Consider the following 115,343-nt stretch of genomic DNA (forward strand, 5'->3'; position numbering starts at 1 on the left):
TGGAACTGCAAAAAAAGTACAGCGTCTTCAAAAACACTATCAAGACAAGTTGTTTTTGTCCGTTAGAAAAGAAAAATCTGGACTAGGTACAGCCTACATACATGGGTTTTATTGGGCTTTAGAAAAAAAATACAATTACATTTTTGAAATGGATGCAGATTTTTCTCACAACCCAAAAGATTTAGAAAAACTATATAAAGCATGCCATGTAGATGGCGCAGACATTGCAATAGGATCAAGATATGTTAAAGGTGTAAATGTTGTAAATTGGCCATTAGGTCGTATAATCTTATCTTATGGAGCATCATTTTACGTTAGATTTATAACAGGAATGCGTATAAAAGACGCAACAGCAGGTTTTGTATGTTATAAAAGACAAGTTTTAGAGACACTAGACTTAGAAGATATAAAGTTTGTAGGTTACGCATTTCAAATAGAAATGAAATTTAAAGCATATTTAAAACGTTTTAAAATCGTAGAAATACCTGTTATTTTTGTAGACAGAATAAAAGGCGAATCTAAATTAAGTTCTAGCATCATATCCGAAGCCATTTTTGGAGTGATTGCTATGAAAATAAAAAGTATATTTAAAAAGAAATAAGGCATTATGCATCAAAAAATCACTTTAATAAAAAATGCAAAAATCGTTAACGAAGGAGAAATCGTTAATGGAGACATTTTAATAGAAGGCGAAATTATTACAAAAATAGCACCATCTATAAGTCCAAAATCTGCAGATGTTAATGTATTTGATGCAGAAGGACAATATGTTTTACCAGGTGCAATAGATGATCAGGTTCATTTTAGAGAGCCAGGTTTAACCCATAAAGCAAATATAGAAACCGAATCTAGAGCTGCAATTGCTGGTGGTATTACATCGTTTATAGAAATGCCTAACACCAACCCGCAAACTACAACAATAGAAGCGTTAAACGATAAATTTGACCGTGCAGAAAAAACATCTTGGGCAAACTACTCGTTTATGTTTGGTGGTACAAATGATAATTTAGAAGAAATCCTTAAAGTCAATAAAAAAGAAGTTGCAGGATTAAAATTATTCTTAGGATCATCAACAGGAAATATGCTTGTAGATAATCCAGAAGTTTTAGAAAAAATCTTTAAAAGTACAGATCTTTTAATATCTGTACATTGTGAGGACGAAGCTACAATCAAAGCCAATTTAGAGATTTATAAAGAACGTTACGGAGATGATATTCCTGTACACTTTCATCCAATAATTAGAAGTGAAGATGCGTGTTATTTATCATCTTCTAAAGCAATAGAATTAGCAAAGAAAACAGGTGCAAGATTACACGTGTTTCACCTATCAACAGGAAAAGAAACCGAGCTGTTTGATAATAGCATACCATTAAAGGATAAAAAAATTACTGCCGAAGTTTGTATACATCACCTATGGTTTTGCGATAAAGATTATGACGAAAAAGGAACATTAATTAAATGGAATCCTGCTGTAAAAACAGAAAAAGATCGTGATCAATTATTAAAGGCGCTTTTAGATGATAAAATAGATGTTATTGCAACAGACCATGCACCTCATACATTTGAAGAAAAATCTAATGTCTACACAAAAGCACCTTCTGGCGGACCATTAGTACAACACGCTTTACCTGCATTATTAGAGATGCATCATGATGGTGATATTTCAATTGAGAAAATTGTAGAAAAGTTTTGCCACAATCCTGCAATCTTATTTGATGTAGAAAAACGAGGTTTTATTAAAGAAGGCTATTACGCAGATTTAGTAATAGTAAACTTAAATAATCCTTGGACTGTTAAAAAAGAAAACATTCTATATAAATGTGGTTGGTCTCCGTTTGAAGGTACTACATTTAAATCTAGGATTACCCATACGTTTATAAACGGTGGTTTAGCATACAAAAATTTCAAGTTTTATGATACCAAGTATGCAAAACGATTAACTTTTGATAGATAATTTATAGTGAAACACAGTAGCCTTTTATACCTTTTAGTTTTGACACTGTTTGTGTCTTGTTATGATATAGAAAAACCAGAAAAACCAAAAGATTTACTCTCTGAAGATAAAATGGTTGATGTTTTGGTAGAGATTTCTATTATGTCTTCTGCTAAAGGAATAAATAAGCGTATACTAGAAAATAATGGCATAAAACCAGTTGAGTATATTTATAAAAAACATGGCATAGATAGTATGCAATTTGTTAATAGTAACACTTACTATTCTCATGATATAGAAGTCTATGACAAAATTTACGATAAAGTAAAAGACAGTGTTACAAAGCTAAGAGATAAGTATAAAGCCATTCAAAATAAAGAAAAGAAAAAAAAGGAAAAGGAGAAAAAAGAGTTAAAGAAAGCAGAGTTAAAACTAGACCAAAATCTTATTGAAAAAGAAACTAATTAAGTTTTAAACTTTACTTTAAATCGTTTTTAAATAAACTAGTCGTAGTCTTTATACTTTTATCCATTGGTAAAAACTCAAAACCTATAGCGTCTTTAATTTTATTATTACTGTAAATAGTTGTTGTAACTGCGCTATTTGCGGTTTGCTTAGATAAGACTCTACGTTTTTTAGTTAATTTATGTTTTAGCCAATCCAAACGCCAAGCAATATTTAACAACCAAGATTTAGCTTCTTTTTGTGGTGGTTTTACACCTAAATAATTAGCGGTTTTGGTAAAAAAATCTTTAAAAGATAAGTTTTCAGAAACTAGAATATAGCGTTCGTTTTTTACATCGCTTTTTACAAGTTGTATCATTGCTTTTACAACATCATTAACATCAACATATCCTGTAGATCCAGTGGTGTAATATTTTAGTCCGTTGTAAATCATTTTTATTAAACTGCCACTACCGTAGCGCCAAATACCAGGTCCAATAATAACACCAGGATTAACAATTACAGCATCCAAACCTTCTTGTGTACCGCGCCAAACTTCAAGTTCTGCACCATATTTAGTAATGGCATAAACGCTGTTATCAATTTCTTTATTCCATTCGGTGTCTTCAGTAATAGCCTTATTGTTTAAAGAAGCGCCTAAAGCAGCAATAGAGCTAACGTAACACAGTTTTTCAACTTTATGATCAAGACAAAAGTTAACAATATTTGCGGTGCCTTTTATATTTGTCTTTTGCAACAAATTAAACTTATCAGGTTCAAAACTTACAAATGCAGCACAATGGTACACGTGTGTAACGTCTTTAAAAGCTTCGGTAAGTTGTGGGATATTGTTTAGATCTGCTTTAACCCATTCAATAGTATCAAATAAAGCGTCTGCATTGTTGGTATAATAGCCAAAAATACGTTTAACGGTATCAAATTTTTTTTCATTTCTATAAATAGCACGTATTGGCTGGTTTTCATTTAATAAATGAAACAACAAATGTGCGCCAACTAATCCCGTTCCTCCTGTGACTAAAATCATGTTACTAAAGTAATAAATATAAGATATTGTACAGATTTTATGGCACTATTTTTATCTTTGTGGCTTCATTAAATAAAATAATTTAAGATGGCAAACGCACTTGTAGAAGAATTACGTTGGAGAGGTATGGTACACGACATCATGCCTGGAACAGAAGAGCAACTTGATAAAGAAATGACTACTGCTTATATAGGATTTGATCCAACATCAGATTCTTTACATATAGGTAGTTTAGTGCCAATTATTTTGTTAGTGCATTTAAAAAAAGCAGGTCATAAACCAATTGCTTTAGTTGGTGGAGCAACAGGTATGATTGGTGATCCTTCTGGTAAAAGTGACGAGCGTAACTTATTAGACGAAGCAACATTAAACCATAATGTAGCTGGTATTAAAAGTGTACTGTCTCGCTTTTTAGATTTTAACTCTACAGAAAAAAACGCACCAGTTTTAGTTAATAACTATGACTGGATGAAAAACTTTAGCTTTATAGATTTTGCACGTGATGTTGGTAAGCGTATTACCGTAAACTACATGATGGCAAAAGACTCTGTAAAAAAGCGTTTTAGTGGCGAAGAAGGTAGCGTTGGTATGAGCTTTACCGAGTTTACTTACCAATTAATCCAAGGGTACGATTTTTACCATTTACACAAAACCATGGGTTGTAAATTACAAATGGGTGGAAGTGACCAATGGGGAAACATAACTACAGGAACAGAACTTGTTAGACGTATGAATGTTGGCGACGATACCGCAAAAGCATACGCTATGACTTGCCCATTAATTACTAAAGCAGACGGATCTAAATTTGGTAAAAGTGAAGGTGGTAACGTTTGGTTAGATGCCGATAAAACTAGCGTGTATAAATTCTACCAGTTTTGGTTAAATACTACAGATGAAGATGCAGAAAAGTACATTAAAATCTTTACGTTTTTAGATAAAGACGCAATAGATACTTTAATTGCAGAACATAAAGAGAATCCTGGTTTTAGAGCTTTACAGAAAAAGTTAGCAGAAGAAGTTACAACCTTTGTACACAGTAAAGAGGAATACGAAAATGCAGTAAAAGCATCTCAAATCCTTTTTAGTAAAGACTTTAAAAATGATATCAAACAGTTAAACGAAAGTTTATTTTTAGATGTTTTTGAAGGTGTGCCACAAGCTGAGGTAAGTAAAGATAAAATAGACGCTGGTTTAGATATGATTGCAGCACTGTCTGCCGAGACTAGCTTTTTAGCAAGTAATGGCGAAGCACGTCGTGCGTTAAAAGAAAACTCGGTAGCTGTTAATAAAGACAAAGTTGGTGAAGATTATACCATAACGACAGAAGATTTAATTAACGATAAGTATGTTGTTATTAATAGAGGTAAGAAAAAAACCTTTATTATAAAAGTGGTTTAATTATCGCTTAGAGCACAGTCGAGAAGTCTTGAATAAATTAAAAAAGGTCTCGACTGCGCTAGACCTGACACTATACTTAAAAATATAAATAAAATTAAAAGCCTGTTTTCAAATTTTTGAAAACAGGCTTTTTTACAAAAATTAGCTAATCAACTAAATCTAATTTTTCTTTTTCGTTTATAGTTTGTCGTATGTGGTAACTTGTCCTTACAACACCATTAGATTACAACCTCTAATATCACTATTATCAAAACGACCAATAACCTCAAAGTTACCGTTATCAAGTGGTTTGCCTAAGTCTTGTGTTGCAATAAAAGCACAAGAATTGATATTGGCTAAATCTATAACATTGATGCCTCCTGTTTTTTTGGTGTCAAATACGGTTAAAGCATCTTCTGTATCTCTAGTTAAAATTTTCATCCAAGGCGGACAGTTAAACACACCATTACCTTTAGAATACGCTTGACTTAAAAGTTCGGTCATCCCATATTCGCTATGTATTTGGTCAACACCAAAACCAGATTTTAAAAGTTGGTGTAACTCTTCTCTAATTATTTCTTTGCGTTTACCTTTCATACCACCAGTTTCCATAATAATGGTATTTTTTAAGTTGAATTGATAACGCTCTACCAAATCTAAAAGTGCAAAAGACACGCCAATTAGTAGTGTTTTTTTACCTTCATCTTCAAGTTGAAGTAAAGTGTCTTTTAATTCATCTAGATTATTTAAATAAAATCCGCTTTTAGGCTGTTTAGAGTCTTTAATTAAATGATCTACCATATAGACTAAAGACGATCCTTCGCGTTCTAAATAATTAGGTAATAACGCCAAGATGGTATAATCTTCTACATTACCATAAAAATGTGCAAATCCTTTTTTAAAACTATCTTCGTAAACCTTTAAATTGGTAACATGGTGTTTACTTGTTATTTGTCCTGTAGTACCACTACTAGAAAAAGTAATTTCGGTTGGTGTGTTAGCGCTTAAAACGTCGTGCGATTTAAAAAACTGAATAGGTAAAAACGGTATTTGATGTAGTGCTGTAACATCACTTGGGTTTTTGTACAATAAATCACAAAAAGAACGATACACGTTATTATTTTCGTACTGAAATTTAAACACGTTTAAAGCATGTGTTTTAAACGCCTCTTCTGTAGTAATGTTAAAGATGTCTTTTGTATTTATCATAGGATTACAAAAGTATAGAAAATAAAAAAGCGTTGCCAATAGCAACGCTTTTAAAATTTATATCAAATAAGGATTACTCTATAACTAATTTTTTAGTCGTAGAAGCTCCGTTTTGCTCTATGTTTAATAAGTACATGCCAGCTTTTAAGTTAGATACGTTTAAACGGTTAGTCGTTAATGTTTGTTTAACAACTTGTTTACCTAAAACATCAAAAACTGTTACGTTAATAGGATCGTTAGATGTAGTTTTAATATTAACAAAACCGTTTGTTACAGGATTTGGATATACAGAAAATTCTGCAGTTTCAAAGTTTTTGTTTGAAAGAGTTGAAGCATCAGTCCAAGAAAATTGATCAACCATTATTCTTTCAGTTGTCCCATTAGAAATAAATCTAATTTTGATGTTATCATTAACACTATTTATAGTTCCTGAAAATAAAGTAAAATCAGATGAATCAGATAATGTTGTATTATTAATTGTTGCAACATTAGTCCAAGTTGTTCCATCAATCGAGTATTCTAAAGAAAAGTCTGGTGATGGACTAGCGTCCCATCTTCTTACTTGAACATCAAATGTTGTAACACCACCAGAAGCGATATTAAAAGTTAGACTAGATGTAGAATTATTTCTTAACCTAACAGAATAAGCAGAGTTTAAATAAGTTCTATCAAAACCATCTTGAGTACCATCAGTTTCTCTTAAAGTACTATTTGATGTAAAAGAGAATACACCATCAGAGTAAACTTGAGAACTATATCCTGACCCAAGAGTTGTCCAATTAGCAGCTGTATCAAAATCTATAGTTGTTGTAATTTGTGCACTTAAGTTAAGTGAGATAAGTGCTAAAAATAAAAAGTAAAATTTTTTCATGTGTGTGTTTTATTTAAATTCAGTTCAAATCTAGCAAAAAAAAAGAGTTATCTAATTGTAGATAACTCTCTTTTAACAATAGCTTAATATAGCTTTTATTCTATAACTAACTTCTTAGTTGTAGAAGCTCCGTTTTGTTCTATGTTTAATAAGTACACACCAGCTTTTAAGTTAGATACGTTTAATGTATCGTTACTTAATGTTTTAGTGATTACTTTTTTACCTAATAAGTCAAACACAGTTACGTTTACAGCGCTGTTAGACGTTGTTTTGATGTTTACATAACCTTTGTTTGTTGGGTTAGGGTAAATGCTAAAGTTAGCTTGTTCAAACTCTGTGTTTGATAATGCAGGATTATCATTTTCTGAACCAGGAGAGAATTGAACAGGAGTAGTTGTATGTGATAAGTGTTGTACAAAAGCACCAGTAAAGTCTGGCTCTCTAGCTATAGACTGGTTGTTACCGCCTTCACTACCATAAGTATACTCTGCAACAGTTACACCGCCAGCATTTTTAATAGTTACAGTATCACCACCGTTATTTAGTCCTAATACACCAGTTGAAGCAACTTGAGACATACCGCTAATACCTGTTGGCGTACCGCCACCAAATACAGTTATAAATGTGTTAGGAGCTAACATTGTTCCTGCAGGGAATACGTGTCTATCAGAAGCACCATCTGCAATAATGTAATCTGTTAAATCTATTGCTACAGTACCTGTGTTGTATAATTCTACAAACTCATCTTGAGAAGTGTCAACAGTTCCGTCTCCGTTAGCATCACCTGTAGTTGCATCTGGATCAGATAAAATCTCATTAATTACTAAGAAAGAAGGATCGCAGTTAGTTGCAAAAACAGTACCAGAGATAGTTGTACCATCACAGTCACCACCGTTAATTGTTAAATCCCAAGCATCACCTTCACCTAAACCAGTAATTGTAATTGTTCCGTCTGTTACAGTTGCAGGATCATCTCCACCAATTGTACCAGCAGAAGTAGTTGATAAAGAAGTAATAGTACCTTCAACACCTGTATAAGGAATTTCAATAGTTACCATATCGTTTCCAGCTCCAGTAGTGTTACCTAAGCATACGATATTTTCTTCACCTAATATTAAATCACAAACCGCACAGTTAGAAGTTGGTCTTGTTCCTAAAGTTGGGCAAGCTCCAAAAGCATCTAAAGATACGTTTGATAAGTCCCAACCAGAATAACCATCGGCACCATCATCAAGATATTGAATACCGATAAACACATCTGTACCTGTAGCAGCACTTAAGTCTACCTCGTAAGAACCAGCAGCTGTTATTGTTTGAGCAGTTGTCCAAGAAGATCCAGTTGGGCAACCAGAGTAAGCATCTGTATAAGCAATATTTAAATCTGTTACACCAAAAGCTTCAGCCGCATCAAACGCTAAAGTTAAATCTGTTACACCAGTCATATCTAAAGGACCAAATACTAACCAGCTTTCTACAGGCTCAGCACATCCACCACCACAAAAAGCGTTAGCAGAGTATGTTCCGCCAGATTCAGACCAAGTACCGTTGTTGTTACCACTAGAGTTTGTTGTTACAGCAACAAGTTCGAATAATTCTGTACCATTACTTAAATCAAAACAAGTGTTTGGAGTTGGGTCACATAAATCGGCAGCTATCGTACCAGAAGCAGTTATTGCTCCACAATCACCACCAACTAGGTTAATATCCCAAGCGTCACCTTCAGTTAAACCTGTAATTGTAATAATTCCGTCAGTAGTTACAGCAGGATCATCTCCACCAACTGTACCACCAGAAGTAGTTGTTACAGCCGTAACTGCAGCATCAAGACCTGTGTAAGGGATTTGTACAGTAACACTATCGTTATTGTCACCTATAACATTTGTATTACAGATGTAAGACGCACTATCAAAAGTTACACCACAAGATGTAGAAAAAGCTGTCCAAGTAAAGTTGTCAACCATTATTCTTTCTGTTGTTCCATTAGATATAATTCTTACTCCAACATTAGAGTTAGCACTGTTTATTGTACCGTTAATTGTTTTCCAATCAGAATCATCTGTAACAGTAGCATCAATTACAGAAGATGTACTCCAAGAAGCACCGTTATCAGTAGTTGTTTCAACAGTAAAATTTGTAGCAGGATTTCCGTCCCAACGTCTAGCTTGAAAAGAAAATGTTCCAATTCCACCAGATCCAACAATCATTGTTAGGGATGTACCTGAATTATTTCTTAATCTAAAAGAATATGTTCCGAAAGCACCAGAAAAGCCATCTTGTGCAGAAGTTGTATTTCTTAACACATCTACACCAGTTGCAGTGAAGTTTGTATCAGTGTAAGTGTAGTCTCCATACCCAGAAGGTGCTGGACTCCAGTTTCCGTCGGTATCAAAGTCAATTGTTCCTTGTGCAGAAACAAATGATAGTGATAAAACCGTTAAAAGTAAAAAGTAAAATTTTTTCATAATTAATAGTTATAAATTGTGAGTTACAAATATACACAGATTTTTGTCTTACAAGTAAGTTACAAAACACTAATGCTATTTTTTACAATTATATAACATGATATTTTAACTACTTGGTAAGCAAAAGATTGTAAATTACATAAACCTAAAAACTTAGGTTAGGTTATAAGTTGTAATTAATGTTATTTAATTGTTATCAATGGATTAAATAGATAATTTAATTTTAATAATTTTATCTTTACGTTATTATTTTAACACAAAGTCATTCTGATGAATAAGAAAGATATTAAAATTCTTTTAGTAGACGACGAGCCAGATATTCTTGAAATAGTAGGCTATAATTTAAGTGCAGAAGGTTACCAAGTCATTACTGCAGATAACGGTATTAAAGCTGTTAAAAAAGCAAAAAAAGAAAAACCACACCTTATTATATTAGATGTGATGATGCCAGAAATGGATGGTATTGAAGCTTGCGAAGCTATTAGAAAAGTACCAGAATTAAGCAGCACAATTATTACATTTTTAACCGCAAGAGGAGAAGACTACTCTCAAGTAGCAGGTTTTGATGCTGGTGCAGACGATTATATTACTAAACCAATTAAGCCAAAAGTATTAATAAGTAAAGTAAAAGCACTTTTAAGACGATTAAAATCTGAAGATACTAACCAATCGGTTATAAAAATTGGTAAACTTACCATTAATAGAGACGAATACAAGATTATTTTAGGAAACGAAGAGATTATTTTACCAAGAAAAGAATTTGAACTCTTATCTTTGTTGGCATCAAAACCAGGTAAAGTCTTTAAAAGAGAAGATATTTTAGACCGCGTTTGGGGTAACGAAGTCGTAGTTGGCGGACGTACCATAGATGTACACATAAGAAAACTAAGAGAAAAAATTGGCGACGATAGCTTTAAAACCGTAAAAGGTGTTGGCTATAAGTTTGTAGAATAACTTTTATTTGAAACTAAAAAAAACATACAAGTTTGCATTAAAAACTTCGTTTTTAATCACCGTATTTTTAACGCTCTTAATGAGTGTTTTTTTGTATATGTTTTACGCAATAAACATATTACATATACTGTTTTTTGCTTTTTTTACGTATTCATTTTCCTTTTTAATTATTCAATATAGAGTAGAAAAATTCATCTATAAAAGAATAAACAAAATTTACAAAGACCTTACCTTATTAGAGTCTGCTAGTTTTAGAAAGCATAGTATTACTACAGATATGGCTACGCTAACCAGGCAAATAGATAAATACGCCAAAGACAAAAAGTTAGAAATAGAAACTTTAAAGGTTAGAGAAGAATACCGTAAAGAGTTTATGGGTAACGTATCGCACGAGCTTAAAACACCATTATTTACAGTACAAGGTTATATAGAAACATTGCTTGACGGCGCAATGAAAGATAAAAACGTAGCCGAAAAATATCTAGAAAGAGCCAACAAAGGTGTAGAACGATTAATATATATCGTAAAAGACCTAGATATGATTACCAAATTAGAAGTAGGAGATTTACGACTTAATGTTACCACTTTTGATATTGTAGATCTAGTAAAAAGTGTTTTTGACTTACTAGAAATGAAAGCTGCTAAGAAAAAAATTAGTCTAATGTTTGATATGGAATACAAACAACCAATACTAGTAAAAGGTGATGAAGAGCGTATCCAGCAAGTGTTAACCAACTTAGTAGTAAACTCTATTAAATATGGTCATCAAAACGGTACTACAGAGATTAGTATAGAAAGACTTATTAAAAACAAAGTTATAGTAAGAGTTACCGATAATGGCGAAGGTATAGGTAAAGAACATTTACCAAGACTTTTTGAGCGTTTTTACCGTGTAGACAAAAGCGGATCGCGTAAAGAAGGCGGATCTGGTTTAGGGCTATCTATAGTAAAACACATTATAGAAGCACACGACGAAAAAATCTATGTAGAAAGTGAAGAAAACGTAGGTAGCGAGTTTTCTTTTACTCTAGAAAAAGCTTAAACAAATCACTAAAGTTTGTTTTACAATCTAAAGCATCAAATCCAGTAAAATCTTTAACTCTATCAAGTTGCTTTAAAGAAAATTCTTTTTGGTTACAACTAGGTATAATACCTTGTTCGTTTAAATTTTGGGCTATATATTCTTGTTCAAACTGTCCTGGTGTAGGAATAAAAAATGCTTTTTTACCTAATTTAGCTAAGTCCATAACAGTAGTATATCCAGACCTAGAAATTACCAAATTACAACTATTTAAAGCTGTTTGTAAATCTGCAGAAGTCATAAAATTATAAATGGTAAACTGTTGCTTGGTTTCAATACGTTGCTCACCTTCAATCTTACCTTTTACAAATAAGATATTACCATTATAGTCTGCTAATTCTTTAAATAATTTTTGCTCTAATAATCCACGTTGTGGCTCAGGACCAGATAACAAGACCATGATATCAAACTTAGAAGGAATAAGTGTTTTTTCTAACCTGCTTAATGCGCCAATATATTTAATAGGTAAAAGTTTAGTAGTAAAATCATGTCCTAATTTACCACTTAAATTAGGTGTGTTTTCAAAATCTGGTACCCAACATTCGTCAAACTTTTTAAGATAATAATCATGTAAAGAGGTGCTTAACTTTGTGGTCATTCCGCTTAAAACATTAAGCTGATGAGTAATAAACACCGATGGAATTTTAGAACTATATACACCCATTCTGTTATCAGAGATTATACCTTCAATAGCATAATCGTGTACAATTTTTTTAATTGCTAAATGTTCTTTTAAAATAGCTTTTTTAATCTTAGGTAGTTGTCTAAAAAGACGCCATTTAAAGCTAGATTTAGATTTAGAGTAAGTAACATTGTAAGCAGGCAACTCGATAAAGATAACCTGTTTAAATTCTTTTTTAAGTAGTGCTAAAGCAGCACCATCAGAAGCAATAACAGGTTCAAAATTTTGTTCAATTAACGCATTAATAATAGGTATGCAACGTGTAGCATGACCAATTCCCCAATTAAGAGGCGCAACAAGAATTCTTTTTTTCATTATAAAAATTTGGGCGTTACCACACACTTCGACTACGCTCAGTGCAAGTGGTCAGGCTGTCCGTTATATCTTTTTTTGCCATATATGGCAGCAAAAAAAGGATGTCACTTCCATCCTTAACGCAAAAAAGCTAATTTCAAAGATAAGTATAATAGTACTAAGGTATATTTCCTTAATTTTACGCCGGAAATAACAAATTGTTAAAACAAGTGGGAAGCAAAAACAAATTAAAACGATTTCAAGAAAACGAAACATTTGATAATGTATTTCAACCAACAAGAAGTCAGTTGGTAGATATGGATTACCAATACAAAGGACAATGGAATGCACAAGTGTTTAAAAATAATAACCCAATTGTTCTAGAGTTAGGATGCGGTAAAGGCGAGTATACAGTTGCTTTAGCAAAAAAATATCCGAATAAAAACTTTATAGGGATAGATATAAAAGGCGCACGTTTTTGGAGAGGCGCAAAAACAGCTGTAGAAGAAAACATACCAAACGCTGCATTTATACGTACTCAAATAGAATTAATAGAATATGTTTTTGCAGAAAACGAAGTGGATGAAATTTGGATCACCTTTCCAGATCCACAAATTAAATATAAGCGTACAAAACACCGCATGACCAATTCTGAGTTTTTAAAACGCTACAAAAAAGTATTAAAACCAGATGGCGTAATGAATCTTAAAACCGACTCTGAGTTTATGCATGGTTACACCTTAGGTCTGTTACATGGCGAAGGACATGAAGTGTTGTACTCTAACAACGATGTGTATAGACAAGAAGGAAGTCCAGAAGAAGTTACAAGTATACAAACCTTTTACGAAGGTCAATATTTAGAACAAAACAAACCAATTACGTATATTAGATTTAAAATAAAATAACCTTTGGGCCTTACAATTACATTTTTTTTAAGTCTAATTATTGCATTAGTAGGTGTTATACCACCAGGATTGCTTAATATGACAGCAGCAAAAATTAGCTTAAAAGAAGGCTATAATCGTGGTTTGGTTTTTTCTGTTGGTGTTTGTGTTGTTGTTATTTTTCAAACCTTAATAGCAGTAATATTTGCAAGGTATTTAAGTAAGCATCCAGAGATAATAAAAATACTACAACGTGTTGCTTTTGTACTTTTTGTGTTAATCGCTATTTACTTTTTTGTTTTAGCTAAAAAGAAACCACAACCCAAAATAGAACAAACCAGACGCAGTAAACACAGTCGTTTTTTCTATGGTATGCTGTTATCTGCTTTAAACGTTTTCCCAATACCTTACCAAGCTTATATGAGTTTGACTTTAGCAGGTTTTGGATGGTTAACTTTTGATAAAACTGGTATTGCATCTTACGTCGCAGGAGCAGCAACTGGTACTTTTGTAATGCTTTATGTGTATGTGTTTTTATTCGAAAAAATTAAAAGCAAACGTATAAAGTCTCAAAAAAACATGAACTTTAGTATCGGTATCATCACAGCAGTTATAGCAATAGTCACGCTAATTAATATCATTAAAGACTTATGAAGCCAGAAACCTTAAGTTTTTACGAGAAGGTTTATGAGGTGGCAAGACAGATTCCTTATGGAAGAGTAACATCTTACGGTGCAATTGCAAATTATTTAGGAGCAAAAAGAAGCGCAAGATTAGTAGGTTACGCTATGAATGGCTCTCATAACAAAGATGTACCTGCACATCGTGTAGTTAACAGAAAAGGTTTGTTAACCGGTAAGCATCATTTTGAAGGTACCAACCTAATGCAACAGCTGTTAGAAAGCGAAGGTGTTAAGGTGAAAGATAATCAAATTCAAAATTTTGAAATGGTGTTTTGGGATCCTTCTAAAAGTTTATAAATTTCCCTTATTTCACCATAAAAAAACTTGCAATAACAACAGCTTAACTTCACTTAATAAGTAGTATATTTGCATTTTAGAAATAGCCTTTATAAAACACGTTAAAAAATTGATTTTTAGCACAATATTTTAAAGATGAAGTTAAGCAAACAAGATATACTTAAAGCACTAGAAACTATAACAGTACCAGGCGAAGGGCAAAACATGGTAGAAAGCGGATCTGTAACTAACGTAGTTACTTTTGGAGACGAAGTTATAGTAGATATTACAATAAAAAACCCATCATTACAAGCACGTAAAAAAACAGAAGTAGAAATTTTGCAAGCCATACACAAACATGTGTACGAAAAAGCAAAAATAAAAGTAAACGTAAAGGTTGACGCGCCAGAAAAACCACAAGCAAACACCATTAAAGGAAAACCAATACCAGGTATTCAAAATATTGTTGCAGTAGCATCGGGTAAAGGTGGTGTAGGTAAATCTACAGTTACCGCTAACATAGCAATTATGTTAGCAAAAATGGGCTTTAAAGTAGGTGTTTTAGATGCAGATATTTATGGACCATCAATGCCAATTATGTTTGATGTAGAAATGGAAAAACCATTATCTGTAACAGTAGACGGTAAATCCAAAATGAAACCTGTAGAAAATTACGGTGTAAAAATATTATCTATAGGCTTTTTTACAAAACCAGACCAAGCTGTAATTTGGCGCGGACCTATGGCTGCAAAAGCATTAAATCAAATGATATTTGATGCTGCTTGGGGCGAGCTAGATTTCTTACTATTAGACTTGCCTCCAGGAACAGGAGATATTCATTTAAGTATTATGCAATCCTTACCAATTACAGGAGCAGTAGTAGTAAGTACACCACAAAACGTAGCTTTAGCAGATGCTAAAAAAGGAGTGGCTATGTTCCAGCAAGACAGTATAAACGTACCTGTTTTAGGAATTATAGAAAATATGGCTTACTTTACACCAGAAGAGTTGCCAAACAACAAATACTATATCTTTGGTAAAGAAGGAGCAAAACATCTAGCAGAAGATTTAGATGTGCCATTATTAGGAGAAATTCCTTTAGTACAAAGTATTAGAGAAGCAGGAGATGTTGGTCGTCCAGCAGCAATGCAAGTCGCAACACCAATCGAGAAAGCTTTTGAAAAACTAACACAAAACGTCGTGCAAGAAGTGGTAAATCGTAACGAAAACTTACCAGAAACCGAAGCGATAAAAATTACAACTATGGCAGGTTGTTCTGCGGTAAATAAAAAATAAATGACAGCACAAGAACTAAAAACAAACGTAGAAAAAGCTCTAGAAGAAATCCGTCCATTTTTACAAAATGATGGCGGAGATATAGAGTTAATCTCTATAGATAATAACGAGGTTATCGTACAACTTCAAGGTGCATGTACCTCATGTAGTGTCAACCAAATGACTTTAAAATCTGGTGTAGAGATGACTATAAAAAAATACGCTCCACAGATAGAAAAAGTTACAAACGTTGGTGTTTAGGGCGTTACCTCAAGGGTCGCGCTATCCGTTATATCTTTTTTTGCAACTACCTATAGACTAAAAATCAAAGTACAGTTAGCAAAAAAAGGATGCCACTACTATCGCTAACGCAAGCGTAAAGCTGACAAAAGTCATAAGCCACAACACATTAACCTTTTACATTTGCACAAAAAGAATCTAAAAAATGATTAAAACAGATATACTAATCATAGGCGCAGGACCAACAGGTCTATTTGCAGTCTTTGAAGCATGATTATTAAAACTAAAATGTCATTTAATAGACGCATTACCACAACCAGGTGGACAATGTTCAGAGTTATATCCTAAAAAACCAATCTACGATATACCAGCATATCCAGAAATTTTAGCAGGAGATTTAACCGACAAGTTAATGGAACAATGCAAACAGTTTGAGCCAGGTTTTACTTTAGGCGAGCGTGCAGATACTATAGAAAAACAAGACGACGGAACTTTTATTGTAACTACAAACAAAGGAACAAAACACCATGCACCAGTTGTGGCAATAGCAGGTGGATTAGGTAGTTTTGAGCCACGTAAACCTTTAATAGATAATCTAGCAGATTACGAAGATAAAGGTGTAGAGTACATGATTAAAGAACCAGAAATCTATCGTGGTAAAAAGGTAGTTATTGCTGGTGGAGGCGATTCAGCTTTAGATTGGAGTATCTTTTTAAGTGATGTAGCAGAAGAAGTTACTTTAATACACAGACGTAACGAGTTTAGAGGTCATTTAGATTCAGTAGAAAAAGTACAAGAATTAAAATCTGCAGGAAAAATTAATTTAATTACTCCAGCAGAAGTAATAGGTATAGAAGGTGATGGCAAAGTAGAAGCGGTAACCATTAAGCAAGACGCTAAAACTTACAAAAAAGAATGTGATCATTTTGTGCCTTTATTCGGTTTGTCTCCAAAATTAGGACCAATTGCAAATTGGGGATTAGAAATTGAGAAAAATGCCATTAAAGTAAACAATGCGTTAGATTATCAAACAAACATACCTGGTATTTATGCTATTGGAGACGTTAACACTTATCCTGGTAAATTAAAGTTAATACTTTGTGGTTTTCATGAAGCAACTTTAATGTGTCAATCTGCTTATCAAATTATTAATCCAGGTAAACGTTATGTGTTAAAGTATACAACTGTTGCAGGAGTAGATGGTTTTGATGGAACACGTAAAGAAGCACCAAAAGCAGTAGTGAAAAAGATTGAGTAAGAGTAGAAAGTTTCAAGGAACAAGTATAAAGTTTTATGGCTGTTTTAAAATTTGAAGAATTGTTAGTTTGGCAAAAGTCTCAAGATTTAGCTGTAGAAATTTATGCTCATTTTCAAGAAAATAAAGACTTCTCGTTTAGAGATCAAATTAAACGAGCTGCTGTTTCTATATCAAATAATATAGCTGAAGGTTTTGACAGAAATTCAAACACAGATTTTAAAAGATTTCTATATTTTTCACTGTCATCAAATAGTGAAGTTAGATCTATGTTATATCTTTCTGTTCGACTAAATTATATAAATGAAAATAAGGCTAATAGCCTTATTGAAAACACTAATGAAATTTCAAAAATGTTACGTGGTTTGATTAAATCTATTAAGGACTAACTACTTACCACTAACTACTAATTACTTTTTTAATGGAAAATCAAGACATTAATATTAAAATTACAGATCGTGATGGTGTTGTACATGAAGTTGTAGCACCAACAGATATGGCAATGAATTTAATGGAAGTTGTACGTAGTTACGAGCTAGCACCAGAAGGTACTATTGGTATTTGTGGAGGTATGGCTATGTGTGCAAGTTGTCAATGTTATGTTTTAAGCGATACCGAATTACCAGAAATGCAAGATGACGAAGAGGCAATGCTAAGCGAAGCGTTTTATGTAAAAGATAACTCAAGATTAGGTTGTCAAATACAAATCACGCCAGAAATTGAAGGCTTAGAAGTAGAGCTTGCTCCTGAAAGTTAATTTTTTAATTGAAATTCAATTTTATAAATAGATTCCTGCTTTATGCAGGAATTTTTTTATCTATAATCTACCAATCTTCTTGGTCCTTCTAACAATACTCTTACAATTTGAAGTGTACCATCTTCTTTAGTAGCAATTTGCCATTTTATTAAAGATATTGCCCCATTTTCTATTTCAATACCAGTGATGCTTCTAGGGTGTACACAACTACCATCATTAAAAAAAGCAATGTCACCAGGTTCTGGAAAACGTGGTCTGTGTGTATGACCAACAATTGTCATTAAATTGTTATTGTCTGTAATCCATTTTTTGGTACGACGTTCTACTTTAATTAATTCTTTGTAGTTTTTTGCAGGACTTGTTGGATCTGCTATTCCCATAACATTTAATGGTTTCCATAAAATTCTAACTAAAAACCGACTCCATTTCCAGAAGTTGTAATTCCACCAATCTGCTTGATGACCATGTGTTAAAAAGATCTCTTGATTTCTGTCTTTGTGTTTTAAAACTATAGCTTCATGATATTTAATATCGCTAAAAAGTTCTACTTCTTCGCCAACTTTTGGGTCAAAATAGGTAGATAGGTTTTTTTTGACTGTATCAGGATTACGATACACCATATCATGATTTCCCCAAATCATATGCAAACGGTTCTTTTTATGAAACAGTTGCATTAATTCATAAACGTTTTTATGTGCGTTTAAAATGGAGGAGAAAGAAATGTTTTCCCAAAGCTCATCACCATCACCAAGTTCGGCATAATTAAAACCTTCAACGTAGTAGTGCTTTAATGCGTGGTAATAGATGTTTCGGTTATTGGCAAAGTCGTCTGCAAAACTATTATCACCACGATGACAATCGCTAAATAGTATAAATTTGGAGTCGTCATCAAACGGAACAACGTGAGCGTTTTGATAAGCTCGGTCTAATCTTTTCTTTGCTGAAAACATAATCTTACGCTAAAGTTTTTCTAAAGCGTAAGGTAATAAACGTTCAACAAATAAACTATAGGCTTTTTCGGAAGGATGCAAACCATCAGAAGCAACTAAATCTGTGTCTTCTAATCCGTTTCTGGTTATGTCTGTAATGTTTACAAAAGTAATGTTATTAGCGTTGCAATAATTTTCCGCGAAAGCGTTATATGTATCAATTTCTGAAGAAATAGTTGTGTTTCCGTTTCCAAAAGGTGTGAACGCATAATCAGGAATGGAAACGACAATAACTCTATTTTTATCGCCTTTTGCTTTTGTAATTGCAATATCAACTAGTTCTGGAAATTCGGTTTCATAAATTGAAAAATCTTTTCCTTGATATTGATTATTTACACCAATTAGTAAGGTGACTAAATCGTAGTTGTTTGGTAGATTTTCGTTGCTAATTCCGTTTAATAAATTGGTCGTAGTCCATCCTGTTGTTGCTACAACCTTTAAATTGAAAGCAGTATTTTCTGTATTATTAATTAAGCTGTCTTTAAGTTGTTCTGGAAAGCGACACGTTTCGCAAACACTTTCTCCAATCGTGTAACTATCGCCTAAGGATAATAGTCTGTAATTGGTTGTTTGTAGTGTTTCAATATTGTTAGATTGATTACTATCTGTTACATTACAGCACAAAAACAATATAAAAATAACAGAAATAAAAAGCGTTAATTGTTTCATAACTATAAAGATACAACTTCTTTACTTTCTAAAATTGCGTTTTCAATACCATCCCAAAGTGCGATTCGTTTTTGTAAAGCTTCTATTGAGATGTCTTCAACTTCTTTCCATTTTTTCTCATCATTTTCACAAAGCTCTTCTATCATTTGAAGCGCCATAGGACTATGTTCATCAGCATCTAATTCGATATGTCTTTCAAAGTAATACACTAATTTAGAAAGGTCTTTTTCAGGGAAGTTTTGCTGGAAATTTTTTAAAATTTCAGTAAACATATTCGGGATTAAATCTTCGCGACCAAAGGTAAACGCAGCAGCAATTTGATGAGGTTGACCTTCTATTGCTACACTAAATGTAAACTCTAAAAAGTTCTTTAGCGATTGAGGTAAATTACTATTTCTTATTGCAACGAATATGTTACCTAAACTTTCTGAAGTTTCTAAAAATGTTTTAATGTTAGTCGTTGAAACGCCACAAGCTTCCATAGCGTCCAAATACATTTCGTAATGGCTTTTATGGTTACCATTAATATCTACATCGGTTTCTTCGGCAAGAACAATTTCGTTAATTAAATATCTTGTTTCAGGATGTTTTGTAGGCAACCAAGGTATTGTAGTACAAGTTAATTTATTTTGAAGTGCTTTAAGTAGCGACATAAAATCCCAAACAGCATAAACATGATGTTGTAAAAAGATTTCTAAATCTTCTATAGATTTTATTTTATTGTATAAACTGTGATTAAGCAATTGATTTTTAAGAGGATCAATTGGTTTTTCAATATCATTAATAGTCATAGCATTTTCATTTTTAACAAAAATAAAAAATGCACCTCTAAAATTAAGGTGCATTTTATATTTATTAACTATTTATAGAAATGTAAAATCTATAGCTTATTTAAAAGCATTTAATCCAGTGATGTCTAAACCTGTGATTAATAAATGAATGTCATGCGTACCTTCGTAAGTAATTACACTTTCTAAATTCATCATATGACGCATAATGCTATACTCTCCAGTAATACCCATTCCGCCTAACATTTGTCTAGCTTCACGAGCAATTTTTATAGCCATATCTACATTATTACGTTTAGCCATAGAGATTTGAGCAGATGTTGCTTTACCTTCATTACGTAACACACCAACACGCCAAGCTAATAGTTGTGCTTTAGTGATTTCTGTAATCATTTCGGCTAACTTTTTTTGTTGTAATTGAAATTGTCCAATTGGCTTACCAAACTGCATACGCTCTTTACTGTATCTTAATGCCGTATCGTAACAATCCATTGCAGCACCAATTGCGCCCCAAGCGATACCATATCTTGCAGAATCTAAACAACCTAATGGTGCGCCAAGTCCAGATTTGTTAGGTAATAAATTTTCTTTTGGCACTTTTACGTTATCAAAAATAAGCTCGCCAGTTGCACTTGCACGTAACGACCATTTGTTGTGAGTTTCTGGAGTAGAAAATCCTTCCATACCACGCTCTACAATTAAACCGTGTATACGACCTTCTTCATTTTTAGCCCAAACAACAGCAACTTGAGCAAAAGGTGCGTTACTAATCCACATTTTAGCACCATTTAAAAGATAATGGTCGCCCATATCTTTAAAATTAGTAACCATTCCGCCAGGATTAGATCCGTGATCAGGCTCGGTTAAACCAAAACAACCCATCCATTCTCCAGAAGCTAATTTTGGTAAGTATTTTTTGCGTTGCTCTTCGTTACCATATTTAAAAATAGGATACATTACTAAAGATGACTGTACAGAAGCAGTACTACGTACACCAGAATCGCCACGTTCAATCTCTTGCATGATTAAACCATAAGAAATTTGGTCTAATCCTGCGCCGCCATATTCCATTGGGATATATGGTCCAAATGCGCCAATCTCGGCTAATCCATCAATAATTTGTTCTGGGAATTCTGCTTTTTGTGCATACTCTTCAATAATAGGAGAAACATCACGTTTAACCCATTCTCTAGCTGCATCGCGTACTAATTTATGTTCGTCGTTTAATAAATCGTCAAGATTTAAGTAATCTGGAGCTTCAAATAAATCTGGTTTCATTAGATAAGTATAGTTTAAACTGTTGCTTAATGATATATGTAACAGTATATTGTTTACAATTTTATAGTTAACAAAAATAACGAAATCGTTTTCATTGCCCAATTAAAACTACATTTTTAAGTAGAAATCTTTAGTAAGATTTATGTAGTCTTCTGTGTATTGATGTCTTTGGGTTTCTATAATCAATTCTTCTTTTTGTATTTCACTTTCGTGGAAACTAAAGCTAATCAAACTTCTTTTTATATCAGCGTTTGGATTACCTTTTACGTTAAGTATTTGGTTAGGAAATAAATCTACTTTTTGAGCAAGATTGATAAATCGGTCTTCTTCACTAAAAGGTATAATTACTGAAAATCTTCCGTTGTCTTCCAAAAGGTGAGCTGCACAAACCACAAGATGTTCAAAAGGCATCGCATCTTGAAAACGCGCCATGTCACGTTGCTGGTTATCAGTTTTAAAATGTTCTGCGTAAAACGGCGGATTGCTAATTATTAGATCATATTTATCTTCAATTTCTTCGGCAAATTCTTGTAAATCGGCATGATAACAAAATAATCGGTCTGACCAAGGAGAGTTTTCAAAGTTGTCTACACACTGTTCATATGCATTTTCGTCTATTTCTAGACCATCAATAACTTGTGCGTTACTACGTTGGGCTAACATTAATGATAAAATTCCTGTGCCAGCACCAATATCTAAAATAGAAAAAGGATTGTCTTTTAATGGTGTCCAAGCGCCAAGTAAGACGCTATCTGTGCCAATTTTCATGGCGCATTGGTCTTGTTTAACTGTAAACTGCTTGAATTGAAAAGGGTTATTCATTAATGTAAAGATCTATTAGTCCTTCTGGTGTTTCTACAAAAATGGTTTTGTTGGATTTGTCTACTTTAGAGATAAACTCGTCATTCATCGGGATTAAAATCTCTGTCCCATTTCTGTCAATTTCAAACAGTGCTTGAGCTGTGCTATCATTTACACCGGAAATTATCCCAACGTTTCCAAAGTTCTTATCTTCAACTTTAAAACCTATAATTTCATGATAGTAAAACTTATCATCTTCTAACTCTGGTAAAAAGCTTAATGGTAAGTATAACTCGCTTTTCATTAAGCTATCTGCATCATCTTCTGTGTCTACTTCTTCAAATTTAACACGTAGTAATTCAGATTTGTGTAGTTGTGAACTTTCTATAAAAAAAGGTACTAAATTACCTCTTAAGTTAATAAGTATAGACTCAAGGTTTTCAAATTGTTCAGGCTCGTCAGTATCTAATTTTATTAGTAATTCTCCTTTAAAACTGTATTTTTTTACAATTTTACCAACGTAAAAGCATTCATTTATATCCATAAGGAAAGTTTTAAACATAAAAAACTCCGATAGCGACTATCGGAGTTTAAAAGTATAAAAAAATATTTTTTATTCTTCTTCGTTTGAAGCTTCAGCTTCTTCTTCAACAACAGGAGCTGCTGCTGCAATACGCGCTTCGTTAGCTGCTTTTTCAGCTTCAAAAGCTTTTGCTTTAGCATCTGCTTCAGCTTTAGCTAAGTTTTCTTTCTTAGCATCAACTTTTCCTGCTTTTTCTTCTAACCAAGCATTAAATTTCTCTTCTGCTTGCTCTTCAGTTAAAGCGCCTTTTCTAACTCCACCAGCTAAATGGTTTTTAAGTAAAGCTCCTTTGTAAGATAAAATAGCTCTAGCTGTATCAGTTGGTTGTGCACCATTCTGTAACCATTTTACTGCACCATCAACATCTAAATCGATAGTTGCTGGGTTAGTGTTTGGATTGTAAGCACCTATTTTTTCTAAGTATTTACCATCTCTTTTTGCTCTAGCATCTGCTGCTACGATCCAGTAGTAAGGTTTCCCTTTCTTACCGTGTCTTTGTAATCTAATTTTTACTGGCATAAAAAATTAATTTGTGAGGTTCTCGACCTCTGTTATTAATAAGTCCGCAAAGATACTATATTTTTTTAAACCGATACTTTAAATTTCAATTATTTATAATGAAAAATTATTCTATTTTTGAAGGATAGTATGTCTAGATTATTATTAGGCACATATAACATCAATAATTTATCAAAGATTTAAGAATGAGAAAAGTAATTGCATTAGCCATAACGGTTTTATTAATGTTTAGTTGTAGCGAAGAAAATGAGTTTAAAATAACCACATTTCAAGCCCAAAGAGAAGGCGATGGTGTTTTGTTTAATGCAAATATTTACTCAGCTCAGGTAGATGAGAATGGTGTTATTACTATAGAAGGGTCTACATCTTTAGAAACAATTACGTTAGTAGCCTATCCGCAAGATGCTACTAGCTGTACAGGAGCTATTAGTGTAGGTCAAGGATCATGTTACGATATGCAATACAATGCTTCTTTTGCTAATTTTATAGATGAAAATAACGTATTGTGGTCAACAAATAAAATTCCAGATGAAAGCGTACAAGTATATCGTCCAGATGGAATGATAAGTATTACTGCCGGTAGCTTGGAAGAAGGTACACTTTCAGGAAGATTTTATTTTAATGCATTTAATCCAACAGGTCTAAATTCTGTAGGATTTTCAGAAGGTGTTTTTAATAATATACCTTTTACTACAGGACCTACAACTAATTATTTTACTTGTGTAGATGCAGAAGAACAAGTGCAACAGGCAATGATAGCGTATAATAACGCAGATTTAATGGAAAGTGCTGTTTTTGAACAATTATGTAATGCATATGTAAATGCATTGTATACTCAAATAGAATTTTGTGGAGACGTAAACGGGACGATACAAGAAACAATTGATCAACTAACAGTAAATAATTGTCAATTAACTTGTGAGCAAATAAGTGATAATACAGCAACAGCACAATCAGATTATAATAATGCTACTTTAGGTAATACTATTGATATGTGTACAAGATATATTCAATACCTAAACGAGCAAATTGATACTTGCGGAGATCCAAACGGAGATTTACAAGCTGCTATAGATAACTTAGATTGTGGTGATGATGATGGAGATGGTGTTCCAAACTCAATTGAAGACCTTAATAATAATGGAGATTTAACAGATGATGATACAGATGGAGATTTAAATGCAGATTATTTAGATGAAGACGATGATGATGACGGTATATTAACAAACGACGAGTTAAACCTTGATGCAGATGGTAACGCTGCAGATACAGATATGGATGGAATACCAGATTATTTAGATTTAGATGAAGATAATGATGGTATTTTAACAGCAGACGAAGATATTAACGCAGACGGTAACCCATTAAACGATGATACAGATGGAGATGGTATACCTAATTATCTGGACCAAGATGATGATGGTGATGGTGTTTTTACTGTTTATGAAGGAATGATTGATACAGATAACGACGGAACACCTAATTACTTAGATAATGATGATGACGGAGATACCATATTAACTATTTATGAGTTTATAGATGATGATGGAGATGGTAATCCTGTAGATTCTCAAGATTTTGATTCAGATGGTATGGATGATTATTTAGATAATGATGATGATAATGATGGTGTGCCAACAGCAGACGAGAATCCAGATCCAAACGGAGATGGTAACCCAGATGACGCACAAAACTCAGATGCAGATTCTGCACCAGATTATTTAGATGCAAATTAATAACATAATACACTTGCAAAAAAGGAGCTTTAATTAAAGCTCCTTTTTTTGTTTATCTCTTTATCAATAAAAAAATGTATTTGGTCTAATATTAGCGCTGTTTAAGTGTCTTTTTTATTTAAAGTGAATTAAAATTATATTTTTGGTTTCTGTTTTTTTTAATCCATTATTAATGAAAAAGATATCCTTATTATTTTTGCTATTAACAACAATTTTATCATGTGGAGATGATTTAGAGTTTAATACTCCATCATTTCAATCTTATAAAAATGAAATTGTATGGAATGCAGAAGATTTTAGAGCTAATGTAGATGCGTTTGGATTTTTAAATATAACAGGAACCAATGGAGAAGAAACAATTACACTATCAACAGCTGGATCAAGTGTTGGTGTATATAACTTGGGTAATGTAGCATCAAAAGCAGTTTTTAATGACGATTTTGATACAGCGTATTCTACAAACAGTGTTCCAGATCCAACCATTCAATTGTATCCATCAGAAGGTAAAATTGTCATTGAAGAATTTAATATAGTAGAAAAAACAGTGTCAGGTACATTTTACTTTCATGCATTTGATAGCACAGGATTAAATAGTGTTGTGATGAATCGTGGTTACTTTTACAATGTGCCAATAATATCAATAGCAACTTTAAACGATGGTCAACAATCTATAGCTTGTCAATTAGCTCAAGCTACTACACAAACAACATTGACAAACTTAAATGCTGTAGACCCTAACGGTCCACAATATCCTCAGTTTTGTAGTTCTTATAAGATAGCTCTTCAAAACGAAATCAACCTATGTGGTGATGATGGTACACTTCAAAATATAGTAGATAGTTTAGGAGATTGCCTAAACTAAAAACGATTGTTAACAAATCTTAAGGCAATCACAAACCTTGTTAAACCCTTGGTATGCTTAGTAATTCATTATATCTTTATAATTGAAGATGCGAAACAATACACATCTATAAATAATTTATTGAAATTTAAAATGAAAAGATATTATGAGTTATAGTGAAGAAATTTCAGAAAAATTAAACGAATTATTAGTAAAAAACTATGATGCCGAAAAAGGGTATTTAAACGCAATGTCTAATGTAGACGACAAAAATTTAAAAATCTTCTTTAAGAGAAGAGCATCAGAAAGAAGCCAATTTGCTAAAGAATTAAGAACAGAGATTTTAAGATATGGCGAGGTACCAGAAGATTCGGGCACATTTAAAGGAACTGTACATAGAAATTGGATGAGTTTAAAATCAGCATTATCTTCTAATAACGAAGAAAAAATATTAGAAGAAGCCATTAGAGGTGAAGAAGCCAGTTTAGAAGAGTATGATAAGTTAATGAAAGAAAATAACTTGCCACCAACAATTGACGAGCTAATTTTTAGACATCGTAACTCTATACAAGCAGCAATTAATACAGAAAAAGTGCATGAAGAGTTAGTGTCATAACACTTAAATGCTTAACATAAAATAAAAAAATCCAGTATAATCATACTGGATTTTTTTGTGTATAATTGTTTATAACTTCACTTTAAAAAAGAGAAATTTCTACGTACATTTATAAGCTCTAAAATTTTCTAGAAAACATCTAAAAATACCTTAATGTACTTAATATTTGATACAGAAACTACCGGATTACCAAAACGTTGGGATGCACCAATTACAGATGTAGATAATTGGCCTAGATGCATCCAAATAGCATGGCAATTACATGACGAGATGGGTAACTGTATTGATCATCAAGATTATTTAGTTAAACCTGATGGGTTTGATATTCCGTATGATGCCGAGCGTATACATGGTATTTCAACAGAGTTGGCTCAACAGCAAGGTGATCCTTTAGTAGAAGTTTTAGAAAAATTTAATGAAGCTTTAAGTAAAACAAAGTTTGTTGTCGGTCAAAATGTAGGTTTTGATTTAAATATTATGGGAGCAGAGTTTGTCCGCGAAAGCGTAGACAATCCTCTTCAAGAGTTACCGGTTTTAGACACATGTACAGAGTCAACAGCACAACTTTGCCAAATACCAGGCGGACGTGGTGGTAAATTTAAATTACCAACTTTAACCGAGTTACATCAATTTTTATTTAATCAACCATTTGCCGAAGCACATAACGCAACAGCAGACGTAGAGGCTACAACGCGTTGTTTTTTAGAGCTTGTTAGACGCAAAGAATACACAAAAGAACAATTAGATGTTCAACCAGATTATTTTGAGCGTTTCAATAAAGAAAACCCGCAACCTATTCAGCTTATAGGATTAAAACACTTAAATCTTAAAAGAGAAAGTGATAAAATCCGTGAGCAATTAAAAAAGCAGGAATCTAGCGGAATTTCTTCAGCAGAAATAAAAGAAAACATTGAAGATCTTAAATCTGTAGACTTTGCACATTTGCATAATCACTCTCAGTTTTCGATACTTCAATCAACAATAAGTATTTCAGATTTAGTTAACCTAACTGCAGAACATAAAATGCCTGCAGTTGCACTTACAGATCATGCAAATATGATGGGTGCATTCCATTTTGTTAAAGCTGTAAATGGACATAATAAATCTGTAAAAGCAAAAAATGAAGAAGCAGCACTACAAGGTAAACCACCAGTAGCAAATCAAATTAAAGCAATTGTAGGTTGCGAGTTTTTTGTTTGCGAAGATCACACAGATAAAACAAGAAAAGATAACGGTTACCAAATTGTACTGCTTGCAAAAAATAAAAAAGGGTATCATAACCTTGCAAAACTTTCATCCCACGCGTTTGTAGATGGATTTTATTATGTACCGCGTATTGATAAAAAACTAATAGAACAATACAAAGAAGACGTTATTTGTTTAACAGGAAACCTTTACGGTGAAGTGCCAAGTAAAGTCTTAAATGTAGGTGAAGCACAAGCTGAAGAAGCTTTACTATGGTGGAAAGAAACATTTCAGGACGACTTGTATATCGAGTTAATGCGACATGGTCAAGAAGACGAAAACCGTGTTAATCAAACACTAATCGAGTTTTCTAAAAAACATGATATAAAATTACTAGCCACTAATAATACCTACTACGGTAAAAAAGACGATGCTAATGCGCATGATATTTTATTATGTGTGAAAGATGGCGAAAAACAATCAACACCAATAGGACGTGGTCGTGGTTATCGTTATGGATTACCAAATCAAGAATATTATTTTAAGTCTGCAGACGAAATGAAGGAGTTATTTAAAGATATTCCTGAGGCGATAAGTAATATTCAAGAAGTTGTAGATAAAATAGAACCTTTTGAGTTAGCAAGAGATGTCTTGTTACCAGCATTTAATATTCCAGAAGAATTTAAACATCCAGAAGATGAGGTTGATGGTGGAAAAAGAGGCGAAAACGCTTATCTAAAACACCTAACATACGAAGGAGCTAAAAAGCGTTATGGAGAAATCACAGAAGATATCAAAGAACGTCTAGATTTTGAACTTGAAGTAATTGAAAATACAGGATATCCAGGATATTTCTTAATTGTAGAAGATTTTATTCGTGAAGCCAGAAATATGGATGTATCTGTTGGTCCAGGTCGTGGTAGTGCAGCGGGATCTGTTGTTGCATACTGTTTGTGGATTACCAATATAGACCCAATACAGTACAATCTACTTTTTGAGCGTTTTCTTAATCCAGATCGTATTAGTATGCCAGATATTGATATCGATTTTGATGACGAAGGAAGAAGCCGGGTAATGGATTACGTTATCGATAAATATGGAGCAAATCAAGTAGCACAAATTATAACTTATGGTACTATGGCGGCAAAAAGTAGTATTCGTGATACAGCTCGTGTACTAGATTTACCACTTTTTGATGCAGATAGAATTGCAAAACTAATCCCAAATATGTCTAAACTAAACAAGATTTTTGGTTTAGATGAAAAACAATTGGGACAAAAATTCAGGTCTGAAGATTTAGAAAAAATAAACCAACTTTTAAATATTTCTGAAGGATCAGATCTTGAAGCCGAAACTGTAAATACAGCAAGAGCGTTAGAAGGCTCTGTAAGAAATACAGGTATACATGCATGTGGTGTAATTATTACACCAGATGATATTACCAAGTTTGTACCTGTATCTACAGCAAAAGATTCAGATTTATACGTTACACAATTTGATAACTCGGTTGTAGAAAGTGCAGGACTTTTAAAAATGGACTTTTTAGGGTTAAAAACATTAACGCTAATTAAGGATACTGTAAAAATTGTTAAGGCAAAACATAATATTCAGTTAGATCCAGAAAGTTTTCCTTTAGACGACGAAAAAACTTTCGCATTATTCCAAAGAGGAGAAACAGTTGGAGTATTTCAATATGAATCCCCTGGAATGCAAAAACACTTAAAAGACCTTAAACCAACAGTTTTTGACGATTTAATTGCGATGAATGCATTATATCGTCCAGGACCAATGGAATATATACCAAGTTTCGTAAGAAGAAAACACGGTGACGAAGATATCGAGTATGACTTGCCAGCAATGGAAGAATACTTAAAAGAAACCTACGGTATTACAGTTTACCAAGAGCAAGTAATGCTATTATCACAAAAGCTAGCTAATTTTACAAAAGGTGAAGCCGATGTCCTTCGTAAAGCAATGGGTAAAAAGCAAATTGCGGTACTAGATAAAATGAAACCTAAGTTTATTGAGCAAGCAAGTGCTAATGGTCATGATGCTAAAAAACTTGAAAAAATCTGGAAAGACTGGGAAGCATTTGCAAGTTACGCCTTCAATAAATCTCACTCTACGTGTTATGCTTGGATTGCTTATCAAACGGCGTATTTAAAAGCGCATTACCCAGCAGAATATATGGCTGCAGTACTGTCCAATAACATGAACGATATCAAACAAGTTACTTTCTTTATGGAAGAATGTAAACGAATGAAATTACAAGTTTTAGGACCAGACGTAAACGAATCTTTTTATAAATTTTCGGTAAACAAAGATAATGCGGTACGTTTTGGTATGGGAGCAATTAAAGGTGTTGGTCATGGTGCTGTTAAAACGATTGTAGAAAATAGAAAAGAAGACGGACCATATACTTCAATATTTGATTTAGCAAAGCGTATTGATTTAAGAGCAGCTAACAAAAAAGCGTTTGAAAATTTAGCATTAGCAGGTGGATTTGATGAGTTAGGAAATACGCACAGAGCGCAATATTTTTATAAAGATGGTGGTGATTTAACCTTTTTAGAAAAAGCTATAAAATATGGTGCAAAGCATCAAGAAAACGAAAATTCTGCTCAGGTAAGTCTTTTTGGTGGTGAAAGTGAAGTTCAAATTGAAGAGCCAACAATTCCCGAATGTGAAACTTGGGGAACCATGGAGAAGCTAGCTAAAGAGCGAGAAGTAGTAGGAGTTTATATCTCTGGGCATCCACTAGATGATTTTAAAATAGAAATGAAAACCTTCTGCAATGCTAATTTATCGGTATTTAACGATCTTGAAAAATATGTAAATAGAGAAATGACTTTTGGAGGAGTTGTTACAGATGTGCAACACCGTGTAAGTAAACAAGGTAAAGGTTGGGCATTATTTACTGTAGAAGATTACACAGATACTTACGAGTTCAGAATATTTGGTGAGGAATATTTAAAATTTAGACATTTTTTACTTCAAAATAATTTTGTTTATGTCAAGGTATTTGTACGCGAAGGTTGGGTAAACAAAGATACAGGTAAAAAAAGCGATCCTAGGCTTCAATTTAATAACTTTCAATTACTACAAGATGTTTTAGAAAGTTATGCTAAAAAGCTTTCAATTCAATTAAATATAAAAGATTTAGATGTAGAAAAAATACAACGTTTAAAGGACTTGATTAATCTTCATCCAGGTAATCAAGCTTTAAATTTTGTTGTTTACGATAACAGGGATCAAGTAAAATTGAATATGTCTAGCCGAAAACAAAAAGTGAAAGTAAGTCAAGAGCTTTTAGATCAATTAGAAAATGAACAAGTGTATTTTAAATTAAATTAATAACATAACTTAAACTAATACAGTAATAATCAAAACAAATTGTTGTGCTGTAAGGTTTGGCAAATTTTTTGACTAATATTGCATATTAACACGTATTAAAAACACAATTAAATTATATTATTATGGCATTAGAAATTACAGATGCAACTTTTGAAGAGCAAGTATTAAACAGCGACAAACCAGTAATGGTAGACTTTTGGGCTGCTTGGTGTGGACCATGTCGTATGGTTGGACCAATTATTGACGAATTAAGTACAGAATACGAAGGTAAAGCTGTTATAGGTAAAGTAGATGTAGACGCAAATCAAGAGTTTGCAGCAAAATATGGTGTACGTAACATTCCAACAGTATTAGTATTTCAAAATGGAGAAGTAGTTGGACGTCAGGTTGGTGTAGCACCTAAAAATGCTTATGCAGAAGCATTAGACTCTTTATTATAATCCAAATTATAAATAAATTAAAATGAAAGGTTTGCCTTAATGGCAAACCTTTTTTTATTTTAGATGAAATTTAAAAATCATGAAATTACAAAACGAACTAAATAAAGCAGGCGGATTTAAAAACCTTGAACATCTAGCAAAACAAGTAGTAGAAGGTTTTATATCTGGTATGCATAAAAGTCCGTTTCATGGTTTTTCTGCAGAATTTGCAGAACATAAAATATATAATCAAGGAGAAAGCACTAAGCATATTGATTGGAAACTCTTTGCAAAAACAGATAAGTTATACACAAAACGTTTTGATGACGAAACTAACCTAAGGTGTCATATAATATTAGATAACAGTAGTTCAATGCATTATCCAATCCTATCTAATTTTTCGATTAATAACTTAAATAAAATTGCATTTTCAGCTTTAGCAAGCGCATCATTAATGCATATTTTAAAACGACAAAGAGATGCTGTTGGATTAAGTATTTATAGTGACGGTTATGATTTTTATGCACCAGAAAAAGGAAGTGAAAGGCATCATCAAATGTTAATACACCAACTTGAAAAGACTATAGAAAAAAAACAAAAAAATAAGCATACAGAAACATATACACTTCTTCATCAAATAGCAGAAAAAATACATAGAAGATCCTTAATATTTCTTTTTACAGATATGCTTCAAACACAAACTAATGAACAGAAGTTATTTGAAGCACTTAGGCATTTAAAACACAATAAGCATGAAGTAGTACTCTTTCATGTTTTTGATAGCAAAAAAGAACTAAATTTTAATTTTGATAATAAACCAAAACGCTTTATTGATGTAGAAACAGGTCAATATATTAACTTATATGCTGATTCTGTTAAAGAAAATTATAATAAAATGGTTAAAGAGTATTTCAAACAATTAAAATTAAAGTGTTTGCAGTATAAAATTAAATATGTGCAATCTGATGTAAATCAAGGTTTTAATGACGTTTTGACAACTTACATGATCGAAAGGCAAAAATTTATTTAAAAAAAACACGAAAAATATTTGAGAAATTAAAATAGCAGTGTATATTTGCCCTCGCAATAAAGCAACGGTCTGGTAGTTCAGCTGGTTAGAATATCTGCCTGTCACGCAGGGGGTCGCGGGTTCGAATCCCGTCCAGACCGCAAAAATTGTTAAAGCTCCGAGAAATTGGAGCTTTTTTTGGCAATAAAATTTAGTTGTGTTGTTTGACAGATGTTGATGTCTGTCAATGGTTTAAGTAGTTAAACCAATGGAAAGCTTTCCTTTTTTCTGTTTTGTTTCAGAAATTAGGGATGCTTTTTTGTTTAAGGACACTTTATCCTTCATTTTAAACACTTTATCGATTTATTTACTTAATTTAGTCTTCTAATTTTACTTTCGTAGATATTTATAAGTGTCCCTAAATCAATATACTACGCTTATAGTATTAATTATCCATTTTAAAAAGTACAATATCCCTCATTGTATGTAATTTCTTGTTAATTCAATTTTAATGATTGAACAAGTACACTTTTGCTTAAACAAAACAATATAAATTTTAAAATAATAATTAATATGAAATCCCTTAAAATCACATTTCTAGCAATTTTCTCAACTATCTTATTAACTGGATTAATTTCAGCTAATACATCTTCTTCTAAAAACTCTAACAAGGAAGTCAAAGAGATACAGGTAGATTTAATCTCTATGACAGATAAAAAAGTGTCAAAAGTACCAACGCAAGGTTAATTAATAATTCACAAAAAAATATATACAATGAAATCCCTAAAAATCACAATAATAGCAATCGCATCAATCGCCATATTAACCGGAGTATCATCAATAGATACAGAAACTGTTACTAAAGAAAATAATAAAGAAGTAAAAGAGGTGCAAGTAGATTTAATCTCTATGACAGATAAAAAAATATCAAAGGTACCAACGCAAGGCTAAGACATATATATTTAATTATATAAAAATCCTCTTCTAACATAACAGTTAGAAGAGGATTAGTTTTTTATTTAAAATATTTTAAATTTGAGTTATTAAGAACTCTACTTAGTGAAATATATATTATATATAACCTTACTAATCACTTTTTTCTCTTTTACTTCTTCACCAAAAGCTAAAGAAGAAGACCCTATTTTAAAAATTTTAAAACTAAGGAAACAAGCCAATAATTCAGATTTAAACATATCTAAAAGGTTTGAATATGCTAGAGAAGCTATTTCGCTATCAAAAAAATATGATAAAGACTCTACAGTATTAGCAAGTAACAGAGTGTTATCTTGGTTATTTATAGTGTCTGGGCAGTATGATTCTTTATATAGGGTAAATAAAGAAAATCTTAAAATTTCTACTAGAATAAAAGACTCTCTTAAGATGGCTTATGCAAATAATAACCTAGGATTTTACTTTGCAGAGAGTAATAAAAATGACAGCGCTTATTATTATTATTACAATGCCAGAAAACTTTACGAGCTTTTAAAAGATATACAAAACGAATCTAATATTATCCTTAATATGGCTAACATACAAGAGTCTGAAAGAGATTATATAGGTGCAGAAATAAATGCCATTAAAGGAATAGAAATAGCAAAAACATTACCAATATCTGACGGTAACAACCTTAACCTTTGGGCTTTTAATAATTTAATTGGTATAGTCTCAAGTAAAGTAAAAAGGTTTGATAAGTCTATTGAATATCATAATAAAGCTTTAGAGTATGCAGAAAAATTAAAAGCTGAAAAGTATAAATATTATAAAGACTTTTCAGAGATGAACATAGCCATAGTACATCGCAGAAAAGGAGATTATGATAAAACAATACAAGTATTAAATAATATAAAAAACTTAGAAACATTAAAGGAAGAAGATCCTCAAACCTATGTTTCTATAATTTCAAATTTAGCCTACGCCAAGTTTTTAAAAGGTAATTTTGTTCCAGAAGAAATAGAAAACACATTTAAAACAGCATACAAATTCTCTATTGATCAAGATATAAAAGTAGAACAATCTATTATCGCCTCTTTTATTTCAGAATTATACTTACACCAAAAGCAAATAGATTCTGCTCAAAAATATGCAAATATAGCATACAATAAAGCAAATGAAGTAGGAGAAAACCAAACTGTCTTAGATGCGTTAATACTAAAAGCCAAAACCGAAACAGGAGAGCAATCTAAAGCATACTTATATGAACATATAAGGTTAAACGATAGCTTAATCTCCAAAGAACGAACAAACAGAAATAAATTTGCTAGAATTGAGTTTGAAACAGACGAAATTCTTCAAGAGAAAGAACAAATCTCTAAGCAAAGACAATGGTTAATTTTTATATCTGTAGGATTATTAGGCGTTTTATTCTTCTTGTATATCATTAAGTCTCAAAGAGAAAAAAATAAAGAGTTACAGCTACAAAAACAGCAACAAGAAGCAAATGAAGAGATCTATAAGTTAATGCTCTCTCAACAAGAAAAAATAGACGAAGCACGTAGCGTAGAGAAAAACCGAATTTCTCAAGAAATGCATGATGGTATCTTAGGACGACTTTTTGGAGCAAGATTAAGTCTAGATAGCTTAAATCTAGTTAATACACAAGATGCAATTTCAAAACGAAGTAAATACATTTCTGAATTAAAAAATATAGAAGATGATATAAGAAAGGTTTCTCATGAGTTAAATTCAGATTTTGTTAATCAATCAGGATACTTCAATATGGTTAACAACCTAGTCGAAACTCAAATGACAGCCTACAATATCGATTATACGTTTAAAGCAGATTCTAATATTAATTGGGATATGCTTGATAACAAAATAAAAATTCACTTGTATAGAATCTTGCAAGAAACTATGCAAAATATCTATAAACATGCAGAATCAACGTTAGTTGATATCGAGTTTTATTTAGATAAAAATAAATTAAATTTAAAAATAACAGATAATGGTGTTGGATTTGACCAAACCAAAACTAAAAACGGAATTGGCCTAAAAAATATAAAAGATAGATTAAAGGAAATTAACGGAAATTTTAATGTCACATCTCAAATAAATAAAGGAACATCTGTTACAATTACTGTCCCAAATATTTAAACTAACTAAAAAAACATGAAAACTCAAGAGTTAAAAATACTAATGGTTGATGATCATCCAATGATTATAGAAGGCTATATGCATACATTAATGGCTACAAAAAAAGAAAACCAGTCTTTGACAATAGATATAGCTTCAGATTGTGATTCGGCATTAAAAGCCATGAAAAAAGCAAAAAGCATAGGCGTACCTTACAATATTTATTTTTTTGATATTAGTATACCAGAGTCTAGTGATGGCTTATATAAATCTGGAGAAGATTTAGCAAAACGAGTAAGAATGGTAGAAGAAGATGCCAAAATAGTAATTCTGACTATGTTTGATGAAGTTTATAGAATACATGATATTATAAAAACTATAAACCCAGAAGGATTTTTAATAAAAAGCGATTTAACCTCTAGTGAGCTAGCTAGTGCTTTTCAAGCCATTCAAAATAATCCTCCATTTTATAGTGGTACTATAAATAGAATACTAAGAAAAAGCTTACAAAATCCAATAACTTTAGATTTGGTAAATCATAAAATGCTTCATCTTTTATCATTAGGTGTAAAGACAAAAGATTTAGTTAAACATTTAGACTTAACTTTGAGTGCAATTGAAAAAAGAAAGAAAAACATAAAAGAGCTTTTCTTTGTTGAGGATGGTAAGGATGAAACTTTAATTAAAATTGCGAAAGAAAAAGGCTACATATAAAAACTTTTAAAGAAAATTACAATTTTGTTTAACGTTAAAAAAAGCTTTAAAAGTCTACATATACTTAAGACTTACGGTTTTTACCGCAATCTACTTACGGTAAAAACCGTAAAGGTATAATATACAATTACTTATATTTGTAATGACTATTAATTTAAGTATTTTCCCTTATAAACTTAGTTTGGTTAATAGCATTTACATTTACACACAAGAAAAAGCAACATCGCTCGATGTTGCTTTTTCATTTTATATATATGATTAAAAAAATTAAAAAATTAAATGCTTAAATTCCCAAAACGTACTAATAAAAAAGCCCATGTAGACTACTGCTACAATAAACTTTAAAAAAGTACCAGTTACAAAACCTAAAAAGGAGCCAAAAGCAGCTTTTAAAGCAGTTTTAGAATCTGCTTTATTAGATAACTCACCCAAGTACGCACCAACAAAAGGTCCAATAATAATACCAAATGGTATTGGTGCAATTAGTCCTATAATTAAACCTAACGTTGTCCCAATCATTCCGGATCTACTACCGCCAAATCTTTTAGTACCAATTGCAGGTATGATGTAGTCTAAAGCAAAAATTAATAATGCAAAGATTAAGGTTATAATCAAAAAAGAAGTGTCGTTGGGCACAGCGTCTGTCATAAATAAAAATAACAAACCAATCCAACTTAAAGGAGGACCAGGTAAAATTGGTAAGATGCTTCCAACTAAGCCTAACAAGATAAATGCAAAGCCAATAATGGTTAAAAAAATATCCATAAGTTTTTGTTTATATGACGATTATATTTCTGTTATGTTACATTTTTAAACTAAAAAATTAGTTTAAACTAATTTTTTAGTTATATTTGTTATGTTCAACTAAAACTTTAGTTATAAAAATGAAGCCACTTACAAAAGCAGAAGAAGATATTATGCAAGTCCTTTGGCAATTAGAAAAAGCTAATGTAAAAGATATAATTAATATACTTCCAGAACCTAAACCAGCTTACAACACGGTTTCTACAATTGTTAGGATTTTAGAATCCAAAGGATTTGTAGATTATGAAAAAAAAGGAAAGGGACATGTGTATTTTCCTATACTTAAAAAACAAGACTATAGCAATCAAAGCTTAAACACCTTGGTCGAAAATTATTTTCAAGGTTCTTTTAAAAGTATGGTGTCTTTTTTTGTGAAGAAAAATGATATAAATATTGAAGAGCTAGAAAGTGTTTTAAAAGAAATCAATAAAAACGAATAGTTATGGTTACCTATATCATTCAAATAATAGCTTTTCAACTTATATTTTTATTGGTTTATGAAGCGCTTTTAAAAAAAGAAACGTTTTTTAATTACAACCGTTGGTATTTATTATCAACTTCTGTATTGTCATTACTCTTGCCTTTTATTAAAATTGAAAGTTTTACTAAAACCTTACCAAGTAAATATGTAGTTGTTTTACCAGAAGTTGTTTTAGGTAACGTACAAAAAACACCACAAATAATTACAGAAGCTTCAACTATTACCAATCAAACCTCATGGTTAACGCTTAACAATATTATCATTTTAGGTAGTTGTATTGCATTTTTAATTTTTGTCTTTAAACTATCTAAACTTTTAAAATTATGGGCAAAATCTAAAAAAGTAAAGTCTAATGGATATCAAATCTTATCACTGCCAAATACAACTGTTGCTTTTTCCTTTTTTAGCTATGTGTTTATTGGTAACCAACTAACAGAACAACAAAAAGAAAGTATTTTGGCACATGAGCTTATTCATGTTAAACAAAAACACAGCATAGATTTATTATGGTTGGAAGTGTTAAAAATTGCACTTTGGTTTAATCCTTTAGTATATATCTACAAAGGATATTTAATACAAGTGCACGAATATATTGCCGACCAAAATGCCATAAAAACCGTCAATAAAAAAGACTATTATCAACGTTTATTACAGCAAATTTTTGATGTAAAATCGTTGCCTTTCGTCAATCCATTTTTTAAACAATCATTAATCAAAAAACGAATTATTATGTTACAAAAATCAAAATCAAAACCAGTATATTTAATTAAGTACTTGCTACTAATACCAATGATTACAGCAATGTTGGTGTATTCTTCATGTTCTCAAGACGAAACTAGTAAAGCAAATACAGAACAAACCACATTAACGGAAGAAGAATTGGTAGAAAAATACTTAAACGATTATAGAAGCAAGTATAAAGATAATATTGAAAAATTGTTTTCAGAGAATAAGGCAGATTATAATAATTACTTAAACACTTTAGACCAATATGCAAGACTTAAAGCTAAGTTTTTGTTTATGGCAGAAGATTTTAAGTTAAAAAATGGTAAGTCGGCAAATTTCATTAATGAAATAAAAAATCAAACCTATCAAGACTATTTAAAAAATAAAGAAACCCAAGAGTCTAAAGATAATTGGATTGGCAATCCAAAAAGAGGTACTTTAAGATTATTAGTAGAAGATTTAGATAATTTAACTACTGAAGAAGAAGCATTGAAACAATCAAAATTAGCGCAAATAAATAAAGAAGAATGGTATCATGCTCTGGTAATATCTGATGGTTACAGACATATTAAAATTGAAGTTAGAGAACCAAAAGGCGATTACATTCTCGATTCAAATAACGAAATAGATGTTCCTTTTAGTGTTATAGAACAAGTTCCATTAATTGAAGGTTGTGAAACAGTATTTAATATTAAAGAACAAAAAGAATGTTTTTCAAATAAAATTAACGAGCATGTTATGAAAAACTTCAATACAGAACTAGCTAATAATCTAGATTTAGAAAAAGGTGTAAAACGCATTTTTGTAAGCTTTAAAATAGATGTTAATGGAGATGTAGTAAATGTAAAAGCTAGAGCACCACATAAAGATTTAGAAGAAGAAGCTATTAGAGTGATTAATTTATTGCCAAAAATGACACCTGGTACAGATAAAGGTAAACAAGTTAATGTGCCTTATAGCTTACCAATAACCTTTAAAGTAGATTAGTAAATTTTCTTTTTAAAAAGTTACAACCGAAGTCTTTTGCTTCGGTTTTTTTATGGTCAACACCTAATAAATATACAATTATCAAGTAAAAATCGTATTTTTCGGCGATACTTGTTTAATATGAAGCAAATAGCAATTTTTTTTATATTCCTTTTGTTAGTGTCTTGTCAGTATTTTGAAGCTAAAAAGACATCAAAAGATGCTATACTAAAAAAAGAATTAAAAACATTTAATTGGAACGAAGTAGACACGTATCCAAGCTTTCCTGTTTGCGATTCTTTAGACACATTGACTAATAAAAAACAGTGTTTTGAAACTACGTTAGCCAATCACATAAGTACTCAATTAGCTAAAGAAACCTTTGTTGTGACTCAAGATATTAATGATACTATAATTCTAGAATTTTTAATTTCAGAAAAAGGACAATTACAAATTGAAAAATTTACGGTAGATTCTTTAACTATAGCAGAGTTACCTAATATTCAGCAAATAATAGAAAATAGTTTAGACAGTTTGCCTCCAATTTATGCAGCTTTAAAACGCGGTCAGCAAGTAAAAACACAATTTAAATTACCAATCATTCTTCAGGTTAATTAAAAGATTATTAACTTATTTTGTCATTCAGAGCTCAGCGAAGAATCTAAAAAAATTACTTCGGAAACTTAACAGCAAACTTTTTCATCAACCTTAAAATTTCAACATATAACCAAATAAGAGTTGCTAATAATCCCCAAGTAGCAAGCCATTCTTTGTGTTTTGGTGCACGATGTTTTTGTCTTTCAATAAAATCAAAATCTAAGAGTAATGATAAAGCGGCGAAAACAATAGCAAAAATATTAAAGCCAATAGCAAACCAACTTGTTCCCCAAATAAAACTTTTTATACCAAAAAAGCTTAAAATCCATGAGATGATATAAACTACAAAAATACTAGCACAAGTAGTAATAATAATACTTCGTAGCTTTTTGGTAACAATAATAATGCGTGTTTGATAAAGTAAAAGCATAACAAAAAATGTAACTATCGTTACACCAACTGCTTGATACGGTAAATCCGGAAATTTTGCTTGAGCATAAGCAGTAATTCCTCCAAGAAAAAAACCTTTTGCAACCGAGTATAATGGAACCAAAAAATGAGCCCATTGTTGCCTTACAGAAATAACAATACTAATCACTATTGCAGCAATACCACCACCAGAAGCAAACCATTTTATACTTGTGCCTTGCGTTTGTAGTTTCCAAATACCAACAACAATTGCAGTTATAATTAATAGACAATACAATGTTTTTAATAAAATGCCACCAACGGTCATTTTTTTTGGTTCTTGGTCGTAATTATCCCAAAAGTAACCGTCAAAAACAGGATTAGAAGTTTTGTCTATTAAACTCATTTATAAGTTAAATTTATAGCCTAAAGCTACATCTGTAGGAAAGTTATCTTCATTATCTATAAATGCAGCAAATAAAGAGTCAAACACTAAGGTGATATAACCATTACCAACTTTAAAATCAGCACCAAGTCCAAAAATTAAAGGTGCGTCAAATTCGGTATTAGAGACTTCGTTTTCTATTAAATTTCCTGGGTTTTCAGGGTTTTCGACTATATAAGTTGCGTTTACATTAGTTAATGTTGCAAATTTAGTTTGCGCGTAAACATTAAAATTATCTTGATTTACAAACCTAAATCTATAGCCTAAAGCTAATTGTGTAGCGCTATATTGTAGATTGTCATTTTCTGCAATGTATCTTAGGTTAACAAATCCAGCATGTTTAGGTTGTGCTTTGTCTTGGACAATTTCTAGCTCAGTCCCAAAAAACAGACTGTTTTCATTATCAGGGTTATTTACAAAAGGATTGTTAGTTAAACCTCCAAAAACACTTAATCTAGTTTTAAGTTTTGGTTTACTATCATTAGCTGTATAAGTATCGTCTACAGAAGTGTTATATTTATTTATAAATTGCTTCAAACCAAATAATGTAAATTTAGTTTTAGACGCATCCATGTCAGTTAAATTAGTAAGTGTAGTTTGATATTCGTTTTGGTACTTATTGTTGTTGCCTTTAGTGTTTTTAAGTTCGGTTACAACGTTGTCTTCGGTTTTAATAAAATATCTAAATTGCCCATCAACAGAAGTCCAAAGTAGATCTAAAGTGCCTTCTACTTCAGTGTCTAATTTTAAAGATTCGCCATTAACAGAGTAGGTTTGTTGTGCAAAACTTAATGTTGAAACACATAAGCTTAGAATGAAAAGTAATCGTTTCATAGAGATTGAAATTTGGTTGATTGCTAAAGTAGAAATTTTTAAACTAATAAACTATTTCTTAAAGCGTCTGTCTTTCCATTTGTAACTTGAAAACGAGCCAACAACAGCAACGTAAACACAAAAAAAAGGATATAATAAACTTGACGGTAAATAATACTTTAATGCTTGTTCTTTGCTGAAAAACACACTTGTTTTATAGATTAAAAGAAAATCTATAAGCAGCTTTAAAAGAAACAAATAGGCAAACGTTTTAAACTGAAATAACCCTAAAACCATTAACACAAAACTAATGACAATTACAGAATTTGCTAGTAAAACCATTAGCCCAACCAACTTAGCAAAATTATTATTGTAGTTAGATGTTTTATTAGCCCAACGTATGCGTTGCGATAGTAAACTTTTAAAATTTGGTTGCGGTATTGTTTGCACAACAGCATGTGTGCTTTTTAAATATCTAACAGAATTTACATCTGTTTTTAAAGCTTTTTCCATTAAAAAAATATCATCTCCGCTTGCAATGGTATCATTGCCTTCAAAACCATTCATGCTATTAAAAAAGGATGCTTTGTAAGCCAAATTAGCACCATTACATAAAAATGGTTTACCAATACCAAAACCAGCAATAGTGCTTCCTGTTAAACTTAAAAAATCTAATAGCTGAAAGTGTTTTAAAAACCCATTAACCTGATGGTAAGTTACTGGTCCAACAACCATTTTAACGTCATTTTGCTGAATGTATGTATCAAAACTATCTAGCCAATATTTTGGTAAAACACAGTCGGCATCGGTTGTGATAATCCAATCGTATTTACTAATTTTTATTGCAGAAGAAATAGCGTCCTTTTTAGGCGAATTCGATTGTCTTTTATTTTGAATCAATGTGATATCTAAAGTTGAAGTTGAAATAAACTTAGTAACAATATCTTCAGAAAGATCTTCAGAATCATCATTAACTAAAATGATTTCAAAAAGCGAATTTTGGTAATTTAACTCTGCAATAGAATTTAATAGCGCTGGTAAATTTTCGGCTTCATTTCTAAAAGGAATAATTACCGAAAATTTTGTTTTTGCAGGAATATCTTGCAGTTTAAACTCTGATACTTTTTCAATTGCAAAAGCAAATTTTCCTATTAAAAATAAATACAAAAGCAATATAACAACTGTTATAACAAGCATTAATTATGGTTTTTTAGAACATTAAAGTTAAGTACATAGTAACTACCAAAAACGCTAGGCAGTGCAAAATTAAGTAACCACATTAATAAAATACAGCTTAAAATAGGTAATTGGTTAATATCAGCTAGCCCAAAAACATACAGCGCAACACTACCTTTTATCACAACATCAAAAATTGAAATTGTCGGAATTATTGAAGCCAATAAATACATGGATGTAATTAAAATCATGGCGTCAATATAGTTTAATTGAATCCCAAAAAGTGTCAAAATAAAATAAAACTGAAAAGAAAATACAGCATATCGTAACACCGAAAGTAACAGCCCAATACTTAAATAATTTATACCTAAATTTTTAATATAATTAATCACTTTTTCAAAAGAAAAACCTTTAATATTAAATCGGTTTTGTTTCAAACCAAATACTGTAAACAAAGCAATTAAAGTCAATAATATTAAAGCTCTAATAAATCGATAACCAATATTGACTTCATAATTGTGATATAAAAAAATAAGCCCAATTACACCCAAAATAACAGTAACACTCATTTGAAGCATATTACTAATTAGGTTTAAAAGCAGTACTTTTTTGCGATGCGTTTTTGCAAAGTAAATCGCTTTTGCGCCGTATTCGCCAATACGATTTGGTGTAAAAATAGATGCAGTTAGAGCACCTAAACTTTGCTCAGTCGCTTCTAAAAAAATTATTGTTTTAATTTTTGAGATTAAAAATCGCCATTTCAAAATTTCTAAAAACCAATTAAGGCTGCTTAAAAACACTAAAAAAATGATGTTTTTTGTTGAAAACAGCTTGTTTTTGTCTAGAAAATTTAAAAAATCTTCAAATTTTAATTCCGGATTATTAAGTAATTTTTGATAAATAAAGTAAAAAGCGCCAACAACTATACTTAATTTGATAAGTACAAAAAAGAATTGCTTAGTTTTGTAAGGTAAGCTACTATTCATCTTATTTTTTCTGAAATGCTTGCAAAATAAACTAAAAAACACACAATGTTATCAAGATTTAAAATCATTTGTTTGTTAGCTTTTTTGATGTTTGGTTTAACCACAGTAAAAGCACAAATAGAAACTAGTAAATGGAAAGCTCTAATTGCTGTAGGTGTAAATAGCCCAAGTCAAGATGGATTTGTAACGCCTTTTGAGGCTAACGGATTAAATTTTCCGACCATAAATTTAGGAGTTCAGCATATGTTTACTAATCAATTAGGAGCTAAAGTAGATTTTGGGTATAATAGATTTGTAAATGCCGATAATACACCAGATTTTAAAGTAAACTACACACGTGTAAATGCACAGTTTGTTTATGATGCTACACCAGATTTTACGTTTTTACCATTTGGTACAGGTGTAGTTTTTCATGTTGGTCCTGGTTATTCTATGATAAAACCTTTAGATGCTTATGGCGATAATAAAACGTCTTATTTAAATGCTATGGGAGGAATGGAATTTCATTACGGAATAAGTAGAACTGTTTCTGCATATATCGACGCATCTTATATTATGGGATTTGCAAGCGATTTCGATCCTATTACAGAAGGTTATGGATCTTTTAACGGTAATTTATTAACCGTAACTGTTGGTGTTGCAGTTTCTTTAAGCGGTTGCGCAACTTGTAATTAATGGCAAAAGAACAAATTATATTAGGTATTGATCCCGGAACAACAATTATGGGTTTTGGCTTGATTAAAGTTGAAAATAAAAAGATGAGCTTTTTACAACTTAACGAGCTAGATCTAAAAAAATACGACGACCATTACTTAAAATTGAAATTGATTTTTGAAAGAACTATAGAATTAATCGATACGCATCATCCTGACGAAATTGCTATCGAAGCGCCTTTTTTTGGTAAAAACGTACAAAGTATGCTAAAGTTAGGTCGTGCGCAAGGTGTTGCTATGGCGGCAGGATTAAGTAGAGAAGTACCAGTTACCGAATATTCACCAAAAAAAATTAAAATGGCAATTACAGGTAATGGTAATGCTAGTAAAGAGCAAGTAGCAAAAATGTTACAAAGTTTGTTAAAGCTAAAAAGTTTGCCAAAAAATTTAGATTCTACCGATGGATTAGCAGCAGCAGTTTGTCATTTTTACAATCAAGGTCGTATAGAAATTGGTAAAAGCTATTCTGGTTGGACAAGTTTTGTGAAGCAGAATGAAAGTAGAGTAAAGAAGTAGTTTTATCATTCCTGCGTAGGCAGGAATCCACTTTTAATTTTTTTGATATGAAATATTTGCGACTATTTTTTTTAATGATTTTTCTGTCTAGTTGTAATGATGAAATAAAAAAAACAACATCAGACTTTAAAACTATTTCAATAAAATCTGGACCAAAAAATCAACATGTAGATTCGGCGAGATTTAGAAATTTAGTTGAAGGGAATATAAAGAGATACGAGTACAAAACTTTTGAAAATGATAGTACTTTTCACCAATTCATTGAAAAAGAAATTGAAAATGATAGTGTTTTGATAGTGGCAGGAACTAATTGTAAATTAATAAGCTCTCATAATTATCAATTTAATTCAGAAGAAATAAAAATACAAGCTTATTTATATAACATTCCTAACCTTTCTGATGATGAGTCTATATTTTATTTTAACAATAAATATGGTGTAATTGCTGAGTATTCTCTTGCTTGGCCTGACACCAAAGTACTTTATAATCAGGAAGAATTGAAGCCTCTTCAAGATTCAATTCATAAAGTTTTTAATAGATTTCTTTTAATTGATAAAATGGTAAAAATGTCTAAGGATTAACTGATATGTCCGGCATCTACATTCACATACCATTTTGCAAACAAGCATGTTATTATTGCGATTTTCATTTTTCGACGTCATTGAAAAAGAAAGATCAATTAATTTCTGCTTTAGCAAAAGAGCTTCAACTTCGTAAAGATGAATTTAAAAATACAACTGTAGAAACTATCTATTTTGGTGGAGGAACGCCAAGTCTATTATCCATTGAAGAATTACAATTTTTAATAGATACGGTACATGAAAATTACTCAATAGCAACGTCACCAGAAATTACTTTAGAAGCCAATCCAGACGATTTATTTGAAGAGAAAATTATAGAATTATCCCAATCGCCAATCAATAGACTAAGTATTGGTATTCAATCTTTTTATGAGAAAGATTTAAAGTTAATGAATCGCGCTCATAACGCAACAGAAGCTAAAAAATGTTTAGAAATTGCAACCCAATACTTTGATAATATTAGCTTAGATTTAATCTACGGAATACCAAACAGCACATCGCAGGAATGGTTAAATAATATTGAAACAGCGCTAAGTTTTGGCGTACCACATATTTCAAGTTACGCACTAACTGTCGAACCTAAAACAGCATTAGCAAATTTTATAGACAAAGGAATTATTGACGATGTAGATGATGAAGTTGCACACAAACAATTTCATCAACTAATAGAACAATTAGAAGAAGCAGGTTTTGAGCATTATGAGCTGTCTAACTTTGCAAAACCAGGTTATTACAGTAAAAACAATAGTGCCTATTGGTTAGGTAAACCATATATTGGTATTGGTCCATCTGCACATAGTTTTAACGGTGACCAACGTGCTTGGAATGTTAAAAATAATTCCATTTACATCAAAAAAATTGAAGAAAATGTCCTGCCATTAGAGATTGAAACATTAACAAAAAATGATAAGTATAACGAGTTTGTCATGACTGGATTAAGAACAATTTGGGGCGTATCATTATCTAAAATAGAAGACAAGTTTGGGCTTCATTATAAAAATTTCTTAATAAAAGAAGCTCAGTTTTATATCAATGAACAATTATTGTATATTGAAAAAGACAGCTTAAAAGCTACAAAAAAAGGAAAATTTTTAACCGACGGAATAGCAAGTGAGCTATTCATGTTAAATTAATTAGATGAAAACAGTAATTACAATAAACACTATAAAATACACAATAGACTTATCTAAACCTTTAGATATTTCTATGCCAATTAGAGGATCAAAGGATAACGCAAATGCATGGTATATTGAAGAGCCTAAAATTGAACCAGCGCAAATAGGCGAGTGGACTGCAAGTGTAAAAGAAGGTGCGTCTATTAACTTTAATAATATTCAATTTAATCCGCATGCACACGGTACACATACCGAGTGTGTTGGACATATTACCGAAAAATTTTATAGCATTAATAAATGCTTAAAAACTTTTTTCTTTAGAGCAGAGGTAATCACTGTAGCACCAGAAAAAATAGACGAAGATTATGTGATTTCTAAATCGCAATTAAAATTTTTACTAAAACAACGTAAGCCAGAAGCTTTAGTTATTCGTACAATGCCAAACACAAAAGATAAGCTTTCTAGACAATACTCTAATACTAATTGGCCTTACTTAACCGAAGATGCGGCAGAATTTATAAAAAAAATAGGTGTACAACACCTTTTGGTAGACTTACCAAGTGTAGATAAAGAAAAAGATGATGGTAAATTATTAGCGCATAAAGCGTTTTGGGATGTTAATGGTAAGATTAGAAAAAATGCCACTATAACTGAGTTTATTTACGTGAAAAATAAAATTCAAGACGGTAAATACATTTTAAATTTACAAATCGCACCTTTTGAAAACGATGCTACACCAAGTAAGCCTATTCTTTATAAAATAGAATAAAATGAAATCTGTTTTAAAACTAGAAGAATTATTACAATTCGCGTTAGGTATTTACTTGTTTTCTACCTTAAGTTACACTTGGTGGTGGTTTTTGGTATTAATTTTGTTACCTGATATTGGTATGTTAGGTTATTTAATAAATACAAAAACTGGAGCATTAACTTATAATATGTTACATCATAAAGGATTAGCAATTTTAATTTTTTTAGCTGGAATTTATTTTGAAATCGAAGTCATGCAATTAATAGGAATCATTCTGTTTTCTCACGCTGCTTTAGACCGAGTTTTTGGTTACGGACTTAAATATGCCGATAATTTTAAAAACACACATTTAGGACATTTATAATGGAAATTTTTATCTCATTAATCATTGGTGGACTTGTTGTTTTAGCAATATCTACCTATGTAAAACATTTAAAGAACAAAAAAAGAGTTTCATCACAATCGATAATTCTTTTAGATAAAATTAAAAAAGTTTGCAAGTTTATAACAGTAGAAGGTGACTTTGCAGAAATCTATCATTACGAAGATGTAAAAGAACGTTTTTTAAAACTAGTCTCAAGTCGTAAAAAAGCATTAGTAGTTATTAATGCAAAAGCACATGTAGGTTTTGATTTTAATAAAATAAGCTTGGAGGCAAACCAAAATACCAAAACAGTTATAATCAAAAGCTTTCCTCAACCAGAAATATTGTCTATAGAAACTAACTTAAATTACTACGACAAAAAAGATGGTTATTTCAATAAGTTTGAAGCAGCAGATCTTACAGCTTTAAATGAAGAAGCAAAACAACATATTCTAGAAAAAGTTCCAGAAAGCGGCTTGTATAATGTTGCCAAACAAGAAGCTTTAGAATCTTTACAATTAATAGAAAATATTGTTGAAACTATTGGTTGGACATTAGATTATCAGTCCTTGACTATTCATTCAAAAGAACAATCAAAGTTAAGAAAGTAACATTTAAACGTTAAAAAATGTAGTTTTAACGTTCGTTTCATCGAAAATCGAATAAAGAATTCGTTAATTTGTCTTAGTTTTTTTACCTTAAAGAAAAGTTAATTAAAATTTGCTATTATGAACAGATTACTACTTTATTTAAATGAAACCCTAGAAAGTTTAGACATTCCACCATTAACCAAGGTTGAAACTAAAAACTTAAAAACTAAAAGGAATAATACCTTAAAAAAAATCAAGCAACATAAAATTGAGTCTTAACTCTAAACATGAATTTAGGGCAGGTTTATCAATATTGTCTTCAAAAACCGCAAGCAGAAGAAACATTCCCTTTTGATCAAGATACATTAGTTTTTAAAGTATGTGGTAAAATGTTTGCGTTACTTCCATTAGAAAAATGGGAAGCAGGAGAAGGCTCCATTTCACTTAAATGTGATCCAAAATATGCGTTAGAGTTACGTGAAGATTATGATAGCATAAAAGGCGCATATCATATGAATAAAACACACTGGAATACTATTTATTTAAGTAAAAACGAAATAACTTACGACTTACTTTGTAGTTTAATTGATCATTCATATGATTTGGTAGTTAGTAAGTTATCAAAAAAACAACAAAGCCAATTAAACATAAATAACAATTAATCTATAGATATTTAAGTTTGGTCTAACAAAAAGGGCTAAACGTAGAATAAAATTAAGTTTTAGAATAACCATAAATTAATTTTGCATAAAAAAATGATTAATGGTTAAAAAAAGTCTAAATCAATCGCACAGTTACCGCAGTTTATTAAAGACATCTTATAAACCTCTATATACTAGTATACAACAATTACAATGTATAGATTTAATAGAAGACTATTTAACAAACAAGCAGAAACAACAACATGTAAGAGATTTATTAAAAGATTTAGAACAAACAAAATTATTAGCTCAAAAAAACACTTTAAGAGCTTTAAAATTTTGTAAGTAATTTTTTACGACATTTTATTACCATTCGTCGACACTTAATCGCTTTTGACCTTTAGTTTAAAAGCATTAAACGAAATTAAATTTATGTCTAATACTAATGTTCTACCTTTCGAGAATTATAAATCCCTCGATATGAAAAATAAGTTAAATATCTTATTGATAGAAGATGATATGATCGAAATCATGAAGTTGAATAGAACAATCTCTTCTTTAAAATTAAATCATAACATTGTTGAAGCTAATAATGGTGAAGAAGCTCTTAAAATTTTAGAAAAAAAAGACAATCTACCCGATATAATTTTGTTAGATTTAAATATGCCTAAAATTAATGGTATAGAGTTTTTAAGTATCTTAAAAAACGATGAAGTTTTAAAATATATACCAACTATAATTTTAACAACATCTAATAATCAAAAAGACTTGTTAGAATGTTATAAAATAGGTATTGCTGGATACGTAATTAAACCGCTAAAATACGAAGATTACGTTTCTAAAATAGAAAGAGTATTAAACTATTGGAGTGTTAACGAGTTAATAGTAGTATAAGATGAAAGGAATTGTATTTACAGAGTTTTTAGAGTTAGTCGAAGATAAATTTGGGTTAGAGATGGTAGATCGTATTATAGAAAATGCAGATCTACCATCTAATGGTGTATACACATCTGTAGGTACATATAGTTTTGCAGAAATGCTTCAATTACTTCAAAATCTAAGTAGTTATACAAACATATCTACAGACGATTTACTGCAAGTATACGCAGAACATTTTTTTAGCGTAATAGAAACAAGCTACCCAGGTTTATTAGCTACTTATAAAGATCCAATTGAAATGCTTTCTTCAATAGAAAATCATATACACGTAGAAGTAATGAAGATCTATCCAGATGCAGAGCTACCTACTTTTGTTATAGAAGAAAAAGGAGAAGGTTATCTAAAAATGATTTACAAATCAAGTAGAGCGATGTATAGATTTGGTTTAGGATTAATGAATAAAACCTTTGAGCATTTTAATGCTACAGCAAACATCGAATTTGAAAAAATAAAAGAAGACGGTACAGAAGTAAGATTTATTATCCACCAACAATAATGAGTCAAAAAGAAATTGAAATATTAAAAAGAACATTAGCAAGAGAAAAAGCAGCAAGAAAAGCTGCTGAAAAAATATTAGAAGATAAGTCTAAAGAGCTGTACAATGCTACAAAGCTTTTACAAAATCATCTAGCAGAAAAATCATCACAATTAAAAGGCGTCTTTGATAATATCTTAGACGCCTATGTTGTTATGGATCTTCCTGGTAATGTCTTAAAATTTAATGACGCAGCAACCAAATTATTTGGGTACGATATACAAAAACAAACAGTCAATGTTTTAGACTTTGTCTATCATAAAGATTTGCCATTGGCATTAGAATCTTTTTATTTACTTAAAACAAAAGGATATTACAGAGACTTTGAAGCTAGAATTGTTACTGGAAGTGGTACTGTAAAATGGGTTCATATTAATGCAAGTCTTGTATATGATAAAAATAAAAGACCCATTGCAGCTCAAGGTATAGTTAGAGATATTACAGAAGAAAAACAATTAAAAAAACAAATAGAAGACCAGCAAAAAAAGCTTAATATAATTGTAGATAACTCACCAATAGGTATTACTCTAACAGATGTAAAAACTCAAGATTTAACATTAGTTAATCAATCTTTTTTAGATATGTTAGGATATTCTAAAGAAGAATTTGATGGCGTTAGTCCACAAGAAATAACACATCCTGAAGATGAACCAGAATCTAAAGCTATAAGAAAACAATTACTTAAAGGCGAAATTGACAGTGCAACATTACAAAAACGCTATGTAAAAAAAGATGGTTCCTTCCTATGGGCCAAAACAAAAATACTATCTGTAAAAAATAACTCAGGAGATTTAGATTATATAGTAGCCACTATAGAAGATGTTACAAAAGAGCATAAAGCTAATTTAAAGATTTACAAGTCAGAAAAGCAATTATCTACATTAGTACAAAGCTTAGATACTGCAATTTTATTAGAAGATGATAAAAGAAATGCAGTATTAGTAAATAATAAATTTTGCCAATTATTTAAAATAAATGAAAATCCAGAAGATCTAGTTGGGTTAAATTATAATGACATTATTCTAAAAAGTAACAGAGCCTTATTCAAAGAAGAAACATTTACAAAAAACTCTGATGCTTTAATAAAAGAAAATAAATCAGAACTTCGAAAAGAAATAACTTTAGAAGACGGTACAATAGTAGAAAGAGACTACATACCAATTAATATAGCAGATGGATATAATGGACATTTATGGTCCTATTCAGACGTAACATTAAATAGAACATATCGTAGAAATTTAGAACAACAAAAGCACAAGTACCATAATATTATTGCAAATATGGATTTAGGCTTAATAGAGGCAGATTTAGATGGTAATATTACAATGGTAAACCAAAGTTTGCTAAATATGAGTGGCTATACGGAGGAAGAAATATTAGGCAAAAAAGGTAGAGATTTATTTCCTCTAAAATCTGAATCAAGAAAAGTAAAAGAGTTTATAGCTAAAAGAAAAGTAGGTGTTGCTAGTACTTTTGAGTTAAAGGTTAAACGAAAAAACGGAGACACTAGGTTTTGGTTTGTATGCGGATCTCCTAATCTAAACTTAGAGGATGAAGTTGTAGGAAGTGTAGTTGTAGTGTTAGATATCACAGATTTAAAAACATTACAACTACAAAAAGAAAGTCTATTAGGCAAACTAGAGAGAAGTAATACAGAGTTACAAGAGTACGCACATATAGTATCTCATGATTTAAAGTCTCCTTTAAGAAGTATACATGCATTAGTTAGCTGGCTAAAAGAAGACAATCAAGGAAAATTAGATCAAGTTAGCCTACAAAACATTTCTTTAATAGAAAATACGCTAGAAAAAATGGAGCAGCTAATAACAGATATTTTAGAATACTCCAGCATAGGATCAGACTCAAAACTAACAAGTGTAAACCTTGATAATACAATAGAAGAATTGCTTAAAATACTCTATATACCAGATCATATAACTGTTAACGTAAAAAATAAACTTCCAACTTTAGAAGGAGATTCAACCAAACTAAAGCAGCTGTTTCAAAATCTAATAAGTAACGCAGTAAAGTTTATAGATAAAGACAACGGACTAATTAATATAGATGTAACAGATAAGAAATCATACTATCAATTTTCAATAGAAGATAACGGGATTGGTATTGATAAAAAATTCCATGATAAAATATTTAAAATATTTCATTCATTGAATAAAAGTAAAGATTCAACCGGAGTAGGATTATCTATAGTAAAAAAAATAGTCGATCTCCATAAAGGTGAAATTTGGCTAGAAAGCGAGTTAAATAAAGGAACCACTTTTTATTTCACTCTAAAAAAGTAAAAAATGAAAACAGTACAATTAGTAAAACATAAAAACTCCGATTGGAAATATATTGGACAAGAAATAAAACTTAACGCACCATTAGTATTGGTTTTAGGTAACAGATATATGTTAGAAGACGCTAATATATATCAAGATATAAAAACTCTATTTCCTGATGGACAAATAGTTTTTGGATCAACTTGCGCAGAAATTTCATCAAATGATGTTAACCAGCAAAGTATTACAATTACAGCAATAGAGTTTGAAAAATCTACATTTGTAATAAAGACTAGTAACATAAAAAATAATAATCAAGATAGTTACAAAGTAGGTCAAGATTTAATCCAACAATTACCAAAAGATAATTTAAAACATGTATTTGTAATATCAGAAGGTAGTTTTGTAAATGGATCAAAACTAACGCAAGGTATGAATAGTGTTACCCAAAATAATTTGTTAATAACAGGTGGACTTTGTGGTGACGATGATCGTTTTGAAAAAACAATTGCAGGGTATAATGAAAATCCAAAAGAAGGACAATTAATCGCTATAGGTTTTTACGGAGATACTTTAGAAGTAACATTTTCTATTTATGGTGGTTGGACACCTTTTGGACCAGAACGTGTAGTTACAAAATCTGATGATAATATTTTATTTGAATTAGATGGTCAGCCAGCATTAGATTTGTACAAAACCTATTTAGGTGATAAAGCCAAAGACTTACCAGGTGCTGCATTACTGTATCCTTTAAACGTAAAAGTACAAATAGACGACCAACCAATTGTAAGATCTATTCTAAACATAGACGAAACTAATAATTCTGTAATATTAGCAGGAGACATACCAGAAAACGCAAAAGTGCAATTAATGATGACTAATGTAGATAACATTGCAAATGCATCAGAACGTGCCGCAAAGCAAGCAATGAATTTAAGACAAAACAAACCAGAACTAGCAATGTTAGTTAGTTGTATTGGACGTAAATTAGTCTTAGATCAAAGAGTAGAAGAAGAAGTAGAAGAAGTAATAGAAGTAATTGGTCAAGACGCAACCATTAGCGGATTTTACTCTTACGGAGAAATAGCTCCTTTTGATGGAGAAATATCATGTCAATTACATAATCAAACAATGACAATTACTTTAATAAGCGAATAATGAACTCGTTATTAAAACGACAAATAAGAAAATTTTTACCCGAAGAATTTGCAAAAAATGATGATTTAAAAACATTTTTAGACGCAATAAATAGTTCTTACAATAACTTTGAAGAACAATTTAATATGCAGCAAAGAGCCATGCAACTAAGCTCTGAAGAGTTATTTACAGCAAATCAACAATTAAGAGAAGAAGCAGACGCACAAAAAGAAGTAATAGATAAGCTTAAACACGTCTTAGACACCTTAAAGCTTTATAATTTACCAGATAATAACACGTCTAATTTTCTAAATTTAGATTTAGATGGCTTAAAACTTATCGAGTTTATAGACAACCAAACAAAAGAAATTGTCGAAATAAATAAACAAAGAGAACAATTACTATCAGAGTTAGCATATCAAAACCAAGAGTTAAGTGATTATGCTCACATGGTATCTCATGATTTAAAATCACCTTTAAGAAGTATAGACACCTTAACAGCTTGGTTTAAAGAAGATTTTAAGGATAAAATTGGAGAAAGCGGTAATAAACAATTAGAATTAGTTAGAGAAAATGTAGAAAAAATGGATGCTCTAATTAGCGGCATTTTAGAATACTCTTCTATAGATAAAAATCAATTAAAAATCTATGATGTAGATCTAGATTTAATTGTAGATCAAATCCTAAAAACTATACAAGTACCAAATCATATCACTATTACAAAAGCAAATTTACCTACAGTTAAAGGGGATAAATATAGGCTGCAACAATTGTTTCAAAATTTAATATCAAATGCCATAAAGTATAATGATAAGTCTAAAGGAAGCATTGAAATTGGAGTAGAAGATAAAAAACAATACTGGCAGTTTTTTGTTAAGGATAACGGAAAAGGGATAGACAGTGATTACTTTGAAAAAATATTTAAAACCTTTGAAAAGTTAGAAAACCGAGCAGACTCTAGCGGTATAGGATTATCTATCGTAAAAAAAATAGTCGAACTATATAAAGGTGAAATTTGGCTTGAAAGCGAAATAAATAAAGGAACAACATTTTACTTTACAATAAAAAAACAATTAAATGGAACAGCCTAATCTATCTTATATAAATACACTTTCTGGAGGAGATAAAGAATTTGAAGCACAATTGCTAGATGTGGTAAAAAAAGAGTTTCCGACAGAAAAAGAAACGTATTATAAAAACTTAAATAATAAAAATTATAAGCTAGCAGCAGAAAATGTTCATAAACTTAAACATAAAATTAGTATTTTAGGTCTTTCAAAAAGTTATGACATTGCTATTGATTATGAGAATAATTTATTAGACCATAATACAGATCTTAAAGAAGAATTTGATAATATATTAACTGTCATAACTAATTATTTAGATAAATTATAATTAGTTTTTAATGAATTGTATAATAATAGATGACGAGCTTACAGCAAGAACAATAATAAATAAACTTAGCTCTAATGTGCCAGATATTAATGTGGTAGAAGAGTTTCCTAATGCTATACAAGCCATAAAATACTTAAATCAAAATACTGTAGATTTAATATTTTTAGATATACATATGCCAGATTTTACTGGTTTTGATTTTATACAGACATTAAAAAATCCACCTAAAATTATCTTAACTACATCAGATGCAAATTTTGCAATTCAAGCTTTTGAATATGATTGTATCGTAGATTACTTAGTAAAACCAATAACCCAAGAGCGATTTAATAAAGCATTAGATAAAGCAAAATCAGCAACGTTTACATCTAAAGCTACAACAAGCTCGAATGAAGAAGACTCTGGTGTTAATGATTTGTACGTAAATATAGATAGACGCCTAATCAAAATAGATATACCAAGTATATATCTAGTAGAAGCAAAAGGAGACTATATTCATATTAAAACAGAGACAAAAAATTATACAGTACATAGTACATTAAAAAAAATACACGATAAATTACCAGATAGTTTATTCTTAAAAATACACAGATCTTATATCATTAACGTAGATAAAATAATAGATATCGAAGATAATAGTGTATTAATAAAAAAGGATGTAATACCTGTAAGTAGATCTAACCGTCCAGAGTTAATGAAGCGCTTAAACTTACTTTAATCGATAGTTTAACTCGGTTAAACGGTAATTGTAAATTTAAAACTTAAAAAATATTCCATTCATCGATACTTTAAAAAGCACTAATCGAATACTTTAACTGTTAAGTAACATAAAAAATAATTTTGTTGTTAGAAATATAAAACTAACAGCATGACCAAAATATACCAACTATTAGCGCTTTTTTTATTTGTATTAATAACTTCTTGTTCTACAGAAGATATTTCAAGTCAAAACGATACTAATCCTGATATTTCAACAGAAATAAATTATAATTCAATAGACTTAGAAATAATTCAACTAATTAATTCTCATAGAGAGGATTTAGGGTTGTCAAAATTAAACTTGCTAGATGTAGCTAGTTTAGAAGCAAAAGCGCACAGTAAGTATATGATAGATCAAGGTCAACCTAGTCATGACTTCTTCTTTTTAAGACAACAAAATCTACAAGTTACTGTTAACGCAATACATGTGTCAGAAAATGTAGCTTATGGGTATACAACTGCTCAAACAGTTTTTAATGCATGGTTAAATAGTGATTTGCATAAGCAAAATTTAGAACAATCATCATTATCTGATATAGGTATATATTCAGATGTAGACTCAAGTGGTAAAAGATACTATACCAATATATTTTTAAAGCGATAAACCATTTATCGATAGTTAACTACCATTTAACTTTAGAGTAATAGTAGTAAACGAAAAACACTAATAAACTCTCTTAACCTATATTATTTTTGTTAAAGATTTAATACCCAAAATCATGAATAAAACATTACTTTTTACTAAAATATTAATGGCTCTTTTAATAGGTCAATTAGCTATTGCACAAGACACGCCATTCAATTGTGATTATAATGCATATTTATTTCAAAAAAATGATGTTTACGCAATAGATTTAGCTTCTGGTAATTCTTATGAGGTCGCTAAAGATGTAACTCCTGGAAATATTAATGCAGCAGCCTATAATCCAGCAGATGGATTTATTTGGGGATCATTAAATACACCAACACAAACAATAATTAGAATAGGTCAAGATTTTCAAGTCACTACCTTTACAATTCCACAATTACCAGATTCTAATAGATATGTAGGAGATATTAGTGCAGATGGTATATATTATTTAAAAAGTGGAGGAACAGATTATTACAAAATAGATTTAAATCCACAATCTGCTAATTACGGACAGTATATATCTACAGAAACTTTAAGTCAAAATATTAATGTACATGATTGGGCTTTTAACGCTGTAGACGGAAATATTTATACAGTTGAAAAAGGAACTAACATACTTTATCGTATTAATCCTTTAACAAGCCAAGTAACAGCTTTGGGTGTTGTACCAATTTTAACAGGATTAAATTATACATATGGCGCTGTTTATTTTGATGCAGATGGTCGTTTTTATGTGTCTGCAAATCAAACAGGTACCATATATGTAATACAAAATGTGCAAGATATAAACACTTTGTCTGTTATAGATTCAAATTTATTTGCTTTTGGTCCAGCTAGTTCTAGTAATGATGGAGCACGTTGTCCAACAGCACCAGTATTACAAGAAATTTGTGACAACGGTATTGATGATGATGGCGATGGACTTGTAGATTGTGACGATCCTTCTTGTTCTGGATTTGGAAATTGTGATGTTATATTGCCTCCAACTACAGCAAACGATGGTGGATTAGAAAGTAATGGTAGATTATCTGAAGCTATTAACAAAAGAAACTACAATCGAGTTAAATCTGGTTATAAGTTTAATCCAAAAAACGCTAAAAGATTTACAAAAAATAACTCTAAATCTAATTTTAGATCAGTAAATACAACAGAAAGTGCTTCTGTAAATACATCATTTACCCTTCAAGATTTTATACCTTTAACAACTATAAATGAAGATTTTGCAATCGAGTCTACACCAACAGATTTGTTAAATATTACAAATGCAACCGAGGTTTTCTCTGTAGATTATTATCAAAATGATGCTTCTATAGCTTCAATTTTAGCTCTTAAAACAGAAAATGGTGTATACGAGCATACAAAATATATTTGTGATAGATTGTTAGGAGCTGAGTTGATTTCTGTTTCAACAATAATGATTAACGGTGAAGAGTTTGTAAAATCAATTATAAAAAACATAGACGGAAGTTTTGAGTATGTCTTAAGTCTATCTGCAAAAGAAGTAAATGATCAAGCTAACTTTGAGATAGAAAGTCACTGGAATTTAGATTTATACCAAGAAAATGTGACTTTTTACAACTTTCAAATTTGGTCAGATTCTGTAGACGATTTATACTTACTAGCACAAGAGGTATTAAATTTATTAGATGCCGAAAAAACCATAACAAATTATAATCTATCTGAAGCACCAACAGTATTTGTAAGAAAAGGAAAGTATATCAACGGTATGTTAGACTTGCAGATTATTAATAGTAATGCTACTAATAGTGTAACATTTGACGCTGGATATAGAACATCAGAAACTAATGATTTTAATTATACAACTTCTACAATAGACTTAAACCAAAACTATATTACTAATGTGCAAGTACCAACTGGTAACTTGTTTGATATAGGATTTAGAATAGGAGATGGTGTAAATATTCCTGACGATTTATTTATGTCTGATGGTCCATGGGGTATTGATGATGCACAACCAAATACAATAGTTAATAACTATGAAGTGCAACCAAATACAATCCCATTTGCAGAAGATGTTTTTCCTATAGAAAGAAATATTACCTTAAACGCAACAACTAATACCTATTTTGCAGCTTACCGTGCATTAACACCAAGATTTAAAGCTGTAGATGTAACAGATTACAACGTTTTAAAATTTAAAGCAAAAGGAACAGGTAGTTTAGAAGTTGCTTTAGTAAAACAAAGTATTACAAATTGGAACGAACAATATAAAGCTACAGTTAATCTAACTGAAAATTATACAAGTTTTTCGTTACCGTTTTCAGATTTTTATTCAGATTTAAGTGCTGAAATTGATCCAAATGATATTGTAACATTAGTATTTACAATGGTAAGCGAAGATGGCTCTACACAAACAAAAGAAATGAACTTACAAGATTTAAGGTTTGAAAGAGGTTTAGCATTATCAGTTTCGGATTTTGAGAGTGATATTAACCAAAACACATTAGTAGCATATCCAAATCCAATGTCTGAGGTGACTAGCTTAAACTTTAATGCTACAGTAAAAGAAAACTTAACACTATCTATTTATGACCAATTAGGTAAGGTTGTTTACAGACAACAAGTAAATGCTAGTGTAGGTAAAAATAAAGTATCAATACAAAGACAAAACCTAAGTTCGGGATTATATATATGTAAGTTAGAGAGTGTAAACTCTAACTATAAAAGTTTAAAGTTATTGATAAGGTAACTTTAATTGTTGATTAATAGCGAAGAAAGGGTAAAAGCAATGCTTTTACCTTTTTTTATTCTGATAATTTAAAAACGGGTCTTTTAAAAATTAACCACTTAAACCTAACACCAACTTCTGTGTAAGTAAATCCTGCTGCAGTAGCAGACGCAATATTACTTCTTATACCAAATATATTAGCTAAACATCTATCAGAAAATTTATATCCTAATTTACTTTGTATTCTGTAAGTGCTCTGGCTTTCGTTATCTTCTATAAACTGTAATCCTGTAGCAGCTGTAAGTTCGTAAAACCATTCTTTAGGTTTAGCTACATTTTCATCTTTAATTAGATTAACAAATACTTCTCCAGCATTGAATTGTTCTGGAGAAAAATATATAGTCGGAACTTGATTTTTAAATGTGATATATTGATAATTAAGACCTGCTTTAAGAGATGGTTTAGCTAGGATGTTGTAGTATAGAGATGTAAATAATAAATGCCTGTTGTTTTGATCATTTTGACTAGTATAAAAGTATTGAGTAAACCAGCCTAAATTAAAGTTGGTATTTAAACTATAGTTAGCATAATAATTATTTTGAACAATTTGACGATTTAATAATTCGGCATTAAAATTTTGTAAGTCTCTTTTATACCCAACTTTTAATTGCTGTAACTTAAAAGGTTTTATATCTAATGATACATCAGTTAAAAACTGATTGTAATTAGCATTATTTGCATCTGCACTAGATATACCTGCCATAACATTTGCAGTGATTGTATTTGTTAATTTATAAGATCCGCCTAAAGTAAAATCATTAGAAGTCGCGTTAAAATTAGTAACTTTATTATCTGTTTTTCTATAGATATAGTCTGCTTGAAGTTTCAGTTTTGTACTTAAAGGAAATTGTAAACTGTTACTTAAACTTACAGCATTATTATCTCCGTTGTCAAAAGAATAAGAAGCTTTTCCTTCATAAAAAGGTGTAAAATTATTTTCTATGTTTTTAATAAAGTTTAAAGCATCTTTTTGATTATTGTAAATATTTAATGTTTGTTGCGCAGATTTATAGGCTTGATTGGTTTGGTTTAATGCTTTTAATGTGTTTGCCTTACCTAGATTGCCATCAAAAGAAGTACTATCGTTTTTTAATATAGTATTGTAATCTGTTAAACTCTTTTTAAAGTCACTTTTATAAATATTTAAAGTGGCTCTTAAGGCGAGTATCCAATTGGTATTAGGCTGCTCTTTAATTAAATTGTTTATTAAACGGTTAGCCTCTTTGTATTTTTTATTCCAAATTAATGCCTGGATGTAACGTTCTGTAGTTTGTTTGGTCAAAGACTTGTTGTTTGCTTGGTTTAATACTTGGTAGGCTTCCTTGCTAGTATTTAATGCTAATTTTTCTTTTCCTTTTAAGTGATATACTAAAGCTAATCCATTTAAAGCTTCTATTGTATGAGGTGTTTTGTTTTTTAATTGATTGTAAGTGTTTTGAGCTAAATCTAATTTGTTTACAATTAAATATAGATTAGCTAAGTTTAGCAAAGTCTCTTTATCATTATTAAAAAGTTCTAAATTTTTTAGCAATAATTTTTCTGCCTCTTCATAAGATTGTTCTTGTTGTTTTTTATAAGCGTAACCTAGGTAGATATATTTTTTAGAGGTTAAGGCATTTGGATTATTATTTGAAACAGACAAAGCTTTGTTTACATAATTTAGAGCTTCATCATATTCTTTTAAGTTAGATAAAGTGTTTGCATAACTTAGTAACGCAGGAAAACTTTTGGGTTGTTCTATAATTAGTTTTTTAAAGTAGGTTTTGGCTTTTGTGTAATTTTTATTCCATAATAAAGATTCTCCATAATTTAATTTAACCTCAAAGTCTTCAGGATAATCATTTACTAGATTAGAAAATAAAGTTAAGGCTTTTTTTGGGTCACCATTTAATCCAACAGCTCTTCCATAACAAAGTCTAGCTGTTTTGTTTTCAGGATATGTTATTAAAATATCTTTAAAATAACTTTCAGCTTTTTTGTAATCTCCAGACTCTAAATAAGAAAAACCTTCTTGCATATTTTGTCCGTTTAAAGAGTAACAAAAAAGAAAGATTAGTAGGCTAATAGTATGTTTTAATTTCATAAGTGACACTTATTTATTGCTTTTTGAGGTAAATAGCTTGTTTGTTCATCTACAGTTATTTGCAATCTATCGAAATACATCAGTTAAGCTTATTGTTTAAGTAGATATTTGCTCTAAATAAATTTAAAGATAAAAATTATGGCATTAACAATAACAAGAGACAAAACTTTATTTGAAATAGTTGGTAGAATTGATACATCTACAGTAAAAAGCTTTGAGACACACTTAAAATTAATGCTAACTAATTTAGAAGATCTTACCTTAAATATAGATAAGGTTTCTAAAATAGATGCCAGTGGTATGAAAGCTATAAGAAACTTATACGATAATGCCATATCTAATAATAAAAAACTTTGCATTACAGGTTTAGGATGTAAAGAAATTTATGAAGAATTAAGAAGTAAATAAAAAGAATATAATTAATTGATTTTATTGTAATTTGTTATGCAGCAATCTATTAAGATGATTAAGTCCTTAAAAATTTCTCAAGAGCAATTGTTTATGTTAAGTGTGCTATTGGTAAACGGTGGTAATTACTTATATAACTTATTATTAGGACGTATTTTAGGTCCAGCACAATTTGCAGATGCGGCGGTATTAATAACATTTTTATTGGTGTTATCTTTTGTAGCAATGACATTTCAATTAGTTACCGCTAAGTTTTCAGTATTATTAGAGAATAATGTTTTAATCAACTTCTTAACCACAATCTATAAAAACTCAACAGCTATAGGTATTGGCTTAGGTATATTGATTGTTATTTTTTCTAGACAACTACAAACCGTTTTTAATACATCATCATCATCTATGTTTGTCATTTTTGGTGTTGGCGTGCCTTTATATTTTGTAATGAGCGTAAATAGAGGTGTGTATCAAGGTAAAAAGGAATTTAAAAAGTTATCTATAACATACCAACTAGAAATGCTTAGTAGATTGGTATTAACAATTTCGTTAATTTACTTGTTGGGTTTAAAAAGTTCAATAGTTATAGCTATTGGTATATTGTTGTCTTTTGTATTTGGTCTAATACCATTTAATACCAAAAACTTCAATTTAAACATTAAAGGTCAACTTCTAGCATCAGATAAAAAAGCTATAAAGCACTTCTTGTTAGTTACTGCATTTTACGAGCTTACACAAATTATAATCAATAATAGCGATATTTTATTAGTTAAGCATTATTTTCCATCTCATGATGCAGGTCTTTATGCATCATTAGCTTTGATTGGACGTATAGTATATTTTATAGCATGGATGTTTGTAATGTTATTATTACCAGAGGTAGTACAATTAAAAAAGGAAGGTAAAGACCCATCAAAAATATTGTTTAAGTACATATTGTATATTGCTGCAATAGCTATTACAATAATTGTAGGATGTGCTTTGTTTCCTAATTTAGCTATTACTTTATTATTTGGAGAACAATATTTAGATGTAGCACCATTATTATGGAAATACGCTACAGCAACTGGCTTATTTGCATTATCTAATATTTTTGCTTATTACTATTTGTCTTTAGATAAGTATGTGCCAGTGTTAATATCTGCAGTATTTGGTGTTTTACAAGTAGTACTAATATTTCTTTTTCATAGCACATTAGAAGAAGTGGTTTACATGCAAATCATAGCAATGGTATTACTCTTACTAGTGCAATTAACTTTTTATATAACAGGTTTAGAAATAAAATCAAAAAAGTAGTCAAACTTAACATTCTTTCCATTTGTCTACAGATACTTGCGTTTAATCTTAATACACAGAGATTTATAATCTAATATCATCAAATTTGTATTGTAATTAAATCATTTAAAATTTAATATTATGAAACTAGCAATCGTAACAGCATATCCACCAAGTAAAGTAACTTTAAATGAATACGCCTATCATTTAGTAAAGCATTTTAGACAAAAAGATCAGGTAACAGAAGTAGTTTTACTAACAGATAAAACAGAAGGTGCTAAGGATATAGATTTTGTGAAAAATGGTTGTAGAGTTTCAGTTAAAGAATGTTGGGAATTTAATAGCTACAAAAACTTATTTACAGTAAACAAAGCATTAAACCAAACTAAACCAGATGCAGTATTGTTTAATTTGCAATTTATGAAGTTTGGTGATAAAAAAGTACCTGCTGCACTAGGATTAATGCTTCCTTTAGTATGTAGATTAAAAAAGATACCAAACATTGTTTTGTTACATAATATCTTAGAAGAGGTTGATTTAGGAAAAGCAGGATTTACATCAAACAAGTTGCTACAAAACGTGTATAACTTTATAGGTACAAGCTTAACTAAGTTAATATTAAAAGCGGATACCGTAGCAGTTACAATGCATAAATACGTAGATGTGTTAAATAATAAATATAAAAGCACAAATGTGGTTCAAATACCACACGGTACCTTTGAAGTAACCGAAGAACAACCAGAATACACTTTGCCAGATGGACCATTACAAATCATGACCTTTGGTAAATTTGGAACCTACAAAAAGGTAGAGGCAATGATAGAAGCAGTTGTTAAGGTAAGAGAAAAAACTGGTTTAGATCTAGAGGTAGTTGTAGCGGGTACTGATAATCCAAATGTACCTGGTTATTTAGAAGGTGTTAAACAAAAATATAGTCATGTACCACAAGTAAGATATACTGGTTATGTTGAAGAAGAAGAAGTGCCAACTCTGTTTAAAGAAAGTGCAGTTGTTGTTTTTCCTTATACATCAACAACTGGTAGTTCTGGAGTTTTACATCAAGCAGGTAGCTATGGTAAAGCAGTAGTTATGCCAGATTTAGGTGATTTAGCACTTTTAGTACAAGATGAAGGTTATCAAGGAGAGTTTTTTGAGCCAACATCAATAGATAGCTTAGCAAATGCAATAGAAGCAATAGTTACAAATGAAGATTATCGCATATCTTTAGGAAAAGCAAACTATAAAGCAGCAACAGCTTATCCTATGCAAAAAATTGCCGATATGTATCTAGAGCAATTTGATAAACTTATTAAAAAAAAGAACCCTCAAACTAATACAGTAATAAATGCGTAATTAGCTTTTTTGTCCCAAAAACTAACTAATTTTTAATTAGTAATATACTTAAATGCAGGTTTTTTATTACCGTTTTTATCGATAAAGCCAAAATGCTTTTGAGCGTTTTTACGCCAAGGTAATCTACCAACAACCTCTTTAGGTATATTTTTAAAATCGTATAAAGTCCAAGACATAAATTGTAAATTATTTTTTGCAATAATCTCTTGGGCTTTTTTGTAATAATTAGCTTGATCTTCTTTACTATTACCAAAAGGTTTCCAAAAACCAGAGTAAGAAGAAATTCCAAATTCTTGAAGTACAAGTTGTTTGTTTTTTATTTCTTTCTTTAACGTAATAACTTTAGAGTCTAACTCTTCTAAATCTTCATAATAATGAAATGAAACAAAATCTACTTTATCTTTTAAAATAGTAGCACTTTTAGTATTTGACCAACCTATAGTTATAGGGTTTATGCTGTCTACAGATCTAACAACATCTATCATGTTATCTAGCCATGCAATAACATTAGCTTTTCCTCTAGATTTAAAATCAAGGTTAGGTTCGTTTTTAATGTCCCAAGCTAATAAAGCATCATGGTTTTTTATGCTATTTACAATAGTTTCGGCATGTCTATGGTTTAGTGTCCAATTTAAAACAGCATAGTCGCCAAAAAAATCAAATAATGTAACAATAACCTTTAAGTTATGTTGTTTTGCTATGTCTAAAGTAGTTTTTAATTGCTTAAGTTTAGTTTTGTCTACATCAGCTTTACCAAAGTCTTCATATTGGACAAAGATTCTTATGGTATTTAAGCCTGCATCTTTTATTATTTTAAAGTCTTTTTTTAAAGTATCCTTAGAGAAAAGGTCTCCAAACATAGCCCAAGGAGCATTTTGGGGATAGTAATTTATACCTTTGATATTTAACGAATCAATAGGTGGGTTTAATTTTGATTTTATTGGTGTAAAATTTTGTCTTACCGTGTGTCTTATTCGCCAAAAACCATCTTCTAATAATAATATGCTTTTATATGTAGAAGTTTCTTTGGTTTCTAAAACTAAAGAGTCTTTATTGTATACTTGCTTATATTCTAAAATATCTTTATCGGTTATAACTGCTAACTGCCCATCTTCACTAAAAAAATCTAAATTTAAGTTATGCTTAATAGTCGTAGCATTAACTCTTGTGTTATTACTAGTATTGTAATCTATTGTTTGGTATAAATTCTTTCTAGCATGGTCTGTGTAGTAGTCTTTAATTCCAGCTTTTTTATTAGAGTTATAAGCAACTTGTTTTACGTACCATGCATCTAAATAATCGTTTTGTATAGCATTTAGATTTTGATTATCCATTTTTCTGCCTTCATTATTTAGTGGTTGCCATATTACTTTAGGAAGGTATTGTTCTATTTTTTTAATTTCGGTATGTAGCATCTTACTACGATCTGCTCCTGTATTTAGGTAACTAAATAATCCGCTTATTCCAGAAACTATTAAAGCAATAACAATGATATACGATATTATTAAAATAGACCTGATTATGTTTTTATTTAAACTTACCATAGTTTTAGGTCTTTAATGTTTTTTGTTAAACCAGCTGTTTTTATAGTTAAGTTATAGATATCATCTTTATAAATATCATCTTTTAAATTAAAAGTAACATAGCCATTAAAAGAAGTTTTTTCTATAATATTTATAATGTCATTATCCTTTTTTATAACCAATTGTACTTCAAGCCCATCAGGTATAAATTGATTCATAAAACTTTTTATAGGACCAACAGTTATAGTACGGTTGTTATTAGTAATGGTGTATTGTATGTTTTTTACAACTTGTTCAAATTTTAATGCAATCAAGTTACTTTCTGTAATACCGTCTATGTAAGCCTTTATACTCCAGGAATCTTCATGATCAGGATTAATGATTTTTGCTGTAGCAATACCGTTAATTGTTGTTCCTGTAGTTTGTAGTTTATTGTTGTTTTTATCTGTAATGTAAAAAGTTACATAAGTACCATCGCTAACAATATTGTTATAATTGTCTTTTATAATTGAAGTTTTTAATGTCGTAATTTGGTTACCGTCTGCATAATTATGAGTTCTTTCTGAATATATATTAAATGGTTTAGGAATAGATGGTTTTACGAAAACAGTAAATTCCTTTGATGCTGTGTTTTTACATTCTGAAGAAATTAATAAACGTCCATCTTTATCTTTAGAATAGATATTTTTGTAAGCAATTAGATTGTCTGTTTTTATAACGTCCAAATACTTTTTATTTAAAAATTGATGTTTGATAATTACTTCTTCATCTTTTCTTATTGGATTGTCTAAACTATCTGTTGGGATAACTACAATCATACTATAGTCTGTTTTTCCTGCATTTATACTTGGCGGACCAATATAGGTTTCAATATTTTTTACTTGTTCTAAAGACTTGATTTTAATACTTCCTTCAAGAGAAGCTTTATTGTCTAAAAGTTTCCAATGTAGTATTCCTTTTTTTGATGAAAAAGATTTAGGTATTTTATACTTTAACACATTATTAGTTAAAGTAGGTTGTATAAGTGTAGAACCATAACTGTTAGTTACGTAAAGTGAAGGTTTACCGTCAGTATTGGTGCTGAAATTTAATAAAACAGAATCGTTAGCAGTATAAATATTCTTTTTATTAAGTAAGCTGTAAATAGGTTTAGATTCACTACTAAATATAGTAATGGCTTTTATGGTGATAAAAGAAAAAAGTAGCAGGTATGGTATCTTACTTTTCATTAAAACGGATTGCCAATGTATGAGTTAATTTCAACCTTAATATACTTAAAAACAGGATGATTAATAGGTTGTAAAACTTGATCTGTATGATTTGTTATTCTATCTGAAACAATTTTTCTAGCTATATCTGCATTAGGTAATCCATTAACAAAAAGGTTGTCTTTAGATTGATTTATAATTTTTATGTTGTTGTTAGTTAGTAATTTGTATTTAAAAGTTTGTTTGCGTTGTTGTCTAATACCATCTTTTATAAATTGATGATCTACCCATAATAAGTTTTTGTCTTTATCGTAGTAACTAATCAATAGTTGAGGTATGGTTACTTCTTGTATGCCTCCATTATATACACTTCCCGAAATCTTACTGTCGGTAATTTTTAAACTACTTAAAGCAACACTTTTATAAAGGTCACTTCCTGCTACATTACCAGCTGCTTGTAAGTTAAATTTTGTAGGTTGCTCTTCTAACTCAACAGGTGTAAATTCGTCAGGATTAAAAGTATCTGGTATAGAGTCTTTTGTTTTAGACCACGCTATGCCTTCAAATTCAATTCTAAAGTTAGTTGTTTCTTTAGGCATTAATTTATGCTTCATATGGTATTTAGCATTGTAGGTAGCTAGCATTTTATTATCGTCATTGTATAATGTTCCTTTAATAATTACATCTGCAGGGACATTGTCTATATTTTGTATTTGACCAATAATAGCATAGCTATTATTATTTTTTACAAGTTTTGCGTCTGTAATTTCTAAAACAGGTTGTTTTAGGACATCTTCGTGATGTGTTTGTTCTGTAGTTACACGTCTGCGTCCTTGATTATAATATTTAGTTTGATTAGCATTGTATAGTTGATCTGGCGGTAGGTCGTTATTTAGATCATCAGGTTTTAAATACCATTTACCCTTTTGTTTAATTAAAGTTTTGTGGTCTACACGCTCTATTTTTTCTAAAGGAGTAATCCATTGCGTAATTACTTTTGCAGTAGCAGTACTATCACTATGTTTTTTTATCTCAGTTTTAATCTCGTCCATCTTAGCATAACTACTCAATAAACCATCTGTTACAGACACTTCTAGCATATATTGCGCAATACTTAAGTTACTATTAGGATCTATTAGGCTATGAGCTTTTTCAAACTCTTTAAAATCTAAAGCATCATAGTAAGCAATTAAAGCGTTTTTTGGACTTAATTGAGAGTCATTTTTTAAGTAGAAAAGATAAATGCCGTAAATAATAAAACCAGCAAGAAGTAATGACCAAAGATGTGTTAATCGTAATATATTATTGTTAAATTTTTTAAAAACAAAATTATGTTTTAAAAACTCAGGTAATTCTTTTTTACGGGTTTTGAGCATAATAACCCAAAGCATTTGAATATTTAAAATAAATGCAACTAATACAGTTAAAAAAGGCATTATGCCCCAATGTATTTTAAGCCATTTAGCAACGTCTTCTTTCGGCAAAATAGAAGACACAGGAGGAATATTTAATCGCTCCCAAACCATTATACCATTTTCTAATTGTCTTAACCGCTGCCAACCACAAAAGTATAGAATAGGGTCATAAAACTTATCGTTAGAAAATATGTATTTTAAATTATATTTTTCTGGAGTTGTTAAAAACTGTTGTAAAGACCCAATACCAGCTACGCCTTTAAATTTTGAATTTTCAAGACGTTCTATAGGTCTTGTGGTTAATTCTGGTAAACGCCTTGCAGAATGATAATTGCCATCTACAGTCATTGCACTAGTTTGTGCACTTAGCCAAGCCATTTGGTCTCCAAATCCTAATGTTAAAAAACGCCATTTATCATGGTCGTCTTGATTTAAAAAGTTAACAATAGGTAGCATTTTTATTTTTTGAGGTTGAGAAGGTCTAAAATACCCCAAGCTCATTGTAAAAATTACCATAAATACAAATAAACCAGCTAGAATACCGCCTATAATTCTGTGGTAAACTGCACCAAATTTTTGTTGAATTAGTGCTTTTAAATCACCTTCTACAAAACGATAAGCAAATTCTCCTAACAAAGGAATAGACATTATAGAAGCCCAAAGCGTAAACCTGTCTAAGGTTAAGATGTTAAAAGCGGTTTCGCCTAACATTTTTAAGGGTATTGGTGTTGTGCCTCCAGTACCTAATATGGTACAGATAGTTATAGAAAGCCCAAAAAACAAATATCGTTTACTGTAATATCTATAAAAAATATAAGGTAAAAGCACTAATAAAACTCCCCAAGGAATTAAGAAAAATACTAATCCAGAAGAAGTTACTTCTAAAAAATTATCTCTAGATCCATGCGGTATTGGTACTTGAGTTATAGGGTTAGTCTTAGAATTTAACCAATACGGAATAATGCATCCAATAATTAAAATTAACGAAGAAAAACCAAAAACGACAATGCGTTTAAATAGCTTAAAAAAACTATTTAAAAACACTTTAAAGGTAACAGCTTTATAAGATCCAGTTTTATCTTTAGATACATCCATTAAGACCATTCCAATTAAAGGAAAAATAAAAAAGACCATCCCAAAAATAGGCGTTACATGGTGGGAAGTAACTGTAACAGATATTAAAGATAAAGATGTTGCTAAATACCATTTCTTACCGGTTTTTAGCCATAAGTAGATTTCTGGTAAAGCATGCATCAAAACAGAAACACCAACAATGCTAGGTAATTGACCAAAAATATGTAAAGTCTCTACAAACGAAGAAGAAAATGTAGCAAGCACACAAGCATAACCAGCTATTTTTTTACTAGAAGTAATTAATAACGAAAATCTGTATGTACCAGTAATAAATAAAACAATAGCAATTAATGCTACTGTAAACATGCCAAACTTAAGTCCGCCAACATAAGATAATAAAGCAATAGATTGATGTACTAATGGCGGGTAGCTTTGTACTGTAAAACCTGTGTACCACTCATAATTCCAAGGTTCAAACCAACTATTAGCATAATGATCTGCAAAAAATAAATGAATTAACGCATCATAAGTATATTCTAAAGTAAAAAATATAGAACTACCATGAAAAGCTAAACCTAAAAGTAAAGCTGCAATTAAAAATTTATTAGACGTTTCTTTCATCAATAAAGCAAAATCTTTATGAGTGTAAATATAATTAAATAAAAAAAGGGTTTGATTTTTAATTATCTATACTATTTAACCATTCGTCGACACATAACAATAGCTTAGACTAAAACCAACGTTTAAGAGCTTCATAATAAGCTACTTTTGAACCGTAATCAACAATAAAACTCATATCTCATGAAAATTTTAGCTATCGACGATCAACAACTAGTCTTACTTCCACTGCAAAAGAGACTAACAGAGTTAGGATACGACGTAAAAATAGAAACAAACGGTACATCAGGTATAGATACCTTTAATAGTTTTCAACCAGATTTAGTAATAGTAGACATTAATATGCCAGGTGTACCTGGGTTAGATGTTGTAAAGTATATAAGACAAACTAAAAATTCTAATATACCAATTGTAGTACTGTCAGGAGATACACAAGATAAAACCATTACAGATGGTTTTGACTTAGGGATAGACGATTACATGAAAAAACCTTTAAGCCTTAACGAAATTAGTGCAAGGATAAAAAGGTTAATAGGAAAACCAGAAACTAAAGCAGTAGAGTCTTCATCAGACGTGGTTATACAAGAGCGTTGCGTTGGTGTTGTTATACCATGTTATAATGAAGAAGAACGCTTGTTAAGTAATGAGTTTTTAAACTACATAGACAAGTACTCTGGTTATCATTTATGTTTTGTTAATGACGGTAGTAAGGACAATACCTTAAAAGTATTAAAAGATTTACAAAAAGGAAGAGAAGACTTTATAACAGTTTACGATTGCGAAAAAAATGGAGGTAAAGCCGAAGCTGTAAGACTGGGTATGTTACATATGGCTAAAAAAGACGATTTAGATTACATAGGATTTTTAGATGCAGATTTATCTACAGATTTAGCAGATTTTGATGATTTAGTAAAAACTATAGAAACATCAAACTTTAAAATTGTTAGTGGATCAAGGATCTCTAGAATGGGAGCAAACATAACTAAAGAGTCTGCAAGAAAAATAATAAGCTTAACGATTAACTTCATCATAAGAAAGATCCTAAAAATGGACTTTAAAGACACACAATGTGGCGCAAAGATTTTTAGTAAAGATGTTATTCAAATAGCATTTGGAGAAAAATTTGTAACGCAATGGATTTTTGATGTCGAAATTTTTAAAAGAATGAGTCACCATTTTGGTTTAGAAAAAGCAAAAACTTTATTGTGCGAGCAGCCATTAAAAAGATGGATACACGCAGATGGATCTAAATTATCAATGAAGGATTCAGTAAAAATAGTTATGCAGTTAGGTCAAATTGCATGGGTATATAGGTCTCCAAAAAGTAAAAAAGTAAATAGCGCTTCAAATTTAAAGACTATATAAAAATATAATTTTAAGATGAAAACAGGTGTAATAATAATATTTCACAATAATGCAAAGGATATAAACCCTTCTATATTTATAGAAAATATAATTAAAGTCTCAGACTTAAAAATATGTTTTGTTAACAATAACAGTAGGGATAATACAGCTTTTATATTAGAGATCATTGCCGATCGTTGTGATAATGTTTCACTTGTAAATATAAAAAAAACAAAATCAGATATATCTGCAATTAGAGCTGGAGCAAGGTTTATGAATAGTCACTATAACTTAGATAAAATAGCCTATGTTAGTACAAATTTACTTAATACAAAATACCATGGTCTTAATGCTTTAATACATGCAATTGTAGATAATCAAGAAGATATTTTAAATTACAATAAAAATGTTTTTCAAGGTAAGAAAAATCATAATTCAATATTTAAAAGCATGTTTTCTTTAGTAGATTATTTAAAAACATTAAAAACTAATAATGCTTTTATTAATCTTCAAAGATTAAGTAAATTATGATTTATTAATTTATACATTTGCTCTCAAATATTTAAAATGAGCGTACTTCAAATGTTAAAAGATAGAAGTCAATCAACTTGCGAGTTGTGTGGATCTTCTTCAAACTTACAACAATACACAATTCCACCTTCGTTAAACGAAAGCGTAGACACTTGCGTTTTGGTTTGTGACACATGTTATAATCAAATTGAAAAAAACACCGATATGGATCCAAACCATTGGCGTTGTTTAAACGATAGTATGTGGAGCGAGCATGTTGCTGTCCAAATTATGGCATGGCGTATGTTACAACGATTAAGAGGAGAAGGTTGGCCAAAAGACCTGTTGGATATGATGTATTTAGATGAAGATGCTTTGGCATTAGCAAGAGCAACAGGAGAAGATAAAGACGAAAGCGAAAAAATTATACATCGTGATGTTAATGGTGTTTTACTAGAAAACGGAGATAACGTTGTTTTAATAAAAGACCTAAAAGTAAAAGGTTCTAGCATGGTTGCCAAACAAGGAACAGCTGTAAGGAACATACGCGTAGATCACGAAAATGCTAATTATATTGAAGGTAAAGTTGGGGGACAACAAATTGTGATTATCACAGAATATGTAAAAAAGAATTAATATTTTTAAAGTGAAGAAAAGCCCGATTTTCTAATTGAAAATCGGGCTTTTTTTTATAATAGTTTTTGCTGACTTTTATAAAAAGCGTCTGCTTGTAACTGCATAAGCTCTCTAGCTTTTTTTCGTTTAAATTGATATAATTCGTCTTCTTCAGATAAATCTGTGTATACTTTATCGTTAATTTTAAAATCAGTTTGTAAAGCTAGTTTACGCTCTTCAACACGTTGTTGTACTAATGTTTTTACAGCAGTTTCTTGATCTTCTAATTTAAAATCATATTCACTTTTAGGTGAAATTAATTTTGCGAAAATCGGTGCTGTTTCAATAGCTAAAAATAATAGAAATATAAAAAACGAAGGTAACCAAGGTAATTTGTTTAAGGCATTAACACGCGCCATTAATCCATCAAAACCATCAATAATAGGTTGTGTATTATTAACTTGTGTTTGATAGTTGTTTTGAAGTTGCTCTAATTGCGTTTCGATAGCTGCAATTTTTGCTTTGTTATCTGTTTTTAGTTGTTGTAATTGGGCTAAAGCAGCATCGTGTTTGTCTCGTTTTTCTTTATAAACAGGACCTTTACCCAGTTTTTTTGTTCCTGCAGTACCTTCGGCTTCACTAATATAGGTGTCGTAAAGTGCATTTACTTCGGCTTCTTTGGTGTCAATTTCGGATTTTAAATCTTCGATGTTTTGCTTTAGTTCTGTTTCTTTAGGAGAAAATTGAAGTGCAATTTGTTCTTGATTTTCAAGCGTCATTGCATTTTTTTCTTCTAGTAAAACTTGGTTGATTTCTTTTTCAAAAATCTTCATCTCTAAAGGTTTTGATATAACTATAGCGATAATTAAAGCTAAAATTAGTCTTGGTAATGCTTGTAAAAATTCATCTAAAAAAGAATCTCTTTTCTTAATTGTAGAGACAATAAAACGATCTAAATTAAAAATGAGTAATCCCCAAATTAGTCCAAAAAAGATGGCTGTAAAAAGATTGTCAAAAACGGTGTAAAGCGCATAACCAGAAGCGATAAAAGCCATTAGTGCTGTAAAAAAGACCGTTGCGCCAATACCTGCGTATTTGTTTTTTTCGCTTGAAGAAGCATTGTTTAGGATGTTAATATCTGCGCCAGAGCAAATAATAAAAAATTGTTGTAACATGATGTGATTGTGTTTTGATTGATGATGATCCTTAGACTGTACTCAGGACAAGTAGTTATTAGAACGCTAATTATGCTGAAATGTTACATTTTTTGAAATAAAAAAACCTCAAATCAATTAGTTTTGAGGTTTTTATAGATTTGGTTTAAAGAGATTTTAATGTATTTCTTTAAGCTTTGATATCATATTTTTAGATTTTTTTATCATGGATTCTAACTCATTAGTTTTTCCAGAAATAGTGAAATTAACATTATCAATAACATTTTCATTAAACATTACTTTCTTATTGTAATTAAAGCTAAGTTCAATTACATCTTCGGGACTATTATTTTTGAAAATTGTTTTTAAAGCGTCCCAATCAAATTTGGTTAATTCTTCTAAATTTTCAGCGTTAACCGTTAAATTAGATGTGTGAGTTTTGTCTTCATTATATTTTTTATCAGAATAACTAACGTTAGATACTACGGTTTTATTTGTTGTTTTAATATCATTGTCATTTATATGTACTGTAGATACATTGTTGATTCTACTTGAAGATATATTTAAGTTTTTATTCTCTTTTAAAAGTTTAATAGCTTTATCAGAAGTTATTTTTTCATTGTTGTAATAAAAAGTAGCACCTTTTTTAGCCATTTCAACAACTGTGTCTAAAGGCGATTTTGGTTTTGGTGGTGCAGGTGGTTTTGGTACCTCTTTTAAATTTTTTGACTTTGATGGCGTTGGTATTTTTGTAGGTTTACCATCTATAATTTTATATTTTTTATAATATTCTTCTCTTTCTTTTTTATATTTTTCTTTTTGCTCTTTAGTAGCATTATGTGCTATTGGAGGCGGCGGTAACGGAATTGTCTTTTTATTGTTTTTACTTGGTTGATTTTTTATAATTACTATCATAGAAGGCACTTTACTACCATCTTCAAGTTTAATATCAAAGTAAGTTATGTATGAATCGTTATTTGCAGATTCTAAATTTTTTATCGCTTCTTCGTTAAGCATATCACCTTCAACTTTTACTGTTGGTTTTCCGGGTACTTTAAACTTAAAATTTAATACCTCCTTTTCTGTTGTTACAGCAACTTGACTTGCTTGTATCAATTTTTTATTGGCGTAAATAGGGTCACCTTTAAAAACGGACATACCTAACATTGGGTACTGTTTGTCTTGTGTAGTTTTTTTCTTTTCTATAACATTGAAAGAGTAATCTTTGTTTGGAGAAACTTTATGGGTTTGCTCGTTAATTTTTATTCCGTTGCTTAATTCTATCGATTTACATAAACCTTCTAATGCTTTAGTTACTTTTTCTAAAATAGAGTAATCTAAACTTTTACCTTTTGAATTTATTTGTAATTCAACATCTTTTTTTCCAAATAAGTTTATGAAATCTGATCTCAAATTTTCTAAACTAGTCGACTTACCATTTAGTTTAAGAGATAATGGATTTTGATTGATTGTTAGAGTTGGTGTTTTAATTAAATTTTCATTAGCATTAGATGCAATATTAATTTTTGGCTTAACACTTTTTTCAACCTCTTTAGTTTGACTAAAACTAAATAAAAGCAATGCCAATACAGGTAGTAGTAATAGACTTCTAAGCCATTTTGTTCTTTGTGTTGTTTGTGTGTTCATAATTGTTAAACGTTTTTTGATTGATGAATAATTGATAGCATTAACCAATGCTAACTCTTTTTGGTTTGATGAGAACCTTAACAAGAGATTTTGATAATCTTTTAAGTTGAAACCACTTTTTAAAACTTGTTGATCAGCTAAAAATTCGTGGTTAAGTTTAATGTCTTTTTTTATAAAATAGAGTAGTGGATTAAACCAAAAAATAACCTGTAAGATTTCTAAAAACAAAATGTCTAAACTATGTTTTTGTTTAGCATGTGCTTGTTCGTGTAATAAAACTTCTTGTGGAATATCGTTATTTTCAAAAGCAGATTTATTAAGAAAAATATAGTTGAAAAATGTATGCGGAATAACTAATTTTTCAATTAAAACATTTATAAATACATGGGTTTTTACCTTTTGATGTGTTCTAATTTTAGATGAAATCTTAAATAGATTTAAAATAAATCGCGTTGAAAATATAATAACACCAATAGCATAAATTGTCCATAAAAGTGTCGGTAAAAATGTATTGGGTTGTTCTTCTGTAATTGTAGGTAATTCTGCAGGAAAATATGGCGGTGTTGTCATACTTTCTGGATCGTAAACACCAAAATCTAAAGTTGGTTCTACATATTTAATAAATGTAATAAAAGGTATGATTGCCGATGTTAAAAGCGCAGCTAACAAATAAAACCTTTTAAAATGATGATGGTTTAACGGCTCTAAAACTATTTTGTAGAATAGCATTAAAATAGCCAAACATGCCGATGATTTTAATAGCAGAATACCCATGATTATTTGTTTTTAATTTGGTTGTCTATAATAGCGCGTAGTTCTTCTAATTCTTCTTTTGTTAAATCTGTTTCTTGAGTAAAAAACGAAGCAAATTGCGTACTACTGTTATTAAAAAAGTTTTTAATCAAACCATTTACATGCTTAGAAAAATAGTCTTTCTTTTTAACTAAAGGATAGTATTGTCTTGAGTTTCCAAATTTATTATAAGCCACAAAACCTTTGTCTGTCATACGTTTTAAAAGCGTCGCAACTGTTGTGTTTGCTGGTTTTGGTTCTGGATAAGCGTCTAGCAAGTCTTTCATAAAACCTTTTTCTAATTGCCATAAATAACTCATTAATTCTTCTTCAGATTTTGATAACTGCATGTTCTATGTTTTTAGAATAACCTCTACAAATGTAGAATATAAAAATGAATTCTACAAATGTAGAACGAATTTTGAGTAAAAATATTTTATGTCTTTCGTGTTCTAAGACTTTCTATGATGACTGTAGAAAGGATTAATAATCCGCCAAAAAAGGTGTTCCAAGTCGGGATTTCGTTTAAGAAAAAGTAAGCAATAATAATCCCGAAAATAGGTTGCGTACTACCAATAATACTTGCAGTACTCACTTTAAAATGATTTAAACTTTGCACAAATAAAGTATGTCCTAAAGCTGTAGTGACTAACGCTAAAATAATCACATAAGGATATTGAGTCACCATATTAGAGCTGTCTAAGAAAATTAATACAGGCGATAACATTATACCCATAATTAGTAATTGATAAAACATTAAATGACTACCGTGATAAGTAGTTACATACTGTTTCATTATTAAAATTCGAAGCGCATAACACAAAGCAGAAACCAATCCGAAGAATATGCCTATAAATGCGTCGTTTTCAAAGTCTATTTCTGGAGATAAAATATAAATGCCTAAAAGTACCATTGCACCAAGTATAAGGTGCATGATATCAAATTTAGTTTTAGAAAATAATGGCTCTAAAAGTGCTGTAATTATCGGGAATGTAAATAGTGATAACATACCAATTGCAACACTAGATTTTTGCAGTGCAATAAAGTAAGTAATCCAATGTAATGCCATAAAGATGGATGCAATTATAAAACCACCTAAATCTTTTTTTGAAAGAATGTTTAATTTGATGTTTTTATACTTGCAATAACCCAATAAAATAAGCATTGCCAAAATGCTTCGCCACCAAATTGTTACTGGAGCAGGCATATCTATGTATCTACCTAAAGCACCAGACGTACTTATTAAAAAAGTAGCAAAAGTAAGTTCTAAAACATGCTTAAAATGTTGGTCTTTCACTTTGGGTTAGTTGTGTTAGCGATTGTAATGACATCCTTAATTTTGCTGCCATATATGGCAAAATTAAGATATAATGAAAAGCGCGACCACCTTTTGCCATTAGAAGCAAAAGGTGGAAACACCCAAATTTTATTTATGTAGTTCTGTAAAATATTGATAGAAATACGGAATAGTTTCTATGCCTTTTAGATAATTCCACACGCCAAAATGTTCGTTTGGACTATGTATTGCGTCGCTATCAAGACCAAAGCCCATTAAAATGGTTTTGCTTTTTAGTTGCTCTTCAAAAAGTGAAACAATAGGAATACTTCCACCACTACGTTGTGGTATAGGTGTTTTTCCAAAAGTTTTTTCGTAAGCTTTACTTGCAGCTTGATAACCAACACTATCTATTGGCGTTACGTAACCTTGTCCGCCATGATGTGGTTTTACAAGTACCTTTACACCTTCTGGAGCAATGTTTTCAAAATGCGTTTTAAATAGTTGGGTGATCTCTTCCCAATCTTGATTTGGTACTAATCGCATTGATATTTTTGCATAAGCCTTGCTTGCAATAACGGTTTTTGCACCTTCGCCAATGTATCCGCCCCAAATTCCGTTAACGTCTAAAGTTGGTCTAATGCTGTTACGTTCGTTAGTTGTGTAGCCAGCTTCACCATAAACAGCATCAATGTCTAAAGATTTTTTATAAGCGTCTAAAGAAAAAGGTGCTTTTGCCATTTGCGCACGTTCTTCTTGGCTTAACTCTTCAACTTTATCATAAAAACCAGGAATGGTAATGTGATTATTTTCGTCATGAAGCGAAGCAATCATTTTTGTTAATACATTTATTGGATTGGCAACTGCACCACCATATAAACCAGAATGTAAATCGCGATTTGGACCAGTGACTTCAACTTCTACGTAACTTAAACCACGTAAACCAGTTGTAATTGAAGGTACATCTTTAGCAATCATGCCAGTGTCTGAAATTAAGATCACATCGTTAGCTAATTTTTCGCGGTTTTCTTTAACAAACTTTCCAAGATTAACGCTACCAACTTCTTCTTCACCTTCGATCATAAATTTAACATTACACGGTAAACAATTATTTTTGGTCATAAACTCCATTGCTTTGACGTGCATGTACATTTGTCCCTTGTCATCACAAGCACCACGTGCAAAAATTGCACCTTCAGGATGTAAGTCTGTAGGTTTTATTACAGGCTCAAAAGGTGGCGAATGCCATAAATCTAGAGGATCTGGTGGTTGTACATCGTAATGACCGTAAACTAAAACGGTTGGTAAATTTTTATCAATTATTTTATCTGCATAGACAATAGGATAACCATCGGTTGGGCAGATTTCTACGTTGTCACAACCTGCTTTTTTTAAACTTTCTGCTACAGCATCTGCAGTATTAAAGGTATGTTCTTTGTAAGCAGAATCTGCACTAATAGAAGGAATTTTTAAGAGTTCTATCAGCTCGTCAATAAAGCGTTGTTTGTTGTCTTTGACGTATGTTGAAATGTTTTGCATAAGAGAATTTTATGATTTATGTAAAAGTACAAAAAGCAAATCAAAAAAATCTGCTATTAACTTGTTTGTAAATTGAAACTATTGATTATATTTGCAATCCGAAATTAACGGAAACAAGTTGCAGGCGTGGTGGAATTGGTAGACACGCTAGACTTAGGATCTAGTGCCGCAAGGTGTGAGAGTTCGAGTCTCTCCGCCTGTACAGAGTAAAAAAGCTAACTTATTCAGTTAGCTTTTTTTTGTTTTAAATCATTATAAAAAAAGGATTTAATCTAATTAGATTAAAGCCTTTTTTAAAAGCAAATTTCTATTCTGACTAATTAATAATTAATTTTTGAGTTGAAGATTGACCATTTTCATTTTCAAGTTGAATTAAATATAACCCTTCCGAAATACCTTCAACATTAAAAGTATGTCCTTTTTCAAAATCACCATTAAACGATTTTATTTCTTTTCCAGAAACATCAATAATCGATACGTTGTTAAGTTTAATATTTACCGAGAATGTTGTTTTAGTTGGATTAGGATATAGTTTAATAGAATCTTCTACATTAAAACTTGTAGTGCTTAAACTTTGAGGAGCAGCATTACCAAAAATTCTAAATTCACCAGCAGGAATATTAATTGTTGCAGCTGTGTTTGTTACATTAATTGATGTTGAGTTGGTTTCATCCATTAAATCATACCATGTTCCCGTATAAGGGAAATCTGGTACAATGTTTTGAGCTGTTAAATCAAAGTTTGCTAAAATCACAACATTTTTTAATTCAGTTGCAGGAATGGCGTCATTCCAGATAAAAATACGAGGTGTTAAATCTCCAGAGTCAATAGAGTAGTCCCCTTCAAAAACATCTTCGTTAATTTTTAAATCATTCAATCTAGACCAATCGTTAAAAACTTGACTTCTATTTGGGTCATTTGTCCAGTTGTTTACCCATTGTGGTTGTGGTTTTGTGGATAATTTACAATCACCATCATTATTACCGTCATAATCAGTATTTACAACACCGTTGTCGCAAGTCCAAATAGAAATATCCATTCCTAACTCTGCAAAATGCCATAACATTTTTGGACCAGGAATCATAATTGAAGTTGCTCCAATTGTAGACATTCTTGTTAAAGCGGTATTTAAATCTGTAATATCGTAACTACCATTACTGGCACCAAATGTTACCATCTCGTACATTACACGGTCTTTATCATGACTTTCTGGATAACCTAAAGCTCTTTTCATTGTAAACCCATGTTCATTACTTCCCATACCGCTAATATTTGCAGCACTACCATTACCAAGGTTTTTGTAATCGTTCCACATTTCTTTCCACATCATTACACCTTTAGGAATAGTTTCTCCAATACGGTAATTGGCCCATTGTTGCTCTTCTGAATCTGATCCTAAATGCTCAAAAATGGCATAGTGATAAGGATCAAGTGACCAAGAATAATCAACATATTCTCTTAGAACATCAACACGATCTTGTTGGTAGCTGTTTGTACAACCTTCATCTCCAGATGTACAATTTTGAGTAAACCCTTTAGTTAAATCCCAACGAAAACCATCTATATGAAACTCTTCAATCCAATGTTTAATAACACTTTTTGTATAATCTTTTGTTCTTGGATTAGAGTGATCAAAATCATATCCAACATTATAAGTATGTGTAGGTGTTACATTAAAATATGGGTTTTGACTATTTGGCTCGCCCCAACCATCTCCATCAGGATCATTCATCCACATGCGTACCATTGGATTACGACCAAAAGCATGGTTTAAAGCTAAGTCTAAAATTACAGCAATTCCATTTTGATGACAGACATCAATTAACTCTTTTAACTTATCTTCTGTTCCGTAAAATTTATCTAACGCTCTATGAAATGACGTATTGTATCCCCAACTTTCATTGCCTTCAAACTCCATAACAGGCATCAACTCGATAGCATTAATGTTTAAACTTTTAAAATAGTCTATTTTATCTATGACATCTTGATAATTTCTATCTGCGTCAAAGTCCCTAACCAAAAGTTCGTAAACAATTAAGTCTTCTTTTTTTGGTTTAGTAAAGTTTGTGACTTGCCAGTTATATGGTGTTTGAGCTGTTTGTAAAACAGTAACTTCGCGTTCTTGACCTGCAGGATATGTTGGTAAGTTTGGGTATGATGCAGCAGGAATCCAAGGATCATCAAAAGGTGATAAAACTAATGTTGAATAAGGATCTGCAGTTTTTACTAATGATGGTGAATTTGCAGGTGGAGTTTTATCTACTACCCAATATTGATAAGTCTCAATTTGTCCAGGTGTTAATCCTGTAAGTGTGATCCAAAACTTATTATTACGAGTTGGATCAACCTTCATGGCATAATTAGAATCTGGTTGCCAATTATTAAAACTTCCAGCCAAGTACACAAAGTCCTTACCTGTTGCATATAAAACTAGTACAGCTTCTGTATCACTTAGATAAGTTATTCCGTCTTGATAATTTGTAGGCATTACTTCATAGACTGTTCCTGGATCTACAATAGCTGAAAATTCTTTAAAAATAGTTGTTCCGTTTAAAGTAACTTCTAAAACATAATTTTGATTATTAGTTATGTTTGTTTGTGTATAGTTATATGTAGAAACACTATTTTGAGTATTTATTATATTTCCATTAGATTTTAAAACATAATCTGCAGGACCGCCAATATTTGATGCGCTTACGGAAAAATTATTTCCTGAATTAATTATAGTTGTAGAGTCTTCTGCAGGAGAGCTTAAGCTAACTTGAAAAGTCCCAACATCAAAAAAGAAATCAGAACAACCTGAAGCTTTTAATTCTTGAGTGCCGTCTGCATTTCTAAAAACCATTCCCATTTTTATGGCATTTTGTGCCTGAGTTGTAGAAAGATTATAATAAGTTTCAGGCACAAAAGTGATGCTCCATGTGCCATTACCATTGTTTGTCATTTCACCAATTCCATCATCTTGTCCCCAATTTCCAACTACATTAAATCCCCAAGGGTCATTGTCGTCTCCAATACCAGAGTGTAGGTAAACTTTTGATGGGTTATTAATTCCGTTACAATCTGTTGCAGAGCTATTAATATCTACTGTTATTGTAATAGATTGATCGACTTCAAAAGGATTTGGTGTTATTGTAACTTGTCCCAATGATATTATTGAAAACAACATCAAAAATAAAAGCGTAATTCTTTTCATATTTAAATTTTTTATTTTGAAAAAAAGGCTGACTAAAACTAGTCAGCCTTTTCAATTTATATAATAGCTAGTTATTTAGATAAAATTAATTAACTTGATTTAATTCGTAAGTTAGATTAACTGTATCAAAAGATATTCTATAATTTCCTGCAGTTACAGCAATATTGTCTCCGCCATCAACTAAAGTTCCTGAAGTACCACCATAGTTGGTTCCCCAATCTTCATTAGCTCTGAATTTAATTTCACCATCAATTATAGGTACAATTTCAGCAACCCAAACTCCATTACTTAAAGGCGTAAAAGAAAAATCAGGAGTTGCTCCCCAATCGTTATATCCAGAACCTACTACACCGTAGATGTCTGTAGCTTCCATAGTGTATGTACCATTGTTGAAATCTAAAGTTATTGCATAAAAACCAGCTGTAACAACTAAGTTATCTCCGCCAGCATCTAATGTACCATCTACACCAGTATCACCAAAGTTTTCAGCCCAATCATTATTTTTTCTAAACTTAATTTCACCATCAATTAGCTTAACTCCAACTTTGAAAGTATCAGTAACGTAATCGTATGTAAATTTAGCATCAGGAGTTGCTCCCCAATCATTATAACCAGAACCAACAATACCCCAAGAGTATTCTTCCATTGTATATGTGTTTGTAGAAAGATCTAGTGTGATTTTATAAGTTCCTGCTGTAACAGGTATGTTGGCTCCTCCTGCTTCTAAAGTTCCGTCTGCACCATCGTCTCCAAAGTCATTAACCCATTCGTTATTTTCTCTAAACTTGATTTCACCATCTACTAAAGTTACATAAGATACATATACATCTGCTTGGTCTGTTGTGTAAAAAGGTGCATCTGCAAATGCGCCCCAATTATTGTAACCAGAACCAACAATTCCCCACGTAGAAGGTTCTATCCCTGATCCGCCACCAGTTTGAGCTTCTAATAGCGTTACTGTTATAGATTGAGTTTCAGTAAATGATTCTGTTGTAGAAATCGCATCACCAACATAAGCTCTTATTCTAAAGTTTAACATTCCTGAGTCTGGTGCAGTAATACCATACTCTTCTGCTAAAGTTTTTAAAGTTCCAATAGTAACCTCTATTTGATTGTTATTGTTGTTTGATAATGTAGGAACTACAGTTGCGTCTGTGAAGTCGCCTAATATAGAAGATTGTAATTCGTAAGATACGTTAGTTTGAACATCAAAATCTGCTGGGTTGAAAGAAAATATTGCACCAATATTGTCATCAGTACTATTTTCGGCTGGTAAAATGTACTCTGACAAGAATGTGTTAGTGAATTCAAATTCTCCTTGAGGAGCTGCAACAAATTCTAAACTATCATCTTCTTCACAAGAAGTAAAGCTTAAGAATAATGTCAAAAATAAAGCTGATATTTTTATAAAATTTTTCATTGTTTCAATTTTTAATTAGTAACCAGGGTTTTGTTGTAAATTAGGATTAGCGTCTAAAGCAGATTGAGGTATAGGGAATAATCTATAAGAATCGGGTATTGATGTACCGTTTAAGGTGTTACCTTTCCAAGGCCATAAGTAGCTTCCACCTGTAAACATACCAAATCTAATAAGGTCAGTTCTTCTATGTCCTTCTAGGTTTAATTCTCTAGCTCTTTCGTCTATAATAAAGTCTAATGTTAAATCTGACATATTTATTAAATCTGCATTAGCTCTATCTCTAACTAAATTAACATATGTTAAGGCATCATTCATGTTTGTGTTAGAAGCGCCTCTTAAAGCACATTCTGCATACATTAAATATACATCTGCAAGTCTATAAAGAGGGAAATCTGTTCCTGAGAATGAAGTTCCTGTTGTAGGTGTTTCGTTAAAATCGTTGTTTCTAAACTTAATTGAAGGATAGCCATCTGTCCATTCTCTGTAATCTGTCATTGTGTAATTGTGACCATCCGTCCAGAATAAACTTGCTCTAACATCATTAGATGTGTTTAAATCTCCAAATAGACCATACCAAGCTTCTGTTGCCCTGTGACCTTGCCAACCTTCGGCAGCGCCAAATTCTAAGATAGGAATAGTATCAGGACTTAAACTACCATTTACGATGTATGTAGTGTTACCAAAGCTTTGACTATTTACTGCGTCTGCAATTAGAGGATAAATAATTTCATTAGAAACATTATTGTCTCCAGAGAAATTTTGAACAAAATTTTCTTCTAATTGATAACCACCTTCATTTATTATTTTATTGATATAAGTTGCTGCTTCTGTATACATTGCTGTTCCTGTATATACTTCGGCGTTAATGTATAGTTTAGCTAATAACATATCTACTACGTATGTGTTAGCTCTACCGTAACCATTGTCGTTTCCAATAGTTGGTTCTATATCTAATAACTCAGATTCAACAAAGTTGAATAATTCTTGTCTAGAAGCTTCTGGTAAGAAATCTGATGATCCAGAGTTTTCTTCAGTAACTAAAACTCCTTTTCCAAATGTATCTATTAAATAGTAGTAAGCTAAAGCTCTTAAAAATCGTACTTCGCTTTGTATAGACTCAGGTATATCTACACCTGCGTTTGGTAATACTGTTAGAAGATTATTACATTGTGGTATTGTGTAATATGCACGATTATATAAATATCTAAAAAATTTGTTGTTACTAGTCCATTGCGATGTTGTGGTTAATTGGTCTAAACCATCATCTCCCCAACGGTTTTTCATTCCGTCTGCTGTAAAATCTTGTAAGTTGATAATACCTCTTAAAAAAGGAGATTCTCCAGCATCGTCAGATACGTCCGAACTTCCTGGTCCGTTAGGTCCGGATAAAGCAAAAGAAGCATAAAGTCTAGATAATAAACCTTCTATTGCATTTGGGTCTTGATCTAAAAGCTGTTGTAGAGTAAGCTCTACTTTTGGTTCTGTGTCTAGATCGTTAACACATGACGTAATCGTTACAAATAACGCCAATCCAAAAAATGTTAATATTAATTTTTTCATAGTCATAATTTTAAAAATCTAAGTTTACACCAAATGTATAAGCTGTTGGTCTTGGGTAAAACGCACCATCTATTCCTCCAAATTGTTCAGGATCTTGTCCATCGTAATTGGTTATAATAAAAGGATTGTTAACCGATGCGTAAAGCCTCATGTTTGTATTTTTAATAAAATTGTTAGGTAAACTATAGCCAACAACAATATTTTCACATCTCATAAACGCTGCGTCTTGTAAGAAATAATCTGAGAATTGAATATTTCCGTTTGCATCTTGAAATACAGGATTAGCAGCACCGTTATAAAAGTTTAATACATTTGATATACTAGTGTTGTTATTAGGAGCTGCACTTTCAGTATAACCAAAACGTAAAGCATTTAAGTCATAAACTTTACCATCTAACTGACCTCTAAAAGTTGTACCAAAATCCCAGTTTTTATAGTTAAAGTTAAGTCCAAAACCAAAATTCCAGTTTGGTCTAAGAGGTGTATAATATTTGTCTTCTTCAGTTATTTGGTTATCTCCATTTAAATCTACAAAAGCATTAGGTATTGGGTTACCGTCTGTATCATATACTTGCTTAAATACACCAGCTTGATAAGGTTCTTCTCCAACTAAATTGAATAACAAGTTAGATCCTGTACCTAATAATTGTCCACCAATATTAAGTCTATTAACTCCCCCTAAATCAGTAACCTCTGTTTTTGCATAAGATAAATTACCATTAATACTTAAGCCAATATCTTCTTTCTGGATAGCATTTAAGTTTAAACTAAGTTCAAAACCTTCACTATCTGTACTTCCAACATTTTTAATAAAGCTATCTGTTAAAGATTGACCTGGTGGTAAACTTACTCTTGATAATAAATCTGTAGTTTCTCTTTTAAAGACATCAAAACTACCAGTTATTAATCTGTTATTAAAGAAAGCAAAATCAATACCAGCATTTAATGTTGTTGTTTTCTCCCAAGTTAACCCAGTTTGAAATGCGTTTGCTGAATATAAGTTGTACCCAGGTAAGTATTGACTGTTTTGACTACCAACAGAAAACAATGGACTTGTTGGGTAGAATCCAGAAACGCCAGTAATATTTTGTTGTCCTGTTTTACCCCATCCTAACCTTAGCTTAAGATCGTCTACAAATTCTACATTTTTTAAGAAGTTTTCTTCTTTTACTTTCCAAGCAAGAGCTGCAGAAGGGAATAATCCCCAAACGTTATCTCCCCAAATGTCATCAAATACAAATAGAGAAGATGCGTCTGCTCTTAAAGATAATGTTAAAAGGTATTTGTCCTTAATATTAATGTTTGATCTTGCAAAAAATGATTGTAAGTTTTGAGTGTTATAATATCTGTTGTTTGGATTGTTTGGGTTTAATACTAAATATCTTTCTCCAATAGCTACACCATATTGATCAACTTCTTCTTGAGTAGATGCGTAGTTATAAGTGTCATTATTACCATCGTTTTTAAAATTTTGGTAAGCGTATCCAAGTTGGACATCGTAATTATTAATAAACGAATTTTCTAGGTTTTTTGCATATTTTAAATAAGCATCAAAAGTTGTATTAGTTATATGTTGTCTTTCAGCATAATTTAATCCAGGATTAAATACGCCTTGACCATTTTCATCTAACTTATAAGTAGCTAAAGCACCTTCGCCAAAAGTCTCTCTAATTTTAGATCTTGAGGCATCCAAACCAACATTAACTACAGCTTTTAACTCAGGTAAAAAAGGCATAGTGTAATCAAACTCTATGTTTCCTAAAAATCTAAATGCTTTTTCAGGTCTTTCACGTTGCTCAAGTAACGCTAGAGGATTGTATTGTCCATCAATTAGATTAGGGTTTGTAGCGTTTAAGTTAGTATAAAACCCGTTAAATATACCTGAAGTATTATAAATTGGTTTTGTTGGGTCAAATACTAATGCGCCACCTAAAGCTCCACCAGCATCTGTTGCATTTTTCTCTGCCCAAGTTAGTTTTGCATTGGTATCAATTTTTAAATTATCGTCTAAAAGTTGAGGTGATAATTTAAATGAAGCGCTAAATCTTTCGTAATCATCTGTTCTTACAACACCTTGTGCGTTGTTGTAACCTATTGAAGCTCTAAAAGGTGTGTTTTCTCCTAGATTAGCTCTAGCAGAAAAGTTAGTGTTAGATGTAAATGCTGTTCTAATAATAGCGTCTCTCCAGTTAGTGTCATAAATAGCTCTATCTCCATCAGGAGTATTTAAGATATAACTAACAGGTTCGTTTGTTGTAACAGAACCAACTGGTACACCAAGACTGCCTACTAAATCTGGATGATACTCTTGTATAAATCTTACATAACTATCACTATCCATCATATCTATACCTTCTCCAGCGCTACTAGCAGTTACTGTAGTAGAGAAGTTAAATTGTGGTGCTCCAGAAGTTCCTCTTTTTGTAGTAATAATAATTACACCGTTAGAGGCACGAGAACCGTAAATTGCTGTAGCAGATGCATCTTTTAATATCGTGAAGCTTTCTACATCATTAGGATTTACTAATGATAAAGGGTTGCTTACACCTGCTGGATTTTGTGTACCTACAGGTATTCCGTCAATTACTATTAATGGACTACTATCTGCATTTAAAGAGGCGCCACCTCTAATTCTAATATTAGGAGCAGAATCTGGTGATCCACCACTATCTGTAATTCTTACACCTGCTGCTTTACCTTGAAGTAATTGATCCGTAGATTGAATGGCTCCTTTGTTAAAATCGTCAGAAGAAACTACATCTACAGATCCAGTTAAATCTTCTTTTTTAACACTACCATACCCTATAATTACAACTTCGTCTAATTGGGCAGAGTCTTCTACTAAAGCCACGTTAATTTTGTCTTGACCATTATATGTTACTTCTTGAGTAATAAATCCCACGTAAGAAAAAACTAAAACTTCTCCTTGATTAACTTGTAGGCTATAATTACCATCAAAATCTGTAACAGTACCCTTAGTTGTGTTTTTTACTAAAACATTAACTGTTGGTAATGGTAATGAGGTTGCTTGCTCTGTAACTGAACCAGTTACTGTGTTCTGAGCCATTATTAAAGATGGTATCAGAATAAACGCAAACAACAACCCTTTAAAAATTGTTTTCATACAATTGCTATTAAATTATTTTATTAGTCTATTTTTAAGTATATTTTTACTTCTCGTTATAAAACTATGTAAAATTTATGTTAAATTGACGTAACTCCTTTGTTAACAGGTTACTCAAACGTTTTCGTGTTGAAAACTTTTGGTTATTTGACAAAATAGACCATAAAATTTTGCAAAAATCACATTTAGAGCGTGTTTTAAATTGCATCTTCTTAATTTAGAGTAGATAGTTTATTAAATTCTCAATACAAAAACAACTAAAACAAATTGATTAACAGTATCTAAGATGAAAAAAAAGGTAACATTAAAGCAAATAGCAAAAGAATTAGATGTATCTATATCTACAGTGTCTAAAGCATTAAAAAACAGTATTGAGATAAGTGAGGATACAAGACAAAAAGTGCAAGCTTTTGCTAAACTCTACAATTATAGACCTAATAATATTGCTTTAAGTTTAAAAAATAGAAAAACAAAAACTATAGGTGTGATTATACCAGAGATTGTTCATCACTTTTTCTCAAAAGTAATAAGCGGTATAGAAAAAGAAGCATTAAGTAGAGGTTATAATGTTATTGTTGGTTTATCTAACGAGTCTTTTTCTAACGAAGTAATAAATATGGAGATGTTGGCTAATGGAAGTATAGATGGATTTATACTTTCTGTGTCAAAAGAAACAATGTTACTTCAAGATTACCATCATTTAACTGAAACTATTAATCAAGGTATGCCAGTAGTGATGTTTGATCGTGTGATAAATGAAATTAATTGTGATAAAGTAATCGTAGATGATTTTGAAGGCGCAGTAAAAGCTACTAATAAACTTATTGAAAATGGTTGTAAAAAGATTGGTTTAATTACAACAAAGGATTATATAAATGTTGGAAAATTAAGAACCCAAGGGTATTTAAAAGCGTTAGAAGATCATGAGATTTTTCCAGAAGCAGACTTTATCTTAAAAGTAGATGACGAAAAACTTTCAGAAGAAAATCTTGAAAGTTTGGAGAAAGAAATAGAAAGCTTTTTTAAAGCAAACAAAAATCTAGATGGAATAGTTGCAGTTAACGAAATCTATGCAATTACTGCGATGAAAGTTGCTAGAAAGTTAAAAATAAAAATACCTGAAAGTCTTCAAGTAATTGGTTTTACAGATGGTGTATTGTCTAAGCACGCTGTGCCAAGTTTAACAACGGTTAGTCAGCACGCAAGCCAAATGGGAGAAAAAGCAGCAGAACTTTTAATTAATAATCTAGAGAGAGAAGACGAAGAAGAGGTATACGAAACCTTTACAATTCAAACAGATTTAATAGAACGAGAATCTACAAAATAAGATTTTTAACATATAATCTTAAAATGTTTTTTATCTTTACGGCAATCAAAACTTATATTTTTACTTCTCACCTTTAAGTTTTGATAGGTTTTTTCAGCTTATCAAATAGTATAAATTTAATAATACTATAAATGAAAAAACAGAAGTTAGGATTTTGGGAAATCTGGAACATGAGTTTTGGTTTTCTCGGGATTCAATTTGGATTTGCCTTACAAGGCGGATTTATGTCTAGAATATTTCAAACACTAGGAGCAAGTAAAGACGAAATCCCTTTGCTTTGGATTGCAGCACCATTAACAGGGTTAATAGTACAGCCAATTGTCGGGTATTTAAGTGATAAGACTTGGCATCCAAAATTAGGAAGACGTAGACCTTACTTTTTAATAGGAGCAATACTAAGCTCTTTAGCATTATTTTTTGTGCCATATTCTCCTGCGCTTTGGGTAGCAGCTGGTTTTTTATGGGTTTTAGATGCCTCAATTAATGTGTCTATGGAACCATTTAGAGCTTTAGTTGCAGATAAATTACCAAATTCACAAAGATCTTATGGTTTTGTGGTACAAACATTAATAATTGGTATAGGTACTTGGATAGCTAGTAACCTACCATGGATGGTATCTCAGTTTGGTGTTAGCGATTCTGCAGACTCTGGTGTCATTACAGACACTGTAAAAGTGGCTTTTGCAATAGGAGCTTTTGTGTTTTTAATTAGTGTATTATATACAATTTTTACAACTACAGAATATCCACCAGAGGATATGGAAGAGTTTAAACGTGAAAAAGCTCAAAAAAGCAACTTTATAAAAGACATAACAAACAATATTGGAAGTATGCCAACCACCATGAAAAAACTTGGAGTTATTCAATTCTTTTCTTGGTTTGCATTTTTTACAATGTGGAGTTTAGCTAACCCAGCACTTACAGAACATGTCTTTCATACTCCAGCACCATTAGAAACTGCTTTTGATATGGCAGACAGCGCACAAAAACTAGCTTTTGATACAGCAAACACAGCATTTCAAAAATCTTCAAATTTAGTAGGTTCAGCGATGGGTATTTATGGCTTGTCATCTATGGCGTTTGCTTTACTACTAACTTTTTATACTTCCAAAAGAAGAATTAATAGAAAATTTGTACACATGGGTTCTTTAATATTAGGAGGTGTAGGTTTTTTAATGATGAATATAGCAACTCCTGAAACCCTAAAATACTGCTTTATTCTTATAGGTTTTGCATGGGGAAGTATTCTTTCAATGCCATATGCTATGTTATCTAGTAGTGTAGACCCTAAGAAAATGGGAGTAATCATGGGGATATTTAACATGTTTATTGTAATTCCTCAAATTATTGCCGCACTTGGTGGTATTAATTTTATCTCAGGATTGTTAGGTGAAGAAGCAATAAATGCTATGACAGTTGCAGGTATAAGTTTAGTAATCGCTGGACTTTGTAATCTGTTAATTACAAACAAAAATGCAATTACATATCAAATAGAAGACAATTAAAATGAATAAAAAAGGCTTTATATTCGATTTAGATGGTGTTATCGTAGACACAGCAAAATATCACTTTTTAGCTTGGCAAAAACTAGCAAAAAGTATTGGTATCGATTTTTCACACGAACAAAACGAACAACTTAAAGGTGTAAGCAGAGTTAAATCTCTTGAAAAAATCTTAGAATGGGGAAATAAAACCATTTCCGAAGACAAATTTAATGCCTTAATGGCTTCAAAAAATGATGATTATTTAAGCTTTATAGCAAAAATGAATCATGAAGAAATTCTTCCCGATGTACCAAAAGTTTTAAACTATTTAAAAGAACAAAATCAACCTATTTCTTTAGGATCGGCAAGTAAAAATGCACGTCAAATTCTTGAAAAGGTAGATTTACTAAATCAGTTTGATGCAATCGTAGATGGTAATGACGTAAGCAAAGCAAAACCAGATCCAGAAGTATTTTTAATTGCAGCAAAATTATTAAACGTAAACCCAGAAGATTGTATTGTTTTTGAAGATTCGGTTGCAGGTGTTCAAGCTGCAAATACAGCAAATATGATTTCTATAGGTATAGGGGAAGAAAACGTATTACATGAAGCAGATTATGTCTTTTCAAATTTTACAGAAATAGACACTGCATTTATAGATAAATTAATAAAAAGATAAATTATTCATTAACAATGAATCAAGATTATATACAACCAAACAATTGGTCAATTATAGAAGAAGGATTTGACGTAGATCGCGTAAAATCTTCAGAAAGTTTATTTAGCATCGGTAATGGCGCAATGGGTCAACGTGCTAATTTTGAAGAGCAATACTCAGGACCAACCTTTCAAGGTAGTTATATTGCTGGCGTGTATTATCCAGATAAAACTCGTGTTGGTTGGTGGAAAAACGGATATCCAGAATACTTCGCTAAAGTACTTAACGCACCTAGTTGGATTGGTATTAACGTGACAATTAATGGAGAAGCTTTAGACCTTTATAAAGCAAAAAGCGTAGACAACTTTCGTAGAGAATTAAATATGAAAGAAGGCTGGCTATCTAGAAGTTTTGAGGCAACACTTCAAAATGATTTAAAGGTAGAAGTCAACATCGTTCGTTTTTTAAGTTTAGATTTAGATGAAGTTGGTGCGATAAAATTCAACATAAAACCATTAAACGGAAGCGCAGCTATTCAGTTTAAACCTTATATAGATAGCGGTATTACTAACGAAGATTCTAATTGGGATGATAAGTTTTGGAATACCATAAATGTTGAAGTTATAAACGATCAAGCATTTATAGAAGCGCATACCATGAAAACTAATTTTCATACCTGCACCTTTATGCAGTCTCACGCGTTTATAAATGATGAAAAGCAAGATATTGCGCCAGAAGCAACTTCAACAGAACAAACAATTGCATTTTCATATAATGTAGAAGTTGATCAAAATCAAACTGCAAGTTTAGTAAAGTTTGGTGGTTATACCGTAGATAGAAATTATGAGAAGGATCAATTAATAGAGGCAGCAAAAACAGTATTGTCAAAAGCTAACACAAAAGGTTTTGATTCACTTTTAGAAGACCAAAAACAAGCTTGGGCAGAGATTTGGAAGATGTCAGATATTACTATAGATGGTGATGTAAAAGCACAACAAGGTATTAGATTTAATATCTTTCAACTTAATCAAACCTATTTAGGGAAAGACTCTAGATTAAACATTGGTCCAAAAGGGTTTACTGGCGAAAAATATGGCGGTAGTACCTATTGGGATACAGAAGCGTATTGTATTCCTTTTTACATGGCAACCAAAGACCAAAAAGTAGCTCGTAACTTATTGCAATACCGTTATAATCACTTAGATAAAGCTATAGAAAACGCGCAAAAATTAGGGTTTAATAATGGAGCAGCACTTTACCCAATGGTAACCATGAATGGTGAAGAATGCCATAACGAATGGGAAATTACCTTTGAAGAAATACATCGTAATGGTGCAATAGCTTTTGCCATATTTAATTATTACCGTTATACAGGCGATTATAGCTACATTCCAGAAATGGGATTAGAAGTACTTATTGGTATAGCTAGATTCTGGCAACAACGTGCAACATTTTCTTCAGACAAAAATAAATACGTTATTTTAGGAGTTACTGGTCCAAACGAATACGAAAACAATGTAAACAATAACTGGTACACTAATTATATAGCAAAATGGTGTATAGATTACGCTTTACAAAATATTGAAAAAGTAAAAGAAGAATTTACTTCAGATTACAACAGGATTATGGACAAAGTTTCTTTATCTTTTAAAGAAATGGAAACTTGGCAAGATGTTGCAAAAAACATGTATTTTCCTTTTTCCGAAAAACATAATGTTTACCTGCAGCAAGATGGCTTTTTAGATAAAGAGTTAATCACGGTTGAAGATTTAGAAAAATCACAAAGACCAATTAATCAAAAATGGAGTTGGGATCGTATTTTACGTTCTCCTTATATCAAACAAGCGGATACATTACAAGGGTTTTACTTCTTCGAGGATCATTTTACAGATGAAGAATTAAAACGTCATTTTGATTTTTATGAGCCATTTACAGTACACGAAAGCTCACTATCGCCATGTGTGCACAGTATTCAGGCAGCAAAATTAAATCAAATGGAGCAAGCTTATGCATTTTACTTACGTACATCACGTTTAGATCTTGACGATTATAATAAAGAAGTAGAAGAAGGATTACATATTACCAGTATGGCTGGTACATGGATGAGTATAGTTGAAGGTTTTGGAGGTATGCGAGTTAAAGACAATAAACTTCATTTTGAACCAAAAATCCCAAAAGAATGGGATGCATATTCATTTAAAGTAAACTTTAGAGATACAATTGTTAAGGTTACTATTTCTCAAAATGAATCTAATTTTGAATTAATTTCAGGACAACCTTTAGATATAATAGTAAACAATCAAGCTAAAACTGTACAATAAACATCATTATTAATACATCAAAACAAATGAAATTACTAAAACCATTAATAATATTACTTTGTCTTTCTGTAAGCATTGTAAATGCGCAACAGTTAACATCACCTAATGGCGAGTTAACCATGCAATTTTCACTTCAAGAAGACGGAACACCAACTTACAAATTACAATACAAAAATCAAGAAGTTATAAAAGAAAGTCGTTTAGGGTTTCATCTTAAAAACGATAAAAAATCATTGTTAGATGATTTTAAAGTTACAGATACTAGTACATCTACTTTTAAAGACACATGGCAACCGGTTTGGGGAGAAGTTAAAGAGATAACCAATCATTACAATCAGTTAAAAGTAACTTTAACACAAAATGAAACAGACCGAATTATGGTTGTTAATTTTAGGTTGTTTGATGATGGTTTAGGATTTAGATACGAGTTTCCTACGCAAAAAAACTTAGTGTACTTTACCATAAAAGAAGAACGTACACAGTTTGCAATGACAGGAGATCATACTGCATTTTGGATTCCTGGTGATTATGACACGCAAGAGTACGATTATACAAAATCAAAACTTTCAGAAATTAGAGGCTTATTTGATAAAGCAGTAACAGGTAATGCCTCTCAAGAACAGTTTTCTAAAACAGGTGTACAAACAGCTTTAATGATGAAAACAGATAAAGGTCTATACATCAATTTACATGAAGCAGCTTTAATTAATTACTCTTGTTTATCATTAGATCTAGATGATAAAAATTTGATTTTTAATTCACACTTAACACCAGATGCTAGAGGCGATAAAGGTTATTTACAGTCACCAACAAAAACACCTTGGCGTACAATAATAGTAAGTGATGATGCTAGAGATATTTTAGCCTCAAAACTAACCTTAAACTTAAACGAACCTTGCGCAATAGAAGACACATCTTGGATTAAACCAGTAAAATATATTGGTGTTTGGTGGGAAATGATTACAGGTAAAAGCTCTTGGTCATACACCAACGATTTGCCATCAGTAAAATTAGGTGAGACCGATTTTACAAAAGTGAAACCAAACGGAACTCACGCAGCAAACAATAAAAACGTAAAGCGTTATATAGACTTTGCAGCAAAACATGGTTTTGATGGTGTTTTAGTTGAAGGTTGGAATGAAGGTTGGGAAGATTGGTTTGGTCAATCTAAAGACTATGTATTTGATTTTGTAACACCTTACCCAGATTTTGATGTAGAAGAAATTCATGCTTACGCAAAATCTAAAGGCGTAAAAATGATCATGCATCATGAAACGTCTTCGTCTGTAAGAAATTACGAGCGTCATATGGATAAAGCTTATCAATTTATGAAAGACCATGGTTACGACGCAGTAAAAAGTGGATACGTAGGCGATATTTTACCACGAGGAGAACGTCATTACAGCCAATGGATAGTAAATCACTACCAATATGCTTTAGAAAAAGCAGCAGAATATCAAATCATGGTTAATGCGCATGAAGCAGTTAGACCAACAGGTATTAGCCGTACTTACCCTAATTTAATAGGTAACGAGTCTGCTCGTGGTACAGAATATCAAGCATTTGGTGGTTCTAATGCTAATCATGTTACAATTCTTCCGTTTACACGTTTAATTGGAGGACCAATGGATTACACACCAGGAATTTTTGAAATGGATATTAGCAAACTTAATCCAAATAATAATTCGCATGTAAATAGTACCATTGCAAACCAATTAGCTTTATATGTAACCATGTATAGCCCATTACAAATGGCTGCAGATTTACCAGAACACTACCAGCAGTTTATGGATGCGTTTCAATTTATAAAAGATGTTGCAATAGATTGGGACGAGAGTATTTATATAGAAGCAGAACCAGGAGATTATTTAACTGTAGCACGTAAAGAAAAAGGGTCTAATAATTGGTTTGTGGGTAATGTAAATGGTAATAATCCAAGAAAATCTACTATCAAATTAGACTTTTTAGATAAGGACAAAACATATACCGCTACGATTTATGCAGATGCAAAAGATGCGCATTATAAAACAAATCCTCAGGCTTATAAAATTTCAACTAAAAAGGTAACTAGTAAGTCAAAAATTTCTCAGGTATCTGTTCCTGGTGGTGGATTTGCAATCAGTATCATAGAAAATAAATAAGATGAAATTAACTAAAAACATAGTGCTGTTTTTTGCAATGCTAACATTATTTTTTTCATGTAAAAATGAAGAAGACGAAGCATTAAATACTAAAACCGAAACAGTAACAGAAATTAAACACGAAATAAACCGTGTAGAACCGCCACATTGGTGGGTTGGTTTTAAAGAGACATCACTTCAGTTATTGGTTCATCATCCAAATATTTCAAAAGCAACACCAAGTATATCTTATGCTGGTGTTGCTATTAAAAAAGTTAATAAAGCAGATAGCCCAAATTATCTATTTATTGATTTAGAAATTTCAGAAATAGCAAAATCAGGTCAGTTTAATATTCATTTTAAATTTGAAGATGGTACTAAATTAGTACAAACTTATCAACTAAAAGATAGAGACAAAGCAGCAGATCAATTTGTTGGTTTTGATAGCAGCGATGCTATTTATTTGATAACTCCAGACCGTTTTTCTAACGGTAATCCAAATAATGATAGTATAAAAGGTCTAAACGAGCAAAATGTGGATAGAAGTCACGACTATAAACGTCATGGTGGTGATATAACTGGGATTACTAATCATTTAGATTACATTAGCGATATGGGCTTTACACAAGTTTGGTCTTGTCCGCTGCTAACAAACGATATGGAAAATGGCTCATATCATGGATATGCAATTACCGATTATTATCAAGTAGATCCTCGTTTTGGGACTATGGAAGAGTACATTAATCTATCTCAAAAAGCAAGAGAAAAAGGTATGGGATTAATTATGGATCAAGTAGCAAACCATTGCGGAGTATTACATTGGTGGATGAAAGATTTACCGTTTAAAGATTGGGTTAATCAACAATCTAAATTTAAAAACGGAGCGCCTTTAAATAATTCTAATCACAGGCGTACCGTTAACCAAGATTTATATGCATCAAATCATGACAAAAATGAAATGACCGAAGGTTGGTTTGTCCCAACAATGCCAGATTTAAACCAGCGTAATCCTTTTATGGCTAAATACATTACGCAAAATAGCATTTGGTGGATCGAAACTTTAAAGCTTAGCGGAATTAGACAAGATACCTATCCATATCCTGACAAAGATTTTATGTCTAGTTGGGCAAAACAAATAATGACAGAGTATCCTAACTTTAGTATTGTTGGAGAAGAGTGGAGTTATAATCCATTACTTATTGGGTATTGGCAAGCAGGACATAAAAATAAAGATGGCTACAATGGGCATTTAAAATCGACAATGGATTTTGCAATGAACCAAAATATTGTAGACGCTTTAAATCAAGACGAAGCTTGGGATCGTGGTTTGATTAAAATGTACGAAGGATTAGCTAACGATTTTAGTTATACATCACCAAAAGACATCATGATCTTTTTAGATAATCATGATAAAAGTAGAGTTTTTACTCAGTTTAATGGTGATATAACAAAAACTAAAACAGCATTAAGTTACATGTTAACCTTACCAAGAATACCTCAAATCTATTACGGAACAGAAATTTTAATGGACGATTTTGAAAAACCTGGCGATCATGGATTAATTCGTACAGATTTTCCTGGCGGTTGGCAAGATGATGTTGTAAATGCGTTTACAGGTAAAGGGTTAACAGAAGAGCAATTAGATATGCAACGCTATATAAAAACATTACTTAATTATAGAAAAGAAAGTAATGCCATATATAATGGTAAAACCATACATTTTGCACCATTTAATGGGACTTACTTTTTATTTAGAATTGCAGAAGATGAAACCGTAGTTCATATCATTAATAAAAACGAAAATCCAATAGTAATAGATTTAAACCGTTATGACGAAGTTGGTTTAAAAGGAAAGACGTTAACCAATATCGTTTCTGGTGAAACTATGATTTGGGAAGACACAATTCAACTTGATAAAAAAGGAAGCTTAATACTAACAACTAAAAAATGAAAAATATAGTTGTCATATATTTTTTAACGCTATTTGTATGTTTTTCTTGTAAAAAAGAAAACGAAAATCCTATTTTAGGAGAAGAGGTTGTGACGTTTAAAATCAACAAACTTCCAGAGAATCATAATTTTGAAGAAGACATTTTTATTTCAGGAGATTTTGAAGGTTGGTCTGGCGGAAGAGACCAATTTAAATTGAATAAAAAAGATGAAGTTTACAGTATTTCTGTTCCTAAATACAGAGAGCAAATCAACTTTAAATTTACTAAAGGAAATTGGGAATCTGTAGAATGTCAATTAGACGGAAACCCAATAGAAAATAGAACTTATAACTTTGATGGTAAAGACGAAACTGTAAACGTTGAAATCGTTAACTGGAAAACAGAAGAAATGACTGAAAGTCCTTCAACCGCATCAAAAAATGTATCAATTTTTGAAGACAATTTCTTAATGCCTCAATTAGATAGACAACGCACTATTAGAGTTTATTTACCGCCAAATTATCATAATTCAGAAGACAATTATCCAGTACTTTATATGCATGATGGTCAAAATGTATTTGATAAAAAAACATCATACAGTGGAGAATGGCAAGTAGATGAAACATTAGATAAATTATACGAAGAAAAAGGCTTTAGTTTAATCGTTGTAGCGATAGATAATGGAGGAGATAAGCGTTTAAATGAATACTCTCCTTGGGATCATCAAAAGTTTGGAAAAGGTCAAGGTATGGACTATGCAAAATTTATAGTCAATACACTAAAACCAAAAATAGATGAAATTTACAGAACTAAAACCGATAAAAACAATACAGCAATAATGGGATCGTCTATGGGTGGACTAATTTCTCACTATACAGCTTTACAATATTCAGATGTTTTTGGTAAAGCAGGCGTGTTTTCACCTTCGTTTTGGTATTCAGAAGAGGTTTTTGATTTCAGTAAAAAACATTCAAATATTAAAGATTTAAGACTATACTTTTTAGCTGGCGGAAAAGAAGGTGGTAATCCAACTTTTGAAGGTATTAGCAAAACCGCAAAAGACATGAATACTATGATTGAACTCTTAAAGTCAGGAGGATTTCCTGCTCAAAATATTAATTCTAAAATAGAACCAGAAGGTAAACACAACGAAAAACTTTGGAAAAATAGCTTTGAAGAAGCTATAACTTGGTTATTCAAACTATAAAACAAACAAATAATACATATGAAAAAAATATTCCTACTAGTTATAGTAACAATGTTTTTTGCTTGTAAAGAAGAGCAAAAACAACCTGTTATGGATACGAAGCAAGAAGACACATTTAAACCTATTACAGAAGAAGATATAGAAAGCGGAGTTATTTACGAAGTCAATATACGTCAATACTCACCAGAAGGCACATTTAATGCGTTTACTAAAGATATGCCTGTTTTAAAAGATTTAGGTGTAAAAGTGATTTGGGTAATGCCAATAAATCCAATCTCTAAAGTTAAAAGAAAGGCTACAGATGGTCAATTTACTAGCGATATTGAAGATGAAAAAGAACGCGAAAAATATTTAGGTAGTTACTATTCTGTATCAGACTATAAAGCCATAAATCCAGAGTTTGGTAATCTAGAAGATTTTAAAAATTTAGTAGATACTGCACACGATAATGGAATTTATGTAATTGTAGATTGGGTACCAAATCATACAGGTTGGGATCATCCATGGATTACTGCTCATCCAGATTGGTACACTCAAAACGATAAAGGAGAAATTATAGATCCAATCAATCCTGAAACAGGTGAATCTTGGGGATGGACTGATGTTGCCGATTTAAATTATGATAATACGGAGATGCGCAAAGAAATGATTAACGATCTAAAATATTGGTTAACCGAAGCTAATATTGATGGTTACCGTATGGATGTTGCGCACAAAGTACCACAAGATTTCTTTGAAGAAGTAACTAAAGAATTAAAGCAAATAAAACCTGTTTTTATGCTTGCAGAAGCAGAACAACCAGCGTTGTTAGAAAAAGCGTTTGATATGCAGTATGCTTGGGAAGGACATCATTTATTAAACGATATAGCAAAAGGAGAAAAAAATGCTGAAGATTTTCAAGCGTATATTAAAAAGCAAGATACAGTGTTGCAAGACGATGATATTAACATGAACTTTGTTACCAATCACGACGAAAACTCTTGGGCAGGTACTTTAAGAGAACGAATGCCAAATAATAAAGAGTTATTTACAGCTTTAACTTATACCATGCCTGGTATGCCTTTAATTTATTCTGGGCAAGAGTATGATCTAGATCACAGATTATTGTTTTTTGAAAAAGATAGCATCCCTAAAACTAAAGGAGATTACTTTACGTTATTACAACGTTTAGGCGAATTAAAAAATACAAATTCAGCCTTAAACGGAGGTAAAGATGCAGCTGCTTACAAAGCGATAGATGCTGGACCAAGTGTGATTGCGTTTAGCAGAACAAAAGGTGATGATGAGGTTGTTTTTGTTGCAAACATTTCAGGTGAAAGTGTTAAAACTAGCATACCTCAAAAAGGAAGTTATTTAGATTACATTGCTAATCAACCAACCCAATTAAAAGGCGATGCAATTGAGTTAGCAACAAACGCATATAAAATTTATGTAAAGCAATAGTTTTACACTATTTATTTGAATTTTAAAAAGCGCCTATATTAGGCGCTTTTTTTATTATTTGATTTCAGATTTTTTATAAATAAACTCAATGATAAAACAAAATAAAACCACTGAAACGGCAATTATAACACCTGTTTTATTTGCACTATATTCTTGTTGTAATAATACAGCTAATGCAGTTATACAAAGTATAAAACCAATTAACGGAATCACTTTGTTTCCATTAATTTTATCGTAAAGCTTAAAACCTGTATAATTTACCATTGCAAAAATGAGTAAAAACCCTACACTACCAGTGGTCGAAATACTTTCTAATTTTAGCACATTAGCAACAATTAGTGTTAGCACAGATGTAATTAATAAACCTACAGGTTGATTCCATAATTTACCGGTTAAATGGTGCGGTAATTCGTCATCTTCAGCAATTTCATAACTTACTCTTGTTCCTCCTAAAATAGAAGCATTGATGGCAGAAAACGTCGAAATTAAAGCTGCAATGGTTATGATTGTAAAACCTACTTGTCCCAACATGGGTTTAGCAGCTTCGGCTAAAACGTAATCTTTAGCGTCTTTAATTTCAGAAAAAGGTAAAGAGCCAACAGTAACTATAGCAATAATGATATAAAGCAAAATCACAAAAATAACAGAACCGTAATAGGCACGCGGTATATTTTTCTTTGGATTAACCACATCTGGTGCTGCATTGGCAATAAGTTCAAAACCTTCATAAGCAACAAAAATTACCATTCCGCCAGTAAGTAATTTTAATGGTGTTTCCCAATTAGAAACAGATAATTGTGATATATGTTCACTTCCAAATAATCCATAACATCCAATTCCTACAAAAGCTAAAAGGATAATAAGTTTTACGATTACAGCAAACGATTCTATCTTTCCGACAATTTTTATGCTGTAATAATTAATAACTGTAGCGCCAATAATAACAGCACTTGCGTAGATATGAAAGTCAACGGATTCGTTTACAATTGTATATAAATTTGGCGCATAAGACCCAAATGCAGATGCATAAAGTGATAGCATAATAATATAACTTATCCACAATAAATTATTTATTCCACCACTAAAAATGGTTTTACCAAACCCTTCATTAATAAATTTTACTGTTCCGCCACGTTCAGGAAAAGTTAATGATAGCTTGGTGTAGCTGTAAGAGGTAATTAAAGCTAAAATACCAGCTATTAAAAAGGCAATAGGCGTACCGCCTTTAGCTAATGATACTGCAAGCCCTAAAACTGCAAAAATACCACCGCCAACCATACCGCCAATACCTATAGATAGTGCGTCTTTAAGTTTTATTTCATCAGACATCTATAAAGGAAAGATAGATTTAGGAATGGCATGAAAACCAGTTTTATTAATCTCGTTTTCTATCGTAATAACCTCTACTAATTTAGAGGTTTGTACCGTAAATTGTTTTGGGTAGGTATCTGCATCTATAATAACGTTTTCTACACCGTCAACTCTTAAAGCAGCGTTTTTAATTAACTCTAAATCTTCAAGTTGTTTTGCATTGGTTTCAAATACTTTCCCATGGTTACCAGGGATAACGTTTTCTGATATTAAACTCATGATAATTGTTTTAGATTGGCTAGTTAGCTAACCATTTATTAAGTATCATAAAGTTACAAAATGTTAAAATACACTATTCCTAATTATTTTAACATTTGCGTTAAAATGCTGTTATATTTTAATGTTTTTGATAGTTTTTAGGTTGAAAATTTCACCAATAATAAATAGAAATACGATAGAATATTCAATACCAATTAACCACAAGTTTTCGGTATTATCTTTATTTGCATATGCTAGGTAACTTAACACGATAACTAAGCTCCAGACTATTACATATTTATAATTAGAAAACACCGAAAGAAGTACCAATGTAGCTAAATACCATGGATGAACGGTAGTGCTTAATAAAAAGTAAACTGTCAAGCCTAAAAGCATGTTAACTATTAATTGTTGCATATTATTTACTTTTCTAAACAAAGCTAAAGACCAAACAATTATAAAAATTAAAAGTGCTAAGCATTTACCAATAATAGCAATTTGATTATATCCAGATATACTGTATCCAATAGCTCTTGCAATGTAATAGATACTAGCATTAAATTCAAAATTATTAAACCAAAGCGCTGTTGTTTTAGAATAATTTGTAATAAAATCTGAACTTATAAAGGGTAAAAATAATAATAGTACAGTAATACCAATAACAGCATAAAAACCAATTAAGGATTTTAAGTTGTGGTGTTTTAAAAACCATTTTATAAAAAATGGTAATAATAAAATAGGTATTAATTTAGTTGAAATTGCAAATGCAAAACATATAGCAGACCAAAACCATTTGCCTTTATGAAGAAGGTAAAGACTAAATATGATAAAAAATATCATTATGCTTTCAAAATGTAAATTACCAGTTAATTCAATAATAATTAAAGGGTTTAACGCATATAGAAAAATAGAATTTTCTGGAAGTTGAAAAGCTCTTAATAATTTTCTACCATAAAATATCACTCCAATATCAGCAAGGATAATACATATGCGCATTCCAATTATAGAACTTAGTATACCGCTTCCCGGAAACCAATTACCAAGTACAAAAAACAACTGATTAATAGGCGGATAATTACTGTTGTTACCTTGACTAAGCCAGCCCATACCATCGTAAAGTTGTTGCTGATTTGGAATGTTAGACACTAAGTTTTGATTAATAATTTCGGTAGCAGAATATAGGTAAGGATTGATACCTAATTGATTAAGGTATCCATCCCAAATAAAGCGATAAAAATCTTGAGATAGATTAGGAGTTGCTAATAAAAACACAAGCCGACATAAAATGGCTGCTACAAGTAAAAACTTAAAGTTACCACTAGTTATTTGTATTAATTTATAACTTACTATAAATAAAGCTACATAAAGCGTTATAAGCTTAATATAGTCTGTCCGTGCTAAATTATAGGCAAAACTAAAATAGAATAATAAACAAGCAAACGTAAGAAGTATTGAAATCTTATTTAGTTTGAAAAATGTTGTATTTATTTGCATTACTCAAATATAGCTAATAAAGCTGTAAAGTAAGCTTTATAGTAGGTTTAGAACTTGTTGTTGGCAAGTACATGCGTTAGCGATAGTAATGGTTAGCTTTTGGCGAGGCTTGCATCGAGCCAAAACTAGTAATGGATAGCGCGACCACTTGTGGTAACGCCCAAAAAAAACTAAGCTTTTGAAGTTAAAGACTTAAAGAATACAAATCCAAAACCAATTGTAAGCATTAAGTGGAAAGGGAATAATCCAAAATCACCACCTTGATCACCAACTATGAATGCACTGTACATTCCGAAAGCGAAATAAACCATTAAAAGACCTTCAAAAACAACGTTAATACTTATGTTTTTGCGTAAGTATTTATTGCCTTTCCAACTGTCTTTAAGTGAACTAATGTTGAATTTTGGAGTACGTACAAACTCGCTTCGTTTACCAATATGTCCTTCTAAAACAGCAATAGAATTATGTAAAGAAAAGCCCATTGCGATAGAGAAAAACGTAAAGAACATACCAATATATTTGATAAAATCTTTAAACGTATTGCCATGACTACGTTTGTACATTATCCAATAACAAACAAAGAAGATAATAGTACTCATTACAAAAAAGCTCATAATGTAAAAGTATGGTCTTAAATGCGCATATTCGTTTTTAATGTAAAGCATTGGTATACTTAAAATACCAACAATTAATACATTTAAAAACATGGTACTATTTAACAAATGTAAAATACCGTGTAATTTGGTTTTAGCAGAAATATTCTTGCTAGTTAAAACGCGCCAAAGCATTTTTCTAAAGTTTTCTGCGCCACCTTTATTCCATCTAAATTGTTGTGATCTTGCTGCACTGATAACTACAGGTAATTCGGCTGGAGTTTCAACATCTTCTAGATATTTAAATTCCCAGTTTTTAAGCTGTGCACGGTAACTTAAATCTAAGTCTTCGGTAAGTGTATCGCCTTCCCAATTTCCTGCATCAATAATACAATCTTTACGCCATACACCAGCAGTACCGTTAAAGTTGATAAAATGACCTTTGCTATTACGTCCAACTTGCTCTAATGTAAAATGTGCATCTAAAGCAAATGCTTGTATTTTTGTTAATGTTGAATAATCGCGGTTGATATGTGCCCAACGTGTTTGTACAACACCAATTTTATCATTTTTAAAATATGGGATTGTTTTTTGTAACCAGTCGTGTTCTGGTAAGAAATCGGCATCAAAAATGGCGATAAATTCTCCTTTTGCAATTTCTAATCCTTCTTTTAATGCACCAGCTTTAAACCCTTGTCTGTTGGTTCTGGTAATATGTTTGATGTCTAATCCTGTTGCTGCAAGCTTTTCTACGTGTGCTTTGGTTGTAATTACGGTTTCGTCTGTAGAATCGTCTAAAACTTGAATTTCTAATTTATCCTTTGGATAATCTATTAAAGCAATGTTGTCTAATAATCTGTCCATAACATACAACTCGTTAAATACAGGAAGTTGTATGGTTACATAAGGTACTTCTTCTGGATTATTTAAATTGAATTTTGGACACTTATCCTTTTTACGTTGAGCTGCTAAATAATTAAACATTAAGTTTAATTGCGCTAACGCGTACATGAAAATTAAAATTAGCGAAATGCTGTAAATGACTATTAATGTGGTTTCTAAAATCACTATTTAAAACTATATTTGAAAATCCAGGACAAAATTTTTATGCCTGCAAATATACTACCTTTTATGGTTCCTGAAACTTTTGAGACACCAATTCTATTTCTGTAGTTTACAGGTACTTCTGTATAACTAAGTTTTTGCTTTAATGCTTTTAACTGCATTTCTACTGTCCAACCGTACGTTTTGTCAACCATATTAAGGGCTAACAGCTTGTCGTACTTAATAGCTCTAAAGGGACCAAGGTCTGTAAATTTAGCCTTAAAAAAAAGTGACATTAATTTGGTTGCTAGCCAATTTCCGAAGATTTGTTGAGGCGTCATAGCACCATCTTCTCTTAATTCTTTAACACGACTACCAATAACTAAGTCAATATTATCTTCAATAATAGGAGCAATTATTTTAGTAAGTTCTTCTGGATAATCACTATAATCACCATCTAAAAATACAATAATATCAGGTTTAGACTGTTGCTTAGAGATGTAATCCATACCTTTTAAACACGCATAACCATAACCTTTTCTGTTTTCTGTTAATACGGTTGCACCTGCATGTTTTGCATTAACTTCTGTAAGATCTGTAGAATTGTTGCTAACTACAATAACTTCTTCTACTAAAGAAGGAATGTCTTGTATAACATTTGCAATTGAGTCTTGCTCGTTAAAAGCAGGAATAATGACTTTTATTTTGGGCATTTAGGCATTTAATCTTAGCGCAAAAATACAATTGTTTTTGGATTATTTGTTATTTATTAAATCCATTAAATCTACATCGTTTCCAAGAAGGATTTCGTTAGGGTTTATACGTCCTTTCATGCTGTCGTTTTCTAATTTTAAAACGCCTCTTGGACAAACTGCACTACAAATACCACAGCCAACACAACTAGAACGTACAATGTTTTCGCCTTTTTGAGCATAAGCACGTACATCTATTCCCATTTCGCAATAGGTAGAGCAATTTCCGCAAGAAATACATTGTCCACCGTTGGTGGTAATTCTGAATTTTGAAAATAAACGTTGCTGAAATCCTAAAATTGCCGCCATAGGACAACCAAATCTACACCAAACACGACTGCCAAAAATAGGGTAGAAGCCAGTACCAATAACACCAGAAAATATAGAACCGATTAAAAATCCGTAGCTTTTTCTTAAGCTTTCAGATTTAAATAAAAATAACGAATTGTCTTTACTAAAATAGTGCAAAGCAAATAACGTCATGATAATTACAAAGTAGCCAATAGCACCATATTTAGCGTCTTTTGCTAGTTCATTTCTTTTAAAAATCATTGTGCCAGCAAAAATGATAGTTAAAAACGATGCAACAAAAATTAAAAACGACGATTTTGTAAGCCAATATTTGCTGGTATCATTACCCAAATAACTATGTATTACAGCTGTAGTCATAAGTACAACAAATACTAAAACCGAGTGAATTACCCAACGCTCTACTTTCCAAGCAAATTGAGATTTGTCACTTAATTGTCTAAAGCTATCACCAGCTGTTTCGGCTAATCCACCACAACCACAAACCCAAGAACAGTACCAACGTTTACCGTACTTATAAGTTAAAATAGGTGTAATAACAAATATTGAAACGATACCAAAAATTAGCATCGCTAATCCAATGTTTCCTGCGCTTATAAATGCTTTTACTCGGTAACTTTCAAAGTTATAATAATTAAGAGGCCAAATGTTTTTTAAATCGTAGTACGGTAAATCGCTATTCATTACGTACATAAATTCTGGAATTAAAAACGCAAAAGCCAATTGAAAAAACATGACCGAAATAGTGCGGATTTGCTCATAGCGATTATGTCTATATTTTAAAATGAATTTATAGCCAAAAACCAAAATAGCAACTGTATATAACGTACCGTATACAAACCATTGACTGGCGTCTCTGCCGCTTAAAAGTTGACTTAAAGGATCAAAAAGAGCAACTAAACCTGTGTTTTCTTCACCTTTTTGAGCTAAACCTAAATATTGCGGATAAAAATAAAGTACAATGTAAAATAAGGTTAAAACGACACCAATTAGCCAACCGACTAAACCTCTTGAAGATAAAGATTTAAACCAAACACCATCATTTTTAATGCCTTTAGATTTATTTAAGTATAAACTATTAGAAAACCATATAGTCCCGACAAACATTAAGGTTAAAGCAATAGACAAAGCTATAGTTTTGTTAGGGAATTGAACATTAAATAATGCTAACACCAAAATAAAAAGTCCTAATATGCCAACTGCTGACGCTATTTTTTGAGTTTTTGTTAATCCGTAAGAATTAGCCAAAGACATACTGTAATTTAATTTTAAGCTCATGTTAGTTAGTTTGTAAGGTGTTATTGTACGTTTCTTTTATCTCGTTTTCAAATCGCTTGTAAAATTCTGGATCAAAATTGGCTTGCTCTAGATGATTAATGACATAGTCTAAATCTCGCTTTTCGGTTAGCCATTTATCAAAAATTTCGTGACGTAGTCTAATGCCAAAGGTGTTTATTCCTAAAAACTGATTGGTGTTTTTATGGTAAGCTATGGTAATGCATTTGGTGTCATCGTCATGTTTCCAATGAAAATGAGTTTCGTAATCAGGTCTTCCTTTTTTACCATGTACCCAACCATAGGTTTGGTATTCTATGTCTATAAATTTAGCGCTGTTAAACCAATGTCCTGGTTTGTATTCAGTAGGATTGCCGCAAATGGTTTGTGCCAGAGTTTCGCCCATCATGCGACCTGTGTACCAAACCGCTTCAATAGGTCTGCGATTACCAATAGCTTTGCGTTGCTCAGCACAGTCGCCAATTGCATAAATATCTTTAATGTTGGTTTCTAAAAATCGATTGACTAAAACGCCTATATTGGTTTCTATGTTGCTTTCTTTTAAAAATGAAATGTTAGGTGTAACACCAGCAGTTAAGCCTACAAAATCACACGGAATTTCTTCGCCTGTTTCTTCAATAATGATGGATTTTACTTTTTCGTTATCATCAGAAATGATTTCTTTTAAATTAGTTGAAAGTCTTAAATCGATATGATGATTTTTGATGTGTCTGTTTAGCATTTGACTTTCGCCTTCTGGTAAAACGCTATTCCAAAAACTGCTTTCACGAACTAAAAATGTTACCGGAATATTTCTAGAATTTAACATTTCTGCCAATTCAATACCAATTAATCCACCACCAACAATGACGGCGCGTTTACAAACTTTATTATTTGGCGCATAGATTTCAAGATGTTCTAAATCTTGTTTGCTGTATAAGCCTTGCACACCTTTTAGATCTTCACCTGGCCAACCAAACTTGTTAGGTTTGCTACCTGTTGCAATGACTAATTTGTCATAACTCATTTGGTCACCTTCTGCAAAATGAAGTGTTTTATTATCAGTGTCAATAGTCTTTACATACCCTTTTTTTAGTTCGATATTGTTTTTCTTCCAAAACCAATTTTCATAAGGTTGTGTGTGCTCAAACTTCATATGTCCCATATATACATACATAAGCGCAGTACGCGAGAAAAAATAATCGCTTTCAGCAGATATAATGGTGATTTTTTTATCAGATAATTTTCTAATGTGTCTTGCTAAAGTCACGCCAGATATTCCATTACCTATTATGGCTATGTGTTCCATATAATTAGTTTAGTTAGGCTTTAAGTCGAAGCTTTTGTTAAAACCTTAATTACATTATTCAAGTTTGTTTAAATTTATAAATAAATTAACAGTTATGAAGCACTTTTCACTTTTGTGTACGGTCTTATTATTGGTTTCGTGTAGTATGACTTTACCTAAAACAGAAAAAATTAATGGTGTAAGTTTTGTGGCATCTCGCGATAGTATTTCAGAAAAACATACAAAACCAGTAGTAAATTTAAATGCTAATTATGCTGCGATTATGCCATTTGGATTTATAAAAAGTTTAGAGCATCCAGAAATTATTTATAATACAAATAGACAATGGTTTGGCGAAACTGATAAAGGTGTAAAGCAGTACGTTAAAACACTTAAAAAACAACAAATTAAAATAATGATAAAGCCTCAAATTTGGGTTTGGCGTGGCGAATTTACAGGTTTTATAAAAATGAATACTGAACAAGAATGGCAAGAATTAGAACAGACCTATGAAAACTTTATTTTAGATTTTGCAAAAGTAGCCGAAGACATCAACGTTGATATGTTTTGTATTGGTACAGAACTTGAAAATTTTGTTGCACATCGACCAAAGTTTTGGACGCAATTAATTAAAAAAATTAGAACGATTTACAAAGGTAAACTTACATATGCAGCCAATTGGAACGAGTTTACAAAAACACCATTTTGGGCAGATTTAGACTACGTTGGAATAGATGCGTATTTTCCTGTAAGTGATTTAAAAACACCAACTGTAGTAGATTGTTTACAAGGTTGGAATGCGCATTTGCCAGATATTAAAAATGTACAAAAAACCACAAAAAAGCCTATTTTGTTTACTGAATTTGGTTACCGTAGTTTTGATTTTTCTGGTAAAAAACCATGGTTAACCGGTAATTATGACGCTAATCCAAACCTAGAAGCGCAAGTAAATACCACAAAAGCTTTATTTAAAACCTTTTGGGAAGAAGACTGGTTTGCTGGTGGATTTGTTTGGAAGTGGTTTCATAATTACGAGCAATCTGGTGGCGCAAAAGACAATATGTTTACACCACAAAATAAACCTGCTGAAGAAATTATTAGACAGTATTATAAAAAATAATCTATGAGGACATTAGTGATTGGAGATATACACGGCGGATTAAAAGCGCTAATTCAACTATTGGAGCGCGCAAAAGTTTCAGAAGAAGATTGTCTTATTTTTTTAGGAGATTACGTAGATGGTTGGAGCGAATCTGCTCAAGTAATTCAATATTTAATAGAATTGTCTAAAACTAATACTTGTATTTTTATAAAAGGAAATCATGACGCTTGGTGCGAAGATTGGCTTAGAGAAAACTTGATTAATCAATCGTGGTATCAACATGGTGGAAAAGAAACTATTGAAAGTTATAATGCTTTTTCAGATGAAGAAAAGCAGCATCACTTACAGTTTTTTGAAGCAATGCAAATGTATCACTTAGATGAAAATAATAGGTTGTTTATTCATGCAGGATTTACATCTGTTCATGGTGTTGAAAGAGAATACCAGATTGAGAATTTTTATTACGATCGTACACTTTGGGAAATGGCAATAACCATGGATAAACGCATTGAAAAAGACTCAGAATTATACCCAAACCGATTAAAACACTACACCGAAATTTTTATTGGTCATACACCAACTATCAGGTTTTCTCAAGATCAACCAATGCATGCTGTTAATATTTGGAATGTAGATACTGGCGCAGCATTTACGGGTAAATTATCGGCAATAGATTTGGATACAAAACAGGTGTTTCAAAGTGATGAAGTTTACAAAATGTATCCTAACGAATCTGGAAGAAATACTAATTCATATCGTTTAATAAAAAGGAAAAAATAATTTAATGTTTACTTAGTTAGGTGCTTAAACGTAAGGTTGTATAAATAGTTAAGACTAATAATTATCAAATTAAGTGATACTAACTAAACATCATTAATATGTCTATAAAATATTTACAAACCATTTTATTTTCATTGCTATTTACAACCGCTTTTTCTCAAAACGTTTCAAATTTTAAAATTGAGGGTAATAAAAAACTAAAGACTTCTTTTATAAATAAAGTTTCTCGACTTTCAGAGCAATCTGTGTTAGATTCAACTTTGATAGAAGAAGATATTAAGCTTTTAAAACGACTTCCATCTATTGCTCATGCAAATTATACAACTAAAAAACTACAAGACGGAACTTATGAAGTAGTTTACATTGTAGAAGAAAATTTTACAATTATTCCTTCAGTAAATGTGTATACATCTAATGATGATGAGTTTGCGTACAGATTAGGATTGTACGAGTTTAACTTATTTGGTCAAAACATGACCTTTGGTGGTTTTTACCAAAAAGATATTTATAGCTCTTATGGTGTAAATTTTAGAGCGCCTTTTTTGTTTAATAGGAAATTTGGTCTTGCTGTAAATCATATGGATTGGCAAACACAAGAACCAGTGTTTTTTAATTCAGGAACTGTAAATTATAAATATCAAAATACATCTTATGAAGTACTTGGTTTATATCAGCCAGATTTTAATAATCGACTAGAACTAGGATTAAACTTATTTAAAGAGAATTACGATTATCTAGAGGATCAAACCATATCAAACCAATTTAAAAATATTAGTGCTAATAAAGTGATGGTTAAAGGACTTTATGAGTATAATAATCTTGACTTTGAATACCAATACGTAACTGGTTTTAAAAGTTTGCTAAATCTGCAATATGTAATCTCTAATAATGATGTCTTACCAACATTTTTAATAGGTTGGAACGATTTTAATTATTACAAAAAAGTAGGAGAAAAAGGCAATTGGGCATCAAGATTACGATTAGGTTTGGCTACTAATAATGATAGTGCTTTTGCACCGTTTTCTTTAGATAATAATTTAAATATTAGAGGTGTTGGTAACACCATAGATCGTGGTACAGGTGCAATAGTTTTAAATACAGAATACAGACGTACTTTATATGAAAAAGGTTGGTTTGTGTTGCAAGGTAATGCATTTGTAGATGCTGGAAGTTGGCGAAATCCTGGAGGGAATTTTACCGATTTTGTAACTTCAGATAACATTAGAGTTTTTCCTGGTCTAGGATTACGTTTTATACATAAAACTATTTTTAATGCTGTATTTAGAATTGATTACGGTTACGGAATTTCTAAAAACGATGCAAGAGGTTTTGTGTTTGGTATTGGCCAATATTTTTAAGAAATGTGCTTCTTGTAATACTTGTGCAAATCTATAGCCGAAGCGCCAAGCCACTTTTTTAAATATATCATCCAAAAATGATATTGAAGTTTAAACACGCCATGTTTTTTATATAACCTTGCAGAGGTAGTTATAGGTGAATTAATTACAATAAATTGATTGCAATCATATAACTGACTTATAAAAATATTGTCTTCGTAAATAATATAAGACTCATCAAAACCACCAATTTTATTAAACAATGCTTTTGTAACAAATAAACTTTGGTCGCCGCCACGACATGCTTTAAAATTAAATTTTGTAAACCATCCAGCCATACGTAGCCACCAATGGTTACTATCAAATTTTAATCTAAAACAACCTGCGTGATTATCCTTTTGTATTTCATTTAAAATGAATTGATCAAAGTGTTTTGGAGGAAAAGAATCGGCATGTAAAAAATATAATATAGTTCCTGTAGCAGCTTTTGCGCCAATATTCATCTGTTTGGCACGTCCTTTTTTGGAATTCAGTAGAATAATTTTTGTTCTATTTTCAGCGTCAGTTCGAGTGAAGTTTTCTGTTGAAAATTTTGTATCGAGAACTTTTCTAGCATCTCGATTCAATTCTTTATTACAATCAGAATCACTTGATGCGTCGTTAATCATTTTCTCAACTATTTCAACCGAATTATCAGTACTTCCACCATCTACAACAATAAGTTCTATTTGGTCCTTTTGTTTAGCGTTTTCAATAAGATGTTGAAGCAATTTGCCAATGCGTTCTGCTTCATTTAGCATAGGAATTATGATAGAAATTCTATTCATTTAAATTCCAATTATAATCTTTATAGTTAATTTTTGCGTCTTTAGAAATTGTAGTTGAAGTGTATTGATTTATAAAATCAATAACAGTTCCTTTATTTTCAAAATCTTTTCTAAACCACTTAAAAATTTTAGAAAGTTTTAATTGATTTTTAGTGATTTCATTTTTAGTGTTATCCGCCAGAAATGTTTTAGTAGCTTTAGTTAATTGAGTATCTAAAGTATTTGCTTTAAAAGCTTTGTTTTGAAGTTTAGGACAAGAAATTGATGCGCAAACAATAGCAAAATGAATTCGAGGTTCGTTCATTTTTCTTAGAATATCGTGTTCAATTTCATCTAAATTATAACTGAGATTTGCAGTTTTCCATAATCGTTGTTTCCAAGGGTTTTTTATGTCTTTGATAGATTTTATTGGGTAATGACGCACAATTAAATCTACAGTCAACACATTGTATAGATTAATCCAGTAGGCTAATTTTTCATTTTTAGTAGCGCCATCTGAAGGCGTGTTTTTAGCTAAATATGATATGTAGTCTTTAAGTTTTACAGAATCTTTTTTGAAAGACTTGTAATTTACTTCTCCAGATTCTGAAACGTGTTTAGTTAATAATTCTGACCATAATTTATGATCTAAATCTTGAGAAAAACCAAAAAACGTCCAACTAAAAATAAATAGATAAATAAAGTGTTTCATAATAGTTTTTTATTTTTTAGTTAAACGTTTTTAATGGTTAAATGTCGATTATCGACTAGCAACATCCGCCACCATCGTAATGGAAGGTAGATTCGCTAATAAAAATATCATCTCTGCCAAGACTAGCTAAAGCTCCAGCAGTTTTATCGCAAATTGCTAATGGTTGGTTTTTTAATAAAACGTGACCAGCTTTATCATCAAAATAATCCTCTTCACCATAATAAATAGCTGCTTTACCAGTAAAAATGCAAGGTCCATCTGCAGGCATTGGATCTTTTATAGCGGCAACTTCTATAGATTCTATATAGATTAGCTCGTCTGTTGGGTAATGTTTTGGGTCTAAAATACGGTATGGTTTTCTGGCTCTAATTTCGATAGTTCCAAAACCAGCATCGGTTAAAGCTTTTACATACTCAGCAATTGGTAAACTACCGCTTAAACAAAGTGCGCGTAATCTTTCGTCGTTGCGTAACGTATCATTCATTGGTTGCTCGCAAGTTGGATCACTCATCACTAAACGACCATGAGGTTTTAAAACACGGTACATTTCGTCTATTGCTTTCTTTAATTCTTCAGCTTTAAAAATATTGAATAAGCAGTTTTGCGCTGCAACATCAATGCTATTATCTTCAACAGGTAAGTGTAAAGCATCTCCTTTTTTAAGATCTACAAATTCACTTTTAAACCAAGTGTTTTGAGCTTCGGCTTCTTTAAAATTTTTACGTGAAGCGTCTAACATTTCATCTACAACATCTACACCGATAACGCCATTTTTTTGACGAGAAAAATAAGCGAATTGCAGTAACTCCATTCCGCCACCAACACCAACATAAAGTATTTTTGGGCTGTTAGTTAAATCTCGAGGATGAACAGTTGATCCGCAACCATAATTCATCTCTTGCATAATTTTTGGGATTTTTAATCCTGGTAATTCCCAAATAGGATTTGTAGTACAACATAAGCCTACATCTGGTGTTAGTGCAGCTTCTTTGTAAACGTCTTTTGTGGTGTTTAAGTAACTCATAGTTTAAGTATGCAGTTGGTAGAGATCAGTCTTTAGTTTTAATTATAAACTGAGTGCTGAAAAACTACTAACTATTATAATGTTTCTATTAAATCTTTAAATAAAGTAATCATATCAGGTTCGGCTTTGTTAGCCATAGCTATAATTTCTTGTATATCTACTGGTTTTAAATTTTCTGGGTCACATTCGTCTGTTAATACAGAGACAGCTGCAACTTTTAAATTTAAGTGATTTGCGACTATTACTTCTG

At 31.1% G+C, this 115,343-nt stretch carries 103 protein-coding genes, 2 tRNA genes and 1 pseudogene (2 of these 106 cut by a window edge); 65 read left to right on the forward strand and 41 right to left on the reverse strand.

Annotation, left to right across the window (positions count from 1 at the left end):
* The 3 genes in view from ACEQT4_RS05485 to ACEQT4_RS05495 are tightly spaced (at most 6 nt apart) and all read left to right on the forward strand, a layout consistent with a single transcriptional unit that may run on beyond the window.
* Positions 1-601: the 3' portion of a polyprenol monophosphomannose synthase gene (locus ACEQT4_RS05485; RefSeq protein ID WP_370226707.1), read on the forward strand. Its footprint begins 125 nt before the window's first position; only the last 601 of its 726 coding nucleotides appear in the window; its start codon lies off the left edge, out of view; it ends in the stop codon at positions 599-601.
* A 6-nt stretch (positions 602-607) separates the two neighbouring features.
* Positions 608-1,954: a dihydroorotase gene (locus tag ACEQT4_RS05490; protein WP_027880881.1), complete on the forward strand. Its 1,347-nt coding sequence runs from the start codon at positions 608-610 to the stop codon at positions 1,952-1,954.
* A gap of 6 nt (positions 1,955-1,960) precedes the next feature.
* The gene (locus ACEQT4_RS05495; RefSeq protein WP_370226440.1) at positions 1,961-2,401 is read left to right on the forward strand and encodes a DUF4296 domain-containing protein; all 441 of its coding nucleotides are present in this window, start codon (positions 1,961-1,963) and stop codon (positions 2,399-2,401) included.
* 10 nt (positions 2,402-2,411) lie between these two features.
* Here ACEQT4_RS05495 and ACEQT4_RS05500 read toward each other — a convergent pair whose 3' ends face one another.
* The gene (locus ACEQT4_RS05500) at positions 2,412-3,422 is read right to left on the reverse strand and encodes an NAD-dependent epimerase/dehydratase family protein (RefSeq protein WP_370226442.1); all 1,011 of its coding nucleotides are present in this window, start codon (positions 3,420-3,422) and stop codon (positions 2,412-2,414) included.
* An 87-nt stretch (positions 3,423-3,509) separates the two neighbouring features.
* On the opposite strand from ACEQT4_RS05500, the gene tyrS reads away from it, so the two are divergent.
* Positions 3,510-4,820, forward strand: coding sequence for a tyrosine--tRNA ligase (tyrS, locus tag ACEQT4_RS05505; RefSeq protein ID WP_370226443.1), 1,311 nt, complete (start codon positions 3,510-3,512; stop codon positions 4,818-4,820).
* A gap of 207 nt (positions 4,821-5,027) precedes the next feature.
* Here the strand turns inward: tyrS and ACEQT4_RS05510 are convergent, their stop codons facing one another.
* The 3 genes from ACEQT4_RS05510 to ACEQT4_RS05520 form a co-directional block, all read right to left on the reverse strand.
* Positions 5,028-6,008 carry an acyl transferase gene (locus ACEQT4_RS05510; protein ID WP_370226444.1) on the reverse strand — a complete coding sequence of 327 codons (981 nt, stop codon included), beginning with the start codon at positions 6,006-6,008 and terminating at the stop codon, positions 5,028-5,030.
* A gap of 73 nt (positions 6,009-6,081) precedes the next feature.
* Positions 6,082-6,879, reverse strand: a complete 798-nt coding sequence (locus ACEQT4_RS05515) for a T9SS type A sorting domain-containing protein (protein WP_370226445.1) — start codon at positions 6,877-6,879, stop codon at positions 6,082-6,084.
* A 95-nt stretch (positions 6,880-6,974) separates the two neighbouring features.
* Positions 6,975-9,341, reverse strand: coding sequence for a lamin tail domain-containing protein (locus tag ACEQT4_RS05520; RefSeq protein WP_370226447.1), 2,367 nt, complete (start codon positions 9,339-9,341; stop codon positions 6,975-6,977).
* A gap of 270 nt (positions 9,342-9,611) precedes the next feature.
* On the opposite strand from ACEQT4_RS05520, the gene ACEQT4_RS05525 reads away from it, so the two are divergent.
* Together ACEQT4_RS05525 and ACEQT4_RS05530 are read left to right on the forward strand one after the other, a co-directional pair.
* Complete coding sequence (locus ACEQT4_RS05525; protein WP_027880886.1) at positions 9,612-10,295, forward strand: response regulator transcription factor; 684 nt, start codon at positions 9,612-9,614, stop codon at positions 10,293-10,295.
* Positions 10,296-10,374: 79 nt separating this feature from the next.
* The gene (locus ACEQT4_RS05530; RefSeq protein ID WP_370226448.1) at positions 10,375-11,337 is read left to right on the forward strand and encodes a sensor histidine kinase; all 963 of its coding nucleotides are present in this window, start codon (positions 10,375-10,377) and stop codon (positions 11,335-11,337) included.
* Here ACEQT4_RS05530 and ACEQT4_RS05535 read toward each other — a convergent pair.
* Positions 11,318-12,373: a glycosyltransferase gene (locus tag ACEQT4_RS05535; protein WP_370226449.1), complete on the reverse strand. Its 1,056-nt coding sequence runs from the start codon at positions 12,371-12,373 to the stop codon at positions 11,318-11,320. The two genes, ACEQT4_RS05530 and ACEQT4_RS05535, sit on opposite strands and share 20 nt — an antisense overlap.
* Before the next feature lie 209 nt (positions 12,374-12,582).
* Between ACEQT4_RS05535 and trmB the strand changes: the two genes are divergently transcribed.
* The 8 genes and pseudogenes from trmB (at position 12,583) to ACEQT4_RS05575 (ending at position 17,722) form a co-directional block, all read left to right on the forward strand.
* The gene (gene trmB / locus ACEQT4_RS05540) at positions 12,583-13,257 is read left to right on the forward strand and encodes a tRNA (guanosine(46)-N7)-methyltransferase TrmB (protein ID WP_027880889.1); all 675 of its coding nucleotides are present in this window, start codon (positions 12,583-12,585) and stop codon (positions 13,255-13,257) included.
* A gap of 3 nt (positions 13,258-13,260) precedes the next feature.
* Entirely contained in the window at positions 13,261-13,890 is a 630-nt protein-coding gene (locus ACEQT4_RS05545) for a LysE family transporter (RefSeq protein WP_027880890.1), read from the forward strand.
* Positions 13,887-14,216 carry an MGMT family protein gene (locus ACEQT4_RS05550; RefSeq protein WP_106679793.1) on the forward strand — a complete coding sequence of 110 codons (330 nt, stop codon included), beginning with the start codon at positions 13,887-13,889 and terminating at the stop codon, positions 14,214-14,216. Before ACEQT4_RS05545 ends, ACEQT4_RS05550 begins: the two co-directional genes overlap by 4 nt.
* Positions 14,217-14,351: 135 nt before the next feature.
* Entirely contained in the window at positions 14,352-15,491 is a 1,140-nt protein-coding gene (locus ACEQT4_RS05555; RefSeq protein ID WP_370226450.1) for a P-loop NTPase, read from the forward strand.
* Positions 15,492-15,731, forward strand: a complete 240-nt coding sequence (locus tag ACEQT4_RS05560) for a NifU family protein (RefSeq protein ID WP_223077572.1) — start codon at positions 15,492-15,494, stop codon at positions 15,729-15,731.
* A gap of 184 nt (positions 15,732-15,915) precedes the next feature.
* A pseudogene (locus ACEQT4_RS05565) lies at positions 15,916-16,968 on the forward strand (NAD(P)/FAD-dependent oxidoreductase).
* Between the two features lie 35 nt (positions 16,969-17,003).
* Positions 17,004-17,354: a four helix bundle protein gene (locus ACEQT4_RS05570; RefSeq protein ID WP_370226452.1), complete on the forward strand. Its 351-nt coding sequence runs from the start codon at positions 17,004-17,006 to the stop codon at positions 17,352-17,354.
* A gap of 32 nt (positions 17,355-17,386) precedes the next feature.
* Positions 17,387-17,722 carry a ferredoxin gene (locus ACEQT4_RS05575; RefSeq protein ID WP_336129655.1) on the forward strand — a complete coding sequence of 112 codons (336 nt, stop codon included), beginning with the start codon at positions 17,387-17,389 and terminating at the stop codon, positions 17,720-17,722.
* A 56-nt stretch (positions 17,723-17,778) separates the two neighbouring features.
* On the opposite strand, the gene ACEQT4_RS05580 is transcribed toward ACEQT4_RS05575, so the two are convergent.
* The 7 genes from ACEQT4_RS05580 to ACEQT4_RS05610 all read right to left on the reverse strand — a co-directional run bounded on the left by ACEQT4_RS05580 (position 17,779) and on the right by ACEQT4_RS05610 (position 23,349).
* Positions 17,779-18,672 (reverse strand): metallophosphoesterase family protein, encoded by an 894-nt coding sequence (locus tag ACEQT4_RS05580; protein WP_370226453.1) that lies wholly within the window; start codon positions 18,670-18,672, stop codon positions 17,779-17,781.
* Positions 18,673-18,681: 9 nt separating this feature from the next.
* Positions 18,682-19,380: an SGNH/GDSL hydrolase family protein gene (locus ACEQT4_RS05585; RefSeq protein ID WP_370226455.1), complete on the reverse strand. Its 699-nt coding sequence runs from the start codon at positions 19,378-19,380 to the stop codon at positions 18,682-18,684.
* A 2-nt stretch (positions 19,381-19,382) separates the two neighbouring features.
* On the reverse strand, positions 19,383-20,171 hold the full coding sequence (locus ACEQT4_RS05590; RefSeq protein ID WP_370226708.1) for a DUF3050 domain-containing protein: 789 nt from the start codon (positions 20,169-20,171) through the stop codon (positions 19,383-19,385).
* Positions 20,172-20,267: 96 nt separating this feature from the next.
* A complete protein-coding gene (locus ACEQT4_RS05595) occupies positions 20,268-21,446 on the reverse strand; it encodes an acyl-CoA dehydrogenase family protein (RefSeq protein WP_027880899.1) in 1,179 nt (392 codons plus the stop codon).
* A gap of 108 nt (positions 21,447-21,554) precedes the next feature.
* Entirely contained in the window at positions 21,555-22,268 is a 714-nt protein-coding gene (locus ACEQT4_RS05600; protein ID WP_370226456.1) for a tRNA1(Val) (adenine(37)-N6)-methyltransferase, read from the reverse strand.
* Entirely contained in the window at positions 22,261-22,791 is a 531-nt protein-coding gene (rimM, locus tag ACEQT4_RS05605; protein ID WP_027880901.1) for a ribosome maturation factor RimM, read from the reverse strand. Before rimM ends, ACEQT4_RS05600 begins: the two co-directional genes overlap by 8 nt.
* Before the next feature lie 69 nt (positions 22,792-22,860).
* Positions 22,861-23,349, reverse strand: a complete 489-nt coding sequence (locus ACEQT4_RS05610; RefSeq protein ID WP_027880902.1) for a 30S ribosomal protein S16 — start codon at positions 23,347-23,349, stop codon at positions 22,861-22,863.
* Positions 23,350-23,534: 185 nt separating this feature from the next.
* Here ACEQT4_RS05610 and ACEQT4_RS05615 point away from each other — a divergent pair, with 185 nt between their 5' ends.
* The 11 genes from ACEQT4_RS05615 to ACEQT4_RS05665 all read left to right on the forward strand — a co-directional run bounded on the left by ACEQT4_RS05615 (position 23,535) and on the right by ACEQT4_RS05665 (position 36,292).
* Complete coding sequence (locus ACEQT4_RS05615) at positions 23,535-25,085, forward strand: DUF6252 family protein (protein ID WP_027880903.1); 1,551 nt, start codon at positions 23,535-23,537, stop codon at positions 25,083-25,085.
* 172 nt (positions 25,086-25,257) lie between these two features.
* Positions 25,258-25,947, forward strand: coding sequence for a DUF6252 family protein (locus ACEQT4_RS05620; protein ID WP_370226458.1), 690 nt, complete (start codon positions 25,258-25,260; stop codon positions 25,945-25,947).
* Between the two features lie 145 nt (positions 25,948-26,092).
* Positions 26,093-26,542, forward strand: a complete 450-nt coding sequence (locus ACEQT4_RS05625) for a PA2169 family four-helix-bundle protein (protein WP_027880905.1) — start codon at positions 26,093-26,095, stop codon at positions 26,540-26,542.
* Between the two features lie 153 nt (positions 26,543-26,695).
* Positions 26,696-31,081 carry a DNA polymerase III subunit alpha gene (dnaE, locus tag ACEQT4_RS05630; protein WP_370226459.1) on the forward strand — a complete coding sequence of 1,462 codons (4,386 nt, stop codon included), beginning with the start codon at positions 26,696-26,698 and terminating at the stop codon, positions 31,079-31,081.
* 122 nt (positions 31,082-31,203) lie between these two features.
* Entirely contained in the window at positions 31,204-31,521 is a 318-nt protein-coding gene (gene trxA, locus ACEQT4_RS05635) for a thioredoxin (protein WP_027880907.1), read from the forward strand.
* A 79-nt stretch (positions 31,522-31,600) separates the two neighbouring features.
* Positions 31,601-32,530: a DUF58 domain-containing protein gene (locus ACEQT4_RS05640; RefSeq protein WP_370226460.1), complete on the forward strand. Its 930-nt coding sequence runs from the start codon at positions 31,601-31,603 to the stop codon at positions 32,528-32,530.
* A 66-nt stretch (positions 32,531-32,596) separates the two neighbouring features.
* Positions 32,597-32,670: transfer RNA gene (locus ACEQT4_RS05645), tRNA-Asp, on the forward strand.
* A 412-nt stretch (positions 32,671-33,082) separates the two neighbouring features.
* Positions 33,083-33,256, forward strand: a complete 174-nt coding sequence (locus ACEQT4_RS05650; RefSeq protein WP_370226462.1) for a hypothetical protein — start codon at positions 33,083-33,085, stop codon at positions 33,254-33,256.
* Positions 33,257-33,283: 27 nt separating this feature from the next.
* Positions 33,284-33,460, forward strand: coding sequence for a hypothetical protein (locus ACEQT4_RS05655; protein ID WP_370226463.1), 177 nt, complete (start codon positions 33,284-33,286; stop codon positions 33,458-33,460).
* 108 nt (positions 33,461-33,568) lie between these two features.
* Positions 33,569-35,599 (forward strand): ATP-binding protein, encoded by a 2,031-nt coding sequence (locus ACEQT4_RS05660; protein ID WP_370226464.1) that lies wholly within the window; start codon positions 33,569-33,571, stop codon positions 35,597-35,599.
* 15 nt (positions 35,600-35,614) lie between these two features.
* Positions 35,615-36,292, forward strand: coding sequence for a response regulator (locus tag ACEQT4_RS05665; RefSeq protein ID WP_027880910.1), 678 nt, complete (start codon positions 35,615-35,617; stop codon positions 36,290-36,292).
* Positions 36,293-36,559: 267 nt separating this feature from the next.
* On the opposite strand, the gene ACEQT4_RS05670 is transcribed toward ACEQT4_RS05665, so the two are convergent.
* Positions 36,560-37,057 (reverse strand): DUF456 domain-containing protein, encoded by a 498-nt coding sequence (locus ACEQT4_RS05670; protein WP_370226465.1) that lies wholly within the window; start codon positions 37,055-37,057, stop codon positions 36,560-36,562.
* Positions 37,058-37,176: 119 nt separating this feature from the next.
* Here ACEQT4_RS05670 and ACEQT4_RS05675 point away from each other — a divergent pair, with 119 nt between their 5' ends.
* The 3 genes from ACEQT4_RS05675 (at position 37,177) to ACEQT4_RS05685 (ending at position 39,887) form a co-directional block, all read left to right on the forward strand.
* Positions 37,177-37,536 (forward strand): BlaI/MecI/CopY family transcriptional regulator, encoded by a 360-nt coding sequence (locus ACEQT4_RS05675; protein ID WP_027880912.1) that lies wholly within the window; start codon positions 37,177-37,179, stop codon positions 37,534-37,536.
* A 2-nt stretch (positions 37,537-37,538) separates the two neighbouring features.
* Entirely contained in the window at positions 37,539-39,290 is a 1,752-nt protein-coding gene (locus tag ACEQT4_RS05680; protein ID WP_370226467.1) for a M56 family metallopeptidase, read from the forward strand.
* 120 nt (positions 39,291-39,410) lie between these two features.
* A complete protein-coding gene (locus ACEQT4_RS05685) occupies positions 39,411-39,887 on the forward strand; it encodes a hypothetical protein (RefSeq protein ID WP_370226468.1) in 477 nt (158 codons plus the stop codon).
* A 52-nt stretch (positions 39,888-39,939) separates the two neighbouring features.
* Here the strand turns inward: ACEQT4_RS05685 and ACEQT4_RS05690 are convergent, their stop codons facing one another.
* Genes ACEQT4_RS05690 through ACEQT4_RS05705 form a run of 4 tightly spaced genes read right to left on the reverse strand, consistent with a single transcriptional unit; the run spans position 39,940 to position 43,694 of the window.
* Positions 39,940-40,680 carry a Bax inhibitor-1/YccA family protein gene (locus ACEQT4_RS05690; RefSeq protein WP_370226469.1) on the reverse strand — a complete coding sequence of 247 codons (741 nt, stop codon included), beginning with the start codon at positions 40,678-40,680 and terminating at the stop codon, positions 39,940-39,942.
* The gene (locus tag ACEQT4_RS05695; RefSeq protein ID WP_370226470.1) at positions 40,681-41,553 is read right to left on the reverse strand and encodes a hypothetical protein; all 873 of its coding nucleotides are present in this window, start codon (positions 41,551-41,553) and stop codon (positions 40,681-40,683) included.
* A 51-nt stretch (positions 41,554-41,604) separates the two neighbouring features.
* Complete coding sequence (locus tag ACEQT4_RS05700; protein ID WP_370226472.1) at positions 41,605-42,729, reverse strand: glycosyltransferase; 1,125 nt, start codon at positions 42,727-42,729, stop codon at positions 41,605-41,607.
* Positions 42,729-43,694: a lysylphosphatidylglycerol synthase domain-containing protein gene (locus tag ACEQT4_RS05705; protein ID WP_370226473.1), complete on the reverse strand. Its 966-nt coding sequence runs from the start codon at positions 43,692-43,694 to the stop codon at positions 42,729-42,731. The genes ACEQT4_RS05700 and ACEQT4_RS05705 overlap by 1 nt, the downstream gene beginning before the upstream one ends.
* Positions 43,695-43,739: 45 nt before the next feature.
* Here ACEQT4_RS05705 and ACEQT4_RS05710 point away from each other — a divergent pair, with 45 nt between their 5' ends.
* The 19 genes from ACEQT4_RS05710 to ACEQT4_RS05800 all read left to right on the forward strand — a co-directional run bounded on the left by ACEQT4_RS05710 (position 43,740) and on the right by ACEQT4_RS05800 (position 59,350).
* Positions 43,740-44,369, forward strand: a complete 630-nt coding sequence (locus ACEQT4_RS05710; protein WP_372521209.1) for a cell envelope biogenesis protein OmpA — start codon at positions 43,740-43,742, stop codon at positions 44,367-44,369.
* Positions 44,369-44,923 carry a crossover junction endodeoxyribonuclease RuvC gene (ruvC, locus tag ACEQT4_RS05715; protein WP_370226476.1) on the forward strand — a complete coding sequence of 185 codons (555 nt, stop codon included), beginning with the start codon at positions 44,369-44,371 and terminating at the stop codon, positions 44,921-44,923. Before ACEQT4_RS05710 ends, ruvC begins: the two co-directional genes overlap by 1 nt.
* Before the next feature lie 47 nt (positions 44,924-44,970).
* Positions 44,971-45,504 carry a hypothetical protein gene (locus ACEQT4_RS05720; protein WP_370226477.1) on the forward strand — a complete coding sequence of 178 codons (534 nt, stop codon included), beginning with the start codon at positions 44,971-44,973 and terminating at the stop codon, positions 45,502-45,504.
* A 5-nt stretch (positions 45,505-45,509) separates the two neighbouring features.
* A complete protein-coding gene (gene hemW, locus ACEQT4_RS05725; protein ID WP_370226478.1) occupies positions 45,510-46,637 on the forward strand; it encodes a radical SAM family heme chaperone HemW in 1,128 nt (375 codons plus the stop codon).
* Between the two features lie 4 nt (positions 46,638-46,641).
* Positions 46,642-47,388 (forward strand): cyclase family protein, encoded by a 747-nt coding sequence (locus ACEQT4_RS05730; RefSeq protein ID WP_370226479.1) that lies wholly within the window; start codon positions 46,642-46,644, stop codon positions 47,386-47,388.
* 1 nt (position 47,389) lies between these two features.
* Positions 47,390-47,734 carry a DUF4260 domain-containing protein gene (locus ACEQT4_RS05735; protein WP_370226480.1) on the forward strand — a complete coding sequence of 115 codons (345 nt, stop codon included), beginning with the start codon at positions 47,390-47,392 and terminating at the stop codon, positions 47,732-47,734.
* Positions 47,734-48,345 carry a DUF4230 domain-containing protein gene (locus tag ACEQT4_RS05740; RefSeq protein WP_370226481.1) on the forward strand — a complete coding sequence of 204 codons (612 nt, stop codon included), beginning with the start codon at positions 47,734-47,736 and terminating at the stop codon, positions 48,343-48,345. Before ACEQT4_RS05735 ends, ACEQT4_RS05740 begins: the two co-directional genes overlap by 1 nt.
* Positions 48,346-48,462: 117 nt before the next feature.
* Positions 48,463-48,603: a hypothetical protein gene (locus ACEQT4_RS05745; protein WP_155912676.1), complete on the forward strand. Its 141-nt coding sequence runs from the start codon at positions 48,463-48,465 to the stop codon at positions 48,601-48,603.
* 8 nt (positions 48,604-48,611) lie between these two features.
* Positions 48,612-48,986 (forward strand): MmcQ/YjbR family DNA-binding protein, encoded by a 375-nt coding sequence (locus ACEQT4_RS05750; protein ID WP_370226483.1) that lies wholly within the window; start codon positions 48,612-48,614, stop codon positions 48,984-48,986.
* Positions 48,987-49,086: 100 nt separating this feature from the next.
* A complete protein-coding gene (locus tag ACEQT4_RS05755) occupies positions 49,087-49,314 on the forward strand; it encodes a hypothetical protein (protein ID WP_370226484.1) in 228 nt (75 codons plus the stop codon).
* Between the two features lie 131 nt (positions 49,315-49,445).
* Positions 49,446-49,859: a response regulator gene (locus tag ACEQT4_RS05760; protein WP_027880928.1), complete on the forward strand. Its 414-nt coding sequence runs from the start codon at positions 49,446-49,448 to the stop codon at positions 49,857-49,859.
* Between the two features lies 1 nt (position 49,860).
* Positions 49,861-50,400 carry a heme NO-binding domain-containing protein gene (locus ACEQT4_RS05765; RefSeq protein WP_370226485.1) on the forward strand — a complete coding sequence of 180 codons (540 nt, stop codon included), beginning with the start codon at positions 49,861-49,863 and terminating at the stop codon, positions 50,398-50,400.
* Positions 50,400-52,739 (forward strand): PAS domain S-box protein, encoded by a 2,340-nt coding sequence (locus tag ACEQT4_RS05770; protein ID WP_370226486.1) that lies wholly within the window; start codon positions 50,400-50,402, stop codon positions 52,737-52,739. The genes ACEQT4_RS05765 and ACEQT4_RS05770 overlap by 1 nt, the downstream gene beginning before the upstream one ends.
* A gap of 3 nt (positions 52,740-52,742) precedes the next feature.
* Positions 52,743-53,876 carry an FIST signal transduction protein gene (locus tag ACEQT4_RS05775; RefSeq protein ID WP_106679850.1) on the forward strand — a complete coding sequence of 378 codons (1,134 nt, stop codon included), beginning with the start codon at positions 52,743-52,745 and terminating at the stop codon, positions 53,874-53,876.
* Positions 53,876-54,946, forward strand: coding sequence for an ATP-binding protein (locus tag ACEQT4_RS05780; protein ID WP_370226488.1), 1,071 nt, complete (start codon positions 53,876-53,878; stop codon positions 54,944-54,946). The genes ACEQT4_RS05775 and ACEQT4_RS05780 overlap by 1 nt, the downstream gene beginning before the upstream one ends.
* Complete coding sequence (locus ACEQT4_RS05785) at positions 54,933-55,250, forward strand: Hpt domain-containing protein (protein ID WP_370226489.1); 318 nt, start codon at positions 54,933-54,935, stop codon at positions 55,248-55,250. Before ACEQT4_RS05780 ends, ACEQT4_RS05785 begins: the two co-directional genes overlap by 14 nt.
* 10 nt (positions 55,251-55,260) lie before the next feature.
* On the forward strand, positions 55,261-55,968 hold the full coding sequence (locus tag ACEQT4_RS05790; RefSeq protein ID WP_370226490.1) for a LytR/AlgR family response regulator transcription factor: 708 nt from the start codon (positions 55,261-55,263) through the stop codon (positions 55,966-55,968).
* Positions 55,969-56,118: 150 nt separating this feature from the next.
* A complete protein-coding gene (locus ACEQT4_RS05795) occupies positions 56,119-56,613 on the forward strand; it encodes a CAP domain-containing protein (protein WP_027880935.1) in 495 nt (164 codons plus the stop codon).
* 115 nt (positions 56,614-56,728) lie between these two features.
* The gene (locus tag ACEQT4_RS05800; protein WP_370226491.1) at positions 56,729-59,350 is read left to right on the forward strand and encodes a T9SS type A sorting domain-containing protein; all 2,622 of its coding nucleotides are present in this window, start codon (positions 56,729-56,731) and stop codon (positions 59,348-59,350) included.
* A gap of 55 nt (positions 59,351-59,405) precedes the next feature.
* On the opposite strand, the gene ACEQT4_RS05805 is transcribed toward ACEQT4_RS05800, so the two are convergent.
* Positions 59,406-61,472, reverse strand: a complete 2,067-nt coding sequence (locus ACEQT4_RS05805) for a tetratricopeptide repeat protein (protein WP_370226492.1) — start codon at positions 61,470-61,472, stop codon at positions 59,406-59,408.
* 138 nt (positions 61,473-61,610) lie between these two features.
* Here ACEQT4_RS05805 and ACEQT4_RS05810 point away from each other — a divergent pair, with 138 nt between their 5' ends.
* The 3 genes from ACEQT4_RS05810 to ACEQT4_RS05820 all read left to right on the forward strand — a co-directional run bounded on the left by ACEQT4_RS05810 (position 61,611) and on the right by ACEQT4_RS05820 (position 64,502).
* Positions 61,611-61,880, forward strand: coding sequence for an STAS domain-containing protein (locus ACEQT4_RS05810; RefSeq protein ID WP_370226493.1), 270 nt, complete (start codon positions 61,611-61,613; stop codon positions 61,878-61,880).
* A 36-nt stretch (positions 61,881-61,916) separates the two neighbouring features.
* Positions 61,917-63,170: an oligosaccharide flippase family protein gene (locus ACEQT4_RS05815; protein WP_372521210.1), complete on the forward strand. Its 1,254-nt coding sequence runs from the start codon at positions 61,917-61,919 to the stop codon at positions 63,168-63,170.
* Between the two features lie 120 nt (positions 63,171-63,290).
* On the forward strand, positions 63,291-64,502 hold the full coding sequence (locus ACEQT4_RS05820; protein ID WP_370226496.1) for a glycosyltransferase: 1,212 nt from the start codon (positions 63,291-63,293) through the stop codon (positions 64,500-64,502).
* Between the two features lie 32 nt (positions 64,503-64,534).
* Here ACEQT4_RS05820 and ACEQT4_RS05825 read toward each other — a convergent pair whose 3' ends face one another.
* Genes ACEQT4_RS05825 through ACEQT4_RS05835 form a run of 3 tightly spaced genes read right to left on the reverse strand, consistent with a single transcriptional unit; the run spans position 64,535 to position 70,343 of the window.
* The gene (locus ACEQT4_RS05825) at positions 64,535-66,046 is read right to left on the reverse strand and encodes a glycoside hydrolase family 2 TIM barrel-domain containing protein (protein ID WP_370226497.1); all 1,512 of its coding nucleotides are present in this window, start codon (positions 66,044-66,046) and stop codon (positions 64,535-64,537) included.
* Entirely contained in the window at positions 66,040-67,254 is a 1,215-nt protein-coding gene (locus tag ACEQT4_RS05830; RefSeq protein WP_370226498.1) for a hypothetical protein, read from the reverse strand. Before ACEQT4_RS05830 ends, ACEQT4_RS05825 begins: the two co-directional genes overlap by 7 nt.
* On the reverse strand, positions 67,254-70,343 hold the full coding sequence (locus ACEQT4_RS05835; protein ID WP_370226500.1) for a hypothetical protein: 3,090 nt from the start codon (positions 70,341-70,343) through the stop codon (positions 67,254-67,256). The genes ACEQT4_RS05830 and ACEQT4_RS05835 overlap by 1 nt, the downstream gene beginning before the upstream one ends.
* 180 nt (positions 70,344-70,523) lie before the next feature.
* Between ACEQT4_RS05835 and ACEQT4_RS05840 the strand changes: the two genes are divergently transcribed.
* Genes ACEQT4_RS05840 through ACEQT4_RS05850 form a run of 3 tightly spaced genes read left to right on the forward strand, consistent with a single transcriptional unit; the run spans position 70,524 to position 72,830 of the window.
* Entirely contained in the window at positions 70,524-71,705 is a 1,182-nt protein-coding gene (locus ACEQT4_RS05840; protein WP_370226501.1) for a response regulator, read from the forward strand.
* Between the two features lie 15 nt (positions 71,706-71,720).
* Positions 71,721-72,215 (forward strand): glycosyltransferase, encoded by a 495-nt coding sequence (locus ACEQT4_RS05845; protein ID WP_370226502.1) that lies wholly within the window; start codon positions 71,721-71,723, stop codon positions 72,213-72,215.
* Positions 72,216-72,251: 36 nt separating this feature from the next.
* Positions 72,252-72,830: an alkylphosphonate utilization protein gene (locus ACEQT4_RS05850; protein ID WP_027880946.1), complete on the forward strand. Its 579-nt coding sequence runs from the start codon at positions 72,252-72,254 to the stop codon at positions 72,828-72,830.
* Between the two features lie 53 nt (positions 72,831-72,883).
* Here ACEQT4_RS05850 and ACEQT4_RS05855 read toward each other — a convergent pair whose 3' ends face one another.
* The 5 genes from ACEQT4_RS05855 to ACEQT4_RS05875 all read right to left on the reverse strand — a co-directional run bounded on the left by ACEQT4_RS05855 (position 72,884) and on the right by ACEQT4_RS05875 (position 79,217).
* Positions 72,884-73,984, reverse strand: a complete 1,101-nt coding sequence (locus ACEQT4_RS05855) for a DUF4407 domain-containing protein (protein WP_370226503.1) — start codon at positions 73,982-73,984, stop codon at positions 72,884-72,886.
* A gap of 156 nt (positions 73,985-74,140) precedes the next feature.
* A complete protein-coding gene (locus ACEQT4_RS05860; protein ID WP_370226505.1) occupies positions 74,141-76,384 on the reverse strand; it encodes a M56 family metallopeptidase in 2,244 nt (747 codons plus the stop codon).
* Positions 76,385-76,386: 2 nt separating this feature from the next.
* Entirely contained in the window at positions 76,387-76,752 is a 366-nt protein-coding gene (locus tag ACEQT4_RS05865; protein WP_027880948.1) for a BlaI/MecI/CopY family transcriptional regulator, read from the reverse strand.
* Positions 76,753-76,838: 86 nt separating this feature from the next.
* Positions 76,839-77,699: a DMT family transporter gene (locus ACEQT4_RS05870; RefSeq protein WP_370226506.1), complete on the reverse strand. Its 861-nt coding sequence runs from the start codon at positions 77,697-77,699 to the stop codon at positions 76,839-76,841.
* Between the two features lie 129 nt (positions 77,700-77,828).
* A complete protein-coding gene (locus ACEQT4_RS05875; RefSeq protein WP_370226507.1) occupies positions 77,829-79,217 on the reverse strand; it encodes a dipeptidase in 1,389 nt (462 codons plus the stop codon).
* Between the two features lie 120 nt (positions 79,218-79,337).
* On the opposite strand from ACEQT4_RS05875, the gene ACEQT4_RS05880 reads away from it, so the two are divergent.
* Positions 79,338-79,419, forward strand: a tRNA-Leu gene (locus ACEQT4_RS05880).
* A gap of 114 nt (positions 79,420-79,533) precedes the next feature.
* Here the strand turns inward: ACEQT4_RS05880 and ACEQT4_RS05885 are convergent.
* The 4 genes from ACEQT4_RS05885 to ACEQT4_RS05900 form a co-directional block, all read right to left on the reverse strand.
* Complete coding sequence (locus ACEQT4_RS05885) at positions 79,534-82,413, reverse strand: alpha-amylase family glycosyl hydrolase (protein ID WP_370226509.1); 2,880 nt, start codon at positions 82,411-82,413, stop codon at positions 79,534-79,536.
* Positions 82,414-82,498: 85 nt separating this feature from the next.
* Positions 82,499-83,833: a SusE domain-containing protein gene (locus ACEQT4_RS05890; protein ID WP_304141156.1), complete on the reverse strand. Its 1,335-nt coding sequence runs from the start codon at positions 83,831-83,833 to the stop codon at positions 82,499-82,501.
* Between the two features lie 15 nt (positions 83,834-83,848).
* A complete protein-coding gene (locus tag ACEQT4_RS05895; RefSeq protein WP_106679893.1) occupies positions 83,849-85,393 on the reverse strand; it encodes a RagB/SusD family nutrient uptake outer membrane protein in 1,545 nt (514 codons plus the stop codon).
* Positions 85,394-85,403: 10 nt separating this feature from the next.
* A complete protein-coding gene (locus ACEQT4_RS05900; RefSeq protein WP_370226510.1) occupies positions 85,404-88,517 on the reverse strand; it encodes a SusC/RagA family TonB-linked outer membrane protein in 3,114 nt (1,037 codons plus the stop codon).
* A 286-nt stretch (positions 88,518-88,803) separates the two neighbouring features.
* Here ACEQT4_RS05900 and ACEQT4_RS05905 point away from each other — a divergent pair, with 286 nt between their 5' ends.
* The 8 genes from ACEQT4_RS05905 (at position 88,804) to ACEQT4_RS05940 (ending at position 101,008) form a co-directional block, all read left to right on the forward strand.
* On the forward strand, positions 88,804-89,844 hold the full coding sequence (locus tag ACEQT4_RS05905) for a LacI family DNA-binding transcriptional regulator (protein WP_370226512.1): 1,041 nt from the start codon (positions 88,804-88,806) through the stop codon (positions 89,842-89,844).
* Between the two features lie 131 nt (positions 89,845-89,975).
* Positions 89,976-91,349 carry an MFS transporter gene (locus ACEQT4_RS05910; RefSeq protein WP_370226513.1) on the forward strand — a complete coding sequence of 458 codons (1,374 nt, stop codon included), beginning with the start codon at positions 89,976-89,978 and terminating at the stop codon, positions 91,347-91,349.
* 1 nt (position 91,350) lies between these two features.
* Positions 91,351-92,007, forward strand: a complete 657-nt coding sequence (gene pgmB, locus ACEQT4_RS05915) for a beta-phosphoglucomutase (protein ID WP_370226514.1) — start codon at positions 91,351-91,353, stop codon at positions 92,005-92,007.
* 14 nt (positions 92,008-92,021) lie between these two features.
* Complete coding sequence (locus ACEQT4_RS05920; protein ID WP_370226516.1) at positions 92,022-94,307, forward strand: glycoside hydrolase family 65 protein; 2,286 nt, start codon at positions 92,022-92,024, stop codon at positions 94,305-94,307.
* Between the two features lie 26 nt (positions 94,308-94,333).
* Positions 94,334-96,448 carry a glycoside hydrolase family 97 protein gene (locus ACEQT4_RS05925; RefSeq protein ID WP_370226517.1) on the forward strand — a complete coding sequence of 705 codons (2,115 nt, stop codon included), beginning with the start codon at positions 94,334-94,336 and terminating at the stop codon, positions 96,446-96,448.
* A 1-nt stretch (position 96,449) separates the two neighbouring features.
* Entirely contained in the window at positions 96,450-98,378 is a 1,929-nt protein-coding gene (locus ACEQT4_RS05930; protein ID WP_370226518.1) for a glycoside hydrolase family 13 protein, read from the forward strand.
* Positions 98,375-99,565, forward strand: coding sequence for an alpha/beta hydrolase-fold protein (locus ACEQT4_RS05935; RefSeq protein WP_370226519.1), 1,191 nt, complete (start codon positions 98,375-98,377; stop codon positions 99,563-99,565). Before ACEQT4_RS05930 ends, ACEQT4_RS05935 begins: the two co-directional genes overlap by 4 nt.
* A gap of 18 nt (positions 99,566-99,583) precedes the next feature.
* On the forward strand, positions 99,584-101,008 hold the full coding sequence (locus tag ACEQT4_RS05940; RefSeq protein ID WP_370226520.1) for an alpha-amylase family glycosyl hydrolase: 1,425 nt from the start codon (positions 99,584-99,586) through the stop codon (positions 101,006-101,008).
* Positions 101,009-101,062: 54 nt separating this feature from the next.
* Here ACEQT4_RS05940 and ACEQT4_RS05945 read toward each other — a convergent pair whose 3' ends face one another.
* The 7 genes from ACEQT4_RS05945 to ACEQT4_RS05975 form a co-directional block, all read right to left on the reverse strand.
* Positions 101,063-102,337 (reverse strand): APC family permease, encoded by a 1,275-nt coding sequence (locus ACEQT4_RS05945; protein WP_370226521.1) that lies wholly within the window; start codon positions 102,335-102,337, stop codon positions 101,063-101,065.
* Positions 102,338-102,598, reverse strand: a complete 261-nt coding sequence (locus ACEQT4_RS05950; protein WP_106679911.1) for a heavy-metal-associated domain-containing protein — start codon at positions 102,596-102,598, stop codon at positions 102,338-102,340. It lies immediately after the preceding gene.
* A gap of 111 nt (positions 102,599-102,709) precedes the next feature.
* A complete protein-coding gene (locus ACEQT4_RS05955; RefSeq protein ID WP_370226523.1) occupies positions 102,710-103,849 on the reverse strand; it encodes a glycosyltransferase family 87 protein in 1,140 nt (379 codons plus the stop codon).
* A 392-nt stretch (positions 103,850-104,241) separates the two neighbouring features.
* Positions 104,242-105,675: a cellulose synthase family protein gene (locus ACEQT4_RS05960; RefSeq protein WP_370226525.1), complete on the reverse strand. Its 1,434-nt coding sequence runs from the start codon at positions 105,673-105,675 to the stop codon at positions 104,242-104,244.
* Positions 105,676-105,731: 56 nt separating this feature from the next.
* Positions 105,732-106,421, reverse strand: a complete 690-nt coding sequence (locus tag ACEQT4_RS05965; RefSeq protein WP_336129507.1) for a glycosyltransferase family 2 protein — start codon at positions 106,419-106,421, stop codon at positions 105,732-105,734.
* Between the two features lie 42 nt (positions 106,422-106,463).
* Positions 106,464-108,047: a 4Fe-4S binding protein gene (locus ACEQT4_RS05970; protein ID WP_370226527.1), complete on the reverse strand. Its 1,584-nt coding sequence runs from the start codon at positions 108,045-108,047 to the stop codon at positions 106,464-106,466.
* A gap of 1 nt (position 108,048) precedes the next feature.
* A complete protein-coding gene (locus ACEQT4_RS05975; RefSeq protein ID WP_370226528.1) occupies positions 108,049-109,353 on the reverse strand; it encodes an NAD(P)/FAD-dependent oxidoreductase in 1,305 nt (434 codons plus the stop codon).
* A 94-nt stretch (positions 109,354-109,447) separates the two neighbouring features.
* On the opposite strand from ACEQT4_RS05975, the gene ACEQT4_RS05980 reads away from it, so the two are divergent.
* The 3 genes from ACEQT4_RS05980 to ACEQT4_RS05990 all read left to right on the forward strand — a co-directional run bounded on the left by ACEQT4_RS05980 (position 109,448) and on the right by ACEQT4_RS05990 (position 112,572).
* Positions 109,448-110,452, forward strand: a complete 1,005-nt coding sequence (locus tag ACEQT4_RS05980) for a glycoside hydrolase TIM-barrel-like domain-containing protein (protein WP_370226529.1) — start codon at positions 109,448-109,450, stop codon at positions 110,450-110,452.
* Between the two features lie 3 nt (positions 110,453-110,455).
* The gene (locus tag ACEQT4_RS05985) at positions 110,456-111,214 is read left to right on the forward strand and encodes a metallophosphoesterase family protein (RefSeq protein WP_370226530.1); all 759 of its coding nucleotides are present in this window, start codon (positions 110,456-110,458) and stop codon (positions 111,212-111,214) included.
* Positions 111,215-111,312: 98 nt separating this feature from the next.
* Positions 111,313-112,572, forward strand: coding sequence for a POTRA domain-containing protein (locus tag ACEQT4_RS05990; protein WP_370226531.1), 1,260 nt, complete (start codon positions 111,313-111,315; stop codon positions 112,570-112,572).
* Here ACEQT4_RS05990 and ACEQT4_RS05995 read toward each other — a convergent pair.
* From ACEQT4_RS05995 to ACEQT4_RS06010, 4 genes are all read right to left on the reverse strand, one after another.
* Complete coding sequence (locus ACEQT4_RS05995) at positions 112,569-113,378, reverse strand: glycosyltransferase family 2 protein (RefSeq protein WP_370226533.1); 810 nt, start codon at positions 113,376-113,378, stop codon at positions 112,569-112,571. The genes ACEQT4_RS05990 and ACEQT4_RS05995 overlap by 4 nt on opposite strands.
* Complete coding sequence (locus tag ACEQT4_RS06000) at positions 113,371-114,069, reverse strand: DUF547 domain-containing protein (protein ID WP_370226534.1); 699 nt, start codon at positions 114,067-114,069, stop codon at positions 113,371-113,373. The genes ACEQT4_RS05995 and ACEQT4_RS06000 overlap by 8 nt, the downstream gene beginning before the upstream one ends.
* 55 nt (positions 114,070-114,124) lie before the next feature.
* Positions 114,125-115,093, reverse strand: a complete 969-nt coding sequence (gene arsM, locus ACEQT4_RS06005) for an arsenosugar biosynthesis arsenite methyltransferase ArsM (protein WP_370226535.1) — start codon at positions 115,091-115,093, stop codon at positions 114,125-114,127.
* Between the two features lie 74 nt (positions 115,094-115,167).
* Positions 115,168-115,343: the 3' portion of a purine-nucleoside phosphorylase gene (locus tag ACEQT4_RS06010; protein ID WP_370226537.1), read on the reverse strand. Its footprint extends 637 nt past the window's final position; only the last 176 of its 813 coding nucleotides appear in the window; the start codon falls outside the window, past its right edge; it ends in the stop codon at positions 115,168-115,170.

It is taken from the genome of Mesoflavibacter sp. (assembly GCF_964226795.1).
Classification (GTDB): domain Bacteria; phylum Bacteroidota; class Bacteroidia; order Flavobacteriales; family Flavobacteriaceae; genus Mesoflavibacter; species Mesoflavibacter zeaxanthinifaciens.

What these genes read in the sequence shown, in the direction of transcription:
- ACEQT4_RS05490 (WP_027880881.1), top strand. Translation starts at nt 608, where the DNA reads ATGCATCAAAAAATCACTTTAATAAAAAATGCAAAAATCGTTAACGAA.
- ACEQT4_RS05500 (WP_370226442.1), bottom strand. Translation starts at nt 3,422, where the DNA reads ATGATTTTAGTCACAGGAGGAACGGGATTAGTTGGCGCACATTTGTTG.
- tyrS (WP_370226443.1), top strand. Translation starts at nt 3,510, where the DNA reads ATGGCAAACGCACTTGTAGAAGAATTACGTTGGAGAGGTATGGTACAC.
- ACEQT4_RS05510 (WP_370226444.1), bottom strand. Translation starts at nt 6,008, where the DNA reads ATGATAAATACAAAAGACATCTTTAACATTACTACAGAAGAGGCGTTT.
- ACEQT4_RS05515 (WP_370226445.1), bottom strand. Translation starts at nt 6,879, where the DNA reads ATGAAAAAATTTTACTTTTTATTTTTAGCACTTATCTCACTTAACTTA.
- ACEQT4_RS05520 (WP_370226447.1), bottom strand. Translation starts at nt 9,341, where the DNA reads ATGAAAAAATTTTACTTTTTACTTTTAACGGTTTTATCACTATCATTT.
- ACEQT4_RS05525 (WP_027880886.1), top strand. Translation starts at nt 9,612, where the DNA reads ATGAATAAGAAAGATATTAAAATTCTTTTAGTAGACGACGAGCCAGAT.
- ACEQT4_RS05530 (WP_370226448.1), top strand. Translation starts at nt 10,375, where the DNA reads ATGAGTGTTTTTTTGTATATGTTTTACGCAATAAACATATTACATATA.
- ACEQT4_RS05535 (WP_370226449.1), bottom strand. Translation starts at nt 12,373, where the DNA reads ATGAAAAAAAGAATTCTTGTTGCGCCTCTTAATTGGGGAATTGGTCAT.
- ACEQT4_RS05550 (WP_106679793.1), top strand. Translation starts at nt 13,887, where the DNA reads ATGAAGCCAGAAACCTTAAGTTTTTACGAGAAGGTTTATGAGGTGGCA.
- ACEQT4_RS05555 (WP_370226450.1), top strand. Translation starts at nt 14,352, where the DNA reads ATGAAGTTAAGCAAACAAGATATACTTAAAGCACTAGAAACTATAACA.
- ACEQT4_RS05560 (WP_223077572.1), top strand. Translation starts at nt 15,492, where the DNA reads ATGACAGCACAAGAACTAAAAACAAACGTAGAAAAAGCTCTAGAAGAA.
- ACEQT4_RS05570 (WP_370226452.1), top strand. Translation starts at nt 17,004, where the DNA reads ATGGCTGTTTTAAAATTTGAAGAATTGTTAGTTTGGCAAAAGTCTCAA.
- ACEQT4_RS05575 (WP_336129655.1), top strand. Translation starts at nt 17,387, where the DNA reads ATGGAAAATCAAGACATTAATATTAAAATTACAGATCGTGATGGTGTT.
- ACEQT4_RS05580 (WP_370226453.1), bottom strand. Translation starts at nt 18,672, where the DNA reads ATGTTTTCAGCAAAGAAAAGATTAGACCGAGCTTATCAAAACGCTCAC.
- ACEQT4_RS05585 (WP_370226455.1), bottom strand. Translation starts at nt 19,380, where the DNA reads ATGAAACAATTAACGCTTTTTATTTCTGTTATTTTTATATTGTTTTTG.
- ACEQT4_RS05590 (WP_370226708.1), bottom strand. Translation starts at nt 20,171, where the DNA reads ATGACTATTAATGATATTGAAAAACCAATTGATCCTCTTAAAAATCAA.
- ACEQT4_RS05595 (WP_027880899.1), bottom strand. Translation starts at nt 21,446, where the DNA reads ATGAAACCAGATTTATTTGAAGCTCCAGATTACTTAAATCTTGACGAT.
- ACEQT4_RS05600 (WP_370226456.1), bottom strand. Translation starts at nt 22,268, where the DNA reads ATGAATAACCCTTTTCAATTCAAGCAGTTTACAGTTAAACAAGACCAA.
- rimM (WP_027880901.1), bottom strand. Translation starts at nt 22,791, where the DNA reads ATGGATATAAATGAATGCTTTTACGTTGGTAAAATTGTAAAAAAATAC.
- ACEQT4_RS05610 (WP_027880902.1), bottom strand. Translation starts at nt 23,349, where the DNA reads ATGCCAGTAAAAATTAGATTACAAAGACACGGTAAGAAAGGGAAACCT.
- ACEQT4_RS05615 (WP_027880903.1), top strand. Translation starts at nt 23,535, where the DNA reads ATGAGAAAAGTAATTGCATTAGCCATAACGGTTTTATTAATGTTTAGT.
- ACEQT4_RS05620 (WP_370226458.1), top strand. Translation starts at nt 25,258, where the DNA reads ATGAAAAAGATATCCTTATTATTTTTGCTATTAACAACAATTTTATCA.
- ACEQT4_RS05625 (WP_027880905.1), top strand. Translation starts at nt 26,093, where the DNA reads ATGAGTTATAGTGAAGAAATTTCAGAAAAATTAAACGAATTATTAGTA.
- dnaE (WP_370226459.1), top strand. Translation starts at nt 26,696, where the DNA reads ATGTACTTAATATTTGATACAGAAACTACCGGATTACCAAAACGTTGG.
- trxA (WP_027880907.1), top strand. Translation starts at nt 31,204, where the DNA reads ATGGCATTAGAAATTACAGATGCAACTTTTGAAGAGCAAGTATTAAAC.
- ACEQT4_RS05640 (WP_370226460.1), top strand. Translation starts at nt 31,601, where the DNA reads ATGAAATTACAAAACGAACTAAATAAAGCAGGCGGATTTAAAAACCTT.
- ACEQT4_RS05650 (WP_370226462.1), top strand. Translation starts at nt 33,083, where the DNA reads ATGAAATCCCTTAAAATCACATTTCTAGCAATTTTCTCAACTATCTTA.
- ACEQT4_RS05655 (WP_370226463.1), top strand. Translation starts at nt 33,284, where the DNA reads ATGAAATCCCTAAAAATCACAATAATAGCAATCGCATCAATCGCCATA.
- ACEQT4_RS05665 (WP_027880910.1), top strand. Translation starts at nt 35,615, where the DNA reads ATGAAAACTCAAGAGTTAAAAATACTAATGGTTGATGATCATCCAATG.
- ACEQT4_RS05670 (WP_370226465.1), bottom strand. Translation starts at nt 37,057, where the DNA reads ATGGATATTTTTTTAACCATTATTGGCTTTGCATTTATCTTGTTAGGC.
- ACEQT4_RS05675 (WP_027880912.1), top strand. Translation starts at nt 37,177, where the DNA reads ATGAAGCCACTTACAAAAGCAGAAGAAGATATTATGCAAGTCCTTTGG.
- ACEQT4_RS05680 (WP_370226467.1), top strand. Translation starts at nt 37,539, where the DNA reads ATGGTTACCTATATCATTCAAATAATAGCTTTTCAACTTATATTTTTA.
- ACEQT4_RS05685 (WP_370226468.1), top strand. Translation starts at nt 39,411, where the DNA reads ATGAAGCAAATAGCAATTTTTTTTATATTCCTTTTGTTAGTGTCTTGT.
- ACEQT4_RS05690 (WP_370226469.1), bottom strand. Translation starts at nt 40,680, where the DNA reads ATGAGTTTAATAGACAAAACTTCTAATCCTGTTTTTGACGGTTACTTT.
- ACEQT4_RS05695 (WP_370226470.1), bottom strand. Translation starts at nt 41,553, where the DNA reads ATGAAACGATTACTTTTCATTCTAAGCTTATGTGTTTCAACATTAAGT.
- ACEQT4_RS05700 (WP_370226472.1), bottom strand. Translation starts at nt 42,729, where the DNA reads ATGCTTGTTATAACAGTTGTTATATTGCTTTTGTATTTATTTTTAATA.
- ACEQT4_RS05705 (WP_370226473.1), bottom strand. Translation starts at nt 43,694, where the DNA reads ATGAATAGTAGCTTACCTTACAAAACTAAGCAATTCTTTTTTGTACTT.
- ACEQT4_RS05710 (WP_372521209.1), top strand. Translation starts at nt 43,740, where the DNA reads ATGTTATCAAGATTTAAAATCATTTGTTTGTTAGCTTTTTTGATGTTT.
- ruvC (WP_370226476.1), top strand. Translation starts at nt 44,369, where the DNA reads ATGGCAAAAGAACAAATTATATTAGGTATTGATCCCGGAACAACAATT.
- ACEQT4_RS05720 (WP_370226477.1), top strand. Translation starts at nt 44,971, where the DNA reads ATGAAATATTTGCGACTATTTTTTTTAATGATTTTTCTGTCTAGTTGT.
- hemW (WP_370226478.1), top strand. Translation starts at nt 45,510, where the DNA reads ATGTCCGGCATCTACATTCACATACCATTTTGCAAACAAGCATGTTAT.
- ACEQT4_RS05730 (WP_370226479.1), top strand. Translation starts at nt 46,642, where the DNA reads ATGAAAACAGTAATTACAATAAACACTATAAAATACACAATAGACTTA.
- ACEQT4_RS05735 (WP_370226480.1), top strand. Translation starts at nt 47,390, where the DNA reads ATGAAATCTGTTTTAAAACTAGAAGAATTATTACAATTCGCGTTAGGT.
- ACEQT4_RS05740 (WP_370226481.1), top strand. Translation starts at nt 47,734, where the DNA reads ATGGAAATTTTTATCTCATTAATCATTGGTGGACTTGTTGTTTTAGCA.
- ACEQT4_RS05745 (WP_155912676.1), top strand. Translation starts at nt 48,463, where the DNA reads ATGAACAGATTACTACTTTATTTAAATGAAACCCTAGAAAGTTTAGAC.
- ACEQT4_RS05750 (WP_370226483.1), top strand. Translation starts at nt 48,612, where the DNA reads ATGAATTTAGGGCAGGTTTATCAATATTGTCTTCAAAAACCGCAAGCA.
- ACEQT4_RS05755 (WP_370226484.1), top strand. Translation starts at nt 49,087, where the DNA reads ATGGTTAAAAAAAGTCTAAATCAATCGCACAGTTACCGCAGTTTATTA.
- ACEQT4_RS05760 (WP_027880928.1), top strand. Translation starts at nt 49,446, where the DNA reads ATGAAAAATAAGTTAAATATCTTATTGATAGAAGATGATATGATCGAA.
- ACEQT4_RS05765 (WP_370226485.1), top strand. Translation starts at nt 49,861, where the DNA reads ATGAAAGGAATTGTATTTACAGAGTTTTTAGAGTTAGTCGAAGATAAA.
- ACEQT4_RS05770 (WP_370226486.1), top strand. Translation starts at nt 50,400, where the DNA reads ATGAGTCAAAAAGAAATTGAAATATTAAAAAGAACATTAGCAAGAGAA.
- ACEQT4_RS05775 (WP_106679850.1), top strand. Translation starts at nt 52,743, where the DNA reads ATGAAAACAGTACAATTAGTAAAACATAAAAACTCCGATTGGAAATAT.
- ACEQT4_RS05780 (WP_370226488.1), top strand. Translation starts at nt 53,876, where the DNA reads ATGAACTCGTTATTAAAACGACAAATAAGAAAATTTTTACCCGAAGAA.
- ACEQT4_RS05785 (WP_370226489.1), top strand. Translation starts at nt 54,933, where the DNA reads ATGGAACAGCCTAATCTATCTTATATAAATACACTTTCTGGAGGAGAT.
- ACEQT4_RS05790 (WP_370226490.1), top strand. Translation starts at nt 55,261, where the DNA reads ATGAATTGTATAATAATAGATGACGAGCTTACAGCAAGAACAATAATA.
- ACEQT4_RS05795 (WP_027880935.1), top strand. Translation starts at nt 56,119, where the DNA reads ATGACCAAAATATACCAACTATTAGCGCTTTTTTTATTTGTATTAATA.
- ACEQT4_RS05800 (WP_370226491.1), top strand. Translation starts at nt 56,729, where the DNA reads ATGAATAAAACATTACTTTTTACTAAAATATTAATGGCTCTTTTAATA.
- ACEQT4_RS05805 (WP_370226492.1), bottom strand. Translation starts at nt 61,472, where the DNA reads ATGAAATTAAAACATACTATTAGCCTACTAATCTTTCTTTTTTGTTAC.
- ACEQT4_RS05810 (WP_370226493.1), top strand. Translation starts at nt 61,611, where the DNA reads ATGGCATTAACAATAACAAGAGACAAAACTTTATTTGAAATAGTTGGT.
- ACEQT4_RS05815 (WP_372521210.1), top strand. Translation starts at nt 61,917, where the DNA reads ATGCAGCAATCTATTAAGATGATTAAGTCCTTAAAAATTTCTCAAGAG.
- ACEQT4_RS05820 (WP_370226496.1), top strand. Translation starts at nt 63,291, where the DNA reads ATGAAACTAGCAATCGTAACAGCATATCCACCAAGTAAAGTAACTTTA.
- ACEQT4_RS05825 (WP_370226497.1), bottom strand. Translation starts at nt 66,046, where the DNA reads ATGGTAAGTTTAAATAAAAACATAATCAGGTCTATTTTAATAATATCG.
- ACEQT4_RS05830 (WP_370226498.1), bottom strand. Translation starts at nt 67,254, where the DNA reads ATGAAAAGTAAGATACCATACCTGCTACTTTTTTCTTTTATCACCATA.
- ACEQT4_RS05835 (WP_370226500.1), bottom strand. Translation starts at nt 70,343, where the DNA reads ATGAAAGAAACGTCTAATAAATTTTTAATTGCAGCTTTACTTTTAGGT.
- ACEQT4_RS05840 (WP_370226501.1), top strand. Translation starts at nt 70,524, where the DNA reads ATGAAAATTTTAGCTATCGACGATCAACAACTAGTCTTACTTCCACTG.
- ACEQT4_RS05845 (WP_370226502.1), top strand. Translation starts at nt 71,721, where the DNA reads ATGAAAACAGGTGTAATAATAATATTTCACAATAATGCAAAGGATATA.
- ACEQT4_RS05850 (WP_027880946.1), top strand. Translation starts at nt 72,252, where the DNA reads ATGAGCGTACTTCAAATGTTAAAAGATAGAAGTCAATCAACTTGCGAG.
- ACEQT4_RS05855 (WP_370226503.1), bottom strand. Translation starts at nt 73,984, where the DNA reads ATGTTACAACAATTTTTTATTATTTGCTCTGGCGCAGATATTAACATC.
- ACEQT4_RS05860 (WP_370226505.1), bottom strand. Translation starts at nt 76,384, where the DNA reads ATGGGTATTCTGCTATTAAAATCATCGGCATGTTTGGCTATTTTAATG.
- ACEQT4_RS05865 (WP_027880948.1), bottom strand. Translation starts at nt 76,752, where the DNA reads ATGCAGTTATCAAAATCTGAAGAAGAATTAATGAGTTATTTATGGCAA.
- ACEQT4_RS05875 (WP_370226507.1), bottom strand. Translation starts at nt 79,217, where the DNA reads ATGCAAAACATTTCAACATACGTCAAAGACAACAAACAACGCTTTATT.
- ACEQT4_RS05885 (WP_370226509.1), bottom strand. Translation starts at nt 82,413, where the DNA reads ATGAAAAGAATTACGCTTTTATTTTTGATGTTGTTTTCAATAATATCA.
- ACEQT4_RS05890 (WP_304141156.1), bottom strand. Translation starts at nt 83,833, where the DNA reads ATGAAAAATTTTATAAAAATATCAGCTTTATTTTTGACATTATTCTTA.
- ACEQT4_RS05895 (WP_106679893.1), bottom strand. Translation starts at nt 85,393, where the DNA reads ATGAAAAAATTAATATTAACATTTTTTGGATTGGCGTTATTTGTAACG.
- ACEQT4_RS05900 (WP_370226510.1), bottom strand. Translation starts at nt 88,517, where the DNA reads ATGAAAACAATTTTTAAAGGGTTGTTGTTTGCGTTTATTCTGATACCA.
- ACEQT4_RS05905 (WP_370226512.1), top strand. Translation starts at nt 88,804, where the DNA reads ATGAAAAAAAAGGTAACATTAAAGCAAATAGCAAAAGAATTAGATGTA.
- ACEQT4_RS05910 (WP_370226513.1), top strand. Translation starts at nt 89,976, where the DNA reads ATGAAAAAACAGAAGTTAGGATTTTGGGAAATCTGGAACATGAGTTTT.
- pgmB (WP_370226514.1), top strand. Translation starts at nt 91,351, where the DNA reads ATGAATAAAAAAGGCTTTATATTCGATTTAGATGGTGTTATCGTAGAC.
- ACEQT4_RS05920 (WP_370226516.1), top strand. Translation starts at nt 92,022, where the DNA reads ATGAATCAAGATTATATACAACCAAACAATTGGTCAATTATAGAAGAA.
- ACEQT4_RS05925 (WP_370226517.1), top strand. Translation starts at nt 94,334, where the DNA reads ATGAAATTACTAAAACCATTAATAATATTACTTTGTCTTTCTGTAAGC.
- ACEQT4_RS05930 (WP_370226518.1), top strand. Translation starts at nt 96,450, where the DNA reads ATGAAATTAACTAAAAACATAGTGCTGTTTTTTGCAATGCTAACATTA.
- ACEQT4_RS05935 (WP_370226519.1), top strand. Translation starts at nt 98,375, where the DNA reads ATGAAAAATATAGTTGTCATATATTTTTTAACGCTATTTGTATGTTTT.
- ACEQT4_RS05940 (WP_370226520.1), top strand. Translation starts at nt 99,584, where the DNA reads ATGAAAAAAATATTCCTACTAGTTATAGTAACAATGTTTTTTGCTTGT.
- ACEQT4_RS05945 (WP_370226521.1), bottom strand. Translation starts at nt 102,337, where the DNA reads ATGTCTGATGAAATAAAACTTAAAGACGCACTATCTATAGGTATTGGC.
- ACEQT4_RS05950 (WP_106679911.1), bottom strand. Translation starts at nt 102,598, where the DNA reads ATGAGTTTAATATCAGAAAACGTTATCCCTGGTAACCATGGGAAAGTA.
- ACEQT4_RS05960 (WP_370226525.1), bottom strand. Translation starts at nt 105,675, where the DNA reads ATGTACGCGTTAGCGCAATTAAACTTAATGTTTAATTATTTAGCAGCT.
- ACEQT4_RS05965 (WP_336129507.1), bottom strand. Translation starts at nt 106,421, where the DNA reads ATGCCCAAAATAAAAGTCATTATTCCTGCTTTTAACGAGCAAGACTCA.
- ACEQT4_RS05970 (WP_370226527.1), bottom strand. Translation starts at nt 108,047, where the DNA reads ATGAGCTTAAAATTAAATTACAGTATGTCTTTGGCTAATTCTTACGGA.
- ACEQT4_RS05975 (WP_370226528.1), bottom strand. Translation starts at nt 109,353, where the DNA reads ATGGAACACATAGCCATAATAGGTAATGGAATATCTGGCGTGACTTTA.
- ACEQT4_RS05980 (WP_370226529.1), top strand. Translation starts at nt 109,448, where the DNA reads ATGAAGCACTTTTCACTTTTGTGTACGGTCTTATTATTGGTTTCGTGT.
- ACEQT4_RS05985 (WP_370226530.1), top strand. Translation starts at nt 110,456, where the DNA reads ATGAGGACATTAGTGATTGGAGATATACACGGCGGATTAAAAGCGCTA.
- ACEQT4_RS05990 (WP_370226531.1), top strand. Translation starts at nt 111,313, where the DNA reads ATGTCTATAAAATATTTACAAACCATTTTATTTTCATTGCTATTTACA.
- ACEQT4_RS05995 (WP_370226533.1), bottom strand. Translation starts at nt 113,378, where the DNA reads ATGAATAGAATTTCTATCATAATTCCTATGCTAAATGAAGCAGAACGC.
- ACEQT4_RS06000 (WP_370226534.1), bottom strand. Translation starts at nt 114,069, where the DNA reads ATGAAACACTTTATTTATCTATTTATTTTTAGTTGGACGTTTTTTGGT.
- arsM (WP_370226535.1), bottom strand. Translation starts at nt 115,093, where the DNA reads ATGAGTTACTTAAACACCACAAAAGACGTTTACAAAGAAGCTGCACTA.